Origin of the sequence: methane-oxidizing endosymbiont of Gigantopelta aegis (genome assembly GCF_016097405.1) — a bacterium.
Lineage (GTDB): Bacteria > Pseudomonadota > Gammaproteobacteria > Methylococcales > Methylomonadaceae > Methylomarinum.
Map to the genome: position 1 here is coordinate 2,055,232 of NZ_JAEHGD010000001.1, position 89,493 is coordinate 2,144,724.

The 89,493-nt window shown below is 45.1% G+C and carries 91 protein-coding genes and 6 pseudogenes; 69 read left to right on the top strand and 28 right to left on the bottom strand.

Going from position 1 to position 89,493, the window contains the following annotated elements; genetic code table 11:
• From JEU20_RS10330 to JEU20_RS10350, 5 genes and pseudogenes are all read right to left on the bottom strand, one after another.
• A pseudogene (locus tag JEU20_RS10330) lies at positions 1-242 on the bottom strand (methyl-accepting chemotaxis protein); the annotation flags it as partial.
• Entirely contained in the window at positions 243-827 is a 585-nt protein-coding gene (locus tag JEU20_RS10335) for a HAMP domain-containing protein (RefSeq protein WP_198245578.1), read from the bottom strand.
• On the bottom strand, positions 820-1,284 hold the full coding sequence (locus tag JEU20_RS10340) for a cytochrome c3 family protein (protein WP_198245580.1): 465 nt from the start codon (positions 1,282-1,284) through the stop codon (positions 820-822). The genes JEU20_RS10335 and JEU20_RS10340 overlap by 8 nt, the downstream gene beginning before the upstream one ends.
• Before the next feature lie 40 nt (positions 1,285-1,324).
• Positions 1,325-2,575, bottom strand: a complete 1,251-nt coding sequence (locus JEU20_RS10345) for a hypothetical protein (protein WP_198245586.1) — start codon at positions 2,573-2,575, stop codon at positions 1,325-1,327.
• A gap of 498 nt (positions 2,576-3,073) precedes the next feature.
• Positions 3,074-3,820: a flagellar regulator YcgR PilZN domain-containing protein gene (locus JEU20_RS10350; RefSeq protein WP_198245588.1), complete on the bottom strand. Its 747-nt coding sequence runs from the start codon at positions 3,818-3,820 to the stop codon at positions 3,074-3,076.
• A 77-nt stretch (positions 3,821-3,897) separates the two neighbouring features.
• Between JEU20_RS10350 and JEU20_RS10355 the strand changes: the two genes are divergently transcribed.
• Genes JEU20_RS10355 through rimO form a run of 4 tightly spaced genes read left to right on the top strand, consistent with a single transcriptional unit; the run spans position 3,898 to position 6,183 of the window.
• Positions 3,898-4,218 (top strand): DMT family transporter, encoded by a 321-nt coding sequence (locus JEU20_RS10355; protein WP_198245590.1) that lies wholly within the window; start codon positions 3,898-3,900, stop codon positions 4,216-4,218.
• Positions 4,219-4,223: 5 nt separating this feature from the next.
• Positions 4,224-4,517 (top strand): sulfurtransferase complex subunit TusB, encoded by a 294-nt coding sequence (gene tusB / locus JEU20_RS10360; RefSeq protein WP_198245592.1) that lies wholly within the window; start codon positions 4,224-4,226, stop codon positions 4,515-4,517.
• The gene (locus JEU20_RS10365; protein WP_198245594.1) at positions 4,508-4,840 is read left to right on the top strand and encodes a TusE/DsrC/DsvC family sulfur relay protein; all 333 of its coding nucleotides are present in this window, start codon (positions 4,508-4,510) and stop codon (positions 4,838-4,840) included. The genes tusB and JEU20_RS10365 overlap by 10 nt, the downstream gene beginning before the upstream one ends.
• 29 nt (positions 4,841-4,869) lie before the next feature.
• The gene (gene rimO / locus JEU20_RS10370; RefSeq protein ID WP_198245596.1) at positions 4,870-6,183 is read left to right on the top strand and encodes a 30S ribosomal protein S12 methylthiotransferase RimO; all 1,314 of its coding nucleotides are present in this window, start codon (positions 4,870-4,872) and stop codon (positions 6,181-6,183) included.
• A 53-nt stretch (positions 6,184-6,236) separates the two neighbouring features.
• On the opposite strand, the gene JEU20_RS10375 is transcribed toward rimO, so the two are convergent.
• Together JEU20_RS10375 and yccX are read right to left on the bottom strand one after the other, a co-directional pair.
• Positions 6,237-6,446, bottom strand: coding sequence for a cold-shock protein (locus JEU20_RS10375; RefSeq protein ID WP_198245598.1), 210 nt, complete (start codon positions 6,444-6,446; stop codon positions 6,237-6,239).
• A 334-nt stretch (positions 6,447-6,780) separates the two neighbouring features.
• Positions 6,781-7,065, bottom strand: coding sequence for an acylphosphatase (gene yccX / locus JEU20_RS10380; RefSeq protein ID WP_245395183.1), 285 nt, complete (start codon positions 7,063-7,065; stop codon positions 6,781-6,783).
• Positions 7,066-7,203: 138 nt separating this feature from the next.
• Between yccX and secA the strand changes: the two genes are divergently transcribed.
• From secA to JEU20_RS10400, 4 genes are all read left to right on the top strand, one after another.
• Positions 7,204-9,966 carry a preprotein translocase subunit SecA gene (gene secA / locus JEU20_RS10385; RefSeq protein ID WP_198245600.1) on the top strand — a complete coding sequence of 921 codons (2,763 nt, stop codon included), beginning with the start codon at positions 7,204-7,206 and terminating at the stop codon, positions 9,964-9,966.
• Positions 9,967-10,175: 209 nt separating this feature from the next.
• Positions 10,176-12,677, top strand: a complete 2,502-nt coding sequence (locus JEU20_RS10390; RefSeq protein ID WP_198245602.1) for a glycogen/starch/alpha-glucan phosphorylase — start codon at positions 10,176-10,178, stop codon at positions 12,675-12,677.
• Complete coding sequence (gene trmL, locus JEU20_RS10395; protein WP_198245604.1) at positions 12,677-13,147, top strand: tRNA (uridine(34)/cytosine(34)/5-carboxymethylaminomethyluridine(34)-2'-O)-methyltransferase TrmL; 471 nt, start codon at positions 12,677-12,679, stop codon at positions 13,145-13,147. Before JEU20_RS10390 ends, trmL begins: the two co-directional genes overlap by 1 nt.
• Before the next feature lie 8 nt (positions 13,148-13,155).
• The gene (locus JEU20_RS10400) at positions 13,156-14,904 is read left to right on the top strand and encodes an EAL domain-containing response regulator (protein ID WP_198245606.1); all 1,749 of its coding nucleotides are present in this window, start codon (positions 13,156-13,158) and stop codon (positions 14,902-14,904) included.
• Here JEU20_RS10400 and JEU20_RS10405 read toward each other — a convergent pair.
• The 4 genes from JEU20_RS10405 to JEU20_RS10420 form a co-directional block, all read right to left on the bottom strand.
• A complete protein-coding gene (locus JEU20_RS10405) occupies positions 14,876-15,937 on the bottom strand; it encodes a phosphotransferase enzyme family protein (RefSeq protein ID WP_198245608.1) in 1,062 nt (353 codons plus the stop codon). The genes JEU20_RS10400 and JEU20_RS10405 overlap by 29 nt on opposite strands.
• Positions 15,934-16,530 (bottom strand): RdgB/HAM1 family non-canonical purine NTP pyrophosphatase, encoded by a 597-nt coding sequence (rdgB, locus tag JEU20_RS10410; protein ID WP_198245610.1) that lies wholly within the window; start codon positions 16,528-16,530, stop codon positions 15,934-15,936. The genes JEU20_RS10405 and rdgB overlap by 4 nt, the downstream gene beginning before the upstream one ends.
• A gap of 7 nt (positions 16,531-16,537) precedes the next feature.
• On the bottom strand, positions 16,538-17,257 hold the full coding sequence (gene rph, locus JEU20_RS10415) for a ribonuclease PH (protein WP_198245611.1): 720 nt from the start codon (positions 17,255-17,257) through the stop codon (positions 16,538-16,540).
• Positions 17,258-17,334: 77 nt separating this feature from the next.
• Positions 17,335-18,240 carry a serine/threonine protein kinase gene (locus tag JEU20_RS10420; protein WP_198245613.1) on the bottom strand — a complete coding sequence of 302 codons (906 nt, stop codon included), beginning with the start codon at positions 18,238-18,240 and terminating at the stop codon, positions 17,335-17,337.
• A 43-nt stretch (positions 18,241-18,283) separates the two neighbouring features.
• Between JEU20_RS10420 and JEU20_RS10425 the strand changes: the two genes are divergently transcribed.
• Positions 18,284-19,147 (top strand): YicC/YloC family endoribonuclease, encoded by an 864-nt coding sequence (locus JEU20_RS10425; protein ID WP_198245615.1) that lies wholly within the window; start codon positions 18,284-18,286, stop codon positions 19,145-19,147.
• Between the two features lie 842 nt (positions 19,148-19,989).
• Here the strand turns inward: JEU20_RS10425 and JEU20_RS10430 are convergent.
• Positions 19,990-21,003, bottom strand: a complete 1,014-nt coding sequence (locus tag JEU20_RS10430; RefSeq protein ID WP_198246002.1) for an IS110 family RNA-guided transposase — start codon at positions 21,001-21,003, stop codon at positions 19,990-19,992.
• 84 nt (positions 21,004-21,087) lie between these two features.
• Here JEU20_RS10430 and JEU20_RS10435 point away from each other — a divergent pair.
• Both JEU20_RS10435 and JEU20_RS10440 read left to right on the top strand, forming a co-directional pair.
• Positions 21,088-22,642: pseudogene (locus tag JEU20_RS10435) on the top strand (IS3 family transposase).
• A 60-nt stretch (positions 22,643-22,702) separates the two neighbouring features.
• Positions 22,703-23,788, top strand: a pseudogene (locus tag JEU20_RS10440) (IS701 family transposase); the annotation flags it as partial.
• 371 nt (positions 23,789-24,159) lie between these two features.
• Here the strand turns inward: JEU20_RS10440 and JEU20_RS10445 are convergent.
• Genes JEU20_RS10445 through JEU20_RS10460 form a run of 4 tightly spaced genes read right to left on the bottom strand, consistent with a single transcriptional unit; the run spans position 24,160 to position 29,822 of the window.
• Positions 24,160-24,843, bottom strand: coding sequence for a M48 family metallopeptidase (locus tag JEU20_RS10445; RefSeq protein ID WP_198245619.1), 684 nt, complete (start codon positions 24,841-24,843; stop codon positions 24,160-24,162).
• Positions 24,844-28,128: a type I restriction endonuclease subunit R gene (locus JEU20_RS10450; RefSeq protein WP_198245621.1), complete on the bottom strand. Its 3,285-nt coding sequence runs from the start codon at positions 28,126-28,128 to the stop codon at positions 24,844-24,846.
• Positions 28,121-29,050 (bottom strand): nucleotidyl transferase AbiEii/AbiGii toxin family protein, encoded by a 930-nt coding sequence (locus JEU20_RS10455; RefSeq protein ID WP_198245623.1) that lies wholly within the window; start codon positions 29,048-29,050, stop codon positions 28,121-28,123. The genes JEU20_RS10450 and JEU20_RS10455 overlap by 8 nt, the downstream gene beginning before the upstream one ends.
• On the bottom strand, positions 29,025-29,822 hold the full coding sequence (locus JEU20_RS10460) for a type IV toxin-antitoxin system AbiEi family antitoxin domain-containing protein (RefSeq protein ID WP_198245625.1): 798 nt from the start codon (positions 29,820-29,822) through the stop codon (positions 29,025-29,027). Before JEU20_RS10460 ends, JEU20_RS10455 begins: the two co-directional genes overlap by 26 nt.
• Positions 29,823-30,185: 363 nt before the next feature.
• Here JEU20_RS10460 and JEU20_RS10465 point away from each other — a divergent pair, with 363 nt between their 5' ends.
• Together JEU20_RS10465 and JEU20_RS10470 are read left to right on the top strand one after the other, a co-directional pair.
• Positions 30,186-30,410, top strand: a complete 225-nt coding sequence (locus JEU20_RS10465) for a hypothetical protein (RefSeq protein WP_198245627.1) — start codon at positions 30,186-30,188, stop codon at positions 30,408-30,410.
• 46 nt (positions 30,411-30,456) lie between these two features.
• The gene (locus JEU20_RS10470) at positions 30,457-31,434 is read left to right on the top strand and encodes a transposase (RefSeq protein ID WP_198245629.1); all 978 of its coding nucleotides are present in this window, start codon (positions 30,457-30,459) and stop codon (positions 31,432-31,434) included.
• Positions 31,435-31,660: 226 nt separating this feature from the next.
• Here JEU20_RS10470 and JEU20_RS10475 read toward each other — a convergent pair whose 3' ends face one another.
• Positions 31,661-32,338 (bottom strand): IS5 family transposase, encoded by a 678-nt coding sequence (locus JEU20_RS10475; RefSeq protein WP_198245631.1) that lies wholly within the window; start codon positions 32,336-32,338, stop codon positions 31,661-31,663.
• A 61-nt stretch (positions 32,339-32,399) separates the two neighbouring features.
• Between JEU20_RS10475 and JEU20_RS15280 the strand changes: the two genes are divergently transcribed.
• From JEU20_RS15280 to JEU20_RS10485, 3 genes are read left to right on the top strand one after another with little or no spacing between them, the layout of a single operon-like run.
• Positions 32,400-33,212 (top strand): helix-turn-helix domain-containing protein, encoded by an 813-nt coding sequence (locus tag JEU20_RS15280; RefSeq protein WP_245395184.1) that lies wholly within the window; start codon positions 32,400-32,402, stop codon positions 33,210-33,212.
• A 5-nt stretch (positions 33,213-33,217) separates the two neighbouring features.
• On the top strand, positions 33,218-33,667 hold the full coding sequence (locus JEU20_RS15285; RefSeq protein WP_245395185.1) for an ImmA/IrrE family metallo-endopeptidase: 450 nt from the start codon (positions 33,218-33,220) through the stop codon (positions 33,665-33,667).
• Positions 33,664-33,876, top strand: coding sequence for a beta family protein (locus tag JEU20_RS10485; RefSeq protein WP_198245633.1), 213 nt, complete (start codon positions 33,664-33,666; stop codon positions 33,874-33,876). Before JEU20_RS15285 ends, JEU20_RS10485 begins: the two co-directional genes overlap by 4 nt.
• Here JEU20_RS10485 and JEU20_RS15945 read toward each other — a convergent pair.
• Genes JEU20_RS15945 through JEU20_RS15950 form a run of 4 tightly spaced genes read right to left on the bottom strand, consistent with a single transcriptional unit; the run spans position 33,831 to position 35,346 of the window.
• Positions 33,831-34,220, bottom strand: coding sequence for an IS66 family transposase (locus tag JEU20_RS15945; RefSeq protein ID WP_425356711.1), 390 nt, complete (start codon positions 34,218-34,220; stop codon positions 33,831-33,833). The two genes, JEU20_RS10485 and JEU20_RS15945, sit on opposite strands and share 46 nt — an antisense overlap.
• Positions 34,124-34,612, bottom strand: a complete 489-nt coding sequence (locus JEU20_RS15515) for an IS66 family transposase (protein ID WP_281066842.1) — start codon at positions 34,610-34,612, stop codon at positions 34,124-34,126. Before JEU20_RS15515 ends, JEU20_RS15945 begins: the two co-directional genes overlap by 97 nt.
• Complete coding sequence (locus JEU20_RS15295) at positions 34,495-34,884, bottom strand: hypothetical protein (RefSeq protein ID WP_245395187.1); 390 nt, start codon at positions 34,882-34,884, stop codon at positions 34,495-34,497. Before JEU20_RS15295 ends, JEU20_RS15515 begins: the two co-directional genes overlap by 118 nt.
• 39 nt (positions 34,885-34,923) lie before the next feature.
• On the bottom strand, positions 34,924-35,346 hold the full coding sequence (locus tag JEU20_RS15950; RefSeq protein WP_425356696.1) for a DUF6444 domain-containing protein: 423 nt from the start codon (positions 35,344-35,346) through the stop codon (positions 34,924-34,926).
• Between JEU20_RS15950 and JEU20_RS10500 the strand changes: the two genes are divergently transcribed.
• The gene (locus tag JEU20_RS10500; RefSeq protein WP_214657305.1) at positions 35,314-36,246 is read left to right on the top strand and encodes a beta family protein; all 933 of its coding nucleotides are present in this window, start codon (positions 35,314-35,316) and stop codon (positions 36,244-36,246) included. The genes JEU20_RS15950 and JEU20_RS10500 overlap by 33 nt on opposite strands.
• Before the next feature lie 326 nt (positions 36,247-36,572).
• Here the strand turns inward: JEU20_RS10500 and JEU20_RS10505 are convergent.
• The 3 genes and pseudogenes from JEU20_RS10505 to JEU20_RS15960 all read right to left on the bottom strand — a co-directional run.
• Positions 36,573-37,108: pseudogene (locus tag JEU20_RS10505) on the bottom strand (IS5 family transposase); the annotation flags it as partial.
• A 45-nt stretch (positions 37,109-37,153) separates the two neighbouring features.
• The gene (locus JEU20_RS15955; RefSeq protein ID WP_425356712.1) at positions 37,154-37,600 is read right to left on the bottom strand and encodes an integrase core domain-containing protein; all 447 of its coding nucleotides are present in this window, start codon (positions 37,598-37,600) and stop codon (positions 37,154-37,156) included.
• Positions 37,587-38,441: a DDE-type integrase/transposase/recombinase gene (locus tag JEU20_RS15960; protein WP_425356697.1), complete on the bottom strand. Its 855-nt coding sequence runs from the start codon at positions 38,439-38,441 to the stop codon at positions 37,587-37,589. Before JEU20_RS15960 ends, JEU20_RS15955 begins: the two co-directional genes overlap by 14 nt.
• A 253-nt stretch (positions 38,442-38,694) precedes the next feature.
• Here JEU20_RS15960 and JEU20_RS15300 point away from each other — a divergent pair, with 253 nt between their 5' ends.
• The 5 genes and pseudogenes from JEU20_RS15300 (at position 38,695) to JEU20_RS10535 (ending at position 41,100) form a co-directional block, all read left to right on the top strand.
• Complete coding sequence (locus JEU20_RS15300) at positions 38,695-38,931, top strand: hypothetical protein (RefSeq protein WP_245395188.1); 237 nt, start codon at positions 38,695-38,697, stop codon at positions 38,929-38,931.
• A 78-nt stretch (positions 38,932-39,009) separates the two neighbouring features.
• A pseudogene (locus JEU20_RS10520) lies at positions 39,010-39,518 on the top strand (IS5 family transposase); the annotation flags it as partial.
• Positions 39,502-39,726: a hypothetical protein gene (locus JEU20_RS10525; RefSeq protein WP_245395229.1), complete on the top strand. Its 225-nt coding sequence runs from the start codon at positions 39,502-39,504 to the stop codon at positions 39,724-39,726. The pseudogene JEU20_RS10520 and the gene JEU20_RS10525, both read left to right, overlap by 17 nt.
• Positions 39,727-39,807: 81 nt before the next feature.
• Complete coding sequence (locus JEU20_RS10530) at positions 39,808-40,503, top strand: response regulator transcription factor (protein WP_198245639.1); 696 nt, start codon at positions 39,808-39,810, stop codon at positions 40,501-40,503.
• A gap of 75 nt (positions 40,504-40,578) precedes the next feature.
• The gene (locus JEU20_RS10535; protein ID WP_198245641.1) at positions 40,579-41,100 is read left to right on the top strand and encodes a PepSY domain-containing protein; all 522 of its coding nucleotides are present in this window, start codon (positions 40,579-40,581) and stop codon (positions 41,098-41,100) included.
• Positions 41,101-41,157: 57 nt separating this feature from the next.
• Here JEU20_RS10535 and JEU20_RS10540 read toward each other — a convergent pair whose 3' ends face one another.
• Positions 41,158-42,111 carry a PQQ-dependent catabolism-associated beta-propeller protein gene (locus JEU20_RS10540; protein ID WP_198245643.1) on the bottom strand — a complete coding sequence of 318 codons (954 nt, stop codon included), beginning with the start codon at positions 42,109-42,111 and terminating at the stop codon, positions 41,158-41,160.
• 65 nt (positions 42,112-42,176) lie between these two features.
• Here JEU20_RS10540 and JEU20_RS10545 point away from each other — a divergent pair, with 65 nt between their 5' ends.
• From JEU20_RS10545 to JEU20_RS10560, 4 genes are all read left to right on the top strand, one after another.
• Complete coding sequence (locus JEU20_RS10545; RefSeq protein ID WP_245395189.1) at positions 42,177-43,511, top strand: HAMP domain-containing sensor histidine kinase; 1,335 nt, start codon at positions 42,177-42,179, stop codon at positions 43,509-43,511.
• Entirely contained in the window at positions 43,508-44,152 is a 645-nt protein-coding gene (locus JEU20_RS10550) for a response regulator (RefSeq protein ID WP_198245646.1), read from the top strand. Before JEU20_RS10545 ends, JEU20_RS10550 begins: the two co-directional genes overlap by 4 nt.
• Before the next feature lie 153 nt (positions 44,153-44,305).
• The gene (locus tag JEU20_RS10555) at positions 44,306-44,827 is read left to right on the top strand and encodes an SRPBCC family protein (protein WP_198245648.1); all 522 of its coding nucleotides are present in this window, start codon (positions 44,306-44,308) and stop codon (positions 44,825-44,827) included.
• A gap of 1 nt (position 44,828) precedes the next feature.
• A complete protein-coding gene (locus JEU20_RS10560; protein WP_198245650.1) occupies positions 44,829-45,782 on the top strand; it encodes a YncE family protein in 954 nt (317 codons plus the stop codon).
• Between the two features lie 35 nt (positions 45,783-45,817).
• On the opposite strand, the gene JEU20_RS10565 is transcribed toward JEU20_RS10560, so the two are convergent.
• Positions 45,818-46,480, bottom strand: a complete 663-nt coding sequence (locus JEU20_RS10565) for a response regulator (RefSeq protein WP_198245652.1) — start codon at positions 46,478-46,480, stop codon at positions 45,818-45,820.
• Positions 46,481-46,733: 253 nt separating this feature from the next.
• Between JEU20_RS10565 and JEU20_RS10570 the strand changes: the two genes are divergently transcribed.
• The 42 genes and pseudogenes from JEU20_RS10570 (at position 46,734) to erpA (ending at position 85,717) form a co-directional block, all read left to right on the top strand.
• Positions 46,734-48,545, top strand: coding sequence for a methanol/ethanol family PQQ-dependent dehydrogenase (locus tag JEU20_RS10570; RefSeq protein ID WP_198245654.1), 1,812 nt, complete (start codon positions 46,734-46,736; stop codon positions 48,543-48,545).
• A gap of 66 nt (positions 48,546-48,611) precedes the next feature.
• Positions 48,612-49,466, top strand: a complete 855-nt coding sequence (gene moxJ / locus JEU20_RS10575; RefSeq protein WP_198245656.1) for a methanol oxidation system protein MoxJ — start codon at positions 48,612-48,614, stop codon at positions 49,464-49,466.
• A 24-nt stretch (positions 49,467-49,490) separates the two neighbouring features.
• Positions 49,491-49,655 (top strand): hypothetical protein, encoded by a 165-nt coding sequence (locus JEU20_RS10580; protein WP_198245658.1) that lies wholly within the window; start codon positions 49,491-49,493, stop codon positions 49,653-49,655.
• A 74-nt stretch (positions 49,656-49,729) separates the two neighbouring features.
• Complete coding sequence (locus JEU20_RS10585) at positions 49,730-50,038, top strand: hypothetical protein (protein ID WP_198245660.1); 309 nt, start codon at positions 49,730-49,732, stop codon at positions 50,036-50,038.
• A complete protein-coding gene (locus JEU20_RS10590) occupies positions 50,001-50,318 on the top strand; it encodes a hypothetical protein (protein WP_198244103.1) in 318 nt (105 codons plus the stop codon). The genes JEU20_RS10585 and JEU20_RS10590 overlap by 38 nt, the downstream gene beginning before the upstream one ends.
• Positions 50,291-50,959, top strand: coding sequence for a transposase (locus tag JEU20_RS10595; protein WP_198245662.1), 669 nt, complete (start codon positions 50,291-50,293; stop codon positions 50,957-50,959). Before JEU20_RS10590 ends, JEU20_RS10595 begins: the two co-directional genes overlap by 28 nt.
• A gap of 32 nt (positions 50,960-50,991) precedes the next feature.
• Positions 50,992-51,366, top strand: coding sequence for a cytochrome c(L), periplasmic (moxG, locus tag JEU20_RS10600; RefSeq protein WP_281066817.1), 375 nt, complete (start codon positions 50,992-50,994; stop codon positions 51,364-51,366).
• Between the two features lie 15 nt (positions 51,367-51,381).
• A complete protein-coding gene (locus tag JEU20_RS10605) occupies positions 51,382-51,663 on the top strand; it encodes a methanol dehydrogenase [cytochrome c] subunit (RefSeq protein ID WP_198245664.1) in 282 nt (93 codons plus the stop codon).
• A 156-nt stretch (positions 51,664-51,819) separates the two neighbouring features.
• Positions 51,820-52,833: an AAA family ATPase gene (locus JEU20_RS10610; protein ID WP_198245667.1), complete on the top strand. Its 1,014-nt coding sequence runs from the start codon at positions 51,820-51,822 to the stop codon at positions 52,831-52,833.
• Positions 52,834-52,985: 152 nt separating this feature from the next.
• Entirely contained in the window at positions 52,986-53,615 is a 630-nt protein-coding gene (locus tag JEU20_RS10615; protein WP_198245669.1) for an MxaP protein, read from the top strand.
• An 11-nt stretch (positions 53,616-53,626) separates the two neighbouring features.
• Positions 53,627-54,472, top strand: coding sequence for a DUF58 domain-containing protein (locus tag JEU20_RS10620; RefSeq protein ID WP_198245671.1), 846 nt, complete (start codon positions 53,627-53,629; stop codon positions 54,470-54,472).
• A gap of 9 nt (positions 54,473-54,481) precedes the next feature.
• Complete coding sequence (locus tag JEU20_RS10625) at positions 54,482-55,384, top strand: nonribosomal peptide synthetase MxaA (protein ID WP_198245673.1); 903 nt, start codon at positions 54,482-54,484, stop codon at positions 55,382-55,384.
• Complete coding sequence (locus JEU20_RS10630) at positions 55,381-56,364, top strand: vWA domain-containing protein (protein WP_198245675.1); 984 nt, start codon at positions 55,381-55,383, stop codon at positions 56,362-56,364. The genes JEU20_RS10625 and JEU20_RS10630 overlap by 4 nt, the downstream gene beginning before the upstream one ends.
• Positions 56,361-56,924, top strand: a complete 564-nt coding sequence (locus tag JEU20_RS10635; protein ID WP_198245677.1) for an MxaK protein — start codon at positions 56,361-56,363, stop codon at positions 56,922-56,924. The genes JEU20_RS10630 and JEU20_RS10635 overlap by 4 nt, the downstream gene beginning before the upstream one ends.
• A 3-nt stretch (positions 56,925-56,927) precedes the next feature.
• A complete protein-coding gene (locus JEU20_RS10640) occupies positions 56,928-57,887 on the top strand; it encodes a vWA domain-containing protein (protein ID WP_198245679.1) in 960 nt (319 codons plus the stop codon).
• A gap of 205 nt (positions 57,888-58,092) precedes the next feature.
• Positions 58,093-58,614: a shikimate kinase AroK gene (gene aroK, locus JEU20_RS10645; RefSeq protein WP_198245681.1), complete on the top strand. Its 522-nt coding sequence runs from the start codon at positions 58,093-58,095 to the stop codon at positions 58,612-58,614.
• Position 58,615: 1 nt separating this feature from the next.
• A complete protein-coding gene (aroB, locus tag JEU20_RS10650) occupies positions 58,616-59,698 on the top strand; it encodes a 3-dehydroquinate synthase (RefSeq protein ID WP_198245683.1) in 1,083 nt (360 codons plus the stop codon).
• Positions 59,685-61,367 (top strand): SPOR domain-containing protein, encoded by a 1,683-nt coding sequence (locus JEU20_RS10655; protein WP_198245685.1) that lies wholly within the window; start codon positions 59,685-59,687, stop codon positions 61,365-61,367. The genes aroB and JEU20_RS10655 overlap by 14 nt, the downstream gene beginning before the upstream one ends.
• A gap of 40 nt (positions 61,368-61,407) precedes the next feature.
• A complete protein-coding gene (hemE, locus tag JEU20_RS10660) occupies positions 61,408-62,472 on the top strand; it encodes a uroporphyrinogen decarboxylase (protein WP_198245687.1) in 1,065 nt (354 codons plus the stop codon).
• Between the two features lie 177 nt (positions 62,473-62,649).
• Positions 62,650-63,162, top strand: a complete 513-nt coding sequence (gene def / locus JEU20_RS10665; protein ID WP_198245689.1) for a peptide deformylase — start codon at positions 62,650-62,652, stop codon at positions 63,160-63,162.
• A complete protein-coding gene (gene fmt, locus JEU20_RS10670) occupies positions 63,159-64,085 on the top strand; it encodes a methionyl-tRNA formyltransferase (RefSeq protein ID WP_198245691.1) in 927 nt (308 codons plus the stop codon). Before def ends, fmt begins: the two co-directional genes overlap by 4 nt.
• The gene (rsmB, locus tag JEU20_RS10675; RefSeq protein WP_198245693.1) at positions 64,085-65,383 is read left to right on the top strand and encodes a 16S rRNA (cytosine(967)-C(5))-methyltransferase RsmB; all 1,299 of its coding nucleotides are present in this window, start codon (positions 64,085-64,087) and stop codon (positions 65,381-65,383) included. Before fmt ends, rsmB begins: the two co-directional genes overlap by 1 nt.
• Positions 65,358-65,918: a DUF4390 domain-containing protein gene (locus tag JEU20_RS10680; protein WP_198245695.1), complete on the top strand. Its 561-nt coding sequence runs from the start codon at positions 65,358-65,360 to the stop codon at positions 65,916-65,918. The genes rsmB and JEU20_RS10680 overlap by 26 nt, the downstream gene beginning before the upstream one ends.
• Positions 65,900-68,041, top strand: a complete 2,142-nt coding sequence (locus JEU20_RS10685) for a sensor histidine kinase (RefSeq protein WP_198245697.1) — start codon at positions 65,900-65,902, stop codon at positions 68,039-68,041. Before JEU20_RS10680 ends, JEU20_RS10685 begins: the two co-directional genes overlap by 19 nt.
• 12 nt (positions 68,042-68,053) lie before the next feature.
• Positions 68,054-69,421 (top strand): sigma-54-dependent transcriptional regulator, encoded by a 1,368-nt coding sequence (locus tag JEU20_RS10690; protein WP_198245699.1) that lies wholly within the window; start codon positions 68,054-68,056, stop codon positions 69,419-69,421.
• Between the two features lie 78 nt (positions 69,422-69,499).
• Complete coding sequence (gene rplM / locus JEU20_RS10695; protein WP_198245701.1) at positions 69,500-69,928, top strand: 50S ribosomal protein L13; 429 nt, start codon at positions 69,500-69,502, stop codon at positions 69,926-69,928.
• A 13-nt stretch (positions 69,929-69,941) separates the two neighbouring features.
• Positions 69,942-70,331 (top strand): 30S ribosomal protein S9, encoded by a 390-nt coding sequence (gene rpsI, locus JEU20_RS10700; RefSeq protein ID WP_198245703.1) that lies wholly within the window; start codon positions 69,942-69,944, stop codon positions 70,329-70,331.
• Between the two features lie 367 nt (positions 70,332-70,698).
• On the top strand, positions 70,699-70,938 hold the full coding sequence (locus tag JEU20_RS10705; RefSeq protein ID WP_198245705.1) for a hypothetical protein: 240 nt from the start codon (positions 70,699-70,701) through the stop codon (positions 70,936-70,938).
• 343 nt (positions 70,939-71,281) lie between these two features.
• Positions 71,282-71,467: a heavy metal translocating P-type ATPase metal-binding domain-containing protein gene (locus JEU20_RS10710; protein WP_198245707.1), complete on the top strand. Its 186-nt coding sequence runs from the start codon at positions 71,282-71,284 to the stop codon at positions 71,465-71,467.
• 56 nt (positions 71,468-71,523) lie between these two features.
• Positions 71,524-71,862, top strand: a complete 339-nt coding sequence (locus tag JEU20_RS10715) for a hypothetical protein (protein WP_245395190.1) — start codon at positions 71,524-71,526, stop codon at positions 71,860-71,862.
• Positions 71,863-72,137: 275 nt separating this feature from the next.
• Complete coding sequence (locus tag JEU20_RS10720) at positions 72,138-72,752, top strand: hypothetical protein (RefSeq protein ID WP_198245709.1); 615 nt, start codon at positions 72,138-72,140, stop codon at positions 72,750-72,752.
• Between the two features lie 7 nt (positions 72,753-72,759).
• The gene (locus JEU20_RS10725) at positions 72,760-75,207 is read left to right on the top strand and encodes a heavy metal translocating P-type ATPase (protein ID WP_198245711.1); all 2,448 of its coding nucleotides are present in this window, start codon (positions 72,760-72,762) and stop codon (positions 75,205-75,207) included.
• An 8-nt stretch (positions 75,208-75,215) separates the two neighbouring features.
• Positions 75,216-76,040, top strand: a complete 825-nt coding sequence (locus JEU20_RS10730; protein ID WP_198245713.1) for a sulfite exporter TauE/SafE family protein — start codon at positions 75,216-75,218, stop codon at positions 76,038-76,040.
• 141 nt (positions 76,041-76,181) lie between these two features.
• Positions 76,182-77,027: an EcsC family protein gene (locus JEU20_RS10735; protein WP_198245714.1), complete on the top strand. Its 846-nt coding sequence runs from the start codon at positions 76,182-76,184 to the stop codon at positions 77,025-77,027.
• A gap of 256 nt (positions 77,028-77,283) precedes the next feature.
• Positions 77,284-78,594, top strand: coding sequence for an NAD(P)/FAD-dependent oxidoreductase (locus JEU20_RS10740; RefSeq protein ID WP_198245716.1), 1,311 nt, complete (start codon positions 77,284-77,286; stop codon positions 78,592-78,594).
• 77 nt (positions 78,595-78,671) lie between these two features.
• Positions 78,672-79,324: pseudogene (locus JEU20_RS10745) on the top strand (IS5 family transposase); the annotation flags it as partial.
• A 315-nt stretch (positions 79,325-79,639) separates the two neighbouring features.
• Complete coding sequence (locus JEU20_RS10750; protein ID WP_198245718.1) at positions 79,640-80,518, top strand: CsgG/HfaB family protein; 879 nt, start codon at positions 79,640-79,642, stop codon at positions 80,516-80,518.
• A 26-nt stretch (positions 80,519-80,544) separates the two neighbouring features.
• Positions 80,545-82,407: a CsgG/HfaB family protein gene (locus JEU20_RS10755; RefSeq protein WP_198245720.1), complete on the top strand. Its 1,863-nt coding sequence runs from the start codon at positions 80,545-80,547 to the stop codon at positions 82,405-82,407.
• 212 nt (positions 82,408-82,619) lie between these two features.
• Entirely contained in the window at positions 82,620-84,116 is a 1,497-nt protein-coding gene (locus tag JEU20_RS10760; RefSeq protein WP_214657306.1) for a COG3014 family protein, read from the top strand.
• A gap of 1 nt (position 84,117) precedes the next feature.
• Entirely contained in the window at positions 84,118-84,594 is a 477-nt protein-coding gene (locus JEU20_RS10765) for a DUF1425 domain-containing protein (protein WP_198245724.1), read from the top strand.
• Between the two features lie 88 nt (positions 84,595-84,682).
• A complete protein-coding gene (locus tag JEU20_RS10770) occupies positions 84,683-85,201 on the top strand; it encodes a hypothetical protein (RefSeq protein WP_198245726.1) in 519 nt (172 codons plus the stop codon).
• A gap of 183 nt (positions 85,202-85,384) precedes the next feature.
• Positions 85,385-85,717, top strand: coding sequence for an iron-sulfur cluster insertion protein ErpA (erpA, locus tag JEU20_RS10775; RefSeq protein ID WP_198245728.1), 333 nt, complete (start codon positions 85,385-85,387; stop codon positions 85,715-85,717).
• Here erpA and JEU20_RS10780 read toward each other — a convergent pair.
• Both JEU20_RS10780 and JEU20_RS10785 read right to left on the bottom strand, forming a co-directional pair.
• The gene (locus JEU20_RS10780) at positions 85,703-86,827 is read right to left on the bottom strand and encodes an anhydro-N-acetylmuramic acid kinase (RefSeq protein ID WP_198245730.1); all 1,125 of its coding nucleotides are present in this window, start codon (positions 86,825-86,827) and stop codon (positions 85,703-85,705) included. The two genes, erpA and JEU20_RS10780, sit on opposite strands and share 15 nt — an antisense overlap.
• A gap of 3 nt (positions 86,828-86,830) precedes the next feature.
• On the bottom strand, positions 86,831-88,000 hold the full coding sequence (locus JEU20_RS10785; protein ID WP_245395191.1) for a peptidoglycan DD-metalloendopeptidase family protein: 1,170 nt from the start codon (positions 87,998-88,000) through the stop codon (positions 86,831-86,833).
• Positions 88,001-88,308: 308 nt separating this feature from the next.
• Between JEU20_RS10785 and tyrS the strand changes: the two genes are divergently transcribed.
• A partial coding sequence (gene tyrS / locus JEU20_RS10790) for a tyrosine--tRNA ligase (protein WP_198245734.1) occupies positions 88,309-89,493 on the top strand: 1,185 nt, incomplete at its 3' end.

Here is an 89,493-nt window from a genome sequence, read left to right on the forward strand (position 1 = left end):
CCGCCAGGGTCATGACTGGCCGAGACATCGGTTAAAAACTGCTGTACCTGAACCACATCAAACGCCATCTCTTCGGATAAAATGGCAAACGGCAAGATAGTTTTATCCATCGTTTTAACGCTATTGTCGATGTGGTTAAATTGATACAGTACAATAGCTGTGACGATGGTAAAAAGTGCGATAATAACCGCATAGCCCAGATGAATTTGGGCTTTAAAGCTAAGAGGTTGTTTAACTGACATTTAAGACTCCTGGTTATTTTGTTGTAATTGCTTTAATAGTTGTTTAATCGATGCCAGTGAGGACTGTATTTCGCTCTCATCTAAACGTTGTGTTTCAATTTTTTCAATGCTCTCCAGGGCAGACTGTAACAATTGTTGTTGCTGGCTGCGTTGTTGGTTGAGTTGCTGAACCATGTTTTGAATGGCTTGGGCAACTTCGCCGAGTTCATCATTTTTTCTAAGCTGCAAAGGCTCGCTGAAGTCTCCTTGGCCCACTTTTTCAAATATCCGGCAAAAGCGGTACAACGGCCCCGCTATTTTATGTGATCGATAAAGCACTACAGTGGCAACAACTATCAGGCCAACCAGTAAAGCCACAAAATTGGCCAGTAAAATGGCCAACCCTAAACGATGCCATGATTCAACCAGGATGATATGGGCAGATTGGTTTTGCGACTCATAAACAGCTGTCAACAAAAAATAAAGCAAGGTTGCCGATAACACACTGGCTAACACAATGGCGCTCATTCCCCATAAAATAAATTTACGCTGGAAGGCTGGCTGAATAAAAAGTTTTTTTCGCTTAAAGGATTGTGAGTTATTCATGATTGTGTTTTTCCTCCGGGTCATGACAAACCAGACATAATTCGCCATTGGCATTATTTCGTCGTAATAAATAGGTTTTTGTCAGACGTTCGCTGTTGACTAAACGGTCAATAAAACTGACACTGGCCCAGGGCCGGTTACTGTGCTGTCGGCCATGCGCTTTATGACAGGTCAGGCACGTTATTTTGCCGCTGGCAGATAAAGGCAAGTCTGGCGGAACGGTAAAGTCAACAGCAATATCAACGCTGTGAGATGAAGCATTGTCGCTGTGACAGTCGGTGCACATACTGATAGGATCCTGCCTGAACGTCATTGGATGACGGTTTGTGGGTTCTGTGCGGTTGAGTGGACCGGCATGGCAGTGCTGACAGAATTCATTGTTCACAGCCGGGTCATGAAGACGGTGTGGATTGGAAATGTCAGCCCGCAATACCATCTGCGGGGTAATTACTGCCATGCCACAAGATAAGGATAGAATTATTTTAAGTTTCATGGGTTTAAAAAGAGCCAACTAATTGCATAATCGCAGTTTTTGTTTGAAAACCAGGCTCGGCTGTTGTGTGGGAAAAGGTATCGGTATATTCCATTTTCAAGGTTAAATAATCATTCATGTGATACCCCATGCCGACACTAATAGCCGGAATAAAGCCAATCTGATAGTTATTACCATCTATATTGGTATAACGGTAATTCGGGCGCCATTCCTGATAGCGGCCATAAAGATATAAATCTTCATGTAGCCAGTCCTGCAGATTATGAAACAGCGTGACATGGAACGCCGATTCGTTTAATACCGGATTTCCATCGCGGCGATTGGCATTGGAATCGTGCCGGACAAATTCACTGACTAAACGAAGGTTGTGGTAATTAAATGAAAAATCAGCGGCAAACAATTCATCGGTGATATGTTCAGACTGATCCATATCTCTTAAATAAGACAGCCCAAAGTCGACTAAAGGTAATGTATCTCGCGTATGAAGCTGATAAGGGTTATTGAGTGCATAGCCTAATCGGCCACCGACGGCAAGACCGCTGCTGTAAATTGAATTGATAGCGTAAACAGCATAAGTGAGTTGACGCCATTTACCATAGGTACGAATACCCGGTGAATTAAACCCACCGTTGGCCGGGTTAACACCAGATTGTTGAATCCGGGTGGTGGTCATAGGAGGCGTCACCGTCAATCGGTCGGTTACCGCAAAAAACTGATAATCAGAGCCAAAAGGTAAGTCAAATTGACCGACTTGAATGTGGAATCCCGGCTCCTGAAAAATACGCCCCCTTACCGGAATGGACTCATCGTATAAATGAAAGTCGATAAAAGCTGCGCCTAATTGCACACTGGGGGTGGTGCCGTAAGGAAACCAGTCTAAGGCCACGCTGGCGGCAAAATCGCCTTTATGAATGATTCTGTCTAAATCCAACTCAACCACGCCAATATGGAAAACCTGATTAGAACCATTTTTGGTTTGGGCGGTGGTATCGAAAAAGCCACTAATTTCAGGGCCTTGATCTTCTTCCATTACACCGGTGTTGGTATTTGTGGCCTTTTCTGGAAAAAAGAAAGCCGCTAACGGGTAATCCGTTGTTGGATTATTCGTTGATGACTTTTGTGAGACGTTCGCTTGAAGATTGCTCTGGTCAGACAGTAATTGCTGAATCAATTGTTTTTGCTCCCGAGTCAGTTTCTCAAGCTCTTGGATGCGCTGATTCATTTTACGTAATTCATTGGTTTTGCTTTGCAGCATGCTTGCAACCATTTTGCGAACTTGTTCGGGCGTTATAGCTGTCTCAGCAAAACTCCAAGAACTAGAGATAAAAAAGCAAATGATTATTTTTAGTATTGTATTTCGCATAATAACTATAGTTTGTTAAAAGTATATGTACGCTTTTACGGATACATTTTCTGTTTTCTTCATCTACTACGAGCTAAATAAGAACAGATAACTTTTTAAAAACAGATGGTTATAGCTTATATTTTGCCTTATTCCTGTCGCTTAAAGCGTACATTAGATTTGAGTATAGGCGCTGTGTTGAAAAAGTATAGGCGCTGTGTTGAAAAAGTATGGATTAATTGAATATTCAGATATTGCTGAGCAACTCAGCGTAGCGTTAGTCTTTTAGCGTGTGTTATTTGCCTAAAAAGAGCGGGCAGGAGGGGTGAAAAGGTGTCTGTAGCGGCTTTTTTTAACAGCAGGCGACAGGGATTTTAGGAGGCTGTCGGGATATGGAAGGATGATAGCTTTCTAGTGACGAATATTAGCCAGCTCTCGCTCAATGTCTTGCATATAGCGCTGGATAGCTGACTCATAGCCTGTACGAATGTTGTCAAAGTGGCAGCCGATGCGTTGACTAAACTCTGCTTTTTTGTCTTCTAGGATACAGGTATGGCAGAGGGTGATATGGATATTCTCCAGCAATGTGCCTTGCAGATAGAGTTGGCAGCTTTCCAGTTTTTTGTGGCGAACAAGGTGTTTGGCAAGGTTTTTGTTTTCATTGATAAACGCGCAACCGCTGATGCCGAGGTCATGGAGTTTAAAGCTAAAAACCTGGTTTTCTGTTTCCCCGTCATCTTGCTTTATCAAGAGCGGAATGGAAATAAAACTGTCGTGAAAATGTGGGACTTTTACACGATAACTCCGACGTCGTTCCCGCCAGAAAATAGATTCGGGCAAGGTCAGGGCGAAAACAGTCTGCCCTTTTAATTTTGAACGGACAATTTTTAAGCCGCTGAAAGCCACTTTTACGCCATTAAGTTCGGTGCGAAATTCAAATTTGTCTGCGGTTAGCAAACTTTTGTTTAAATATTCAGCCGGGCCATAATCGAGGTAAACGCGTTTATTATCCGCATCAATGTCGAGAATTGTGGTAATGAAGGATTCATCTTTGTCGCCAAAATGGGCCGATAATAAACAATTATGCGTCGTTAATAGCTTTAGTTTACTGACGATTTGCTTAGGGTTTTTAATGTAGTATTCAGCTTCAGCGCTCATCTAGGTAATAATTTTTATTCAGACAGTGTTGATCAATATTGTAGAATAGCATTTTTTTAGCCAGTTGGAAGTGCTTAATGGGATGGTTGTTTTTGTTTGTCGCAGGTTGTGCCGAGATTGTTTTTGCACTGAGTCTTAAGTACAACGAAGGGTTCACTAAGTTATGGCCAAGCCTTGTGACTATGGTCGCGGGTGGCAGTAGTTTTTATTTGTTGATGTTGGCCATCAAAACCTTGCCTATTGGCACCGCCTATGCCGTTTGGACTGGGATGGGCGCGGTTGGGGTGGCGATTCTGGGTATTTTTCTATTCAAAGAATCGACCGATCTGATTCGTTTGGCTTCCATCGTGATGATTGTCGTTGGAATCGTAGGTCTAAAATTGACTCATACCGAATAAGCCTAATGTTGCATTTAATCATGCAGACTCAGTTTGAGTCGGCCATTTTAGAACGAATTGCGAGTGGTGATGGTATTGTACTGATGCATGCTAATGTATGGATGGCGTGTCAGCAGAATCAATGGCAGGAAAAAATTCAGAACTTGCAGCAGCAACTCTGTAACGTTTATGTGTTAAGTGATGATTTAAGTCTTTTTGGTGTGTCTAAAGATAAACTTCTAACCGGTGTTGAAATTATCGATAGGCAGCAATGGGTTGCCTTGACCACACAGCACGCGGTGATTAAAACATGGCATTAAAGCTAGGTGATAGAGTGCTGGAAACCACCGACCAGGGGTTTCTATGTCATCAGGATGATTGGGATGAAAAGGTTGCCTGTGCCATAGCCGAGGCGGATGGGGTGATGTTGACCGAGGCGCATTGGGAAATCATCCTTTTTATGCGGCGATATTACAAAGATTATAAACATTTGCCTAATGCCCGTATGTTTGTTCGTGCGATACGCAATGCCTTGGGCGAAGAAAAAGGCAACAGTCGCTATTTGCAGCGATTATTTCCCGATGGTCCGTTAAAATATGCCTGTAAGTTCGGCGGACTGCCTAAGCCGCCAACCTGCTTGTAATCCCCCTTTTAATATGAAAGAGTTAAATCATGAGTAAACATCCAAGCGTCGGTTTTATCAGTCTGGGCTGTCCAAAAGCCTTGGTGGATAGCGAGCAAATCCTGACGCGTTTAAGAGCGGAAGGCTATCAGGTATCACCAAATTATCAGGCATCTGATCTTGTGATCGTCAATACCTGCGGCTTTATTGATGCTGCGGTCGAAGAATCCTTAGATAGTATCGGCGAAGCTTTGGCAGAAAATGGCAAAGTGATTGTGACAGGTTGTCTGGGTGCGCGGCAGGACGAAATTCTGGCGCGGCATCCGCAAGTTTTGAAAATCACCGGTGCACACGCTACCGATGAGGTGGTAGAGGCAGTGCATGAGCATTTACCACCGGCACATAATCCTTTTACCGACTTGATTCCGCCGCAAGGTATTAAGCTGACACCTAAGCATTACGCCTACCTGAAGATTTCAGAGGGCTGTAATCATCGATGTAGTTTCTGCATTATCCCATCGATGCGCGGTGATTTAGTCAGTCGGCCTCTGGATGATGTGATGATGGAAGCGGAGAGATTGGCGGAGGCTGGCGTTAAAGAATTGTTGGTGGTGTCTCAGGATACCAGCGCCTATGGCCTGGACTTGAAATATCAATCGGCAATCTGGCGCGAAAAATCATATCGGACGCGGTTTTATGATCTGGCCGAAGCCTTGGGCGAATTGGGCATCTGGATCAGGATGCATTATGTGTATCCTTATCCACATGTGGATGAGGTGATTCCGTTGATGGCTGAGGGAAAAATCTTACCGTATTTGGATATTCCATTTCAGCATGCCAATGCCCGTATTCTGAAATTGATGAAACGGCCAGCGGCGACCGAAAATAATCTTGAGAGAATTCAAAAATGGCGTGATATTTGTCCAGACATAACGCTGCGCAGTACGTTTATCGTCGGTTTTCCTGGCGAAACAGAACAGGAATTTGAGCAGTTATTACAGTTTTTGGACGAAGCACAGCTAGACCGGGTCGGTTGTTTTGCCTATTCTCCGGTTAAAGGCGCTACGGCCAATGAATTGCCGGATGCGATCCCTGAAGACGTTAAACAAGAACGATTAGAGCGCTTTATGGCGCATCAGGCTAACATCAGTCATGCGCGGTTACGGCAGAAAATTGGCCGTATCGAAACGGTCTTGATTGATGAAGTGGTTGAAGAGGGGGCTGTTGCACGCAGTAAGGCGGATGCGCCTGAAATTGACGGTCAAGTCTTTATTGATGGTGCAAACCATTTACAGGTTGGCGATTGGGTAACGGTGGAAATTGAAGATGCTGACGAATATGATCAGTGGGCAAGGTTGGTGTAACAGGAGGGAGTAATGGTGGCAGTCAACCGAAGTTGACTGCCGGTACTGTATTCTTACAGTGCAGTGACGTTTTCTGCCTGTGGTCCTTTTTGGCCCATGGTGACTTCCATGGTAACGCGCTGGCCTTCGGCCAATGTTTTACGGCCTTGACCATTGATGGCGCTGAAATGTACGAATACATCTTTTGAGCCTTCTTGTTCAATGAAACCGAAACCTTTTTCATCGTTAAACCATTTTACGGTGCCTTCAACTAAATCTGACATAATTCTCTCTTGCTATAAATAAGTGCCGGCTTTCGCTGGCGGTGTACATAAAGTTCAATACGGCGGGGTAGGAAGGAAAAGATGAGTATGGAAAATACTCAGGTATAACGCAACTTACCGTGCAATATCGCCATCCATTATACAGAGACCGTTGTATCTGTCACTTAAAAAGAAAGATTTTACGCGTTAATGCTGAAAAAAAAGCTGTGCAGTTATTTTTTCTGTTAAAAAAGTCTTACGATACAATCTATTAGGTATAGGGTATGCGTTAGCAGATTTGGATTTGTTTTTGCAATCAGTGCCGAAAAAGGCCGTATTTGGAAGCTATTTGGCATTAGCGGATACTGAAATCAGAAAAGGATGAGCAGTCCGGGCAGGGTAGAACCTCGACCGCGCTGACTTTTGCGAGTAACGGGCCTTTATGACACCACGCGATAAGTTGTTGAAGTGCAGACTCTGAACCACAAGCTACAATTTCGACATTACCATCTGGCAGATTTTTGGCATAACCGGTAATGGCATGTTTTAGTGCTTGTTTTTGGGTAAAGGCTCTAAAGTAAACACCTTGAACCCGACCTGAGACAATGATTTTTAGGCAATGTTGAATTTTTTCTGGCATTTTTGACCCGGGTTGTCAATTCAGATTTAGAACGATACAGACTTCTAGCGAGAAGTATATCTGGAAACGATACCTTAATACAGGCTATAATCACCGCATTTTTTGAACCTCGTTCGTAAATATTTACCGGAAAAAAGCATGCTGAAAAAGCTGGTCAAAGTTGTTGTTGGAAGCCGAAATGATAGGCTGATTAAGAAGAAACAGAAAATCGTCAAAAAGATTAATGCCCTTGAGCCTGAATTTCAAGCATTATCCGATGATGCCTTGAAAGCGAAAACAGAAGAATTTAAAGCACGCTTGCAGCAAGGTGAAACACTGGACGATATTTTGCCTGAAGCATTTGCCGCCGTCAGAGAGGCGTCAGTCAGAGTCTTTGGTATGCGTCATTTCGATGTGCAGCTTATTGGCGGTATGGTGTTGCATGACGGCAAAATTGCCGAGATGAAAACCGGGGAAGGTAAAACCCTGATGGCAACGCTGGCGGCTTATTTGAATGCCTTGACCGGACGCGGTGTGCATGTGGTGACGGTAAACGATTATTTGGCACAGCGTGATGCCGAATGGATGGGGAAACTGTATGGCTTTTTAGGTTTGACGACCGGCGTTATCATCAGCGACCTGGGACATGCCGAAAGGCAAGCCGCCTATGCAGCCGATATTACCTATGGTACCAATAACGAATTCGGTTTCGATTATCTGCGTGATAATATGGCTTTCAGCCTCGATCAAAAAGTACAGCGTGAACTCTATTTTGCGATTGTCGATGAGGTAGACTCGATTTTGATTGATGAGGCCAGAACGCCGTTGATTATTTCAGGGCCTACAGAAGAAAGCACCGAGATTTATCTAAAAACCAATGCCATCATTCCACACTTGACCGAGCAGAAAAAAGCCGACAATCCTGAAGACCAGGACAAAATGCCGGGTGATTATTTGGTCGATGAAAAATCCAAACAAGTGCATTTGACCGAAGCCGGCCATGAAAAAGTCGAGAAATTGATGGTCGAACATGGCTTGATGGAAGAAGGCGGCAGTTTATATGACACGGCCAATATTCGCTTGATGCATTATCTGAATGCGTCATTACGGGCACATGTTTTGTTTCAGCGCGATGTCGATTATGTGGTAGTGAATGATCAGGTGATGATTGTCGATGAGTTTACCGGCCGCCTGATGAGCGGGCGACGTTGGTCGGAAGGCTTGCATCAGGCAATTGAAGCGAAAGAAGGGGTGACCATCCAGAACGAAAACCAAACCTTAGCCTCCATTACTTTCCAGAATTATTTCCGGCTGTATGAAAAATTATCCGGGATGACCGGTACCGCTGATACCGAAGCCTTTGAATTGAATAATATTTATGGGCTGGAAGTTGTTGTGATTCCAACCCACCGCCCGATGATTCGTGATGATAAAGGTGATGTCGTCTATTTGACTGCGAAGGAAAAATACAATGCCATCGTCGCCGATATTGAAGATTGTGTTAAGCGCGGACAACCGGTGTTAGTCGGCACGACCTCAATTGAAAATTCCGAACTGTTGTCAGGGCTATTGACCAAAAAAGGCATTAAGCATGAGGTACTGAATGCCAAGCAGCACGAGCGGGAAGCGCATATTATCGAAATGGCCGGTATGCCTGGGGCTGTGACCATCGCCACCAATATGGCAGGGCGCGGTACCGATATCGTACTCGGTGGCAATCTGGATGCCGAATTGAAAGCCTTGGGCGAAGATGCTAGTGAGGCCGAAAAAGAGAAGGTAAAAGCGGCTTGGGAAGAGCGCCATCAAAAAGTGCTGGACAGCGGAGGCTTGCATGTCATCGGCTCAGAGCGACATGAATCGCGCCGTATTGATAATCAGTTGCGCGGTCGTTCCGGACGTCAGGGCGATCCTGGCTCCACTCGGTTCTATTTGTCGCTGGAAGACGATCTGATGCGAATTTTTGCCTCGGATCGGGTAGCCGCCTTGATGAAACGTTTAGGCATGGAAGAAGGTGAGGCGATCGAACACCCTTGGGTAACGCGTTCGATTGAGAATGCCCAGCGTAAGGTAGAAGGGCGTAACTTCGACATGCGTAAAGAAGTTCTGGCCTATGACGATGTCGCTAATGACCAACGTAAAGTGATTTATGCCCGCCGCAATGAACTGATGGCGGCTGAAGATATCAGCGACATGATTAGCGAGATTCGTGCAGATGTTGTGAATAGTGTTATTACGCAGTATATTCCGCCAAAAACCATGGAAGAGCAATGGGATATTGCAGGACTTGAAGCGCATCTGCGCGATGAGTTCTTGCTTGATTTGCCGATTCAGAAAATGCTGGATGAAGATCATTCCTTGGATGAAGAGGGGCTGCGTAAGTTGATCATCGACGAAATGGAGCGAGTCAGCAAGGAAAAAGAACAGAAAGTGGGTGCCGATGTGTTCCGGCACTTTGAAAAATCGGTTATGTTGCAAGTTCTGGATAATAGTTGGAAGGAGCATTTAGCGGCGATGGATCAGCTGCGGCAAGGGATTCATTTTCGCGGCTATGCGCAGAAAGATCCAAAACAGGAATATAAACGGGAATCCTTTGAAATGTTCGCCAGCCTGTTGGATCATATTAAATATGAAGTTATCAGCATCTTAGCTAAGGTTCAGGTTAATCAGGAAGAAGATGTTGAGGCTATTGATGAGCAACGCCAGACAACGACGGAGTTGCATTATGAGCATGCCGAAGCTAATCCCGTGCTTGAGCCAGAAGAGCAGGCGACTGCAGCATTTGCACCTGAACCTGCCAATGAGCAAGAGCAGACACCGGAACAACAGCCTTTTGTTCGTGATGGACGCAAGGTTGGCCGTAATGAACCATGCCCGTGTGGTTCCGGTAAAAAATATAAACAGTGCCACGGTAAATTAAAGTAATCGGCAACGACTCAGCGTAATATACATTAATATCAGTCACTTACTCCAGAAGACGCCGTGAATACATCCTTGTAGGCTTGAATGTGACATCCATGTCACAAACACTTCTTCCGCAAGCAACTGATATTAAATGCTTTTTTTATTACGCTGAGTCGTTGCAATAATCGTAGCCCTGTTCTTTTAGGACATTAAACTTCAAGGTATTCATCATGCCCAATAACCGGTTTAAAAAAAGTCACCCTAAACCCGCTATTACCAAAATAGCGAAACTGGGAATGGATAAAAAGAGCTTTCAGCAAGACTTCAAACATTATTATCTGCATCGGCTGGGGCGGGATGAAAATTGTCGTTCGCCTTATTATGCCTATACCGCATCGGCACTCAGTCTGAGCGATCGCTTGATTGAGCGCTGGAAGTCAACCTACAACACCTATCGTAAAAACGATTGCAAGAAAGCGTATTATTTATCGATGGAATTTTTAATTGGCCGTTCGATGAGTAATGCGATGTTAAACCTTGGCGTTGAAGATCCGCTCCGCAAAGCATTGTATGAACTGGGGCTGGATATTGAGGAACTGGAAGATGCCGAGCCCGATGCTGGTTTAGGTAATGGCGGTTTAGGGCGTTTGGCAGCCTGTTTCATCGATAGCTGTGCTACGCTGGAGTTGCCCGTTGTCGGCTATGGTTTGCGCTATGAATATGGCATGTTCAAACAGCTTATTGAAAATGGCTATCAAGTGGAAGAGCCGGATCATTGGCTGAAAAATGGTAATGTCTGGGAGCTGGAGCGGCCAGAATATACCCAGCGGATAAAATTCTGGGGTCATACCGAAAACTATGTCGATGAGCAGGGTACAACACGCACGCGCTGGGTCAATTCGCATGATATTCTGGCGGTTCCATTCGATATGCCAGTTCCAGGCTTTAAGAATGGCACGGTCAACACGTTGCGGTTATGGAAAGCAACAGCTACCGAAGAATTTGATCTGGATGAATTTAATGCCGGCGAATATGCAGAAGCTGTAGCGAAAAAGAACAATGCCGAAAATATAACGATGGTGTTGTATCCGAACGATGCGAATGAAAATGGAAAAGCCTTGCGCTTGCAACAGCAATATTTATTAGCATCGGCTAGTTTGCAGGATGTCATTGCAAATTGGATTGGTCGGCATGGTACCGACTTTTCTCGGTTTGCAGAAAAAAATTGTTTTCAATTGAATGACACTCACCCGAGTATTTCCGTTGCCGAATTGATGCGGTTGTTAATTGATGAGCATCAATTGGAGTGGGATGAAGCGTGGGAAATTACCACCCAAACTATGGCTTATACAAACCATACATTGCTACCGGAGGCACTGGAGAAATGGTCGGTTGGGCTAATGCAGCATATGTTGCCACGCTTGATGGAAATTATTTTCGAAATCAATGCGCGTTTTATGGCTCAGGTTTCGGCGAAGTGGCCAGGTGATTTTGACCGTATGCGTCGCATGTCGATTATTGAAGAAGGGCATGATAAGCAAGTGCGTATGGCTTTTCTAGCCATCGTCGGCAGCTTTTCTGTGAATGGTGTGGCTGAACTGCATTCAAAGTTATTGAAAGAAGGTCTGTTTAAAGATTTTTATGAGTTGTGGCCAGAAAAGTTCAATAACAAAACCAATGGCGTGACGCCGCGGCGTTGGTTGGCAGGATGTAATCCTGAATTGGCGGCATTGATCAGTAAACATATCGGAGATAAGTGGCTCACCGATTTATCGCAGTTAGATAAACTCAAATCCTATACCGAGGATGCCAAATTTCGTAAGCAATGGCGGGAAATCAAACAGGCTAATAAACAGCGTTTAGCCGAATATGCTCTGCACGAGCAAGGTGTGAAATTAAACACGGATGCTTTGTTTGATATTCAGGTGAAAAGAATACACGAATACAAACGGCAGCTGCTGAATGTGTTGCATGTCATTCATTTGTATAACCGAATCAAAAGCGGCGATACACAAAACTGGGTCAATCGCTGTGTGTTGATTGGCGGGAAAGCGGCACCGGGTTATGCCATGGCTAAAAAAACCATTAAGCTGATCAATAATGTTGCCGATGTCATTAACAATGACCCCGAAGTCGGAGACAAGTTAAAGCTGGTATTCATGAGTAATTATCGTGTTTCGGCGATGGAAAAGATCTGTCCGGCTGCCGATTTATCAGAACAGATTTCAACGGCGGGTAAAGAGGCCTCCGGTACCGGAAATATGAAATTTATGATGAATGGTGCTTTGACCATCGGGACGCTTGATGGTGCGAATATTGAAATCCGGGAAGAAGTCGGAGATGAAAATTTCTTCCTGTTTGGGTTGACTGAAGAAGAAGTCGAAGCCTTGCGTGGCCATTATAATCCGCAAACCTATATCGAACAGGATGAAGATTTGCAGGCGGTCATGCAGTTGCTCGAATGCGGCCACTTTAATCAGTTTGAGCCGGGGATTTTTGATGACATCATTTCGGCGGTTAAAAGCCCGGCCGATCCATGGATGACGATTGCAGATTTTCGTAGTTTTGTCGATGCCCAACGCAGAGTTGAACAGGCGTTTCTGAAACAAGAAGACTGGACCAGAATGAGTATTTTAAATACGGCCAGTAGTGGTAAATTCTCAACCGACCGTACTATTAGTGAATATAACGATGAAATCTGGAAGCTGGACGCGGTAAACGTCTCTTCCTGATGATCAATATTGTTTTGTATCAACCGGAAATTCCGGCCAATACCGGTAATATTATACGGCTGTGTGCCAATACCGGCGCACAGTTACATTTGATACACCCTTTAGGCTTTGTGCTGGATGACAAACGCTTGCGACGGGCAGGGCTAGATTATCATGAATGGGTCAATATTCATCAATATGCATCACTGGATGATTATCTTGAAAAAGCGTCACCAAAGCGTCTGTTTGCCCTAAGCACAAAAGGGCGGACGGTCTATAGTCACGTCGAATTCGAAAGCGGTGATGCCTTTATTTTTGGCCCCGAAACCCGAGGGCTGCCCGAAAGTTTTCTGGCGCATCTTGAATCAGACCGAACACTATACTTGCCCATGAAAGCGCAAAGCCGCAGTCTTAATCTTTCCAATACCGTCGGTATCGTCCTTTATGAAGCCTGGCGGCAGATGGGCTTTGATGGTGCGATATTGAAATAGATAAAAAAATGGATGCTGTCTCCACTAAGGTGCTAAAAATATTGGTTGTTGATGATGACCCTGTGACGCAGCAGATAATCGGGGAAGCATTAAAATTAGTCACAGCGTTCCAGTGTCTCGTTTGTGATGATGGCGAGGCGGCACTGACGATTTTGAAACATACGGTAGTCGATCTGGTTTTGCTAGATATTGAGCTTCAAGGCATGAATGGCCTGGATGTTTGTCGTCATATCCGGCAAAATCCACTAATAGCACATCTTCCTGTTGTTATGATGATTGCTACGGATGATTTCGATGCACTTGAGCAGGCTTATCAGGCTGGAGCGACTGACTTTAGCAGTAAGCCGATAAATGGCGCATTGTTAGCCCAGCATATCCGTTTCATTTTACAGGCGAGTCAGGCGCAGCGCATACAAGCAGAGCGTATTCATAGTCTGACTTGTTATGATGACTTAACCGGCATGGCTAATCGTGCTGGTTTTCAGGAAAAGCTACGACAAGCCTGTGAACGGGCCGAAAAAGAAGGCCGTATTCTGGCTGTTGTATTGCTCGATCTTGATCGTTTTCAATTGATCAATGATACCTTAGGGCGCGAAATGGCCGATCAGCTTATTAAAGCTATCGAGGAGCGTATCAGTCGGCTTGATTTAGGGTCGTTTTTTGCGGCACATTTGAGTAGTGATGAATTCAGCGTGTTATTTACTGACCTTGGTGCAAGTGAAGACGAAGCTAGGCATAAATTACAGCTATTGATTTTCAGGCTGATGGGAAGCCTGAAAAAGCCCCTGCACATTGCCGATCAGGTGATCAATATTTCGGTGAGTATGGGGTATTGCCTGTTTCCGACGGCGGATACCGATAAAGAGGATGTGTTGAAGCATGCTAACATCGCGTTGAAAGCCGCTAAGAAAGAAGGTGGGCGTCAAGTAAAAGGTTTTCATCCCGAGCAGATGGCGCAAAGAATTCGGCGCTTCAGCATTGAAAATGGCTTGAAACAAGCGATAAAACAACATGAATTCCAGATGTATTATCAACCGCAGTTTAATGCCGATGGTCGCTTAATTGCCGCAGAAGCCCTGATTCGCTGGCCTTCTGCCAGTTTTGGCTGGATTTCACCCGAGCTGTTTGTGCCCATCGCGGAAGAATGTGGATTGATTGCCGAGATCGGGAAATGGATTCTTGAAACAGTTTGTCAACAAATAAAGCAGTGGGAAGAACGTGGGTTGTTGGGTCAACAGGGTTTGCAACAGGTGGCGGTGAATGTGTCGGCACGGCAATTTTATCGCGCCAATTTTTTGCAAGAGCTTGAAAAAATTATCGCTAAATCGGCTATTCAGCCGCAAGCACTTGAGCTGGAAATGACCGAATCTTGCTTGATACAGCATGTCGACCATGTGCTGGCTATTTTCGACCAATTACAGCAGATGGGGATTCAATTGGCATTGGATGATTTTGGAACGGGCTATTCCAGTTTGTCCTATTTAAGGGATTTTCAGCCTGATAAACTGAAAATAGATCAATCCTTTGTCAGAAACAGCCTTGAAAACGAAAAAGACGCCAAAATTGTCCGTGCCATCATCGCTATGGCAAAAAGCCTGAATATCACCGTACTGGCTGAAGGCGTTGAATCTCGACAACATTTTGATTTTTTAATTCAGCAAGGCTGCCAGCAATTTCAAGGCTATTATTTTGGTAAAGCAATGTTGGCGCAGGATTTTGAACAATTCATCATTTCGCAGCAAGCAACTGCGCAATAAGTCGTTCAATCGCCTCGCGCTTCTCCAGAATATCCTGGCATAACCGAAACTGATACAGACTGCGTTGCAGGTTTTGCTGTGGATAATCGACGCTGAAATAAACATTGCCTTGCAAATAATCGGTAAAAAAACGCAGACCTAATTCAAAGGGCAACAAGGCGATGGCCGGATACATATAATCCATATCCGCTGGCGTTAAAACATCCTGTATTGATTGCAGGTAGTTTCCAAGCAGTGCTTTTAGAAGCACTAAATCCAGGTGTTGATCCGGGGTCTGACAGACCGAACGCACACAATCGGCAATATCATGCAGTAACAAGCCCGGTTTGACGGTATCAAGATCGATTAACGCACAGACTTGATTGCTATTGGTTCTAAACAGAAAATTATTCAGCTTAGGGTCGCCATGCGTAATGCGCGGCTGTAAAACCGCCTGTGAGCGCGCCTGTTCCAGCATTAAAGCCAGGCTTCGGTGCCGGGCAATAAACTGCTGACAAAAAAGATCATCACCCGTGCGCGATGGTGGCGAGTGCTCCTGCATAACCTGCTCATAGTGCGCCAGATACTGCGGAGTGATGTGAAAGCCTGGCAGTGTATCGTGTAAGGCATTGACCGGCAGATTGGCGAATTGTCGATGAAACTGCGCCAATGCATTGCCGACATTGGCCGCCTCAGCCGTTGAGCGGATTGAGTCCCGGGTTTCACTGTTTTTAATATAGCTCATTACACGCCAGGGCTGATTCTCTGTATCATAATGCAACAGTGCGCCTTGCGGGGTGGTCCGAAATGTAGGAAATACCAGAGCGGCAGGTTCAGGGCTTTTTTGCAGATGATTTTGTAGGCACAGCAGGTTGTGCATGATTTTCTCAGGTTGTGGGAAAACCTGCGTATTAATCCGTTGCAAAACCCAGCTCGAGTCGGGCCAATCCAGGCGGAATGTCGTATTGATCAGGCCGTGGCCAAGCGGTGTGATACCCGGCGCTGGCCGGTCTGGAAAAAATGCCGCAATCACCGCGTTTGCGGCTGTTTTCATGGGGATAATTGCCGCAGCAGTGCTTGCAGCGCCTGACTACGGTGACTGAGGGCATTTTTTTGTGCAGGCGCCAGCTGTGCCGAAGTGCAGCCTAATTCCGGCAGCCAGAAAACGGGATCATAACCAAAGCCGTTTTCACCTTTAGCCTGGTCGATGATTTCACCTTCCCAGCTGCCTTGAGCAATCAGCGGGAATGGGTCATCGGCATGGCGCATCAGCACGATGACACAAATAAAGCGGGCCGTGCGCTGATGTTTAGGCACAGAGCGAATTTCGTTCAATAATTTGTCCAGATTGTCCTGGTCGCTGGCATCAATACCGGCATAACGGGCAGACAAGACACCGGGCACGCCGTTTAAAGCATCTACTACCAGCCCGGAATCATCGGCCAGCGCCGGACGAGCACTGTGGCGGGCGGCGTTGCGGGCCTTGATAATGGCATTCTCGACAAAAGTACTGCCGGTTTCTTCTGCATCCGGCACTTTGAATTGAGATTGCGGAAGGATGGCGTCATGTTTCAAAATTGCCTGAAACTCTCGGATTTTACCGGGGTTTCCGCTGGCCAGAACAATTTCAGGAAAATGCTGCAACATAAGCTTGTTACGCTGCCTTGAGCGCTTCGCGCTGTTTTTCTAATAAAATCTGAATACCATGGTCAGCCAAATCCAGCATTTGATTGAGTTCATCACGACGGAAAGCATGGCCTTCGGCAGTACCCTGAACCTCAATAAATGCGCCGGCATCGTTCATGACCACGTTCATATCGGTTTCAGCCTCACTGTCTTCGGCATAATCAAGATCCAGCACTGGAACGCCATTATAAATACCCACTGAGACCGAGGCGAGTTGGCCATGCAAAGGATTCTTCTTGATTTTATTCTGATCCAGTAAGTGTTGAATGGCCAGAGATAAGGCGACAAATCCACCGGTAATCGATGCGGTGCGCGTGCCGCCATCGGCCTGTAATACATCGCAATCTAAGGTAATTGTATTCTCACCTAAGGCTGACAAGTCAATGACGGCCCGTAGGGAGCGGCCAATCAGGCGTTGAATTTCCAGTGTGCGTCCGCCTTGTTTACCGCGACTGGCCTCACGACCCATGCGTGAATGGGTGGAGCGTGGCAGCATGCCGTATTCAGCCGTTAGCCAACCCTGGCCTTTGCCCTTCAGAAAGCGGGGAACCATAGGGTCGATACTGGCGGTACATAAAACCCGGGTGTCGCCAAATTCGACCAGCACAGAACCTTCGGCATGTTTGGTGTAATGACAAGTAAAGTTAATATCGCGCAATTGATCCGGTAAACGTCCGCTTGGTCTCATGGTGGTTAATCCCTGTATTTTGAAAGCGGCACAGTATACCCGATTTTAGCATTAAAATTCATGTGTAAAACAGGGCGTTAATGATTCGTTGGATTCAGCACATCCATGAGTTGTTGTACCGAATTGGGGCGTTCGGCTGGGTGCACGGCCATGGCCCAATCTATCGCTTCCAGTAAATAACGGGGCAGTTTGTTTTTTAGCGCCTTCACTGCCGGGGTTAACTTATCCTGCTGATTGCGCTCCGGTGCCGGAATAGGGGGCTTGGCTTCCACGCAAGCCCGCATCGTTGCGCCAATGGCGTAAATATCGGACCAGGGGCCGAGTTGAATGGTATTGGAATATTGCTCAATGGGCGAAAACCCCTTCGTCAACACTTTGGTACGTTTGAATTTTTTTGGGATGGGGTATTGTTCGATCGCCCCAAAATCCAGCAGCAGGGGATCAAAACCAGTACGGATCAGAATATTGGCGGGCTTGATATCTAAGTGCAACAGGTTTTTTTGATGAATCAAGGCAACGCCTGCTAGTAAGTGGGTAAATACCGTGCGAATAAATGTTTCATCTATTTTGACCAGCTTTTTTTTCAAAATTTTATCCAGCGTTAACCCATAATCATAGGTCATCACCATATAAACAGTATCATTGGCCTGAAAAAAATTGATCACATCGACAATATTCGGATGCTTTAAATCGGCCAGCACCTTAGCTTCCTCAAAAAACAGGGCGCGGCCGCGCATAAATAACTTACGATTTTCCTCGTTATGTGGCGTCACTACATTGTTCCAGGTACGGTGTGCCAGTTTACGCGGCAGATATTCCTTTATCGCAACCTGCACCTGATCTTTAAGTTGGCGCGCCAGATAAACCGAACTGAAGCCACCATGTGCCAGCTCCCGCTCAATCATGTACTGGTCTATAATGGTTCCGGTCTGTAAGTAGTTCCATTCTTGAGAATAGGTTTCCGGGTCGTAATGTTCGGACATAAGGACACGCTAAAATTAAAACCGTTATAAGTATAGGTGAAATGTGATTAGAAGTATGACGGCGTTCGCCAATGGCGAGACGCAAACCCCAGAATGGCTTATAAATTGTGAATTACGCTCGGTGAATCACCGTTATTGCGATATTAGCCTCAAGCTTCCCGAAAGCCTGCGTTTTCTGGAAGGCGATATTCGTAAACGACTAGGTAATGCCTTAAAACGGGGTAAAATTGAATGCACCATCAATTATAAAACACTCGACTTAGCGCAAGATTTCCAGATCAACTCCGAAGCTGTCAATGCTCTGCTTGCCGCCACGGCTGCGATTGAGCAAAATATGTCCCATGCGGCTCCGTTCAGTGCTCTGGAGGTACTTGCCTTTCCCGGCATTCAACAACAAAACGACATAGACCGGGCACAATTGAAAAATGTGATTCTAGCGTTGCTCGACGATGTCATTCAGCGCATGATTGCAACCCGAGAGCAGGAAGGTCAGCAACTCGGACAAATGATCGAACAGCGCTGCGAGAAGATTTCGTTGTTGATTCAACAGGCCGAAACAAGAATGCCGACAGTGCTGAAAAATCTGCGCCAGAAACTGACCGAACGGATACAAGAAATGGTGCAGGAACCCGACTTTGATCGACTGGAACAAGAACTGGTGATGCAGGCGCAAAAGCTTGATGTGGACGAAGAGCTCGACCGTCTGAAAACACATGTTGAGGAGGTTCAAAGAGTGCTGAAACAAAACGAGCCTATCGGTCGGCGGTTGGATTTTCTGATGCAGGAAATGAACCGCGAAGCCAACACCTTAGGTTCAAAATCAGCCGACCAGGAAATGACCACCATCGCCATTGAACTTAAAGTTTTGATTGAACAAATGCGCGAGCAGATTCAGAATATCGAATAATTTCCAGTAACGTCCTGTATCATACTCAACTTATTGTAAAATAATATTTATTTTGTTTTTGTTTTCCCGTAACTTCTGGTAAAGTTCTGGTTTTTCCAGTTCTAAGTGGGGAGTTAATTGGGTAGTAATCGGCTGTATCACCATAAAGGTCTCGTAATTTACTCCCCATTTGGCGTTTAACGTAGATGATGAATATGCTGTAACCACTGTTTTTTAGTGGTTATAGCTGTTATTGAGGGGGGTTCAAATGGGCAAATTGACGGCTAAAAAAGTTCTTTCTATAGTCCGATCAAATAAATCTGGTCGGTATGGTGATGGCGACGGGCTTTATCTGATGATCCCAAAAAGCGGCGCTCCGTTCTGGGAGCTATAGTCATATATGGTCCGCCCCGTATTGCAAGAAAAAATTCATTCGTAGCATAAAGAAATATTGCTCCCATATATCCGGCCTTGGGGTGATGATCTCAATGAGCTCTGGCCCTGATGGAATACGCACATTCCCGCCTCATCAAATCTTCGGCTTCCAATGAGCCCATGACTCTATCAGGTTCTACGGAATGCAGGTGTTACCTTTTATGCCATCACTTGAATTTTTATCCACGCAATTCGTTGCTGATTGTGACCTCTTTCTTTAATTTATTTTTCTGTGCAGGTTCTGGTTCTGTCAAGGAGGAACGCAGACGTTTGCGTCGAGTAGTCCTTGACAGAACCAGAACCGGCCTTACCCTGTTAGGCAGGGGCCGGATTATTCCGGCCTCTGCCTCCCGGCGAGGGTGGGGTAAGCTGCACGGCCAGGGGCAAATCCCCTGTTAAGTGCTTTAAATAAGGTTTTTCTTTTTTCATCATGCTGCCACCGTTCGATAGTCTTCTTTTTTACTGAGCAAGGCCCAGGCTATCCGTGCATTTTTATTGGCTACCGCGACGTTTGTAATGTTCTCACCGCGTCTTTGCTTGATTTCCCCAACCCATTGATTCCGTTTGTCCTGATGTTTATGTGCGACCCGTACGACTGCCCGGCCGCCATGAATCAGTAGGGCTCTCAGGTAATTGTCGCCCCGTTTGCTGATGCCAAGCAGGGTCGCTTTACCTCCCGTGGAATGCTGCCGAGGCACGAGTCCTAACCAGGCGGCTAGTTCCCGGCCATTTTTAAAGACACTGATGTCACCAATGGCGGCTATCAGAGCGGTTGCCGTCAGCACACCAACTCCCGGGATGGTGAGTAATCGCCGACAATCTTCATGCTGTGTCGCGATGTTTTCCAGTCTTTCGTCCAAGGAACTGATTTTTTCATCAAGATGAACCATTTCATCGTAAAGTTCGCTGAGTAACTCGCGAAATAATGGGCTTAAATTATTTTCGGCATCTTCAAGAATCTCTGGGATGGCCTTTCTGATGTAATTGATTCCCTTGGGGATAACGATACCATATTCCAATAACAATCCCCGGATTTGGTTTGCGTGAGCCGTCCGTCTGGCTACCCGTTGACTGCGTATTCGGTGCAGACTTTGGATGTCTTGTTGAACGATATTTTTGACGGGAACAAAACGCATGTTTGGCCGTTGTACGGCCTCGCAGATCGCTTCAGCATCCGCGGCATCATTTTTATTGGACTTAACGTAAGGTTTGACAAACTGAGGCGCTATCATTTTTACATGATGCCCCAATCCGGTAAAGGTACGCACCCAATGATGGGCGCCTCCGCACGCTTCAAGACCAATCAGACAAGGAGGTAGCTTCGCGATATAAGTGCTCAGTTGCTTACGGGACAGTTTTTTCCTGAGTACGACATGGCCTTTTTCATCCACGCCGTGTAATTGAAAACTTTGCTTGGCTAAATCAATTCCCAACACTTTTATCGCTTTATGTTCTTGTTTTGCGTTACTATATTTCACGGTTTGCCTCACTTCTTTTTTGATGTTTGCTAAATCTAGGAGACAAAAATGAGCGTATTTAGCCAAGAATTTAAAGTACAATCAGTAGAAAAGCATTATCCAGAAGACCAGAACAATCGCTAAAGCAAATTGTAGTTACTTTAGGTGTGGGTTACTCCACACTTCAAAAATGGATTCGGTTAGCTAAGAAAAATCAACTCGAAAAACAGAGTCAAACATGTCAAAAGAAAAAGCCCTCAAGATTGGAATACAGTAGAACGTTTTGAAGCCATTGTTCATTGTCATCATCTCACTGATGATCAGGCTAGCGCCTATTGTCGTGAACAAGGCATCTACTTACATCATCTAAATACCTGGAAAGCGGAATTTTTGTCAGAATCTAAATCAACAGAATCCGTATATAAACAGGCGCAAACAAAACTCAAACAAGAAAACAAGCGTTTGCATAAGGAGCTAAACCGCAAAGAGAAAGCGTTATCAGAAACAGCGGCTTTACTGGTGTTATCAAAAAAGTGCCAAGCGATCTGGGGGAAAAGGCGGCCGATTAATCGCCTACTCAGATCGCCAACACTACAGCGCACTCATTGATGAAGCCGTTGACAATGGAGCGCGGCAGAAATTAGCCTGTGAACTGGTGGGTATATCAGCTCGAACCTATCAGCGTTGGAACCGGGGAGAAGGACTCTCAGAAGACCTACGACTGCACAATACAGCGCCTGTGCACAATCAATTATCCGAGGCCATCAAGCAAGAAATCATCACCGTGATTAATAAACCGGAATACAGCGCTTTAACGCCGCATCAAATCGTTCCGAGGTTATTGGATTTGGGCTGCTATCTCGCATCAGAATCAACCTTTTATCGTGTCATGAAAGCCCACAACCAGCTTAAGCACAGAGCTAAAGGAGCCGCAGGTCAGCATAATAAACCGCAGTCACTCAAAGCCACACAGGCCAATCAAATCTACTCGTGGGATATTACGTATTTATTAAGCCCCGTCAAAGGGCAGTATTTTTACCTCTACATGGTGATGGACATCTATAGTCGGAAAATCGTAGGCTGGCAAGTTCATGATGCCGAATCAAGCGCACACGCTGCTGATTTGATCGAAGATATCGCTCGCCGGGAAAACATCGACAAAAAGCAATTGGTGATACATTCTGACAACGGCAGTCCGATGAAAGGCGCAACATTAAGGGCCAAATTGGTCGATTTAGACATTGCCACGTCGTTCAGCAGACCTCGTGTCAGTAATGATAATCCTTATTCAGAATCGTTATTTAAAACAGTCAAATATCATCATACCTTTCCAGAAAACCCTTTTAAAACATTAAGCGAAGCCAGGAACTGGGTTGAAGCTTTCGTTTGTTGGTTCAACAATGAACATCAACACAGTGCGCTCAAGTTTGTAACACCCAACCAACGCCATAACGGCTTAGACAGCGCCGTACTCGAAAAAAGAAAACGAGTCATCGAGCAAGCAAAAAGAGACAATCCAGAGCGATGGAATGGACGACAAACACGAAATTTAACGCCCATTGGCCATGTTTATCTTAATCCGGATAAGGAAAATTTCAACACAACAGAATGTCAAGCAGCTTAATAAAATTCATTTCGTAAATTATTGCAAAAAATGCGACAGGTTGGTTGACATTTAGCGGGACTGGCGCGGCAGTTCGTTCGGCTGATGCTGAAGGTGGTGAAACCGGATGTTATTCATTTGGCCATTGACGATACACTGACCCTGCGGGCTTCAAAGAAGGCGCCGGGCAGCCAGATGCATCATCAGCATGGCAACAAGCCGAATCTGGCGGCGTATGTGCGTGGTCAATGCTGGGTAAGCCTGGCCTGGGTGGTGCGTTCCGGGCAACAGGCCATGGCCTTGCCGTTGTTGTCCCGATTGGTGCCTGCGGCGGGCAATACGGGCAAACGGGTTGCCGCCCAGGTACTGATTCGCGGCATTTACCGGCTGTTGGAGGGCCATCGGGTTCGGGTGTTGGTCGATAGCTGGTATATGAAGGGCGTCTTTATCGAATCGATGCTGCGCCGGGGCTTTGCTGTAATCGGTCAGGTTCGGATCGATACCCGGTTGTATAATGAACCGCCCCGACGGAGAAAAGGGCAGCGTGGCCGTCCGCGGAAATACGGCCGGAAATACACGCCCGAACGGATTGCGCATTTGAAGCGCACCGTGGTGACCTTGCCCTTGTATGGAAAAGAACAGACGGTGCGTTACCGCAGCAAGGTACTGTTGGCCCGGTTTCTAAACGGACACAAGGTGCGTGTGGTCTGGTGTGAATTTCAGCGGGATGAAGGCCAATGGACAAAAGCCCGGCTGCTGTTGAGTACCGATGTCAGCTTGACTCCGGAGCAAATGATCGAGAGCTACGCGGAACGCTGGTCGATTGAACCGATGTTCCATCAACTGAAGCAGGCCTGGGGACTGAAAGAAGCCTGGCAGCAAAGCCGTCAGACCCTGCATCGTTGGGTTCATTTGACCCAGGTGGGTTATGGTCTGTTGCAGTTATTGCGCCTGCTGGACAGCGAACAGGTTGCCCAACTGTGCCGATATTCGCTTTGGCGGAAAGACAATCCGGTCACGGCGGGACAAATCCGCAGGGGGTTGGTGATGATTTTTCGCCATGTTCCGGTACGACAATGGTGGCACCGTACATGCAAAAAATTCGAACCGCCGGATGGGTGGGGGACGGAAGAAAATGACGGGAATTACGCAAATAGCGGATTCTGAACGACGATCAACAAACGGAAGCTTGCACACATCACGCCAAATGAATGGGGTGATTGAGTGAGTTCGCTCTAAACTCTAGTAAATCTATCATCTTGGCCCATTTGAGGCCGTTTAGGAAGTGGGGCGGACCATTCCATTAAATCTGGAACGTTCAGCCGGTAATGGCAGTGGATGGTGTCAGTCGATATAGAGACAACGAAGCCATCACAACTGTGCTGTGCTGATAGGTATAGATAGACGTTTTCATACCAGACTCCGTTGAAGTGAAAATTTGAGGGTGCGCATTTTTACATAATCTTGTGGAAATGGGTAATGTTTTTTTATTTTTTTGTGTACAGACTTATTGAGCCATCACAACCCATTTATCTCATTCAAAGTTCCAAACCAGCACCATGCAAGCGCAACCAGCTTTTAGCCTGAGCATAATCCGGTAAAACCTTTTCTATGGTATGCCAGAACTCAAGGCTGTGATTAGGGTGCTTCAGGTGAGCAAGCTCATGCACAACAATATATTCAATCGCTGTCAGTGGTGCCATCATGCATCGCCAGTGAAAATTGAGCGTGCCATTGGCTGAACAGGATGCCCAGCGGTTTTTGAGTTCCTGCACTCTGATTCCTGTTGGCTGCAAGCCCATTTTCCCGGCATATTGCTCAACATATCTGGGTAATCTTGCTTTACCCTTTTCTTTATAAAATGCTACAAATTTATCTTTGGCCTTTGATAATGCGGAGCGCTTAAGAATAAACAGTCCATTTTTCAATAACAGGTCATGCTTGGCATCATCAACAATCTGTAAACAGTAGGTTGAGCCAAGATAAGGAAAGCCTTCACCATTCACAAACTCACGTTCCACACGAGTTCTGTTCAGGTCTTCCCACTCGGCCAGGTTTCGATAAATCCAACTTCGCTTGGCTTCCAGTATCTGCTCAATTTTTTCCATGTCGTAGGGTTCAGGTGCCAACACGCTTACGGTGCCATCACGCTCGATATAGATGCTGGTCGTCTTGCGAGGACTTTTCTTCAGTTTAAATTCAATATCACGATAGCTCCGCATCTAATGCCCCAGAATATCCTGTTCACGCCGTCTGGCCAGCGCAATAACTTCAGTGACCAGCTCTTCACTATGTTGGGCAAGCTCAATAATACCCGACAATACAAATACATCATCCAACTCCGATGCCAGATCATCAACCAGCTCAGAACGCTCCCAAAAATTAAGACCACCCAATGACCCGGCCAATACATCCATAATATTTGCAGTAACCTGCTGTACTTTCGCAATGGTTTCTGCTGAATCATCACCATCAAAAGCGATAGAACAGATTAAATCGGTAAACGGATCGCTACCCTGACGTTCACCGGATTGAATTTCATCCCGTAATACTTCGAGCGCTAAAACCATGTGTTCCCAGTCATCATGATATTTTTTCAGGACAGCCTCCAGCTTCTCACTAAAGCGTTTGAACTGAACCGGATCACGTTCCCAGTTCACTTTGCAATGCTTGCGAATCGCATGTTCCATTTCACTGGCCTGGGCACGCGGGCTTTTTTCTTTTTTTACTTGCGTAATAAACTGGCTTGAAAACAGCTCAGTTGGCGGAATACGGGGGTCGATGCCCAGTGATACCAGATGCTCATTAATGAGTTTTCGCACCTTCTCACCCACACCGGTAAAGCTGATGGACCCATCCTTGTAACGCTCTTTTGCCTTGGCCTGAATATGGGCAAACTGATACATGGGGATTTTATACGGCTGCGCCATGGCATTGGGCAACACAATGTCCATGCTCTCCATAAATTTTTTCAGATAAACACTGAAGCTGTCGCGGTTTTTTATATCTTCAAGTATTTCAACCGCAGATTCCAGCGCCTGATATCGCTGAGAATCATCCAGGTCTTTTTGCTTAACAAAGCTTTCAATATCCGACACCTTGTTTTCCTCAAATAACTGAATCAAACGTCGATATCTGCTTTCCAGTATCGGCATTTCCGATTCAACATTCTTCAAGCCATCCAGAATCTCTTGCTGATCTTCACCGGAATATAATGACAGAGCGGCCTGTAAATGATTGGCCAGACCGATATAATCGACAATATAACCGCGTGTCTTTCCCGGATATGTTCGATTGACGCGGGCAATGGCTTGCAGAAGATTATGCTCTTTGAGCTTTTTATCCAGATACATCACCTGCTCAATCGGTGCATCAAAACCCGTCAGCAGCATATCGCAAACAATCAAAAATGCCACCCCTGTTTTGGGGTCATCAAAGTCAAATGCCTTCTTGAAACTTTTTACCGCATTAAGTTCTCTAGCTTCCTTGCGTGCCTTAACAAACACGGCTTTTTCATTGGTGCCTTCAGATGAAATCACCACAACGGCATCAATAAACTGTAATTGTTTTAATAACGCATCATCCCGCAGCCTATCCTCTTTTGACTGCTCTTCTTCAATCAGCTTCTGTAAGGCTGAACGGATAGAGGTCTGATAATGGATGGCCGCCTGTTTCGATGAGCAAACCACCTGTGCCTTAAAGCCACTGGGAAGAATATTGGCCGCATAATGCCGAACAAGATCATCTGCAATCTCCTTAATACGTTCTTCTGCTTCCAGTACATCACCTGCGGCGCCGTACTTTTTACGAATCGCCAGCAATTCTTCTTCCGACCGGTCTCGAAACAGATCCTCAAACTTTCGATCAAATCCTGAACGCCCCTGAATCGCCACTTCTGCTGTTTTACCTTCATATAAAATCTGCAAGGTAGCACCGTCATCAACCGCATCCTGTAGCCGATACTTGTCGATATAAGCAGAACTGGCATCCACCCCAAATCGCTTCCAGGTTGGATCACTATGGTGTTTGGCAATTAACGGTGTGCCGGTAAATGCAATACGTGTCGCATTCGGGAAAGCATCAAATAAATTATCTGAAAGACTGGCTCGTTCAGTCCCTGAGCGTTGTGTCCGGTGGGCTTCGTCAATCAATACCAGTACTTTCTCTGATGGATTCACCACACCAAAAGATTCGAACAAAACCGGCTCCGCGACTTTCGGATATTGGCTGTCAGACTCGTTTGCCGCTTGTTGCTGCATGGCAATACGAACATAGTCAGGAACATAGCTATCGTCTGCTTCACGAAACTTGTGCAACATCACCATATTCAAATTGGAACTGTCCCTGGCCAGCTTCTCTTTCAGATCGCCAGAGCTTTTGATAACCACCGGCTTCTCGCCAGTCAACGCCACGGTTTCAGTTAACTGCTGTTCAAGATCGCGGCGGTCATTCACCACCACGATCTTGTAATCTTTCAGTTCCGCATCACGACGCATTTTGCGCACCAGAAACACCATCGTCAGCGACTTGCCGCTGCCCTGGGTATGCCAGACAACGCCGGAACGCTCAAGACTGGTTTCACCCGCACGAATACGCTCGATAATCTTGTGAACGGCCCGGTATTGCTGATAGCGACAAACCACCTTGATACGCTTGTCACCCGCATCCATAAACAGGGTAAAGCTGCGCATCATGTCCAGCAATTTCTGCGGATGCAACATCCCCTGCACCAGATTCTCCTGTGGCCGGTGACGCCCAATTACTGCATCGACATAAGGGGTTTCATCAGGATAAATACTTTTCCATTGAAAGAAGTAATCCTCACCGGCCGTAATGGTACCGTATCTAGCATCTTCATCATGGGTGGCAACCATTAACTGATTAGTCCAGAAAAGCCGTTGCTCACCTTCCTTAAGGCCAGCGGCAATGGTCTCTTCCCGCACATCGGCATAACGTCTGAGCTGTTCAATGGCTTCGTGCATGGGGTCAGAGGCATAGCCATTCGCCTCTTTACACTCAATTACCACCAAAGGCAGTCCATTAACAAACAATACAATATCGGGGATGATAAATTCCTTGACCCCACCGGGCGTATCGATTCGAAACTGGTTAATGGCAATAAACGCATTGGCTTCCCAGTGTTCAAAATCAATGATCTTGACCACAGGGTCTTGCTCACCCGTTAGTGTGTTTTCATCGACCTGCCATTTGAATAAACGGCTTAAACATTCCTCATTAGCCTGTAACAGTTTCTGGGTGCCAAAGTCGATAAAGTCCTCATACAACTGTTCAAGTTGAGAATCCGTTAGCCAGCTTTCATTTTTGTCTGTTTTGTTGATCTTGCGAACAGATTTTATGAACACATCCTTCAGCAACCATTGCCTGAAATCAGACCTCAGACTTTTTGTCGGGTCGTCGGGAATACCAGCCCCCTGGTCAATCACCATCCAACCCATTGACTCCAGTTGGGTTAATAAGGGGCGCTCTACAAATTGATACTCAGACATGACTGCCTCCTTGCAAGACTGCTTCCAGATTGCCAATGGCTTCTATGCGTTTTTTCTTGTTCATTTTATCGAGATTAAGCAACTTCCAGCGTACAGATGGAAGTCGTTCTATATGCGGTATACCCAGGTGTTCCCAATCAGGTGATCCTTCCTTGTAAGACAACAAAAAGGCTTTGTCATCATCAGTTAAACTGGCATGTAGCATTTCAACCAATCTGGGCAGTGTGGCTTCAAGAACTTCAACACCCACGTCATTAAATGTCATACCCTTAAATTCTGACTCATACATGTCTGCCAATGGCTTTTTTCTTGGCGCAAGTAATTCGGCCATAGGCCGGTTATGGCCCATTAGATACACCAGAAAGGCAACCACCAGTTCCCGACTGATTCCCTCGTTATCCAATAGCAACAAAGTGTCATACAAGTCACGGGGATGCTGGCGATCCAGTGTGGCACAGAGCTTACCGGCATATAAATCATTAAAGCTCAAGAGCGATACTTCAGCAAAACCAAAGTGTTCCTCCACAGAAGGCCGTACTCTGCGGGTTTCAGCGTCATAAACCGCACCACGAAGTACCGGCGTGACTTCTACTTTAACTTTGGCATCGTAGCTGGCAATATTCAGCTTAAGCAAAGTCCCTGTTTGCGGATTCGGCTGCGTTATCACATTAATTCCAGGTAATCGCAGTTCAGTTTCAGCGGCTATGGCTTTTAACGCTCTATCAATTTCAGCAAGCGCCTGACTACGTTCTACCATTGGCAGGTAGGCCAGATCGATATCAACAGACAACCGAGGCATGTCACGCACAAACAGGTTTATCGCTGTTCCACCTTTCAGGGCAAAACAGGCCTGCTGCCCCACAATAGGCAGAAGCTGAACCAGCAAGCTCACCTGTTTATAAAAAGGATTGTTCGAATCCATCTACACTCTCTCTTGTCATTTGTTTGGGCACGGTTATCTGGTATTTCTTATCAAGGGCACCGCCTTTGACGATGACACGTTTGCCACTACCCAGGCTAACAGCGTCAACCTCCAGTCGTTTAAACCAGGCAAAACCATGACGCTCGGCAAACCACAAAAACAGACGTTTGGCTTTCACATTGTGGCAAGCTTTTAGCAATTTCATCAGCAACCGGGGCCGCAGTGACGTGGCAGACTCAAACAGCTTATCCAACATTTCAAAATCTGCATTCTGCTTAACCTCAGATGCCAGCTCTAATAATGCCAGCTCAGGCGTGGCATAGCGTAGCGGCCAGTCCCAGTGCCCAAAAGGCTTTGTGCTTATAGCCTCAGCTACAGACACATCAAACAGCTGAGCCTTGTTTAGAATCAACTGATAGGATGCATCCAACTTACTGACCCAGCCAGGTAATTTAGCTGCACCATAAAGGTGTATCTGCTGCACTCCCTGCATCGACAGGTAATGGGCAAAACCCTGTAGCTCCAATGCAGAACGACCACCTACATGTATGGAATAACCCAATTCCTGAAGAGAATAAACCACATGCTCCCATTTCAAAGGAGGGCCAGGACGACGATAAGCGCCACGGGCAACCGGCACCAGTGCACCGGAGCGCAGGTAGTAGTCCACCAAAGGGCGCTCAAAACCCCGATCTGCCAGCCAGGCACGGTCAACTATCAGGCCATCCGGTAACTGATTTTCCAGAGGTTCTCTTGTGGTTTGGGGTTTCACTGGTTTTTAAATCTGTATATTTGCATAGGAATACTATGCATTATTTGGTATAAAAAAACCAAAAGCAAGGTTTAAATATTAGTTAATTAACATAATTATACTATGCGTAAAGGTAATTATATAAACAACTTTAAAATAACCATTTTATTTTATTGACATTTCATTAACACAACATTATTGTTGTGTTAATTGTTACAGACTTAATTTGTGTTCATGATTCCAGACTTAATCGAAATTGATGGCGCTCCTTGGGGTGTTCTACCCCATAAGCGCCAACTTAAGCCATTAAATCATTGATTACGTGTTGAAAAATAAAGGTGTGGCCACCACATAGAGTCTTTTGCCGACAAAAGTGAAAACCCTATGAAAAAGCAGCCACCTCACATAGATACTCGTTTTGAACAATTTGTGCAAGAACTTCCAGAAGATTATCAACAACAAGCCTATGAATTTAAAGCCTTCACGCGTGCGCGCAAGATCCGTTCGCCCTTACAACTGTTACAGTTGGTGATGCTCTACTGTGGTCTGGATTTCTCCTTGCGGAGTTGCGCCGGCGAGGTGGCTCACTTACAGGGCTCACTTAAGTGATACGGCGGTAAAAAGACTGGCGGCCTGCGTTCCTTGGGTAAAATCCTTGCTATCGGGCGTATTTGGGTTGCATCAGGTGGTTGACAGTGGTTCATTAAGCTTCGTTATTATTGATGGCTCGACCGTGCAGGAACCCGGTGCGACAGAAACCACGTATCGGCTACATATCGCGATAGATTTGATTTCACTGACATTGCGCCAGGTTGAAGTCAGTACGGACAAGATTGGCGAAAGCCTTGACCATTATGTGCTGGAATCGGGCGATGTCGTGTTGATTGATCGTGGCTACAATCAACCGAAGTCGTTGGTGCCTTTTATTGACCGAGGTGGCGATATTGTGCTGCGCTATAACGCACACAGCATGAATTTATACGAGCTTGACGAGCACGGCAAAATGATAAAAATTGACTGGGAAACGAAATTACAACGTCTCGGGAAACAAGCGGGGGCTATTCCGGTTTATTTGTGCCATGATACTAAACGAATCGCCTGCACGGTACATGCGGTTCCGTTACCTGCCGAAAAAGCGGCGCAAGCCCGGCGTAAAGCGAAACTCAGAGCGCAGAACAAAGGACGTACAGCCCAGGAAAAAACGCTCTATCTCAGTGAATGGGTCTTAATTTTAACGTCCGTGCCGGTCGAGTTGCTCAGCACCGAAACGGCTGCCGCGCTCTATCGTGTACGCTGGCAGGTGGAATTGGTGATCAAACGGCTGAAAAGCCTGTTGGCGATCAATCAATTACGTGCCCGTAAAGACAGTCAATTGGCCGAATTGTATTTACAGGGCAAACTTCTGTATGCGGTGGTTACGGAAAAGATCGCGCAGCGGTGTTTTACCAAGGCCTTGACGAAAATGGATGGGCCGCGTGCATTGACACCCTGGCGTTTGTATAAAACGATTGCTGAGGACATTAAATCAGGATTGAACGCCTGTTTTCCGAAGCAAGAACGCTTTCAGCGTGATTATTTGAAAAGCGTTAGCGAACGCGTTCGTTGCAGCTACCTGAACCGATTTTGGGAATGATTCGACAATGAGAAAAGTCGTTTTAATCAAGTTTGCTTAGTTGGCGCTTAGGTCTCCACAACTGAAGCCGATTTTAATAATCATCATCGGAATGATTCGACAATGCAGAGTGTAAACGAATATGGGAAGTTTTGTAACAGGCAAACCTAAACCCAATGACTACGATGGGTGCTGGGACCCTGATTCAGTCAATCCCAAGCTCTTAGACCCTGTCTTTCTCGACTTTTCAAATAGCCGCATGAGTCAGATGATAACCACTTTCTTGTTTCCATGCCTTTCTCCCGATTTCAGCGCAACGTTGAACAATCGCTGTTCTTGGATGAGTTCTCCCATCTTCATCACTCGGCCATTCCACCGCCCCTTCCCGCGGCGGTATCAATGCATCGGCGCCTTTGTTACGAATCGCCTGATGACACTGGATCGTATCATAAGCGCCATCCGCCGCCACACTGGCAACTTGGTCGTGTTCATCCAGCTGCTCTAATAAATCCGGCAAGACTTCGGAATCACCAACAAAATTAGCCGTCATCTCAACTGCCACGACTTCCTGCGTTTGTGCATCAACCATGATATGGAGTTTACGCCAGGTTCTGCGCTTGCTGGCACCATGTTTGCGAACTTTCCACTCGCCTTCACCGTAGACTTTTAAGCCGGTCGAATCGACGACTAAGTGTCTTGGCGTTCGACTGCTTGAACGAGGCAGCCGAACCTCCAGAGTTTGCTGGCGGCGACTTAATGTACTGTAATGAGGAATCTGGATAGACAGCTTTAATAACTGGACTAACGACAACAAACATCCCTGTGTCGCTCTCAACGGCAGCTTAAAGAGTTCTCTCAGGGTCAATGCGCATTGAATAGCAGTACAATTCTTTAGTTTGTAGCGTTGTTTCTTTTTTTTGTCCATGCCCTATAATATGGGGATCCTTATGATTTATGCAACAAAGCCATGTTGAAGGCGTATAATCATGATTTATAACGAAAGACAGTTTAAGATAACGTCTAAGCAGATAGAAGCACTGAAAAATAACCTTGTTGAAATAGCTGAAGAAGAAGCAGCACCAGACTGGTTAAAGGAAGCACAGATATCTGCTTTAAAAAGTCAGATTTCAGATCTTATGGCTCAGGTTACTGAGTATGAGCTTCTTAAAGAAGGTAAAATAAAATATACAGAATGTTCTGACCTAAATGTGTTACCTAAAACATTAATACGAGCACGAATATCTAAAGGGCTGTCACAGAAAGAATTTGCCGAAATACTTGGTATGCCTCAACAACAAATACAAAGGTACGAGGCATCAAATTATATGGGAGCTAGTCTTTCAAAGCTTATTAATATAGCGAGTGTGCTTGAGGTTAAATTCACTGAATCCTGGAGTGGCGCCAACTATAAAGGAGCTGATTCTTTATTCGTATGGGATGAAGAAAACGCTGTCGACTGGAATAAGTTTCCTATTAAGGAAATGCTGAAAAAAGGTTGGATTGATATAAAAAATAAAATATCTCCAGCACTTACAGTTAAAGAGTTCTTTTCTAATACGGCTGGACCACAGTTTGCAACTGCTTTACATAGGAAAAAGTTCCACGGCAAGAATACACCTAATGAGTACTCGCTACTTGCATGGCAGGCGCGTATTATACAAAAGGCCAGAAATACATATGAAAATCACGAAATTAGTGAATATGAATTTAGTGATCATTGGGTGAAAGACTTAGTAGAGCTTTCTGTTGATGAAAAAGCACCATTATTAGTCAAAGAATTCCTTGCTAAAAAGGCATAATTCTCGTGACAGAAGAGCATTTACCAGGAACATACCTGGATGGTGCTGCAATGCTTCTTGAAACCGGTAATCCAATTATTGCTTTAACATTGAGATTTGATCGACTAGATAATTTTTGGTTTGTTTTAATGCATGAGCTAGGACATGTTTTATTACATTTATATGACTCATTAAATATGGATTTCTTTGATGAAGAGGGAAATTCTGATAGTGACGAAATAGAAAGAGAGGCTGATAAATTTGCGTTAGATTCATTAATCCCAGAAGAATCCTGGGACATGTGTTTATCTCGTTTTTCTATGTCAGAAGAATCCATCAAATTAGATGCTGAAAATATTGGTGTGCATCCTAGCATTATCGCTGGGAGAATAAGAAAAGAAAGAAATAATTATACGATACTTTCTGACATGGTTGGTCAAGGTATGGTGAGAAAATATATAGGAGAACAAGGGTGAATATAGGATATGACAAATATGTCCCCATACTTAAATGGAGATTAGGTGAATATCAGGCACTTTTAAGATTGGATAAAAACATCAAAGATAATATACGTCCATTAATCGTTATCCCTCCTGTAGAATTTGATTTTGAAGAATGGAGGCCAAAAAAAGTAACCGTTCACACCCTTATAACCGCTTGCTGCTCAGGGATAGGTAAGCGGTAAGAGACTTGGCCATCTGTCAGACCCTGAGTGCAAATCGTTCTGAGGGTTTGATACAGATTAAGCCCTAACCGTCTACAGGTCTCGATCACGGACAAGATCATCGGCCGAAACTGATCGCCGCGGTGTGATTGACTGAAAAAACTGATTTTCCGCCAGATAACATAAGGGCGCAACGACCTCTCCGCGGCATTGTTGGTCAGCGGCACACCGGGATGGTCCAGAAAGGTCCAGAGCCTTGGAAAATCCTTTAGCAGTTTGCGGCAGCTGTTGCCGGTTTTGGTTTTTCCATGGATGAGTGCGCTCTGTTCCAGTTGGGTTTTGAGGCGTTGACGGAGCTTTTCCAGTCGCTGTCGATAATGCTGGCTTTGATAGTCGCTTTGTTGCCAGCGTTTGGCGCATCGTACCCTAATCGAGCCAGCCTCAGCAATTTTTGACCGTCTTTGCCTGCTTGTCCCCGGCGTTGGGCTATTTTTTCCAAGTTACGGATGATATGCGCCCAGCAATATTGGTGTTTATTGGCTGCATAGTCGTTGTAAGCACCATGGCGGTCGGTGACTAAGACGCCATTGAAGTTGCCGAGTAAAGCGTTGGCCGCGCCTTTACCGCGCGAATAGTGGGTCAGAAAGTAGGCGGCCTGGTCGGTGGATAAGGACCAGAGCCAGTAGGTGCTGCGATTCCGGTAGTGTCGGGTTTCATCGGCATAGCCGAGATTCGCGGCACGAACCGCTTCACCGATTTGTTGATAGACGGGGCCAGCCAGTCATTGAGCTTTTTCTGGCTTTGGCTGATAGCTCCTAAACTGAAGGTCAGGCCCCATTGTTCCTGGAGCAGACTTTCAATCTGTCTTAAGGTCAGGTGGTAACGGCCATTTATCAGGTTGATCCAGGCAATCAGACCCGGCCCCATTTGGCCGGCAGGAACGGCGTCGGGCAGATGGGCTTTATGGTGCTGTCCACAGCGTTGACAACAACCTGCGTAGCACTGATGTTCGGTGACTTCATAGCGCACTTCAGGTAAATCAAAAACTTGATGGCGTTGGTAACGATTCTATCTGGACTGTTCCACCACAACCACAGACTGCATGCGGATAGTAGCGCTTGATGTGGTCGACCTGGTCTTCGGGCAATAACGTCCGTTCGTGCTTTTTGTGGCCCGTCTGCGCCCCTTTTTTACGCCCCGTCGGGGTTTTGCGGTGGCGTTCCGCGCGTTTTTAGGGCTGTCTTGTGAGGGCGGTGCTGAGGAATTGTCGGAACCATTATTTAATTGTTCCTCCAGTTCCTCTTTCCAGATTTGGAGTTGCCTAATCGCTTCCCACAACGTCAAAATCACCTGGTGAGACTCTTCTAATGTCTCAGGCAAAGGTGGCGGTTGGGTGAAATCCAGTGGGAGTTTGCTCATACACGAATTTTCTGATTTTTGGGTGGTTTGGCAAGTGTTGTGAACGGTTACAAAAAAACGGTACAGGAACATATAGTTCCATTTGGGAAAAAGTTTTGTGAAAAATGGGGTAGGAAGGCGCTGATAGACCTTCACTATAGCCTTGAAACTGAGACTATGGACAGTGGTTTGTCTGTAATTTCTCATATATTCTCAGAGCTACGTGACTGTGATTGTTCTGCTGTGCCTGTTTGTGGCTTAGAAAGTGACAAATCGTTATTAAAAGACATTAAGTCAATTATAAAGCAGGACAAACATGGAGTATGCTTTCGGTTTAAACTAGAGGAATTAATGAAGCCATCATTTAATACTTTAGTTGAAGATTTAATGAAGTCGATATCAGTGACTCGCGAAGAAGTTGATTTGGTTATTGACCTAGGAAAACCAGAATCATTTACGCCCTATGATATATTCTCAAAAGCCCTAGTAGTGCGTATTAAAAGAATAGAGAATATAAACGAATACCGCTCATTCATACTCTCAGCAACATCACTAAGACTCTCAGAAATAAAACGACCAGGCGGTGAAATTGAACGGCACGAATGGTTATTATACAAACAATTGATTAATGACATTGGTGAAATAAGGTCTCCAACATTTGGGGATTACACGATAGAAACACCTGAATTTATCAATCAAGATATGAGGAAAATTAAACCGGCTGGGAAGATCGTCTATACAAGTGATGATGTCTGGTTTGTCACAAAAGGTACTGCTTATCGAGACAACCCCGCTCAGATGAAAGAGCATTGTGAAGCTGTAGTACGTTCAGGTCATTTTTGCGGTGTAAGTTATTCTCATGGTGACAAACGAATAAATAATACAATGATAGGAAAAGAAAATACAGGCAATTTATCCACCTGGAAACAGGTAGGAGTAAATCATCACATCACAAAGGTCTCTGAACAGCTCGCCAGTTTTCACGGGACATAAACTGATTCTTGATCCAGGAAATCAATTCATTGATATTAGAGAGCTCTGAGATGTATTCATATAATTTTTTTCTTGTTTTATTAGTTAGCTTCTCTGTTACACCCAAGTGCTGCAAATAGCTTATAGCTTCTTCTTTCCATAACAAGTGAGCAACAGATATGATACATATATCAGGATTATATTCAGAAGAACGTACTTTACTAAAATGAATACCTCCTCTGGGCCCGCTAAATGTCAACCAACCTGTCGCATTTTTTGCAATAATTTACGAAATGAATTTTATTAAGCTGCTTGACATTCTGTTGTGTTGAAATTTTCCTTATCCGGATTAGGGGCTGCCCTTTGTCTTTAATTTGAAGACGTAATGCTTCACTGTCATAGCCTCTGTCAGCAACTATATAGTCACCTTTTGGGAGCTCTGCAACTAATTTCGGTGCTTCTTTACAGTCATGAACTTCGCCGCCTGTCACTGAGAAATGAATAGGAAGACCACAGGCATCAACGGCCATATGAATTTTACTGGTGTTCCCGGCGACAGATTTCCCTATCGCTGTTTCTTGTTCACAGGCCGCACCACTACTATGCTGATGTGCTTTCACAATACTCCCATCAATAAATTCCCATTCCAGGTCTGGATCAACAACCAAGGCGTTAAAAATACCCATCAGTTTTTCTTTACGAGACCAGTCATTGAATCGTTTATATACCGCATTCCAATTACCAAAAGCCGTGGGTAAATCTCTCCAGGGACAACCTACTCGCAAGCGATAAAAATACCTTCGACTGTTTTTCGAAGACAAGGTTTGTCATAAATTCCCATTTTCAACATAATTATCTTATCCGTAAGCAGTTGTCGCGGCATAGTTTGCTTGTTTTTGAGTCAAAATAAACAATCTATGTGGCGGAGTTATTGAATTTCAAGGGGATTTTCAAAACGGCAACAGCCCCTAAGATAAACATGGCCAATGGGCGTTAAATTTCGTGTTTGTCGTCCATTCCATCGCTCTGGATTGTCTCTTTTTGCTTGCTCGATGACTCGTTTTCTTTTTTCGAGTACGGCGCTGTCTAAGCCGTTATGGCGTTGGTTGGGTGTTACAAACTTGAGCGCACTGTGTTGATGTTCATTGTTGAACCAACAAACGAAAGCTTCAACCCAGTTCCTGGCTTCGCTTAATGTTTTAAAAGGGTTTTCTGGAAAGGTATGATGATATTTGACTGTTTTAAATAACGATTCTGAATAAGGATTATCATTACTGACACGAGGTCTGCTGAACGACGTGGCAATGTCTAAATCGACCAATTTGGCCCTTAATGTTGCGCCTTTCATCGGACTGCCGTTGTCAGAATGTATCACCAATTGCTTTTTGTCGATGTTTTCCCCGGCGAGCGATATCTTCGATCAAATCAGCAGCGTGTGCGCTTGATTCGGCATCATGAACTTGCCAGCCTACGATTTTCCGACTATAGATGTCCATCACCATGTAGAGGTAAAAATACTGCCCTTTGACGGGGCTTAATAAATACGTAATATCCCACGAGTAGATTTGATTGGCCTGTGTGGCTTTGAGTGACTGCGGTTTATTATGCTGACCTGCGGCTCCTTTAGCTCTGTGCTTAAGCTGGTTGTGGGCTTTCATGACACGATAAAAGGTTGATTCTGATGCGAGATAGCAGCCCAAATCCAATAACCTCGGAACGATTTGATGCGGCGTTAAAGCGCTGTATTCCGGTTTATTAATCACGGTGATGATTTCTTGCTTGATGGCCTCGGATAATTGATTGTGCACAGGCGCTGTATTGTGCAGTCGTAGGTCTTCTGAGACATCAATGAGTGCGCTGTAGTGTTGGCGATCTGAGTAGGCGATTAATCGGCCGCCTTTTCCCCCAGATCGCTTGGCACTTTTTGATAACACCAGTAAAGCCGCTGTTTCTGATAACGCTTTCTCTTTGCGGTTTAGCTCCTTATGCAAACGCTTGTTTTCTTGTTTGAGTTTTGTTTGCGCCTGTTTATATACGGATTCTGTTGATTTAGATTCTGACAAAAATTCCGCTTTCCAGGTATTTAGATGATGTAAGTAGATGCCTTGTTCACGACAATAGGCGCTAGCCTGATCATCGGTGAGATGATGACAATGAACAATGGCTTCAAAACGTTCTACTGTATTCCAATCTTGAGGGCTTTTTTCTTTTGACATGTTTGACTCTGTTTTTTCGAGTTGATTTTTCTTAGCTAACCGAATCCATTTTTGAAGTGTGGAGTAACCCACACCTAAAGTAACTGCAATTTGCTTTAGCGATTGTTCTGGTCTTCTGGATAATGCTTTTCTACTGATTGTACTTTAAATTCTTGGCTAAATACGCTCATTTTTGTCTCCTGATTTAAAATTTCCTAGGCGACAGGTATGTTGACATAGGGGAACATCAGGGAATATCAATGGCACGACGACTGTGAGTAATACATTGGTTGATTTGGCCGCAGCAGGTATTAAAAATCACCCGGTTGGCGCTTTGGGGATGACATTGGCCAGAGGTGCAGATTATGTATTAAACCTTGAATTGCAGGCTTTGGAAAATAATGGAAAAGGAGAAGTGTTGGCTAACCCTAGAGTCATGACGATCAATCGGGAGAAAGCGATTATTAAGCAAGGGGTACAAATCCCTTTATCAAACGGTCAGTCAGAATAATTGATGCGGTATTGGTACTCAAACTCAGTTAATTGATGCGGTATTGGAACTGAATGTTACGCCACAAATTACACCGAGTGGCGAGGTACGGCTTTTGGTAATTGGAATGCGGTATATAAACGATTCAATGACTGGTCTCGTAAAGAAAAACTGATGGGTATTTTTAACGCCTTGGTTGTTGATCCAGACCTGGAATGGGAATTTATTGATGGGAGTATTGTGAAAGCACATCAGCATAGTAGTGGTGCGGCCTGTGAACAAGAAACAGCGATAGGGAAATCTGTCGCCGGGAACACCAGTAAAATTCATATGGCCGTTGATGCCTGTGGTCTTCCTATTCATTTCTCAGTGACAGGCGGCGAAGTTCATGACTGTAAAGAAGCACCGAAATTAGTTGCAGAGCTCCCAAAAGGTGACTATATAGTTGCTGACAGAGGCTATGACAGTGAAGCATTACGTCTTCAAATTAAAGACAAAGGGCTGTTCCTGTTATCCCAAGAAAAAAGAATTCAACTCGGGGAAATGATGAAATGGATTGGTGTCTCTACAAATATCGCCATCTCGTTGAAAATGTGTTTGCAAGACTTACAGCCCCTAGTCAGGGATGGTGAAACAGTTGTACTAGGCGGGGTTTATGAGCAGAATGAAGCCAATCAAATTTATAAAGTACCTTTCTTTGGTGACTTACCTGGCGTAGGCTTTCTGTTCAGGAAAAAAGAAGTAAGCGATAACCGTACAGAACTATTGATATTTATTACGCCTAAGATTATTAAGAAAACATTGATAATCAATTAGGCTTTTATTGTTTGACGTAAAACAGGGGGCTTAAGCCCCCTTTTTGCGTTTTAAATGGGTTATGAAAACGCATAGAAAATCATGCATATTTTATTAGTTTCTTCAGCATTGGGAAATTTATCCAGCACCTCCCAACACCTCGCCATTGATGGCGAGGATGAAAAGGAGCAATATTTTCTTAAAGAAAACCTTGTCCTTCAGGGCGAGGTGCTGGATTTATCGGCTTTTAAATTATTTCAAGGCTTGAAGGGAGTTACACTACATGAGACAGACAAACTGGAGCATCTGTCAGGAGCCGATGCCAAGCCTGATTTGATTGTGTTTGATGCTGCAATGGGAATGGAGAATATTAGCCAGCACGTTCAGCAAAAACACATGGCTAAATGGGTAGTGCTTGATGTTGCAGACATACAGCAAGCTTTACATTATTTGCAGTTAGGCGCATCGGGTATTTTAACGCAGCCTAGCGAGGCGGCAATATCAAAGTGTTTACAGACTATAGCAGAAGAGCAGATATATTTAGACGCTGATTTCGTCCAAATTTTGGCGTTGCGACAAATAAAAAAAATGTTACTGCCTTTTAAGCATCTCACCGCCCGGGAATATGATGTTTTTTGTCTGTTAGCTGAGGGCTATTCCATTCAAACAATTGCAACGCTATTGTCGATAAGCCCTAAAACAGCCTTCAATTGTCAGGCGCAATTGAGAAAAAAACTTGCTGTTAGAACGCAGCAAGATATCTTTGCATTTGCAAAAAAACATGGACTTGTCAAATGATAAAAGTTAAAATTCCCAAAAAATAGGAATTTTTCCTGTTTTTTAATATTCATTTGTATTTTCGGGAGATGAGCTATGAATAAATCAATTATCAATGGTGCATTGATTATCGCCTTTGGCGCTTCGTTTAGCGTACAGGCTGGTGACAATGGCTTGGAAAAATGTATCGCGGATATTCAAGCACAAAAATCAGGCGATCTGGTGAAGCTGGAAAAGCTCAATGTCAAAGGCAAAGCGGTTTATGAAATAGAGCTTAAAGATGCCAATGGTTTCGAATGGGAATATATGTGCGATGCCAATAGTGGCAAAATCTTTGAAACCGAATCAGAAGTTAGCTCACCTAATAGCCTTGCTTTCAAAAGCAAAATGAAAGTGACAGAAGAAGATGCCAAAGCAACGGCTTTAAAAGCCTATCCGGGCGTTGTTGAAGAAGTGGAATATGAAGTTGAAGCAAACGGTGATACGAGTTATGAGTTTGATATTGTAGACAGCAAAGGCGTTGAAACAAAAGTGGAAGTCGATGCTGCAACCGGAAAAATCACCGAGGTTGCCATTGAAGAATGGGAAATCGGCGAAGAAGCGGACGAAAGAAGATAACTTTCCATACTTTTTGGGTTTCTTAGGTTAGGCTTTAAAGCCTAACCTGCCTTCTATTTATTTGATGACCAGCCCCCAAGGGTAACGCCCGACTGCAATTGAACGGATCACTTTCATTTTATCGAGATCGATAATGGAAATATCATTACTGACGCCATTAGTGGTGTACACCTTTTTCTGATCAGGAGAAAATGCCAGGTTCCAGACGCGTTGCCCCACCAAAAAATACTTTTCCACTTCTAATGATTGTGCATTGATCAACGCGACGCGATTAGCGGGGCCTAATGCCACTAACGCCCATTGATTAGTGTTGTCGACAATGACGCCAACGGGCTGAATTTTGTCATCACTTACCCCCGGAATCGAAAATTGAATGGTTTTAATCTTCTTATGGCTGATGGTATCGAGCACCGTAACGGTTCCACCGAGTTCAGAGGTTACCCAGAGTCGTTGACTATCCGCGCTAAAACTTAACCCTCTAGGGCGCGGATCGACCAATGTATTATCTTCAACCGTCAATGTTTCCTGCTTAATCCAATGCACCATATTGGTGGCTTCAGAGGCACTCACAACCCATTTCTCATCAGGGCTGACCGCGACAGGTTCGGGCTCTACACCGACAGGGATGGTTTTAATGGCTTTGGCCTGCTTAATGTCAATCACCGTGACCAGGCTGTCATCTTCATTTGAGACATAAAGCCTGTCACCCGCTGGATTGATGGCAAAGGTTTCAGGGTCTTCCCCTGATGGCAAGTAGCCTACGGGTTTTAATGTTTGGGTATCGATGATTTGGATAATATCATCGTCACTGGTGGCGATATAGAGCTGTTGCCGATCCTTGCTGAGGACGATGCCTCGCGGGCGCTGGCCGATAGCGACTGTTTTTAAAAGTTTGCCGGCGACAGGGTCGACAACAGCCAGAGCATTATCTTTTTCCAGGGTGACATAGACGGTCTCGGCATTGACCTGACTGCTGATTAAAAATAACAATGTCACTAAAACTCGCTTCATGGTCTCTCTTGTATCGTGTTGGAACAGTGTGTCAAGATAGCACTTTTTGGTTTGTGGCTGACGTTATGGTTATAAATAAGGAAATTTTCCCAATGAGTTTGCGTTACCAAATCAGTATCAGAATTCTGGTGATTTCGCTGTGTATTCTGTTGCTAGGCGGCTCTATCGGTATTTGGCAGGCACGACAATCGGTCAAAAAAGAAGTGGATTCATCCATTCATCTGGCATTACAACTAATCAAACTTGGCATGGATGCGAATAAAGCCAATCAAACGGACTGGATGTCGAGGTTGAGTCATTTGGATCAAACACGGCATTTAAATATCCAGCTTAAAATGTCATCCGGGAAGTTGATCAATATTTCAGGACATTCTCAACGACAAAAGACTGATGATATGCCGCCTGACTGGTTTGTTCGCTTAGTTCTCAGCGATTACCCGATAGTGGAATATCCGATTAAAACGTCGAATAACGGGACATTGACGCTGCTTATTAAAGCCAATCCAATGGATGAAATTTCGGAAGCCTGGCAAGAAAGTATCGCCTTTTTTATCACACTATTTGCGCTTGTTTTGCTGACATTTCTTTCTGTTCAACTGGTGTTCAATAAAACCATCAAGTCTATCCATGCGATTATTGAACATCTCAAAGGCATCGAAAAAGGCGATTATCAAAAGAAACTAGCTGATTTTTCGACACGGGAATATGATGACATCGCCAAGGCGATCAATCATATGACCGATGTGCTGAACAAGACAGAGCAACAGAACCGCGCTTTGACGCAACATTCGCTGGAGATTCAGGAAGACGAGCGCCAGCGTCTGTCTCAGGATCTGCATGATGAGTTTGGTCAGTCATTGACGGCGCTGAAAGTGATGGCTGTAACCGCTGCCCATGATAAAACAGATACCCAAAAAATTACGGCCTCCATGATTGAAATCTGTGATCACTTGATGGCGGTTGTGCGTTCGATGATGAAGCAATTACACCCTTTGATATTGACAGAGCTGGGTTTGAAAGCGACGTTGGAGGATTTACTTCATCACTGGGAAGTCAGGCATGCACATACTGTGTTTACCTTGCATTATGAGGATGCGGTGGACCAACTAGAGCAAAGTGTTATGATACAAATTTTTCGTGTGATTCAGGAAAGTCTGACCAATATTATCCGTCACGCCCACGCCAGTCAGGTCGATATCAGCCTTCGTATCAAGCCGGATTCAGATACACTGGTGTTATCGATTATTGATGACGGAGTAGGCTGTGATCTTGAGCAAGTCTCATCTGGGTTTGGGCTCTTGGGTATGAAAGAAAGAATTACCCTCTTAGGAGGTCGTTTTGAAATACAGTCCGAAAATAACAAAGGCCTAAAAATCACGGCAGAAATTCCATTGACATGAATACGAAAATAAAGGTTTTGCTGGTCGATGATCATGCCGTAGTCAGAGCTGGTTTTAAATTATTGCTGGCTACGTCCTCAAATATAGAAGTGATTGCAGAAGCCGAGCGCGGTGAACAAGCGATTCATATCTGTCAGTCCAGCCGGCCAGATATTATTGTGATGGATTTATCCATGCCTGGCATCGGCGGCCTGGAAACAATCAAACGCCTGGTGCAACGTGATGAAAAAATCAAAATTCTGGTGTTCAGCGTGCATGATGAGCAGGTTTATATTGCCCGTGCCTTAAATGCAGGCGCAAAAGGCTATATCAGCAAAAATAGTGCGCCGGAAATTTTAGCCGAGGCGATAGAAGCTATTGATAAGGGGCAGATCTATGTAGAAGAAGGTTTGCTTAAACAAAGCAGCGCAGATAATTCAGAGCATGATTTTCAAGGCATTATAGAAACATTTTCGGCGCGGGAATTTGATGTTTTTCGCTTATTGGCCAAAGGTTTGACTGTGCATAAGATTGCTGATGAATTATGTTTAGGCTATAAGACAGTGGCAAATTATGCTACGCAAATCAAGAAAAAACTACAGGTTTCCAGTAGCGCTGAATTAGCACATATTGCAATCGTATTGGGGATTATGAAGCATTGATCCGAATGCTATGCACGCTTCAACTTAATCTACCATCGGCACTGTGGGTAAGATTGGAATAAGGAAAAATTCCGGTGTCTACGCAAGAATACTTCCCGTTACAAGTCTCTGTTTAATCATTGATAATGCCCAATTTTCAATTAGGGGTTATGTATGAATTTAAGCAGATTATTCCTTGTTTTTCTGTCTATCATGTCGATGACAGCCTATGCCCACGGTCCTACACCGAGGAAAGTGGATAAAAGTATTGTGATCGATGCGCCTATTGAAAAGGTTTGGGTGGTGGTCAAGCAGTTTGATCGGATTGCTGATTGGCATCCCGATGTTCTTGCCAGTGAAGGCGATGGAAAAAACCAATCGGGCAGCGAGCGCCGCTTGACGCTGAAAACGGGAATATTGACCGAAGGCCTTGATTATATCAGTGATGCCGATCATGAATATAATTACCGTTTGAGTAAGGAAAATACCGATGCTTTTCCGGTCAGTTCGTATTCGGCGGCTATCCAGTTAGTTGCCGAAGGAGACAAAACAAAAGTCAAATGGAAGAGTCGTTTTTACCGCGGCGATACCAGCAACAATCCACCTAAAAGATTGAATGATGAAGCGGCAGTTAAGGCCATGAATCAGTTTGTTCAAAACGGCCTGGAAGGATTGAAAAAGGCAGTAGAAAAATAAAATGTTTCGGTCGTTTCTTGTCCTGATGCTGCTGGTCTGTTCAAATTTTGCGACAAGTGGCGATTATTTTTATATTAACCAGCAGCAGGGGGAGAGTGTTAGTGTGTTTGGACGCTCTGATCTGTCATTCAAAACGCGCATTCCAACGCTTGAAGGCCCGGCAGGCATTGCTATTAACCCACATCAGCCCTGGTTTGCCGTGACTTATCCGGAACAAGGACTGATCAGTTTTGTAGATAGCCAGAAGCTGATTCCGTTGGAGCATATTAGTGTAGGTGGCAGTCCTTTTGGGGCTGTTTTTGCTAAGCGTTATCTTTTTTACACCGACTGGAGTGGGAATTTGGTTGGCGTCATTCACCCAGGTAGTGGGCGCATCATAAAAAAAATAGCCGTTGGTCAGTCGCCAGCCGGAATAGCGACAGAGCCTTGTGAATCCCAAGTGTGGGTGCTCAACAGGGAAAGTGACAGTGTCTCAGTAATAAATACGGAAAGTCTTGATGTCATTAAAACCATCCGTGTTGGGCGGGCGCCTTTTGCCTTGGCAATTGATGATAAGGTTGCCTATGTCGTCAATTCACAAAGTAATACCGTGAGTGTTGTCGATGTCGTCAATTTAACCGAAATCAAGCAGATTAAAGTCGGGCGAATGCCTTATGGAGTTGCGATAGACAGGAAACAGCGTAAGGTCTATGTCAGCAATCAATTGGAAAATAGTGTGAGTGTGCTGGACGCCCAAACGCATAAACTCGTCCATGTTCTAAAAACAGGCGCCTACCCTGAAAATATCGCAGTTGATGAAGAAAATCAGCACTTACTGGTGTTGAACTGGTTTGATGGCAGTCTGAGTGTATTCGATACACAAACCAATACGGCAATAAAGCGCATCAATATCGGTGCGGGCAGTCGAGCTTTCGGTCAGTTTGTGGATCAGCCTCGTGTATGCGCGAAGCCATAAATCTGGAGAGAATGTGTGGGGGGGGGTTGAAAAAACTATTCAACCCCTAATTTTTCAGACTTTATCAATCCCTGGCGGGTTGCCAGTAGGGTGAATTCGGCAATTGTTTTAACCGCCAGTTTTTCTTTAATGGTTGTGCTGTGATTGCACACTGTCTTATAGCTCAAATGAAGCTTTTCTGCGATTTCGCGCGGGCTGTTGCCGTTAGCCAACAAGCAAAAAACATCGAATTCACGCGGGGATAGAAGTTTAATTTTTGATTCATCATTTTGTTCAGTGATCATGTTAACCGCGAGCTGCTGTGCCAGTGTTGCATCAATATAGGTCTTGCCTTGGGCGATAGAGCAGACAGCCGTTACCAAGGTTTCTGGCACGCTGCTTTTGCTGATATAGCCTTTAGCGCCTGATTTGATCGCGCGGGTAGCGTAAATCGGCTCGTTGTGAATGCTGAAAACCAGAATTTTACACTGTGGGGCGCGGCTAATCAGGCGTCTGATACACTCTAGTCCGCCCATGCCCGGCATGGATAAATCCATTACCACCACATCAACCGGTTGTTGGATATAGTGTTGACAGGCTTGCTCACCACTATCGGCTTCATAAATCGCGCCTATTTTATCTGAGAGCGATAAGTAAGACTTATAGCCTTCTCGGACTACTGCATGATCGTCAACTAATAACACGCTGATTTTGGACATGACAAATCACTTAAAAAAGTAAATATCATGAATAAGTCGAGCCTTAAAAGATATAGGATATTTTCCTTTTTGCATGATGCCGTTATTAGGAATTTTTCCCAGGTGAAAACAAGGATAATTCCGTATTCGAGCAACTGCTGGATCCATAGAATAGCCATCAAGCATTTGCCAGTTTCAGTTAGTTTGATCAGAGGCTCTTGATACACAGTGATGGCAAATGCTTTCAAATAAAAAAATCAATCAGGAGGAGTTCATGCAGATTAAAAAATTTGCTCGGAATATCGGAACGACGATGCTCGTTTCCAGTGCAATTTTTGCCGTATCCCAGCAAGCCAGTGCAAACAAGAAATTAGAAGCCTTGTCAAAGCAAAATACGAATTGGGTGATGCAGACCAAAGATTACAGTGCTACCCATTTCAGTAATATGTACCAGATTAATATCCAAAATGTCCATAAGCTGAAACCGGTCTGGTCATTCTCTACAGGCGTATTGAATGGGCACGAAGGCGGGCCTTTGGTGGTTGACGGGATTATGTATATTCATTCGCCGTTTCCCAACAATGTGTTTGCGCTGGATTTAGACGAGCCGGATAAAATCTTGTGGGAATATAAACCGAAGCAAAATCCAGCAGCACGCGCGGTGGCCTGCTGTGATGTAGTCAATAGAGGTCTAGCCTATGCACCAGGGACTAAGGATTATCCGCCGACGATTTTTTTGAATCAATTAGATGGTCATATTGTGGCGATCAATGCCAGAACCGGGAAAATGATCTGGAAAATGGAGAACTCGGATATTGCCATGGGTTCAACATTAACCTCAGCGCCCTTTGTGGTTAAGGATATGGTGATTGTCGGCAGTGCTGGAGCTGAGTTGGGTGTGCGGGGCTATGCGACGGCCTACAGGATTAAAGACGGCTCGCAAGTATGGCGGGTTTATGCCACAGGGCCGGATGAAGATATAGGGATTGGAAAAGGATTTAATAAAGATAACCCTCATTACGGCCAGTTTAACTTAGGCACTAAAACCTGGGAAGGCGATGCCTGGAAAATTGGTGGCGGAACGAACTGGGGCTGGTATGCCTACGATAGTGATCTGGAAATGATTTATTACGGTTCAGGCAATCCTGCGCCGTGGAATGAAACCATGCGTCCCGGAGATAATAAATGGACCATGACCATTTGGGGGCGGGATGTCAATACTGGTAAAGCTATCTTTGGCTATCAAAAAACACCGCACGATGAATGGGACTATGCCGGTGTGAACTATATGGGCCTGTCTGAGCAAATGGTCAACGGAAAAATGACTAAATTGCTGACCCATCCCGACAGAAATGGCCTGGTTTATACGCTGAACCGTGAAAATGGTGACTTAGTCAATGCATTCAAAATCGACGACACCGTCAACTGGGTTAAAAAGGTCGATTTAAAAACCGGTCTTCCGATTCGAGATCCAGAGTATTCAACCCATATGGATCATGAGGCAAAAGGAATTTGTCCATCTGCGATGGGCTATCACAATCAGGGTATTGAATCGTATAACCCCGTTACCAAGACATTTTTCATGGGAGTCAATCATATCTGCATGGACTGGGAGCCGTTCATGCTGCCTTATCGAGCGGGTCAGTTTTTTGTCGGTGCAACGCTGAATATGTATCCGGGGCCGAAGGGTGTCTTAGGTCAAGTGAAAGCCATGGATTCGGTAACGGGAGAAATGAAATGGGAAATTCCAGAAAAATTTGCCGTTTGGGGTGGAACATTGGCAACAGCCGGAGATTTGGTTTTCTATGGCACATTAGATGGCTATATCAAAGCGCTTAACTCAAATACGGGTGAGGAGCTTTGGAAATTCAAATTGCCTTCTGGTGTGATTGGTCATCCGATTACCTATAAGCATAATGGGAAACAATACATTTCCATTTACTACGGTGTCGGTGGCTGGCCGGGTGTCGGCTTGGTGTTTGACTTGCAAGATCCGACTGCGGGTTTGGGCGCTGTGGGTGCATTTAAGGAATTGGCACATTACACGCAAATGGGTGGCGGTGTTATGACTTTTGCACTGGACTGATAGCTCATGGGGTGAATGACATAGCGTTGTTCACCCTGTCTGAATTTACAGGATTAACGGAAAAATATGACACTAAAATCAAGATTGCTTTGCCTGGCTGGAACGGTGCTAATTTCAGGTTGTGTGGCAAATGCTCAGCCAGAACTTGCCGTAGAGCCAACAGGTCCGGTCCTTAAAGTTTGTGCTGCTGAAGATGAAATGCCGTACTCCAATACAAAGGGAGAAGGTTTTGAAAACAAGCTGGCGCAGTTATTGGGACAAGGGCTGAATCGTAAAATCAAATATGTTTACTGGAAAGACCCTCGTTATTTTATTCGTGATTTTCTGAACAAAGGCCAGTGCGATGTGGTGATCGGTGTTGATGCGGGTGATCCGCGTGTAGCGACAACGCAGCCTTATTATCGCTCGGCTTATGTATTTATTTCACGGCAAGCGGATGACTTGGATATACAGGACTGGGACAGCGAGGTTTTACGTTCAGTCAAACTGATAGGCTATGTGCCTGGTACACCTTCAGAGGTCATGGTTCGGGCAATCGGACGCTATAGCGATACGTTTAACTATAACAAGTCTCTAGTTGGCTTTAAGTCACGTCGTAATCAATATGTTAAATATGACGTTAGTAAAATCGTGGCTGATGTCGCTAATGGCAAGGCGGAAGTTGCCGTAGTTTGGGGGCCGGCTGCCGCACGCTATGTTAAAGCATCCACTGTGCCTTTAACTATGGTAGTGGTGCCTGATAACAGTACTCGTGCAGATGGCAAAAAGGTTCAGCAACATTACAGTACCGCAATGGCGGTACGCAAAGGAGAAACAGCTTTACTACAGCAATTGAATAATTTTATCGACCACTATCAATCTGAAATTGAAGCGATATTGAAGGATGAAAATATTCCATTGTTACCTGAAGTGTCATCGTGATGCGATCAAATAATAGGAAAAATGATGAGATTTAAAACAATATTGACCAGCACTGTGTTGGCAACTGCGCTTGTTGGTACGACAGCGCAAGCAGAGATAACATTGAGGCATGCCATTATGGGGACACCTTTGGATTTGAGTGTCGCCAAAAAGGGGGGATACGCCATAAGCGCCAACTTAAGCCATTAAATCATTGATTACGTGTTGAAAAATAAAGGTGTGGCCACCACATAGAGTCTTTTGCCGACAAAAGTGAAAACCCTATGAAAAAGCAGCCACCTCACATAGATACTCGTTTTGAACAATTTGTGCAAGAACTTCCAGAAGATTATCAACAACAAGCCTATGAATTTAAAGCCTTCACGCGTGCGCGCAAGATCCGTTCGCCCTTACAACTGTTACAGTTGGTGATGCTCTACTGTGGTCTGGATTTCTCCTTGCGGAGTTGCGCCGGCGAGGTGGCTCACTTACAGGGCTACCTGAGTGATACGGCGGTAAAAAAGACTGGCGGCCTGCGTTCCTTGGGTAAAATCCTTGCTATCGGGCGTATTTGGGTTGCATCAGGTGGTTGACAGTGGTTCATTAAGCTTCGTTATTATTGATGGCTCGACCGTGCAGGAACCCGGTGCGACAGAAACCACGTATCGGCTACATATCGCGATAGATTTGATTTCACTGACATTGCGCCAGGTTGAAGTCAGTACGGACAAGATTGGCGAAAGCCTTGACCATTATGTGCTGGAATCGGGCGATGTCGTGTTGATTGATCGTGGCTACAATCAACCGAAGTCGTTGGTGCCTTTATTGACCGAGGTGGCGATATTGTGCTGCGCTATAACGCACACAGCATGAATTTATACGAGCTTGACGAGCACGGCAAAATGATAAAAATTGACTGGGAAACGAAATTACAACGTCTCGGGAAACAAGCGGGGCTATTCCGGTTTATTTGTGCCATGATACTAAACGAATCGCCTGCACGGTACATGCGGTTCCGTTACCTGCCGAAAAAGCGGCGCAAGCCCGGCGTAAAGCGAAACTCAGAGCGCAGAACAAAGGACGTACAGCCCAGGAAAAAAACGCTCTATCTCAGTGAATGGGTCTTAATTTTAACGTCCGTGCCGGTCGAGTTGCTCAGCACCGAAACGGCTGCCGCGCTCTATCGTGTACGCTGGCAGGTGGAATTGGTGATCAAACGGCTGAAAAGCCTGTTGGCGATCAATCAATTACGTGCCCGTAAAGACAGTCAATTGGCCGAATTGTATTTACAGGGCAAACTTCTGTATGCGGTGGTTACGGAAAAGATCGCGCAGCGGTGTTTTACCAAGGCCTTGACGAAAATGGATGGGCCGCGTGCATTGACACCCTGGCGTTTGTATAAAACGATTGCTGAGGACATTAAATCAGGATTGAACGCCTGTTTTCCGAAGCAAGAACGCTTTCAACGTGATTATTTGAAAAGCGTAGCGAAGAAAACGTTCGTTGCACGCTGATTTTGGGAATGATTCGACAATGAGAAAATCAAGTGGTTGGGGGCTTAAGTTGGCGCTTATGGGGGGATACGCCAGCATTCAAAGAGTTTATGAAGGATGGTAAAAACCCCTATAACACCGATAAAAAAGCCATTGAAGAAGGTGAAAGTCTTTTTATGACTGGCTGCTCAGGCTGTCATGGGCATGAGGCCGAAGGCAAGCTCGGGCCAGGGCTGGCCGATGACTACTGGACCTATCCTAGCATTGCAACGGACAAGGGTTTGTTTGAGCTGTTGTTCGGTGGCGCGAAAGGCATGATGGGCCCTCAGTATGTCAATTTCAATACCGATGAAATGCTAAAAATTATGGCCTGGATACGCTCAATTTATAAAGGTAGTCCGAAAAAGGCCAAGTGGCTGAAAAAATAATTCAGGAGACGCAATATGAAAAAACACCTGTTATCTATCGCTGTTTTATTGACAGCATCCGTATCGTTGACCGCGCAAGCGTATGACGGCACAAATTGTAAAGAACCTGGAAATTGCTGGGAGCCTAAACCGGGCTATCCTGCCAAAGTGGCGGGAAGCAAATATGACCCTAAGCATGATCCTAACGAACTGAATAAACAAGCCGCCTCGATCAAAGAAATGGAAGCGCGTAATAAAAAGCGTGTTGCCCATTTTAATGCAACGGGTACGTTTGTTTATGACGTGGATGAGCTTTAAGACACCTCATCCGACAAGATCCTTCTTGTCACCAAAAGGTATAGATAGCGATATTTATCCCTTTCTGAAATGGCTTGGCTATTTCAGTAAAGACTAATATTAGTGTATTCGCTCCAGCTCTCCTCCGGGCTGGAGTCTTTTTTTGGATAAAAAGTTTTGAATAATCAACTCAGCGATTGGCGAAATCTAGCCCTTGAATTTGAGCAACAAATAAACCAGACGCTTTTAGGCCAGCGACAAGCCGTCAGACACTGTGTCATTTCTGTTTTTGCACGCGGGCATGTTTTGCTGGAAGGTAATGTCGGCGTTGGGAAAACTACTTTGTTACGCGCGATAGCGCAAGGATTAGGTGGCAATTATCAACGCATTGAAGGAACGATCGACTTGATGCCGGCCGACTTGATTTATTACACCTATTTAGATGATAAAGGCAAGCCGCAGGTTGACCCAGGCCCTTTGCTCAAACAAGGCGAGAATCTGGCAACTTTCTTCTTTAACGAAATAAACCGTGCGCGTCCTCAGGTGCATTCTTTGTTGTTAAGAGTGATGGCAGAAAGAAGTATCAGTGCCTTTAATCAGGAATATCGATTTCCGCATGTTCAGGTCTTTGCCGATAGAAACCGGATAGAACGAGAGGAAACCTTTGAATTACCCGCCGCTGCCCGCGACCGCTTTATGATGGAAATCAATATCGACATGCCGGCAGATGAGGCGTTATTGAAAGAATTGATGTTCAATCCTCGTTTTCACGATACTGACTCGTTAATCAGTGGTGTGAAAACGGGCACTATTGCTTACTATCAATTGAATGAATTGGCACAACTGATTCAGCAAACGATACAGCCAACAGCGGCATTGAAAAATTATGCGCTGGACTTATGGACAGCGACTAAAAATCCTAAAAAATACGGAATTACATTATCCGATGTGGAAATGGAGCAGCTCATTATGTCGGGCGCTAGCCCCAGAGGAATGAGTTTTTTGATTCGCGCTGCAAAAGTGAATGCCTGGCTGGAAAACAGGGAAACGTTGTTGCCTGAAGATTTGCAGGCGGTATTTAGGGTGACTATGGCACATCGGATTTTTTTGAACCCAATATACAGTTATCGGCAAGAGCAACTGTTGCCAGAATTGATCTCAGGCATTGTGGAAAGCGTCGCCGCGCCTTAAAGCATGTTGTCTCGATTTAAGCTGGTCTGGGATTTTGGTTTTATTTGCTCGTCCCTCTGCGTGTGGCTGAAATCTCACGCCAGTTTAATGCTGTTAGGTGTTTTATGCGTAGGCCGGCTTAAATAAAACAATGAAATAACAATAACAACACGATGACTAAACAAGAATTTTTGAAAGCTATCACCCCGGCAAGTGGGTTCAGTGATTTACTGGGTGTCTATATAAACTGGAGTGGGGTCGGTTTTGTCTGCGCCATTATTGCCGAAAGATTAGATCATTTCAGCGGTATTTCTTATGCTTCGTATTACACCACCTCACTCAATTCGGCCATCGGTGTCAAGTTTTGGGCATTGATCAGTATCGTCGGACTGTTGTTGTTTTGTCTGAGTCTTCCGCTTATTTATCTGGCAGAAAAACTACCCGGGATTCAAAGTAGTTGTCAGCGTTTTCGGTTCTTCAGTTATGGTTTTTTTCTGGTTGCCTTTGATGAAGGTGCCTTGATTTTAGGGATACTCGCGGCAAACTTGGTTCATGCTAATGAAAAGGCCGAGTTGCTCACCGATAAATCCTTTTTGTTTACCGAAGCCAGTCTGTTGAGCATTGTACTGCTTATCGTCGCCAATTCATTGCTGTGGCTATTGGGCGAGTCATTGTATAACCGGCAACATAAAAATTATTCCGGTATCGTCAGGCTAATCATCAGCTGCCCACTAAAATACAGCATTCCGCTGTATATGTTATTTACCATTGGTTTTGTCATGTTCGTGATTAACCAATCATAGGCAGGATAGCCATGTTGAGGAATGACGTTTTTTATTATCGAAAACCTGCACAATATGCTATTTTTCCAGGCGCGCATCCGGGGCAGATGGCAGGTAATGGTTTTTTATTCAAACAGCATCGAGCGCTGATCAGTCAGCCTGATCCGAGACATATTGATTTAAGAGCCAGTTTGTTGAATCCCTTTTCTGAATATCGGGTTAAATCGTTTCAACAGCAGTCTAGGCTAGACGTTTTTTTACTGGCTGATTTTTCCGCCTCTATGAGCTATCACGGTCACAATAGTAAGCCACAGGCGGTTATTGATTGTTTATTGTCGGTGGCTCAGTCGGCGCATGCAACCGGTGATAGATTTGGTTTTATCGGTTGTGGTCAGACGCTCAAGCATCAATGGTTGATAGCACCGGCCAGTTTACAGCTGGGGCGGGTGATGGATATTGCACAACAGATTTCACCGGCCGTGTTTGCTGGAAAGGCAGAAAGTTTGCTTGAGGCGCCTGACTATCTGCCTGATAGTGCTGCTCTGGTGTTTGTGTTATCTGATTTTCATATGCCGGTCAGAATGATTCAAAACACGATGCAAAGGCTGAATAAACATACGGTCATCCCACTGGTGTTATGGGATAACAAGGCATATCGGGATTTACCCCGTTGGGGTGTGATGAGACTGGCCGATCTGGAGCGTGGTAAAGCCCGCACCTTATGGATGCGGCCGGGGCTGAATAAGAAAATTCAAGCCGCTTATGCACAAAGAAAACGGCTACTTCAGCATTGTTTCAGAAGCTTTGGTTGCGAGCCGCTGTTTCTGGAACAGGGGTATCAGGCCGATGCTGTCAGTCAGTATTTTCTACAACAGTAAGGTTAAGTGATGCGCTATCCGTTTGTTTTTGTCTTGATTATTGTGTTGTTATCGGCCGCGGCGTGCTCTCAGTCGATTAACGAGCCCATTACTTTTTTCCAGGTACAGACGCCACGGCCTTTTGGCTATGTGATTGGCGATGAAATCAAACAGCGTATCCTTATCGAAACCCGGCCAGGATTAGTTTTGCAGCGTAGCAGCTTGCCTGCCAGGGGTGCGGTTAATCGCTGGCTTGATTTGAAAAGGATTGACATTGATAAAACGACAACTGGGACAGGCGTCCGTTATCGAATCGACCTGACTTATCAACTGTTTTACGCACCTTTAGAAGTGAAAATGCTTGAACTCCCCAGCTTTACCTTGCAATTTAAACAATTTGGCCATGTCATCGAAAAAAAGGTTCCAGGCTGGCATTTTACCGCGGCGCCCCTGCGTGAGTTAGCCGTCAGGAAGGAGGATGGCAAAGAATATATGCGGCCGGATGCACCCGCGCCGTTACTCGACAGCCGCAGCCTGCGTAACCGGCTGATAATCAGTTTGGCTATTGTGCTGGGGGCATTGTTTTACCTGGCCTGGCTCTATGGTCGATTACGTTTTTTACCTCAGTACCGGGTTTTCAAAGTGCCTTGTCAGCAATTGGCTAGGTATTCGGCAGGCGATTTAACCCGGATGTTGAACATCATGCATGGGGCGTTGAATCAATTGAATGGCAAACCCTTGTTTCAACATCAATTGGCAGATTTTTATCAGCGCTTTCCGCATTACCAATCCTTAGATGACGAATTAAATTGGTTTTTCGATTATTCCAATCAACATTTTTTTGATTCCAGTCCCAAGGGTGGCAAAAAAGAGAGCGATAAAATTAAAGCCTTATGCCGGCATTGTCTGCAAATAGAGCGAGGCATGCGATGAATCTAGCGGTGGATCACCCTTGGGTATTGCTGGCGTTACTGATGGCGTTATTTCCATTATGGAACAATGGCGTGAGCCAGAGCGATTATCCATCCATTGATATTTTGCCGCAAGACGCCTTATCAACCGGTATTTCAGTGTTAATCAAGCTATTAGCCGTTGCCGCCATGACGAGTCTGATACTGGCGCTGGCTGGCTTGAATCGGGGCGAGCAATACCGGGAGCGCATCGGTTATGGTGCACATATCGTGTTATTGCTGGATAGAAGTAAAAGTATGGATTATACCTATGCAGGTAAGGCACCTGATGGTCGTGAAGAATCCAAAGCCAGCGCAGCCAAACGTTTGTTGAGTGAATTTATTAAGCGCCGCCAGCAGGATCGAATCGGTGTCGCTGGCTATAGTACTTCGGCTTTATTTATGATGCCGTTGACAGAAAACAAACAAGCGGTGTTAGCTGCTGTTTCAGCTACCGATTTATCTGCATTAGCCTATACCAATATCAGCAAAGGGCTGGCCATGGGCTTGTCATATTTTCAACAGCAACGCGAACAAACCGGCTCCCGGATTATTCTATTGGTGTCCGATGGCGCGGCCGTCATCGACCCTGATAGCGAAGCAAATATAAGGCGCTGGGTTAAACAATTGAATATCCGGCTGTATTGGATTTTTATGCGCAGCGAAAACAGTCCCGGATTATATGAAAAACCCGAAGATTCACGCGATGACAATGCCGGCGCTATGCCCGAGCGTTATTTGCATCTGTTTTTTAGCAGCTTAGGGATACCTTATAAAGCTTATCAGGCCGAAAACCTGGATGCTGTCCAACAAGCCATCAATGACATTAACAAACTGGAAAATAGGCCCTTGCATTATGTCGAAAAGATACCGAAACAGGATTTATCCACGCAATGTTATCTGTTGGCAACGGTATTTATCGCTCTGTTATGGGGATTCAAACTGATTGAGGCGCGGCCATGATAAGAGTTGCTCGTTTTTATGCCGGTTGGGGAGGATTGTTGATCGCTTTGGTGGTTACTTTGCAAAGTAGCTATGCCTATTTTCAAATAATCCATATCAATCAATTGATTACTCAATTAAATCAAGGCAAAGCCATCACGCCCGCGTTATTGAAAAATACGGCGCCTGAATTACAGTTGGCGTATGCGGGTTATCTGAAAAAGAAACACCGTTATCAAGATGCGCAAGTGGTTTTGGGTAGAATCATCAATCAAGGTAGCCGACATATACAAACGATAACACGCTATAACCTGGGTAATCTCTACTTATCGGAAGCCATTGAATTGGCTGAAGCGATGCAGATCAACGAGGCCATGGCGTTGTCTGCCCTGGCTAAACAAGCCTATCGACAGGCTTTAGCATTGGACAGTCAGTATTGGGATGCCAAATATAATTTGGAAGTAGCCATGCGTTTGTTACCCGAAATGGATCGCATCACCCTGGAACAGGATGAGCCTATTCCGGAGAAAAAAACCAAGCTTTGGGCAACGGTGCCTGGTTTCCCGCGGGGGTTGCCATAAACCATGTTTCGACAACACCTATTAAAAAATCTGAAAGACTATCGGTTTTATGGATTGAGCCTTGCCCTGCTGGCGATGTTGGCGTTGTTTATCAAGCCGCAAATCATCAAACGCCAAGCCGTTTATGATTTCACTCTGATCGTTGACATCACACGCAGCATGAATGCCCGGGATTACCAGGTGAACGATGAAGCGGCCAGTCGGCTGCAATTTGTTAAACGGGTATTGCACGATGTGGTCTTGCAACTTCCTTGTCAATCCAAAGTGGGGATAGGCCTTTTTACGGAGCGAAAATCGACTCTGTTGTTTGAGCCTATCGAGGTGTGTTCAGCTTATGCTGAAATCGACAGCGTGATAGAAAACATAGACTGGCGTATGGCTTGGGCGGCCGATAGTCGTATCAGCAAGGGCTTGCTGAGCACGCTTACTCAATTGCAGGACAGAGCTAATCAGGTGGTTTTTTTTACCGATGGACATGAAGCGCCCCCTGTCAATCCACGCTATAAAACTGACTTCAGCGATGTAAAAGGTAAGTTGAAAGGGGTGTTGGTTGGTGTTGGTGGTTTGCAGAATGTGCCTATTCCTAAATATGACAACCGGGGGCAGCAGCAAGGTTTTTATCAACCGGAGGACGTGCCGCATCGCTCAACCTTTGGTCTGCCGCCGACCTCATTACAGCCCTGGGGCGCTTATCATGCGCGAAATGCGCCGTTTGGTGGCGCTAAAGTGGTTGGTAATCAACATTTAACTCGTTTGTATGAACCCTATTTACAGCAGCTCGCTAAAGATATTGGCTGGGCTTATCACCGTCTGGAAAACAGTGAGCAACTTAAACAGGCATTATTTGTGCCGGAATTTGCGCGGCAGCAAAAGGTAGCATCTGACAATCGCATCTATTTTGCCGTAATAGCTTTGGTTTTGTTGGGTTGGGTGTATTTTCCACGCCGTAGAGCAAAGCCGTGATGCCACTTTTGAAAGTCAATAAAGCCATTTTTCTCCGCATTTTTAATCGTGTTATTATATGATTTATATTTATCGGTGGTTGAAGTTGCGGCCCCGAGCGAATCAAATTGACAGCATTTTGCCAGCGCATGCGCTGTAACTCTTTGAATTTATTAAAATCGAAAGGGGCATGATGCCCCTTTTTTTTGTGTAATGAAACAGGCGGATGAAACAGGCGAACAATATTTATCTGATCGGTTTGATGGGGGCGGGTAAAACGACGATGGGCAAGAAACTAGCCCAGGCGTTGCAATGGCCATTTTACGACAGCGACCGCGTCATCGAGGAAACAACCGGCGTCAGTATTCCAATGATCTTTGAGTATGAGGGCGAGGAAGGTTTTAGAGATCGGGAACAGGAAATCATAAGCTATCTCACCGGTCTAGACCAGATTGTCATGGCGACAGGTGGCGGTGCAATTTTACGTCCGGAGAATCGGCAAAAGTTGCAGCAAAATGGCTTTGTTGTTTATCTTGAATGCTCGATAGAGCGCATTTTGCAGCGGACCCGGCGAGATACCCAGCGTCCCTTGTTACAGACCGAAAATCCACGCCAACGATTAGAGCAGCTTTTGCAGGAACGCGAGCCGTTGTACCGCGAGTGTGCTGATTTCAGCGTCGATACCGGTATAATGCAGAGTAAGGCCGCGCTTAAAGCGATTTTAACCGAATTTAAAAAGTATAGATAACATGAAGCTCCTGCAGGTTGACCTTAAAGACCGTTCTTATCCGATTTATATTGGCCCGGATTTGTTACAGAATGCCGATTTATTGACCGGGCATATTCGCGCCAGTCAAGTCCTTGTCGTAACCAATGAAACCATTGCGCCGCTTTATCTGGAGACGATAAAAAACAGTTTGCACGGGTTTCAGGTCGAAACCGTCATCTTGCCTGATGGCGAGCAATACAAGACATTAGCCTATGTCGAAAAAATCTTCGATCAATTGTTACGTGCTAAATTCAGCCGCAATGCTACCCTAGTTGCGTTAGGCGGTGGTGTCATCGGTGATATGGGGGGCTTCGCGGCAGCCTGTTATCAGCGCGGTATCGACTTTATTCAGATTCCGACCACGCTGTTGGCGCAAGTCGATTCCTCTGTCGGCGGGAAAACCGGTGTCAATCATCCGTTGGGTAAGAATATGATTGGCGCTTTTTATCAGCCGAAATGCGTGATTGCGGCGACAGATGTGTTGAAAACGCTTGATGACAGGCAGTTGTCTGCAGGGCTGGCCGAGGTCATTAAATATGGCTTGATTCGAGATCTGCCCTTTTTTGAATGGCTGGAGCAAAATATATCTGCGCTGATCTCGCGCGATGATGAAGCGATGGCCTATGCCATTGAGCGCTCCTGTCAAAACAAGGCAGAGGTTGTGGCCGAAGATGAATTTGAAGCCGGCGTGCGAGCCACCTTGAATTTAGGCCACACCTTTGGTCATGCGATTGAAACGGGCATGGGCTATGGACACTATTTACACGGTGAAGCGGTCGCTATCGGTACCTGTTTTGCAGCCGATTTGTCGCGCCGCTTGGGTTGGCTGAATGATGCTGATGTTGACAGAATTTTAAATCTGTTTCGGGCCGCAAAGTTACCGGTCGATCCACCGGAGATGATGACGACCGAGCAATACCTGGATTTAATGGCGGTGGACAAAAAAAATGTCGATGGCAAAATTCGGCTGATTTTGTTGGAAGCATTGGGGAAAGCGACATTACCCATTAATATAGAGACCTCAATTCTGAAAGAAACCTTAGATAGCTATGCCGGAAAATGATGATGTCGTTTATCATTCAGCAGACCGAGAAAGTCGTCAGACATTAGATAATATTCATCGTCTGGTTACTTTAGAGCGCTCGCAGAAACTCGATTTGTTGATTCATTTGATCAACAATTTGAGTCAACCTCTGGTGATTTGTGGGCCGGACGGTATTGGCAAAACGACTTTGCTGGATGTATTGCAGGCTCATCAGCAAGCGCATTGGCGTATTTGTCGTATCGAGGGCTCGGCGCAGCTGAGTTTTGAGCGTTTAAACACACAATTGCAACAACAGCTTGCCGATGTAGAAGGGGAAAGCCTGAGCGATAAGCTTAGCCATTTAGATGATACGCCACAAAAAGTCGTTTGGATTATCGATAATGCAGGTTTCCTCGTGCCGGGATTGATCAGCAGCCTGATTCAGTTTGCCCGCCGGTACGATTGTTTGCGTTTGGTGTTGGTATTGACGCATGATGAACTGCATCTAAAGAACAGTTCCGATCCCGATATTAGTGACTGTCACTTGATCGAGATACCGCCATTGAGCCTTCGGCATTACACCGCATTTCTGCAAAATTTATCTGCAGGCCAGGGGGCAATGATTTCGTTTAATGCCATCAATGACGGTCTGGTTGAAAATCTGTACAAGAAAACGCATGGTATTCCGGGGAAAATTATCGAGGAATTGCCGCGTTTATCACACTACAAGCCGGCTTCATCGCTGGCATGGGGTGGTAGTGCCTTAATCGTGGCTGGCCTTCTCGTCGCCGGCGGACTGATGGTTTGGCACAAGCCTGAAACGACCACAAAACAAGCGACTGATATCTCAGAAACCTTGTATAAAAAACGCACGGTCGATATTTCTGTGGCCACACCGGTTATTCAGGCGCCGGTCAGTCCTGCGTATCAACCCGAACCTGCGATAAATAGTACCAATGTTGTCGAGGAGTCAGCTAAAACACCTATTCAACATGACACTATTCAGCCTTTGGCCGAAGCGCCCGGCGAGTCTGATAATCAAGACAACGGAGTGGGTCAAGCGGCAGTTGTGGTGGATGATGGGGATAACGGCAGCGTAGTGAATAGCACTAACAACGAAACGACGGCCATACAAAAGCCTGCGGCGGAAAATGATGTTTCTGTGCCGGCAACGATACAACAAGAAACACAAGCTGTTGCGTTACAAAATACAGCGGCGGCTCCCGATGAGACACCGCTGCGCGTAGAGCAAAAAAATAAACCTGAAAAGCCTGAGCCACCGAAAAAGACTGAAAAACCGGTTGATAAGACGGCGAATCAACAAAAGCCAGCGATTGATGTGGCGCAGAAAACCCCAGAGGATACGCCGCCGGCGGTGAAAAAAGTATCCCCAAAACCTGAGCCTATCGTAGCCCACCTCACGGGCAAGGATTGGTTGAAAAGCCGTAATCCCAAGCACTACACCTTGCAGATCATGGTACTGTCGCAGCACGAAAGCGCCGAAAAGTTAATCCGTAAATATCCATCGCAGCAAAAAAACATGCATTATTTTGCCGTGCAAAAACAGGGTACAACAAAATATGTGGTGGTGTTAGGTGATTACCCAAGTCGCTCGGCGGCTAAAAGGGCGCGTAAACGCTTGCCTAAGCCGCTGTCAAAAGCCTGGATTCGATCATTCAGGGTTTTACAGCAACAAAATGCAGGGTAGTTTAGCCTGCTTCCCCCTTGACTTAACTTCCTAAAAACGAATGACTGATTTAAAAAACGATATTTTTTTGAAAGCCTTGTTAAAACAGCCGATTGATAAAACACCGGTTTGGATGATGCGCCAGGCCGGCCGTTATTTGCCAGAGTACCGGGAGGTCAGGGCCAAGGCCGGCAGCTTCCTTAATCTATGTACTAACCCAGAATTGGCGTGCGAGGTCACACTGCAGCCTTTGGAGCGCTTTGATTTTGACGCGGCGATTTTGTTTTCTGATATTTTGACCATCCCCGATGCCATGGGTTTGGGACTTTATTTTTCCGAAGGGGAGGGGCCAAAGTTCGAGCGTCCGGTGCGCACGCGTGCCGATATAGAAAAATTGCCGATTCCAGACCCTGCCGCGGAGTTACGTTATGTCACCGATGCGGTCAGTTTGATTCGGAAAGAATTAAATGGTCGGGTGCCGTTAATCGGCTTTTCCGGCAGTCCTTGGACGTTGACGACCTATATGGTGGAAGGCGGCAGCAGCAAAAGCTTTCAAAAAGTCAAAGCGATGTTGTTTGAACAGCCTGAATTGATGCATCAGATGCTGGATAAACTGGCGCAGTCGGTCGCCGCCTATCTAAATGCACAAATCGAAGCCGGCGCCCAGGCCGTCATGTTATTTGACACCTGGGGCGGCGTACTCAGCACCGAAGATTATCGAGATTTCTCGCTTAACTATGCCAAGCAAGTGCGGGCATTATTAAAAACCGAGCAAGATGGCCAACAAATCCCAACCGTCTTGTTTTCCAAGGGCGGTGGGCTGTGGCTGGAAACCATGGCCGATGCCGGTTATGACGCCTTGGGGTTGGACTGGCAGACCGATATTGCTCAGGCCAGACAGCGCGTAGGTGATAAAGTCGCCTTGCAAGGCAACCTGGATCCGATTGCACTGTATGCCAATCCTGAAGTGATTCGGCAAAAAGTCGGAACGATTCTGGAAAAATATGGCACAGGCTCGGGCCATGTTTTCAATCTAGGGCATGGTATTTTGCCGGATGTTAATCCTGAACATGTCAAAGCTATGGTCGATGCAGTGCATCAATTGAGTCCGCAGTATCATCAATGATATTTGGAGAGTATGAGGTGTAAAATCCTTACGTATCATGGGGTTTAATTGTAAATGGAACTTTCTAGCATGCTTCGTGCTCTTTTTTTTCGAATCTGTCGATTTCATTGTGAGAGTGCGGTTAAAACGCCAATCGACTAAAATTTCCGACCAAGAATAGATTTAACCGGAGTCAGGGTGAGTATTTTAACGATTTTAGAATTTCCAGATAAACGGCTCAGAACTGTGGCCAAGCCTGTCGAGAACGTCGATGACGGGATTCGCAAACTGGTCGATGATATGCTGGAAACCATGTATGAAGCCAAAGGGGTCGGCCTTGCGGCAACCCAGGTCAATGTCCACAAACGAGTGATTGTGATTGATACCAGCGAAGATAAAGATGCGCCGTTGTGCTTGATTAACCCGGAGATTATCGAGAAAGATGGCGTTGAAGAGTCGGAAGAGGGGTGTTTGTCGGTACCAGGGTTTTATGAAAAGGTTCAGCGTGCTGAACATATTAAGGTTAGGGCTTTAAATAAGGACGGAGAGCCATTTGAACTGGAAGCGAAGGAATTGTTAGCTGTCTGTATTCAACACGAAATGGATCATCTGCAAGGCAAGTTGTTCGTGGACTATTTGTCGCCGTTGAAAAGAAAGCGCATTAAAGAGAAGTTGGAAAAAATACATAAACAGCAACGGAAAGGCGGATGAAAATAATCTTTGCCGGAACGCCCGATTTTGCCGTTCCAACCTTAAACATGCTGTTGCAATCCGAACACCAGGTCTGTGCCGTTTACACCCAGCCCGACCGGCCTGCGGGGCGTGGGCGAAAATTAACGCCTAGCCCTGTCAAACAGGCGGCAACCGAAGCCGGTGTGCCGGTTTATCAGCCGCTTAATTTCAAACATGAGGCCGACCGACAGGATTTGCAGGCATTGCAGGCCGACTTAATGGTTGTCGTAGCTTATGGCTTGATTTTGCCCCAAGCGGTACTCGATACACCGCGGCTGGGCTGTGTCAATGTGCATGCCTCATTGTTGCCGCGTTGGCGTGGTGCCGCGCCGATTCAGCGGGCATTGATGGCAGGTGACAAGGAGACTGGCGTGACTATTATGCAAATCGTAAAAAAACTGGATGCCGGCGATATGTTGCATAAAGAAGTCTGCCCGATTGATGAGCAAATCACCGCGGGTGAATTGCATGACAAACTGGCGCAGCTCGGCGCAGTAGGCTTACAAAAGATTCTACCGCAAATCGAGGCACAAACACTTGAGCCGGAACCTCAGGATGAATCTCAAGTGACGTATGCTGAAAAATTACAAAAAGCGGAAGCTGAGTTGGACTGGACGCAACCTGCGCGGGTGTTGAATCGAAAAATCCGCGGCTTGAATCCCTGGCCGGTTGCGCAGACACATTATCAAGGCAAGCCCTTGAGAATCTGGCGTGCGGAGGTTATTGATGAAGCCTGTGAAAAGGCGCCCGGTGTGGTTTTAAATCACGGCAAACACGTCGATGTGGCGACCGGTGATGGATGGTTGCGTTTGCTGGAAGTCCAGTTGCCCGGTGGCAAACGTATGGCGGTGCATGCGTTTAAAAATGCGCATAACCTTGATGCGGTCACACTGGGTGTTTGATGTCTGAACAGAACAATGCTCGTCAGCTCGCGGTTAAGGTGTTGCGGGCAGTGGTCGGTGACGGCCAATCGCTGACCGAGGCATTAGCTGTTTTTCTGACCAATATACCCTCGTCGCAGCGTGGCTTTGTTCAGGCTTTGTGCTACGGCGTGTGTCGGGATTATCAGCGACTGCAATTTTTGGCGGAACAAATATTGGCCAAACCGCTGCGTAAAAAAGACCTCGATATTCAATTACTGCTGCTGACAGGTTTGTTTCAGTTGCGTTCGATGCGGGTCAAACCCCATGCGGCCGTGGCCGAAACCGTAGCTGCCGTAGGCCGTAAAAGTTGGGCAAAAGCCGTAGTTAATGCGGTGTTACGAAATTATTTGCGGGAACAGGATGCCTTAGAAAGCGCCGCAGATAAGTCCTGGTGTAGCAAGTATTCGCACCCAGACTGGCTGATTGACCGGCTGAAACAGGACTGGGGGGCACAAACAGAGGCCATTTTACAGGCCAATAACCAGGCCGGCCCGATGAGCTTACGAGTCAATTTAGGGCGGATAAGCCGTGAGGACTATTTGGCTTTATTGGCTGCAGAAAATATTCCGGCCGAACGCTTGGCTGTTGTCGATAGCGGCATTGTCCTGACACAAGCTGTTGCCGTTGAACAATTGCCTGGTTTTGCCGAAGGCCTGGTGTCGGTGCAAGATGGTGCCGCGCAACTAGCGGCAGTTTTGTTAGATACCAGGCCAGGGGATGCTGTATTGGATATGTGCGCCGCGCCGGGAGGTAAGACGGCTGCAATTTTGGAGCGTCAGCCAGATATCAAGCTACTGGCGTTGGATATTTCCGAAAAACGCTTAACTAAAGTCCAGGAAAATTTGACACGACTGAAATTACAAGCCGAATGCCAGAGCGTCGATGTCAGTCAGGCGGGCGAGTGGTGTCGGCAAGCCTTTGACCGTATTTTGCTGGATGCACCGTGTTCGGCCGTGGGGGTGATTCGACGACATCCGGATATTAAATTGCTGCGCCGTCCCAGCGATATCGAGGCTTTGGCCGAAACCCAACAGCATATGCTGGAATTGGCCTGGCAAGCGCTAAAGCCGGGCGGTGTATTGCTTTATGCGACCTGCTCGGTTTTTAAACAGGAGAATGAGCAACAGCTTATCTCGTTTTTGGCGACACACGCTGATGCTGAGGAATGGCTTGTTGATGCTGATTGGGGTGTGGTCCAACGAGTCGGTCGTCAACTATTACCTGGCCAGCTCACAATGGATGGATTTTATTATGCGCGCTTACAAAAGCGTAGCTAAAGCTGTGTTGATGAGTGTTATCGGTTTGCTGCCGATTTCTGGTGGCGCCGATGAATACGGCGTGCGCGTATATTCTGTTGAATTTAGCCGATCTGCTGAACAAACATGGATATTAAATGCACGCCTGGATTTTCGCTTGAGTCCGGCTGCGACCGATGCGGTTTTGCATGGCGTGCCGCTGAGCTGGCAGGTTAAGCTGCGATGGCTGAAATCACGGACGTTCTGGTGGGATGAAATTCGTGCCGAAAAAACAATTCCATTGACATTGCAATACCAGGCTTTACTTAATCAGTTTGCAGTGCGGCGTGGCGACAAACCCGAGGTCGAGATGTTTGCTAGTCTGAATAATGCCCTGGCTGAAATGTCTCGCTTGCAGGTGAATCTCGGTACGGGCTCTGTGGGCACAGAGGATAAAATAGCCATTAAGGTCGTGTTCGACCGTGAAGCCTTGCCTACACCGCTGCGACCGGAGGCCTGGCTCAGTCAGCAGTGGGACTTGTCATCGGATTGGAGCGTATGGCCTTTTCAAAAATAAAATTGCCGGTCGGCCTGTTGGCCATGGCCTTGTTTGGCCTGGTGCTGTTGTCATTGCAATTGATGAGTTCTGCCAGCCAGGCCTCTTCCGAACTTAGCGAAATGTATTCCTGGCTGTTGGTGGTCAATGCTATCGGATTGGTGGTTTTATTTTGTCTGGTGGTGGTCAATGTCTATTCGCTGGTACGGCAGTTGCGGAAACAGGAAGCCGGGTCACGGCTGACATTTCGAATGTTGAGTCTATTTGTATTGCAGGCCTTGGCCCCGGCGGCGATTGTATTTTATTTTTCCATGCAGTTTTTGCACCAGAGTATCGACAGTTGGTTTAATGTCGAGATCGACCGGGCGATGGAAGATGCGCTGGAATTGAGCCAGGTCTCGCTCGATCAACGCATGCGTTGGCATATTAAGCAAACACGGTTGGTAGCGGCGGCGCTGGCCAATAAATCGGATACCTTGAGGGCGCTTGAAATTGCTAATTGGCGGGAAACGATCGAGTCCAGTGAAATGGCGGTGTTTACCGGCTCTGGACGAATTGTTGCGTCGAGTAGCGTAAATCCGAGCGATATTTTGCCGGATTTGCCAGATGAGCAAGTTTGGTTACAGCTCAAGCAAAATGGACAGTATTATGCGATCGAGCCGGATGAGGAGGGAGGTATCCAGATCCGAGTGATTCAGAAAATTCAAAATGATGAGCCGCGATTCTTGCAGGCGTTGTTTACGGTGCCGGTACGTATTGCGGATTTAGCCGATTCGATTGAATTTGCTTTTGTCCGTTATCAGGAAATGCGGTTTTTACAAAAGTCGTTGAAGCAGAGTTTTTCATTGGCCTTGTCGTTGGTGTTATTACTGAGTCTGCTGGCCGCTATCTGGTTGGCGTTTATTTTGATTCGCAATATTGTCGCACCGGTTAAAGAGTTGGTAAAAGGCACGCAGGCCGTGGCTGCAGGCCATTATCGGCAACAATTGCCGGTATTGGCACAGGATGATTTAGGGTTTCTGGTCGAATCTTTCAATTTGATGACCAAGCGTATCGCCAGGTCCCGGGATGAAGCGCGTGCAGCCAGTCTTGAGGTTGAAAGCCAGCGGGTTTATCTAGAAATTATTCTGGCCAATCTGACCACCGGCGTGATCAGTTTTGATGCCGACTGCAAGATCCGAACCGCCAATCAGGCGGCTTATCGTATTTTGCATATCCCTGTCAGTCGATTTATCGGGCAGGAGCTAGATGCCTTGATTGACGATTATCCTGAAATGGCAGATTTACTCGAAACTTTACGCGACTTACTCAAGCAAGGGGATGAGTTATGGGAGCGACGGATTGCCTTCATGGGGCCTAATGGTCGGCAGGAGTTATTGTGTCGTGGTACACCATTGTTTTCGCAAGATGGTTTGCGTGTAGGGGCGGTAGTGGTGTTTGATGATGTGACCGATTTGATTCAGGCACAGAAGAATGCCGCCTGGGGCGAAGTCGCTCGGCGTTTGGCACATGAAATTAAAAACCCGTTGACGCCAATTCAATTATCGGCCGAGCGGTTACAGCATAAATTAAGGAAAGAACTAACAGAGGAGTCGGCGGAAATATTAAATCGTTCGACTCGAACCATTGTGCAGCAGGTCGAAGCGATGAAGCGCATGGTAGATGATTTTGCCGAATATGCCAGACCTGCAAAAAAACAGGTTAAAAACATCAATTTACTGGAGTTAGTGCGTGATGTGATGAATTTGTATGCACTACAATCTGACATTCGTTTCACATTAGCTGCCGAAGGGAATGAATTTCCGGTTGAGGTTGACCCGGATAATATCCGGCAGGTTTTGCATAATCTGATTAAAAACGCGCAAGAGGCGATGGAGGGTAAAGGGCACATAGAGATCCGGTTGCGACAAGTCCACAAAAATAATCTTGATTATGTTGAGTTAGCGATTTATGACGAGGGTACAGGTCTTGAAAGCGACCAAATTACCCGTATTTTTGAGCCTTATGTGACCAATAAAATTAAAGGAACCGGACTTGGGCTTGCGATTGTGAAAAAAGTTGTAGAAGAACATGGCGGCGTGATTTGGGTCGATAGTGCGTATAATAAAGGGGCAGGATTTGTGATTCAGCTACCCGGAGCTTAAGGTAAACAGGCTATGAAAAAACAGGAACCGACTATTTTAGTCGTGGACGATGAAGAAGACATCAGACAATTGGTCTCGGAAATATTACAGGATGAAGGCTATCACGTCGAAATGGCGGAAAACGCCGCACAGGCAAAAGCTCAAAAACAAGCCCATAATCCGGCTTTGATTTTACTGGATATATGGATGCCGGATAGTGATGGCATATCGTTATTGAAAGAATGGGTCGCAGAAGATCCTAATCTTTGTCCGGTCGTGATGATGTCAGGGCATGCCTCGGTTGAATCGGCTGTGGAAGCGACTCGATTAGGGGCTTATGATTTTCTGGAAAAACCCTTGTCGCTGGCAAAATTATTACTGACTGTCGAGCGTGCGCTAGAAGCGAGTTATTTGCAAAAAGAAAATGCCGGCCTGAAGCAACAGCTTATGCTGGATATTGAACCTATCGGTAAAAGCGTTGCTATTGAACGTTTGAAAGATCATATCAAGCGTCTTGCCCAGCACGATACCCGGGTTTTGTTTGTCGGTGAACCTGGAGTTGGCAAAGAACTCTATGCACGTTATTTGCATAATAACAGCGCGCGTAAAGAAGGTCCTTTTATCAGTGTCTCGGTCGGCAGTATTGCACCAGAAAATTCAGCCGTCGAATTTTTCGGGCGCGAAGACGGGCAGGGAAAAATTTATCGTGGTCTGCTTGAGCAAGCGCATGGTGGCACCTTGTTCCTGGGTGAAATTGCCGGCATGGATCCTGAAACCCAAGCACGTTTGTTGAGCGCACTGGAATCAAGCTCGTTTTTACGGGTAGGTGGCAGTGAAGCGGTCAATGTCGATGTGCGGGTGATGGCATCTACCCGTATGGATCTGGATGAGGAAGTCAATAGCGGCCGTTTTCGGCAGGATCTTTATTATTTACTCAATGTGGTGACGCTTGAAATTCCGCCTTTGCGTGAACACAGCGAAGACGTGCCGGCCTTGCTGAACTTCTATGCGGATTATTTTTTTAGTCAGGAAAAGCTGCCATTCAGGCGCTTTAACATGGCGGCACAAAATTTTCTGCGCAATTATGCCTGGCCCGGTAATGTCCGGGAGTTGAAAAACCTGGTGCAGCGGTTAATGATTTTGGGTGCGGGTGATGAAATTGATCTGGATGAGGTGAAAGACGCCTTAGGCTCAATTTCTGAGGGGCCTAAAATGGAAAATGACGCCATTCCTGAGTTTTTCAATTTTCCGCTCAAAGAGGCGCGAGAGCATTTTGAACGCGCCTACCTGGAATATCATTTTGAAAAACACGGCGGCAGCGTCGCCAAGTTAGCCGCTGCAATCGGCATGGAAAGAACGCATTTATACCGGAAATTACATGCGTTGAAGATTAAATTATAAAAATTGACTTGTGGCGAGCTTGTTTTTCGAGTAGAATTCTCGCTCTTTCAGATAGCCTTAACAGATACAGAGTTAACAATGAAAACATTTAGTGCAAAGCCCGCAGAAGTTAAGCGCGATTGGTACGTGATTGATGCAGAAGGAAAGACATTGGGTCGCCTTGCTACTGAAATTGCACGACGTCTTCGCGGTAAACATAAACCAGAATATACGCCTCATGTCGATACCGGTGATTACATCATCGTTGTCAATGCTGAAAAAGTTGCGGTTACTGGCAATAAAGAAGCCGATAAAATGTATTATCGCCATACAGGGTATGTTGGTAACCTGAAATCCGTCAGCCTGGGTAAATTAAGAAAAACATTTCCAGATCGTATCATCAATACAGCTGTTAAAGGAATGTTGCCAAACAACCCATTAGGTCGTGCGATGTTCAAGAAATTAAAAGTTTATGCCGGTCCTGAACATAATCATCAGGCACAGCAACCCAAAGTATTAGAAATTTAAGCAAGGTTAAGATATGGCAGCTCAATATTATGGAACTGGTCGTCGCAAAAGTGCAGTAGCGCGTGTTTATGCGAAAACAGGCACAGGCAAGTTCACCGTTAACGGTTTAGCAATTGATCAATATTTCGGCCGTAAAACGGATGAAATGATTTCCAGACAGCCACTGGAATTATTGGAAAAAGCAGGCGATTTTGACATTAATGTTATCGTAAAAGGTAGTGGTCCTTCAGGTCAGGCCGGTGCAATTCGTCATGGTTTAGCTAGAGCCTTGCTGGAGTTTGATGAAACCCTACGATCACCATTAAGAAAAGCGGGTTATCTGACGCGCGATGCTCGTGTTGTGGAGCGTAAGAAAATTGGATTGCACAAAGCGAGAAAGCGCCCTCAATACTCGAAACGTTAATTGCTCTGACCATTATTCTGCTAGTTCAGAAAATAGAAAACCGCTTTTTAAGCGGTTTTTTTTTGCCCGAAGCAACCCTTTTTTAAGAGCGGTAAACCCAGCACCTCATACTGAAGGATAAGGCTGGCTTTCATAAGGAATTTTTTTAGAGCATCTTTTCATTCTCACCATTGGTGGCGAGGATGAAAATGTGTGATCGGGGCGAGGTGCTGGATAAAATTAAACTATGTTATTTAACACACTTTAAATAGGGTATATCACCTATTTTTGGTGGGATTGATTTTTAGGATTCTTTAAAATCAATGACTTATGTTTGGTATGGAATGTGCTTGATTTCCTAATTGAGTGATTTTAATTGGAGGTTAACATGAGTCAAGAATTAGTCCCAGTAAAAAAAGTAGAGCCACAAGAACATAGCGCCATGCTATTAGGCGCAGGTTTAGCTGTCGCCTCCATGATTTTAGTGCCGGCTGTCGCCATGCGCTTGGGGTTAGGTGCCAGTTTGACCGGTGCATTGCGGATTGCTTTGATGCGGGCGTCGAGCAAGGTCTGCTCTGGCTCGGATGATAACTCAGGGGCCGCTTCATCAGGTTTTAGTTGTCACTAGGCGTCTGTCGGGTTATGGGGGGCGTTCGCGGCGACAATATCACGCATTGCTCTATTATCATGCACTTATGAGATAATACTTGTCCTATAGTTCTACCGTAACTACTCACGCCTTCAGAAACACTGGGCGTAGGGTATTGATTTTTCAGGCTTGTGCAACAAGGATGTTGCACAGAGCTACATGGATGTATCTATGCGTCCTTAAAAATCAATACCCTACGCCCACTAAATGATTACTGTGCGAGTAATTACGTTCTACCAATAAAAATGGGTGCGGTACTGGTGTTTTAGGGATTATTTACTTTTATAATAATGGTCTAAGTAACAAACGATGAAGAAAACTGATGAGTAATGAAAAGAAAGCGTGTGATTTATGCGGTCTGGATATTGAAATTACAGGCTTTGAGTTAAAGACAGTCAATGGTCTGAAACAGTTTTGTTGTGAAGGATGCAAAGGGATTTATCAGATGTTGCACGAGGCTGAAATTGTATCGGAATATTCAGATCAGAATACTGAAAAAAAGGGATAGGATTGAAAGCGGTTGCTGCTCTTGCAGTTTATTATTAACAAATATATAGGTGAGAAATGAAACATTCGCATGGCGGGCATGGTTCACATGATCATGCAAAAATGATGGGGCATGCTGCACACACGCATCACGCGGGCCATTCAATGGGTAAACAGGTTGCTGCCGGCACAATGGCCTCTGCAGCAGTCAATACAGGAGGAAAACTGATGAGCAAAATAACCAAACATCCAGCTTTGGTCTTTGGTTTGGGTGTCGTTGCAGGTTATATGGTATTTAAATATCGTAAAGAAATTATTGCCAGTACCACAAAAGCGGTTGATGCCAGCAAGGATTTCGTTCTGAATCAGAAAGAAAATCTGGAAGACATCGTTGCCGAAAGTAAAGAGGAAGGCTGATATAGGCTTGGCAGTTCAAACGTATCCGCAATGACGTTTGGATTTAAGTATTTTATGTCATAAGACGGGTAGCTCTTTTGCTAGGAGGCTGTCGGGTTTAGGAAAATTCTACTGCGACAGTGGGAAATCGGTCCATTTTTCCAATCTTTTTCGTTGCGTAGCACCACTATGCGCCTCAAAAGATCGAAAAACTGTCCTCGATTTTCCACTCGTCTCGTTACGAATCCCTAAACCCGACAGCCTCCTAGGGCTACCCGTTTTTTCGGGAATAAAAAATGTCTATTCAGAAAAAATTCATTGTTCGGCACCGTGAATACGGTCATATCAGGTTTCAAATTCCCGATGAATGTGTCCGGGAGACTGCAGCGCGTCAATTAGTCGATAAAATCAGCCATCTCGATGCGGTTGATCGTGTTCAGCTTTATCGGAAAGCGAAGAAATTATCTATTCGCTTTAATGAAGCCCGCTGTAATTTCAAACAATTAGCCAAAGCACTCTACCAGCTTATTACCGAGTTAGAGGCGGAAGGTTGTTTTGTTGAGAGTACGGGCGTATCGAAGGGGCGGGCACGACAGAAAATTGGGCAAAAAATAAAAAACAGCAAAGTTTCTCGATGGTTCAGTGACAAATACAAAGCCACCAAGGAAACGGTGCAAGCAGCGAAAATTGTCACCAAGGTTGGCATGAAAGGGCCTAAGGCTTTAATCAACGATCCGGAAAAGGCGATTATTGATTTTCTGAATGATGTGTTGACCTTATATCTGATAAAACTGCACTGGACCCGTATTACGCAGGAATGGATACCGCGGCCGTTTGTGCATCGCTATGAATGGTTGGCAACCTTTTACATGTTCTATTTATTGATTCGTTCACGCAGACCTCAAAAATAACAAGCTTATGACAAATTCTCAGAGTGCGTATAAAAATTTTCGGCTGGTGCATCAATTAAAAAGACGTATCAGAATCATTTCACCGGTTTTAAAAAAAGACCCGGAACGCACACTTATTTTTGAGATTTTGTTAAAAAAACGACCGGAAATTAAACAGGTACGCTCGGTAAGTGCGATCGGATCGGTTGTTATTGAGTTTGATGCGGAAAAGCTGCCGCTGGAAAATTTATTGATTTTGCTGGATGCGGTGCTAGGCAATCTGGCGCAGCGATCGGATGCGATTAAGCCACCTAAAAAAACATTCGATGGGCCGATTCAGGAAATTGAAATGGCGGTGGGCGGGATGAGTTGTGCCTCCTGTGCGCTGTTGATTGAGATGGTGTTGAATCGAGATGAACATGTCAAGCAGGCCAGTGTCAATTTCGCCACCGAAACAGTCAACGTCGAAGGTTGCCTGGATAAGCAATACCTGGTCGACAAATTGGCAGCATTAGGCTATGAGGCGTATGCGATGGATACTTTGTCGCAGCGTAAAAACCTGATTGTCAAAGAACAACAACGAATTGAACGCGCTAAGCGCCGATTCTGGACAGCGGCAGCATTGAGTTTTCCAGTCGTTGCATCGGCGATGGCGATGATGAAATCACCGCTGGTGCATTGGCTGCAGTTTGCCTTGACCACCGGCGTCGTTTTTGGCAGCGGTAAACCATTTTTTGAAAAAGCCGCGCGACTGGCCAGGCAACGGGCGGCTAACATGGATACGTTAGTGGCTGTCGGCGTGGGTTCGGCTTATTTTTATAGTATTCCTGCCTTGTTCAGGCGCAAGGGTCATGTTTATTTTGAAGCGGCGGCGGCAATCGTCACTTTTGTATTGTTAGGGCGTTATCTGGAAGAGCGTGCCCGCGGCCGGGCGGGGGAGGCGATTCGCAAACTGGTGGATTTACAGCCGAGTCAGGCCACGCTGTTACGGGATGGAAAGGAAGTCATTGTCGATGTCGATGCCTTGGAATTAGGTGATATTGTTTTGATACGGCCTGGAGAAAAAATTCCAACGGATGGTGAAGTGATTTCCGGTGTTTCGACGGTCGATGAGTCTATGGTCACCGGTGAGAGTATGCCGGTGGTTAAAGAAGTCGGGCAAAAAGTCATTGGAGGGTGTGTTAATGGCAACGGTGTTTTACAGGTCAGGGTGACAGCCGTTGGCATGGATACGGTTTTGGCCGGTATTGTACATATGGTCGATCAGGCACAGGCCGCTAAATTGCCGATTCAGAAACAAGTCGATAAGGTTTCTGCCCTGTTTGTGCCGGCGGTGATGGGTATTTCGGCGGGAACACTGGGAGGCTGGTTGATTGCAGGTGCGCCATTTACCTTTGCTTTTGGCAACGCGATTACTGTTCTCTTGATTGCTTGCCCGTGCGCTTTAGGTCTAGCGACGCCGGCGGCGATTATGGTCGGAACCGGTCAAGCAGCGAAGAAAGGCATTTACATTCGTAATGGTGAAAGCCTTGAGGTTGCCTCGCATCTGAATGCCATCGTTTTCGATAAAACGGGCACTATTACCGAAGGCAAACCGAAAATCAGCGATGTCGTCAAGGTTTCTCGTATGAGCGAAGACAATTTGATTCGATTAGCTGCAGCTGCAGAAAATAATTCTGAGCATTTTCTGGCCAAAGCGGTGACCGATTATGCAAAAGAAAAACAGATTCAATGGCCTGAGGCTGATTATTTTTACAGCGAAACCGGCCGCGGTGTACGCGCTAGTGTCGAGGGCAAGAAAGTCTTGATTGGAAATCGCGCCTGGATGGAAGAAAATCAGGTTGTACTTAAGCGTTTGCCAGAGCAGGCTGAAAGTTTGGCCGAGCAGGGTAAAACACCTGTTTATATGGCGATTGAACAAAAAGAAGCCGCTATATTTGCAATTTCCGATAAGCCGCGTAATGAGGCGGCCGATGCGATTTCGCGCTTGCATCAGCGTGGCATCGAAACCCTGATGGTGACAGGAGACAGTGAAAAAACAGCATATTATATTGCGACCCGGGTGGGTATTGAACGCGTTATCGCTAATGCGCGGCCGGATGAAAAGTTGGCGATTATTCAGAAACTACAGCAGCAAGGCAAAAAAGTCGGGATGATTGGCGATGGCATCAATGATGCGCCGGCATTGGCGGCTGCCGATGTCGGCTTTGCGATTGGTAGCGGTACCGATATTGCTATCGAATCGTCCGATATGACGCTAGTGCAAGGCGATATTAACAAAGTAGCCGAGGCGATTGAGCTTAGCAGCGCGACTATTTCGATCATCAAACAAAATCTGTTCTGGGCTTTTGGCTATAATACGGTCGCGATTCCTGTGGCTGCGATGGGCCGACTGAGTCCGATGATCGCGTCGGCGGCGATGGCACTGAGCTCTGTTTCGGTGATTGCCAATTCATTACGGCTGAATAAGAAATAGGACGCGACATGGATCATTCAATGCACAATATGCAAGATATGGCGGCCGCCGCAGGTGGCTTTGATTATGTGCTTGCGTTTATTGCCGGCGTATTGGGGAGCGGGCATTGTTTAGGCATGTGTGGTGCGCTTGTTTCCGGTTATTTTATGCAAGCTGGAAAAACACGATCTTATTTGCCTTATTTTGCCTATCAACTCAGCCGAATTTTTGTTTACAGTCTGGTTGGGCTGGCGGCGGCTTCGTTGGGTTTTGTGCTGGTTTCCAGCGGGATGTTCGGTAAAATTCAAGGTATCTTACAAATGGCCATTGGTGGGGTCGTGATTATTCTGGCGTTAGGTATTTTGGGTTGGATTCCTTTTCAAGGCTCGTTTAGACTGATACCCATGAACGTGTTACGCAAAGGCTATGCCAGTGCAAGCCAGAAAGGTCCTGTCCTCGGTGCGATGATTGCCGGCGTTTTAAATGGTATGATGCCTTGTCCACTGACCTTTGCGATGGCGGTAAAAGCGACAACGGCACCAACGATTATTGAAGGCGGTTTGTTGATGCTAGCTTTTGGTGCGGGTACTTTGCCGACGATGTTGCTGGTTTCGGTTGCATTTGGAAAGTTGGGTGCAAATGTTCGCGGTATGATGTTGAAGGCAGCGGCTTTTATTATGATTTTAATGGGCCTTAACACTTTTTATAATGGGCTTAATTTTTATGTTGCAGAAACCTTTAAGCATCGAACATTCTTACATGCGTTAAAAGAATATATTGATTTTATGATTATGGAACTGATCAAAGTCGGACAATTTCTGGCTGAAATGATGAACAACATCCAGGCAAGTTAACCCAGTCTTGTCGTTGTTGTGCCATAAATTCGCCTTATTTACAGCTATTTGACCTTAAAAATGTTTTTTGATTTATGCAATAAACCCCATCTTTTTTATCAATCACTTGTGTTATTGATGACAAAGCTAGGTTAAAAGAAAATGGCCGAATTACCGATAAAATCGGCGCAAAATAACCTGACCCAAGCAGATATTATTTTATTGTCGCAGGCCGTTCAACGGCTTGAAACAAGTAGTGTGGCTGCACGTATCGGATATGTATTAGGCATGCCCATCGAAAAAGCATTAGCCGCTTTACCAGGGCATTGGTCGACCATTGTGTCCAGAATTACACGAACCGCATTGGAAAAAGCTTTGGATGCAGCCTTACTTTCCTTACAAGCAAATGCTAGGCTTAAGCCGGCCGGAAACAAAACACATAAGATTCTAGCCGGTATCAGTGGTGCCGTGGGCGGCAGTTTTGGTATTACTGCATTAGCGGCGGAATTACCGGTTTCAGCCACCTTGATGTTGCGCTCTATTGCGGATATTGCCCGCAGCTATGGTGAAGATTTGCAGGATTGGGACACTCGTATGGCTTGTTTAACCGTTTTTGCGTTAAATGGAGGTGGCGGGCGCAGTCAGGATAGTGCAGACACCAGTTACTATGCAGTGCGCTCCTTTTTAAGTAAAGCCATTGGTGATACATCGAATCATATTGCTGTACATGGGCTCAGCAAAGAAGGTGGACCCATGTTGGTCAAATTTCTGAATGCCGTTTCCAGTCGTTTCAGTGTGCCGGTTTCAGAAAAATTGGCGGCGCAAAGCCTGCCTTTATTAGGTGCAGTCGGTGGGGCTTCGGTCAATTTGATTTTCATGGAACATTATCAACAAATGGCAAAGGCACATTTTACTGTGCGCCGATTAGAGCGTTGCTATGGGAAGACTCAGATAGAGACTGCTTATCAACAAATCTTGCGAGAAAACATTAAGGCTTTACGGACTTAAATGTGAATTAAGAGCTAAATTGTGGCTCAACAAATCAATGGCTTAGCGTGATGCAAACTCTATGCTCCTCAAGCAAAAAATATAAGTCATTGATTTTATTTTATATGAGGTTTTCAGCTCTTAATTCGCATTTAAGTAGCTGCTTTTTAATTATGAGTGGAAAGGATAAAAATGGACATGTTACGGGAGGTTTAGTGGCTCGGCAATATCACAGAATAAGTACGGTATGCAATGCCCCAACAGGGATAAGATGTAGATGACAACACAGATACCTCAACAGACCGACGTTGTCGTGATTGGCGGTGGGCCTGCCGGAAGTAGTGCGGCAACGCATCTGGCGCAGGCTGGCGTGGATGTGGTGTTATTGGAAAAGGCGCAGTTTCCGCGCCATCAGGTCGGCGAAAGTTTGATTCCGCATATCTGGAAATTTACTGACCTGACTGGCGTGTCTGAAAAAATTCAGCAAGAAGGCTTTCTAGCCAAAGCTGGTGGAATTACGGTCTGGAATGATAATATCCGCCAAATTTTGTTTTCTGATTTTGGCTATCGACGGCCGGGGCTTCATGTTGAACGGGATGTGTTCGATCATATTTTATTGAAACATGCAGAAACATCGGGTACGCAAGTATTTCAGTCGATTGCCGTCAAGGCGGTAGATTTCAGTGATAAAGATTGGCCAGAAGTACGTTATCTCGACAAACGCACACAAGATAATTACACTGGCACAATTCGCTGTCAATATGTCATTGATGCCAGTGGACACAGTGCCTTATTGTCAGGCCAGTTTGGCACGCGCCAGACTATCAGCAGCCAGGTGAATTTTTTATCGCTTTGGGGCTATTTTGAAGGTTCGCGCTATATTGGTGTTGATCGTAAGAGTCACTCGGCGGCTGAAATAAAGACGGTGAAACCGGTTACTTTTGTCATGTCGGTCGATGGTGGCTGGCTATGGCATATTATTCTGCGGGATAAAACCAGTGTTGGCCTGGTGCTGCCGACAGAAAAAATGCGTGGAATGGATCGTCACCAGCGCGAAGTCTTTTATAAACAAACGTGTGTGCGCTTACCCTATCTTAGCCAGTTGCTAGAATCGGCCCGATTTATCGAGGGTTCTTTGCAATATCGGCCGGATTATTCGTATTATTCGGAAAATATCTGTGGTGACAATTATTATTGCATAGGCGATTCGGCGGCATTTGTCGATCCGATATTTTCTCATGGCGTTCAAAATGCCCTATATAACGCGGCCGTTACGACACTGGCGATCAAAGAATCATTGAAAAAGAAAAAAAACCGAAGTCGCTATAGCCAACTTTGTGCCAACCGTATGCAGCAATTTTATGGTTTCTCCAGGGCTTTATCGTTAGGTGATTTTGGTTGTCACGGTGTTAACCCTGAATTAGTTAAAAATCTGATGAAGGCCTTGCCGCCATTAGAACTGGCTTTGATTTTAGTGGCATCTGAAATGACTAATCGTTCAGAAAACTTTCGCCAACTCGCACGTGAGGCCGGTGTCTGGGATAAGTTAGAAAGTAGGGGCTGTTGCCGTTTTGAAAATCCCCCTTGAAATTCAATAACTCCGCCACATAGATTGTTTATTTTGACTCAAAAACAAGCAAACTATGCCGCGACAACTGCTTACGGATCGAAGGTATTTTTTATCGCTTGCGAGTAGGTTGTCCCTGGAGAGATTTACCCACGGCTTTTGGTAATTGGAATGCGGTATATAAACGATTCAATGACTGGTCTCGTAAAGAAAAACTGATGGGTATTTTTAACGCCTTGGTTGTTGATCCAGACCTGGAATGGGAATTTATTGATGGGAGTATTGTGAAAGCACATCAGCATAGTAGTGGTGCGGCCTGTGAACAAGAAACAGCGATAGGGAAATCTGTCGCCGGGAACACCAGTAAAATTCATATGGCCGTTGATGCCTGTGGTCTTCCTATTCATTTCTCAGTGACAGGCGGCGAAGTTCATGACTGTAAAGAAGCACCGAAATTAGTTGCAGAGCTCCCAAAAGGTGACTATATAGTTGCTGACAGAGGCTATGACAGTGAAGCATTACGTCTTCAAATTAAAGACAAAGGGGCTGTTCCTGTTATCCCAAGAAAAAGAATTCAACTCGGGGAAATGATGAAATGGATTGGTGTCTCTACAAATATCGCCATCTCGTTGAAAATGTGTTTGCAAGACTTAAGCATTTCAGAGCGATCGCCACGCGATATGACAAACTCAAACGAAATTTTGAAGGCTCTATCGCTCTGGCTTGCGCCTTTTTATGGTTACCTATGTGAAATGGCAACAGCCCCTAGTGATTGGCTTGGTAAACAAGAAGGGCTTGAATTAACGTTAACAACAGCTTCTTAGACCGCTCCTGAGTCTGGTGAAATAGTGGGGATGAAAATTGAAGCAAATTTGCATCAAAAATTTACTGGCTGTAGAATCAGCTAGGCCGTTACTCAGGTGACCAGAGTGATAGTCACTCTTTTTCTGTTAGATCATGGCTTTGTAATTTTGCAGCACATAAAATTTCAGGTTCTTCTACGACACAGGGTGAGCTTTTGTTGAGTCGTTACCGGAAAGTATAAAAATAACAAGAAGGAAATATCATGATACTTAAAGTAATTTTTTCATTAAGTCTTTTTTATTGTAGTGTTCTGACGGCAGAGACTATTCAGCCCGCAGTTGCGATAAAAGATCCAACTATAGGCGATGGAATTTCATCTAAATTGGCAAAAAGAATTGATGTGGCACAAATAAGATCTGAAATGGAGGCTTCCTTCAGGGCAACTCGAAAATTCAGGGTGTTAAGCAGGGATAAGTCCACATTGAAAGCCGTTCTCGATGAACAAAAATTCGCACAATCCGATTTGGCTAAGGGTGATGCCGCCAGTCATGGGGAATTGAATAATGCCAATTATTTGATTATACCAACCATCGTGGATTTCAAGTTTTATCGAACGCATAAGCCTTTACCTAATTTTGATAATAAATTCAAACGTCGTGATGCCGGTTTATTGGCTATAAACGCCCAAATGCTGGATACGACCAGCGGCCAGATAGTGACTACGTTCAACCTGAAAGCAAATTTTGCCACTAAACCACGCATTGTGAATGGGAAAGGCGGAGGCCCTAGTAGTGTGTATTTCACAAAAATGGCGAAGAAGGTCGCTTCGCAATTGGCGAATCAGTTTGTCGCCCAGGTTTATCCCATGAAAGTAGTGAAACGGACTCGCAATGGTCAGGTGATTATCAACCGAGGTCAAGATGGCGGTTTGAAAAAAGGGACTGTTTTAGCGGTATTTTCTGCAGGGGAAGAGTTGATTGATCCAGATACTGGTGAATCTTTAGGATCAAGTGAAGAATATATCGGCGAAGTTAAAGTCACAAGAATCAATCCTAAGATAACCTTTGCAAAAATTATTAAAGAAGCAGATCCTGCCAATATGCCGATAGATGTCGGTAGTATTTTAAGATATCCGCAATAATGGCGACAGAAAACCGGTGAATAATTATGAAAAATAAAATTATCAATATCCTGTTGCTCATTTGCTTCAGTCTTTTTTTGATGGCCTGTGACAAGCAGGATTCGTCAGAACAACAAAAACTTGAAAGTAATGATAATGCAATCAAATTAGCTATTTTAAGTCATAGCGATTTTTTTCCTGATCGTGCTGTTCAGCAGCGCATAGGATTGCCCGAAGCTTTAGCCGCCCGATTGACAGAACGCTTGACGCAAAGTAAACGCTTTCAGGTGCTGGAACGGACTGCATTCAGAAAAGTGATCAATGAACAACAATTTGGCCAGCAGCAAAAAGAATCATTTCTAGATCGCAGTGTCAATGCAGCGACTGATAACATCGACAAGGCGGATGGCTTGACTGTTGCTGTTACAACTTCGGTAGCTGATTTTAATGATCTGGTTAAGGAATATCAGAATCTGGGAACAACGGTGGGAGCGGACTATCTGGTATTTGCGGTACTTGAGAAAGCGGATAAGAGTCGCAAGAGAGTCGAATTACCTTATAGCGAAACGGGGATTGGTTTTACCCAAAATAAAGTCGATGCCCGCTTACGCTTACGCATTATCGATGCCAAAACGGGAGCTATTGCTGGAGCAGCAAGCTTTAGAACCCAGTTGAAAGAGTCGTTGTTGGATGGCCAGCAATCAGAAAGGGATGATTATTCAACATTTGATGATTTGGCTTTGTTAGCGAGCAATAAAATTTTGGATATCACTTATCCGGCACAAATCGTCAACAGCGACCCCTGGGTTGTTAACCGCGGTCGTAATGATGGCTTTCAACAAGGTGCGGTGTTTAATGTTGTCCACGAAGGTAAGGCAATCAAGGATGCATCCGGACGTGTTATCGGCAAGATTCAAACCCCCAGTGGTCAGATAAAGCTGGTTAGTGTTCAGGATGCTATTGCCATTGCTGAAGCGATTGAAGGTAATATTCAGGTAGGGGATTTGCTGGAACTTGATGCACAACAAACTACCGCCGATAGTGATGATCAGCCACGTACGGAACATGCCAATGGTCGTCAAAACGGTAAAATCAGGTTGGCAGTTGGCAAAATAAGAATCAACGCTAAAAGAAAAGATAGCGAGGCGGCCAGGCAATATCAGACGCGGTTAACGAATGAGTTATTGGTCAAATTAACTAATACACAACGCTTTGATGTGTTGGATAGACAAGAAATTGATCAGATAATGGATGAAAAAAGTTTTATTGCTCTGACAAAAGCTCAAAATATTGAAGATAAACTGAAAGAATTCGATCAGGCTGATTATTTGATTTTTCCAGCAATCAATACATTTGATCTTCGTATTCAACGTGAAAAAGTTCCCTATGTAGATGAAATACAAACACGCTATAGCTCCGTGGTTGATGCTACGTTACGAATTGTGGACAGCCATAGTGGCAAACTTTTAGCGGCTGATAAGATAAGTTTGAATAAAAAGCTGGATGTCAATAGTCAGGCAGGCATTGAAGACAGTTACGCTCGTATGATTGAAGATTTTTCAACTGCTTTGGTAAGCCGGATTATGTTGCGGCTGTATCCCGTCCGGATTATTGGTGCGATTTCTGACAGTGAGTTTTATATCAATCGTGGAGAGGATGGTGGCTTGTTGCGTGGAGATGTGTTTGATGTGTTGCGTGAAGGGCAAGAAATGATTGATCCTGATACTGGCGTATCAATGGGAAAAATTGAACGGAAAATTGCTAAAGTCAGAGTCGAAACTATTGAGCCATCTCGTTCCATCGTCAGTCTTTTAGATGGTGGAAGCCTTAAAACCGGTGATGTTTTAAGGCCGGCTAAACAGACCGTGGTCAAAGCGCCTAAGCCGATGGTTAGAAAACCAGCCTTCTAATAGCGGTTGGAGTCTAAAAAGACAAATACAAATGATGTTGGGATAGCGGTCATTACCGAGCATTGCTTATTTTGTCATAGACACGCATATACTTTCAAAAACGCTATTTAGTATTGTGGGCAACATACTATAGATAGGGTTAAAAAACATATCCGAACATGAATAAATATTTAATATTAACACTGTGCAGAGTTTTATTCTTGGGCTTGTTTGTGGTTGACGGAGTGTTAGCTAATGATTTGTTGAATGTGCTTAATACTTTGACGAATACCGGAGCTGTCTCACATCAAAACCAAGTGTCTCGTATTGCAAATTATCAAAAGCAGCCAGGGAAAGGAGCGGTAACAAAAACGATTGTTTATGCGGGCTATGCAAAAAACTTTTTGCCGATTAAACAGTTGATTACACAAGGTCAATGGCAACAGGCTTATACGTTACAAAAACAAAAAATAGTTGCTGATGATGTGAATTTTCTTGATTCAGTTGAAGCGGGTTTACTTGCCTTGGATAGTCAGCAATTATCCAATTCATTAAAACATTTTACTGAGGCGGAGCAATATCTGAAGCTTCAGGCCGAGAAATCGGTATTGGAAGACGGCTTTTTTTCTTTTGGTAGCGAGGCTTTTAGTGTTATTACTGGAGCAGGGGAGGTGACCGATTATAATGGTGAGCCTTTTGAGCGAATTTTAATGCTTAATTATAAATCCATCGCGTATTTGTTAAATGGTGAGCGTAAAGCTTATAACGTTACCCGTCGGGCAATAGACTGGCAGAACATTGAGCATAAGGAGTTTGAACAGACGCTTGAATTGGCAAAAAAAGAAATTAATCAGCAACAGGCTGAAATCAGTGAGCATAAAAAAAATAGAAAGCTTCCGGATGCGAATAATATTTTTCAGGTGATTGCGGAGCAGTATGACAGTTCCAAAAAAATTGCGTTATCTGTGCCGAGCGCCTATGTTAATCCATTTGGCTTTTACATGGCCGGTATCGTTCAGGAGTTTGATAGCTTTGATGAACCGGCTTTACGGGATAACGCCCGTATTTCTTACAAAAAGGCGCTTAAATTAAATCCTAAAAGCAAGGTTATTAAACAAGCTTTACGGGAGGTTAAAAGGCGGCCCCGACGAGGGAAGCGTTTGGTTCAAGTTGTTATTGCAGATGGCTTTGCACCGGTGAAAAAAATGCTGCAATTTGCGTTACCCATGCCAGGCGGTTTGGTGCCGGTAAAACTGCCAATTTATGAGGCAATACCCTCTAAGGTTGCACATATCAAAATTAAGTCAGGCAGGCGAACGTTGGCAACTGTCTCATCAGTAGCCAATATTGAAGCGATTGTGTTGAGGCATCAGTTGGACTCTTTGCCACTACAGCATTTTAAAGTGATCACTTCAATTGCCAGAAGTACGGCTGAAAACATGTTATGGGGGCAATTAGGTGTACTAGGCCAGATAGGGAAAAACTTTAGGGAGTCATTCGCCAATCCTGATCTACGAGGTTGGATGTCATTACCTAAACGATTATTAGCCGCACGCTTTTATCTATCAAAACGGATAAGAAAAATCAGTATTGTCAGTTATGACAAAAGATGGCGAAGATTAGCGACATCGATTGTTGAGCTTCCTCAAAACAAACATAGCTTTGTCTATGCCAGAACAATTGATGATCAAATCAATGCTAATGCGAACAAAACATTATGGGTGAATTGAGATGAGAGTAAAAAATATATTCGAGCTTTTGGCTGTACTGATTAGCGTTATCGTATTATCGGCATGTTCAACTTTGAAAGGTGCCAATATGACACATAAAGCGCAACTTACGATTGATGACACCCATCCTCGTGCGACATTGATTATAGGCTCCAGTGACTTGGTTGATAATATTTTGATTACCAATGTCAAAATTGGAAAAGTTGGTCTGCTGACTCGGGCGGCTGTGGATGTTCAGAACCTAACTGATGACCGTTATCAATTGGAATATAAATTCGTTTGGAGGGATCGGCAAGGGTTTCCTATAGATGAATCCAATGTTTGGCATCGATTTGTCTTAACACCTAGAAAGATAAAAAGTTTTCAAAGTGTTGGTAAAAGAGAAGACGCTTATTCCGTTCAGTTTACTGTGCGTTTTCCTGATGATTTATATATTGAAACTGATTATCAGGACGAAAAAGCCAAGCCATTCTTTTGATTGTTTTGTGTGCAGGCCTATCTCTCGCTCTCATTGCGCGACGAGAGTGCTTGTGATGGTTGATTTGTTTTAAAACGGGAAAAAAATAATGAAAAAAATCCTCCTATTTACTTTATCTTTTACTTTAATAGCCTGTTCAAATTCTCATTTGGGTGGACAGTCCAGAGTGGCTATTCTTGATGATAGTAGCCGGGCACATTTACAGGCTGAATTAACAATGGCGGACTATACCGCATTTGCTGAAAAAGTGACGAATAAAATGTTGCGCTCAAGGTTAGTGCAAAGTTGGGGTAAAAAACGACCACGCTTGATAGTTGGTAGGTTAGTTAACAATACTGATAATGAAAGTATTCGGATGCAGGATATATATGATCGGATAACCGAAACGATTCTTTCGTCTGGTTTGGTGAGGTTAATGGACCCTTCGGCAACTTCATTCGATTATGTGGTAAAAACTGAATTGTCCTCAACGCGGCAATATGGCAACAATGGCGAAGAGCTGGCTTACTATAAATTAGAGTTTAAGTTATTCAAAATTGATGGTGAAATGGTTGGGCAGTGGTCAGATGTTTTGCCGTTAGGGAAAGCTTCGCGTCGGTTTCTGTAGCTAGTTGATTCGTAGAATATCATGAATAAGGTTAGCGGTTATAGGTCTGATTGGATAGGCTGCTTTTATTCAAGAGCGTCAATGTATTGAGGTCTGCCTTGAATGCCGAACATCATGGCACTATGTAAAGTTGACTAAAATGCTGGGTATTGTCATAATTATTTTTTTATCTTAGAGTTTGTTATGGCTGATCCAATTATTTTTACAGACAATGCTGCGAAGAAAGTCGGCAGTTTGATTTCAGAAGAAGGTAACGATAATCTGAAATTGCGTGTTTATATTTCAGGGGGTGGTTGTTCAGGCTTCCAATATGGTTTTACCTTTGATGAAGAGGTAAACGAGGATGATACCATCGTTGAAAATGGTGGTGTGACGGTGTTAATTGATTCGATGAGCATTCAATATTTAAAAGGCGCAGAGATTGATTACAAAGAAGATGTATCCGGCGCCCAGTTTGTGATTCGCAATCCAAATGCGAGTACAACCTGCGGTTGTGGATCATCATTTTCCCCCTAGACACATGGATTTCCCTGGATAAATTCCGCCTAATACAACGGGGTTTTTAGCTCCGGTGGCAGAGCAAAGATTGCCTGGTAAGCGATGGATTGTTTGCCGGGCAAGCCAGGCAAATGCAATCGCTTCAACCTGATCCGGGTCGATGCCATAGGCGTCACTGGTTTCGACAGAACGGTTTAAATTCTGGCGTAATAGCTTCTTGAGATGATGGTTGTGACTGCCGCCGCCACAGAGAATTATTTTTTGACACTCCGAACCATATTCTTCAATTGCGTCACTAATACTATCGGCTGTCAGTTGGCAGAGTGTGGCTTGAATATCTGCTGCTTGAAGATCGTTAAATCGGGATATCTTTTGTTTCAGCCAGCGAGCTGAGAAATATTCTTTGCCTGTACTTTTCGGTGGTGGGTGCTGGAAGTAGGTATCTTTTTTTAGGTGGCTGAGTAAGACTTTGCAAACATGGCCAGAAGCTGCCCAGGCTCCATTTTTGTCATAAGGCTGATGTTGAATTTTATTGATCCAGTAGTCCATTAAGGTATTACCGGGCCCAGTATCAAAACCAAGGACTTCTTCACTTTTTTTTAAAATACTGATATTACTGATGCCGCCAATATTGACGACGCATACAGGAAGGTGCCTTGCAAAAAAATAACGATGAAAAGCCGGAACGAGAGGTGCACCTTGTCCGCCAACGGCCATATCTCTGCGACGAAGATCGCTGATTGTCGTAATACCGGTTTTCTCAGCAATCACATTGGGGTCGCCAATTTGTAAGGAAAAGGGGTGATCGCTCGTCGGTGCATGGTGCGTTGTTAGGCCGTGACAGCCAATAGCTGTAATTTTCTCAGGCTTGATTTGAGCTTTATCTAGCAATTGCTGTGATGCTTTGGCAAAAAGATGGCCGAGCATGTGGTCAAGACGGCCATAGTCATGTAGATAAATAGGGTGGTCAGGCTGACTAAGTTGATAGAGTTGCTGTTTGAGTTGTTCCGAAAATGGGATGTAGTGAAAGCCTAAAACCTTGCATTTACCCGAGCTAAAGTCAGCAAGGGCGGCATCGATACCATCGAGGCTGGTTCCTGACATCAGGCCGATATATAAATCGGACATCGATTATTGCTGATTTTGTGCCAGTAAATGCGAGGCTTTTGCTTTATTTAGCTGTGCCAATAAGGGTTCAGCTTGCGCTTTGAATTCAGCCAATAATGATTTTTTGATGGGGTTAGCATGAGGTAACTTCACTGTCAATGGATTACGGTGTACACCATTGATTCTGAATTCATAATGTAAATGGGGGCCTGTGGCCAGGCCTGACTGCCCGACATAACCTATCACCTGGCCTTGTTTAACCCGGGAGCCGTTTTTCAAGCCTCTTTTAAAGCCGGATAAATGGGCATAAAGGGTCGTATATTTTTGTCCATGTTTGACAACAACTGTGCGGCCATAACCACCTTTACGGCCTCTGAAAATGATGCGTCCATCACCGGTTGTTTTTACCGGCGTGCCTGTGCGTGCCGCGTAATCGACGCCTTTGTGTGCTCGAATTCTGTTGAGTACCGGGTGCTTGCGATGTAGATTAAACGGGGAGCTGATGCGGGCAAATGCAACCGGGGTGCGTAAAAATGCTTTGCGCAGGCTTTTTCCATCCGGTGTGTAATAATGTTTGCTGCCGTCAGGCTCGATAAAACGTACAGCAGTAAAAGTTTTCCCTTGGTTGACAAACTCTGCGGAAATAATTTCTCCGCCATCTACGGGGTGACCGTCTACCAAATGCTTTTCATAAACAACGGTAAATTGATCGCCTTTGCGAAGGTTTAACGCAAAATCAATGTCCCAGGCAAAGATATTGGCTAATTGCATGATTAGATTGTCATTGAGGCCGGCTTGTTTACCATCTAAAAATAATGAAGACTGAATAGAGCCTTGCGTGCTGGCAACTTGGGTTTCAATGTCTTTGGTTTGAATCGCAACGTCAAAATTATCGCTATGCCGAGTAGCGATTAAGGTCTCGATGGCGTTTTTACGGTAGATCAACTCTTGTAGTTGACCTTCGGCATCAGTTTTAGCGATCAGCTCCTTGCCGACTTTTAAATGGGCAAATTGTTTTCCCAGGTCATTGCTATGCGTGATTCGGTACAGGTCTTTTCTGCTCAAAGCCATTTTTTCAAAAATGACAGAGAGGTTTTCGCCTTTTTTGATGCGATGTGTCAACGTCACCAGTGTTGATTCATTAGTTGCCTCATCGATAGTGTGAGCTTGATCTTCTGGCAGCGATTCTAGCACTGGCGTAGATACATCAGGTAATGAAATGTTGGCGGATATAACAGTTTCGGATGTTACTGTTTTATCCGAATCGTCATCCGGTACAATAAGTATGTAGGATGCTGAGATCGTAAAAAACACACTGAAAGCTAAAACGAATATATTAAAAGTACGTTTTTTCACAAAAATAACCGAAATCTGGAAATAAAAAGAGGGTCTGATTTCATACAATTATAGAACAAAATGAATAATTATTCTCACACTAATCCAGTCTACACTATAATAGTGTGATTTTTTCGATAGACTGGAGAATCAAGTTGCAGCAGGAAATGATGGAGCAAATTCGGCGCGGCGCCGAAGAAATATTGGTGGAAAATGAACTGATAAAAAAATTGGAAGAAGGGCGGCCACTTCGTATTAAGGCAGGTTTTGATCCTACTGCGCCAGATCTGCATCTCGGCCATACGGTTCTGATCAACAAATTAAAACAGTTTCAGGACCTTGGTCATGAGGTTTTGTTTTTAATTGGTGATTTTACGGCCATGATTGGTGACCCAACCGGTAAAAATGTAACACGAAAGCCGTTAACCAAAGAGCAAGTCCTTGAAAATGCGAAAACTTATCAGGAGCAAGTATTCAAGATTTTGGATCCAGCAAAAACCAAAGTCTTATTTAATTCAGAATGGATGGGTGCTATGTCGTCTTCTGAAATGATACAGCTTGCAGCAAAGCACACGGTGGCACGGATGCTGGAGCGGGATGATTTTAGTAAGCGATATAAAAGTGGACGGCCTATTGCAATCCATGAATTTCTCTATCCATTGATTCAAGGATATGACTCGGTCGTTATAAAGGCGGATGTGGAGTTGGGCGGAACCGATCAAAAATTTAATTTACTGGTTGGACGGCAATTGCAAGAAATGGAAGGGCAGAAACCTCAAACCATTCTGACCATGCCAATTTTAGAGGGGCTGGATGGTGTGCAAAAAATGTCTAAATCTTTAAATAACTACATTGGTATTGCTGATAAGCCTGATGATATGTTCGGTAAAATAATGTCGATCTCGGATGACTTGATGTGGCGCTATTACGAATTGCTCAGTTTTAAGCCGATGAATGATATCCGTCAATGGCAGAAAAACTGCGAAAAAGGGGAAAACCCCAAAAATTATAAAGTCGCGCTGGCGCAAGAAATTATCGAGCGTTTTCACGGGGTTGTCGCGGCAAAAAAGGCACTGGAAAGCTTTGAGGCGCGCTTTCAACGTGGGGCAATACCAGATGAAATGGATGAGGTCGTGTTAACAACCCAGGGAGAAGCTTATCCAATTGCCAATTTATTGAAAGATGCAGGTCTAACAAAAAGCACATCAGAGGCCATCCGGATGATTAAGCAAGGAGCAGTTAAAATTGATGGTGAAAAAATTTCTGACCCAAAGGTGCAGATTTCAGCGGAGCAACAACAGGTTTTCCAAGTTGGGAAACGCAAGTTTGCTCGCGTTGAGGTTCAAAAAACG

Coding starts and splice junctions, on each gene's coding strand:
- JEU20_RS10335 (WP_198245578.1), bottom strand. CDS start 827: ATGAATAACTCACAATCCTTTAAGCGAAAAAAACTTTTTATTCAGCCA.
- JEU20_RS10340 (WP_198245580.1), bottom strand. CDS start 1,284: ATGGCAGTAATTACCCCGCAGATGGTATTGCGGGCTGACATTTCCAAT.
- JEU20_RS10345 (WP_198245586.1), bottom strand. CDS start 2,575: ATGCTGCAAAGCAAAACCAATGAATTACGTAAAATGAATCAGCGCATC.
- JEU20_RS10350 (WP_198245588.1), bottom strand. CDS start 3,820: ATGAGCGCTGAAGCTGAATACTACATTAAAAACCCTAAGCAAATCGTC.
- JEU20_RS10355 (WP_198245590.1), top strand. CDS start 3,898: ATGGGATGGTTGTTTTTGTTTGTCGCAGGTTGTGCCGAGATTGTTTTT.
- tusB (WP_198245592.1), top strand. CDS start 4,224: ATGTTGCATTTAATCATGCAGACTCAGTTTGAGTCGGCCATTTTAGAA.
- JEU20_RS10365 (WP_198245594.1), top strand. CDS start 4,508: ATGGCATTAAAGCTAGGTGATAGAGTGCTGGAAACCACCGACCAGGGG.
- rimO (WP_198245596.1), top strand. CDS start 4,870: ATGAGTAAACATCCAAGCGTCGGTTTTATCAGTCTGGGCTGTCCAAAA.
- JEU20_RS10375 (WP_198245598.1), bottom strand. CDS start 6,446: ATGTCAGATTTAGTTGAAGGCACCGTAAAATGGTTTAACGATGAAAAA.
- yccX (WP_245395183.1), bottom strand. CDS start 7,065: ATGCCAGAAAAAATTCAACATTGCCTAAAAATCATTGTCTCAGGTCGG.
- secA (WP_198245600.1), top strand. CDS start 7,204: ATGCTGAAAAAGCTGGTCAAAGTTGTTGTTGGAAGCCGAAATGATAGG.
- JEU20_RS10390 (WP_198245602.1), top strand. CDS start 10,176: ATGCCCAATAACCGGTTTAAAAAAAGTCACCCTAAACCCGCTATTACC.
- trmL (WP_198245604.1), top strand. CDS start 12,677: ATGATCAATATTGTTTTGTATCAACCGGAAATTCCGGCCAATACCGGT.
- JEU20_RS10400 (WP_198245606.1), top strand. CDS start 13,156: ATGGATGCTGTCTCCACTAAGGTGCTAAAAATATTGGTTGTTGATGAT.
- JEU20_RS10405 (WP_198245608.1), bottom strand. CDS start 15,937: ATGAAAACAGCCGCAAACGCGGTGATTGCGGCATTTTTTCCAGACCGG.
- rdgB (WP_198245610.1), bottom strand. CDS start 16,530: ATGTTGCAGCATTTTCCTGAAATTGTTCTGGCCAGCGGAAACCCCGGT.
- rph (WP_198245611.1), bottom strand. CDS start 17,257: ATGAGACCAAGCGGACGTTTACCGGATCAATTGCGCGATATTAACTTT.
- JEU20_RS10420 (WP_198245613.1), bottom strand. CDS start 18,240: ATGTCCGAACATTACGACCCGGAAACCTATTCTCAAGAATGGAACTAC.
- JEU20_RS10445 (WP_198245619.1), bottom strand. CDS start 24,843: ATGCGGAGCTATCGTGATATTGAATTTAAACTGAAGAAAAGTCCTCGC.
- JEU20_RS10450 (WP_198245621.1), bottom strand. CDS start 28,128: ATGTCTGAGTATCAATTTGTAGAGCGCCCCTTATTAACCCAACTGGAG.
- JEU20_RS10455 (WP_198245623.1), bottom strand. CDS start 29,050: ATGGATTCGAACAATCCTTTTTATAAACAGGTGAGCTTGCTGGTTCAG.
- JEU20_RS10465 (WP_198245627.1), top strand. CDS start 30,186: ATGAAAAAGCAGCCACCTCACATAGATACTCGTTTTGAACAATTTGTG.
- JEU20_RS10475 (WP_198245631.1), bottom strand. CDS start 32,338: ATGGACAAAAAAAAGAAACAACGCTACAAACTAAAGAATTGTACTGCT.
- JEU20_RS15280 (WP_245395184.1), top strand. CDS start 32,400: ATGATTTATAACGAAAGACAGTTTAAGATAACGTCTAAGCAGATAGAA.
- JEU20_RS15950 (WP_425356696.1), bottom strand. CDS start 35,346: ATGTTCCTGTACCGTTTTTTTGTAACCGTTCACAACACTTGCCAAACC.
- JEU20_RS15960 (WP_425356697.1), bottom strand. CDS start 38,441: ATGTCAAAAGAAAAAAGCCCTCAAGATTGGAATACAGTAGAACGTTTT.
- JEU20_RS10525 (WP_245395229.1), top strand. CDS start 39,502: ATGTGTTTGCAAGACTTACAGCCCCTAGTCAGGGATGGTGAAACAGTT.
- JEU20_RS10530 (WP_198245639.1), top strand. CDS start 39,808: ATGCATATTTTATTAGTTTCTTCAGCATTGGGAAATTTATCCAGCACC.
- JEU20_RS10535 (WP_198245641.1), top strand. CDS start 40,579: ATGAATAAATCAATTATCAATGGTGCATTGATTATCGCCTTTGGCGCT.
- JEU20_RS10540 (WP_198245643.1), bottom strand. CDS start 42,111: ATGAAGCGAGTTTTAGTGACATTGTTATTTTTAATCAGCAGTCAGGTC.
- JEU20_RS10545 (WP_245395189.1), top strand. CDS start 42,177: ATGGTTATAAATAAGGAAATTTTCCCAATGAGTTTGCGTTACCAAATC.
- JEU20_RS10550 (WP_198245646.1), top strand. CDS start 43,508: ATGAATACGAAAATAAAGGTTTTGCTGGTCGATGATCATGCCGTAGTC.
- JEU20_RS10555 (WP_198245648.1), top strand. CDS start 44,306: ATGAATTTAAGCAGATTATTCCTTGTTTTTCTGTCTATCATGTCGATG.
- JEU20_RS10560 (WP_198245650.1), top strand. CDS start 44,829: ATGTTTCGGTCGTTTCTTGTCCTGATGCTGCTGGTCTGTTCAAATTTT.
- JEU20_RS10565 (WP_198245652.1), bottom strand. CDS start 46,480: ATGTCCAAAATCAGCGTGTTATTAGTTGACGATCATGCAGTAGTCCGA.
- JEU20_RS10570 (WP_198245654.1), top strand. CDS start 46,734: ATGCAGATTAAAAAATTTGCTCGGAATATCGGAACGACGATGCTCGTT.
- moxJ (WP_198245656.1), top strand. CDS start 48,612: ATGACACTAAAATCAAGATTGCTTTGCCTGGCTGGAACGGTGCTAATT.
- JEU20_RS10580 (WP_198245658.1), top strand. CDS start 49,491: ATGAGATTTAAAACAATATTGACCAGCACTGTGTTGGCAACTGCGCTT.
- JEU20_RS10585 (WP_198245660.1), top strand. CDS start 49,730: ATGAAAAAGCAGCCACCTCACATAGATACTCGTTTTGAACAATTTGTG.
- JEU20_RS10605 (WP_198245664.1), top strand. CDS start 51,382: ATGAAAAAACACCTGTTATCTATCGCTGTTTTATTGACAGCATCCGTA.
- JEU20_RS10615 (WP_198245669.1), top strand. CDS start 52,986: ATGACTAAACAAGAATTTTTGAAAGCTATCACCCCGGCAAGTGGGTTC.
- JEU20_RS10620 (WP_198245671.1), top strand. CDS start 53,627: ATGTTGAGGAATGACGTTTTTTATTATCGAAAACCTGCACAATATGCT.
- JEU20_RS10625 (WP_198245673.1), top strand. CDS start 54,482: ATGCGCTATCCGTTTGTTTTTGTCTTGATTATTGTGTTGTTATCGGCC.
- JEU20_RS10630 (WP_198245675.1), top strand. CDS start 55,381: ATGAATCTAGCGGTGGATCACCCTTGGGTATTGCTGGCGTTACTGATG.
- JEU20_RS10635 (WP_198245677.1), top strand. CDS start 56,361: ATGATAAGAGTTGCTCGTTTTTATGCCGGTTGGGGAGGATTGTTGATC.
- JEU20_RS10640 (WP_198245679.1), top strand. CDS start 56,928: ATGTTTCGACAACACCTATTAAAAAATCTGAAAGACTATCGGTTTTAT.
- aroK (WP_198245681.1), top strand. CDS start 58,093: ATGAAACAGGCGAACAATATTTATCTGATCGGTTTGATGGGGGCGGGT.
- aroB (WP_198245683.1), top strand. CDS start 58,616: ATGAAGCTCCTGCAGGTTGACCTTAAAGACCGTTCTTATCCGATTTAT.
- JEU20_RS10655 (WP_198245685.1), top strand. CDS start 59,685: ATGCCGGAAAATGATGATGTCGTTTATCATTCAGCAGACCGAGAAAGT.
- hemE (WP_198245687.1), top strand. CDS start 61,408: ATGACTGATTTAAAAAACGATATTTTTTTGAAAGCCTTGTTAAAACAG.
- fmt (WP_198245691.1), top strand. CDS start 63,159: ATGAAAATAATCTTTGCCGGAACGCCCGATTTTGCCGTTCCAACCTTA.
- rsmB (WP_198245693.1), top strand. CDS start 64,085: ATGTCTGAACAGAACAATGCTCGTCAGCTCGCGGTTAAGGTGTTGCGG.
- JEU20_RS10680 (WP_198245695.1), top strand. CDS start 65,358: ATGCGCGCTTACAAAAGCGTAGCTAAAGCTGTGTTGATGAGTGTTATC.
- JEU20_RS10685 (WP_198245697.1), top strand. CDS start 65,900: ATGGCCTTTTCAAAAATAAAATTGCCGGTCGGCCTGTTGGCCATGGCC.
- JEU20_RS10690 (WP_198245699.1), top strand. CDS start 68,054: ATGAAAAAACAGGAACCGACTATTTTAGTCGTGGACGATGAAGAAGAC.
- rplM (WP_198245701.1), top strand. CDS start 69,500: ATGAAAACATTTAGTGCAAAGCCCGCAGAAGTTAAGCGCGATTGGTAC.
- rpsI (WP_198245703.1), top strand. CDS start 69,942: ATGGCAGCTCAATATTATGGAACTGGTCGTCGCAAAAGTGCAGTAGCG.
- JEU20_RS10705 (WP_198245705.1), top strand. CDS start 70,699: ATGAGTCAAGAATTAGTCCCAGTAAAAAAAGTAGAGCCACAAGAACAT.
- JEU20_RS10710 (WP_198245707.1), top strand. CDS start 71,282: ATGAGTAATGAAAAGAAAGCGTGTGATTTATGCGGTCTGGATATTGAA.
- JEU20_RS10715 (WP_245395190.1), top strand. CDS start 71,524: ATGAAACATTCGCATGGCGGGCATGGTTCACATGATCATGCAAAAATG.
- JEU20_RS10720 (WP_198245709.1), top strand. CDS start 72,138: ATGTCTATTCAGAAAAAATTCATTGTTCGGCACCGTGAATACGGTCAT.
- JEU20_RS10725 (WP_198245711.1), top strand. CDS start 72,760: ATGACAAATTCTCAGAGTGCGTATAAAAATTTTCGGCTGGTGCATCAA.
- JEU20_RS10730 (WP_198245713.1), top strand. CDS start 75,216: ATGGATCATTCAATGCACAATATGCAAGATATGGCGGCCGCCGCAGGT.
- JEU20_RS10735 (WP_198245714.1), top strand. CDS start 76,182: ATGGCCGAATTACCGATAAAATCGGCGCAAAATAACCTGACCCAAGCA.
- JEU20_RS10740 (WP_198245716.1), top strand. CDS start 77,284: ATGACAACACAGATACCTCAACAGACCGACGTTGTCGTGATTGGCGGT.
- JEU20_RS10750 (WP_198245718.1), top strand. CDS start 79,640: ATGATACTTAAAGTAATTTTTTCATTAAGTCTTTTTTATTGTAGTGTT.
- JEU20_RS10755 (WP_198245720.1), top strand. CDS start 80,545: ATGAAAAATAAAATTATCAATATCCTGTTGCTCATTTGCTTCAGTCTT.
- JEU20_RS10765 (WP_198245724.1), top strand. CDS start 84,118: ATGAGAGTAAAAAATATATTCGAGCTTTTGGCTGTACTGATTAGCGTT.
- JEU20_RS10770 (WP_198245726.1), top strand. CDS start 84,683: ATGAAAAAAATCCTCCTATTTACTTTATCTTTTACTTTAATAGCCTGT.
- erpA (WP_198245728.1), top strand. CDS start 85,385: ATGGCTGATCCAATTATTTTTACAGACAATGCTGCGAAGAAAGTCGGC.
- JEU20_RS10780 (WP_198245730.1), bottom strand. CDS start 86,827: ATGTCCGATTTATATATCGGCCTGATGTCAGGAACCAGCCTCGATGGT.